The sequence below is a fragment of the Leptolyngbya sp. FACHB-541 genome (assembly GCF_014695875.1).
Classification (GTDB): Bacteria; Cyanobacteriota; Cyanobacteriia; order Elainellales; family Elainellaceae; genus JAAUTN01.
Genome location: NZ_JACJPC010000119.1, coordinates 1 through 115,343 on the forward strand (window position 1 = coordinate 1; position 115,343 = coordinate 115,343).

Annotated in this window: 100 protein-coding genes, 2 tRNA genes and 5 pseudogenes (1 of these 107 running past the window's edge); 62 read left to right on the top strand and 45 right to left on the bottom strand. The window is 48.6% G+C overall.

Annotated features, from left to right (window positions below; all coding sequences use genetic code 11):
• Positions 1-113: 113 nt before the first annotated feature.
• Positions 114-287: pseudogene (locus H6G00_RS26105) on the bottom strand (Uma2 family endonuclease); the annotation flags it as partial.
• Positions 288-516: 229 nt separating this feature from the next.
• Here H6G00_RS26105 and H6G00_RS26110 point away from each other — a divergent pair.
• From H6G00_RS26110 to H6G00_RS26135, 6 genes and pseudogenes are all read left to right on the top strand, one after another.
• Complete coding sequence (locus H6G00_RS26110) at positions 517-939, top strand: hypothetical protein (protein ID WP_190798955.1); 423 nt, start codon at positions 517-519, stop codon at positions 937-939.
• Between the two features lie 17 nt (positions 940-956).
• Positions 957-2,093 carry a hypothetical protein gene (locus H6G00_RS26115; protein ID WP_190798956.1) on the top strand — a complete coding sequence of 379 codons (1,137 nt, stop codon included), beginning with the start codon at positions 957-959 and terminating at the stop codon, positions 2,091-2,093.
• A 374-nt stretch (positions 2,094-2,467) separates the two neighbouring features.
• Positions 2,468-2,745, top strand: a pseudogene (locus tag H6G00_RS26120) (2Fe-2S iron-sulfur cluster-binding protein).
• Between the two features lie 315 nt (positions 2,746-3,060).
• A complete protein-coding gene (locus H6G00_RS26125; RefSeq protein WP_190798957.1) occupies positions 3,061-3,276 on the top strand; it encodes a hypothetical protein in 216 nt (71 codons plus the stop codon).
• A gap of 324 nt (positions 3,277-3,600) precedes the next feature.
• A complete protein-coding gene (locus H6G00_RS26130) occupies positions 3,601-3,771 on the top strand; it encodes a PCP reductase family protein (protein ID WP_190682052.1) in 171 nt (56 codons plus the stop codon).
• A 99-nt stretch (positions 3,772-3,870) separates the two neighbouring features.
• Positions 3,871-4,413 (top strand): pyridoxamine 5'-phosphate oxidase family protein, encoded by a 543-nt coding sequence (locus tag H6G00_RS26135; protein ID WP_190798958.1) that lies wholly within the window; start codon positions 3,871-3,873, stop codon positions 4,411-4,413.
• Here the strand turns inward: H6G00_RS26135 and H6G00_RS26140 are convergent.
• Positions 4,377-4,808, bottom strand: a complete 432-nt coding sequence (locus H6G00_RS26140; RefSeq protein ID WP_190798959.1) for a DoxX family protein — start codon at positions 4,806-4,808, stop codon at positions 4,377-4,379. The two genes, H6G00_RS26135 and H6G00_RS26140, sit on opposite strands and share 37 nt — an antisense overlap.
• A gap of 267 nt (positions 4,809-5,075) precedes the next feature.
• Between H6G00_RS26140 and H6G00_RS26145 the strand changes: the two genes are divergently transcribed.
• From H6G00_RS26145 to rarD, 7 genes are all read left to right on the top strand, one after another.
• Positions 5,076-5,336, top strand: coding sequence for a hypothetical protein (locus tag H6G00_RS26145; protein ID WP_190682040.1), 261 nt, complete (start codon positions 5,076-5,078; stop codon positions 5,334-5,336).
• Between the two features lie 96 nt (positions 5,337-5,432).
• Positions 5,433-6,527 (top strand): calcium/proton exchanger, encoded by a 1,095-nt coding sequence (cax, locus tag H6G00_RS26150; RefSeq protein WP_190798960.1) that lies wholly within the window; start codon positions 5,433-5,435, stop codon positions 6,525-6,527.
• 236 nt (positions 6,528-6,763) lie between these two features.
• Complete coding sequence (locus tag H6G00_RS26155; protein ID WP_190798961.1) at positions 6,764-7,867, top strand: hypothetical protein; 1,104 nt, start codon at positions 6,764-6,766, stop codon at positions 7,865-7,867.
• Between the two features lie 442 nt (positions 7,868-8,309).
• Positions 8,310-9,248, top strand: coding sequence for a hypothetical protein (locus H6G00_RS26160; protein ID WP_190798962.1), 939 nt, complete (start codon positions 8,310-8,312; stop codon positions 9,246-9,248).
• A gap of 12 nt (positions 9,249-9,260) precedes the next feature.
• Positions 9,261-9,827 (top strand): hypothetical protein, encoded by a 567-nt coding sequence (locus H6G00_RS26165; RefSeq protein WP_190798963.1) that lies wholly within the window; start codon positions 9,261-9,263, stop codon positions 9,825-9,827.
• Between the two features lie 270 nt (positions 9,828-10,097).
• On the top strand, positions 10,098-10,859 hold the full coding sequence (locus H6G00_RS26170) for a hypothetical protein (protein WP_190798964.1): 762 nt from the start codon (positions 10,098-10,100) through the stop codon (positions 10,857-10,859).
• A 149-nt stretch (positions 10,860-11,008) separates the two neighbouring features.
• A complete protein-coding gene (rarD, locus tag H6G00_RS26175) occupies positions 11,009-11,917 on the top strand; it encodes an EamA family transporter RarD (protein WP_190798965.1) in 909 nt (302 codons plus the stop codon).
• Between the two features lie 13 nt (positions 11,918-11,930).
• On the opposite strand, the gene cysH is transcribed toward rarD, so the two are convergent.
• Positions 11,931-12,689, bottom strand: a complete 759-nt coding sequence (gene cysH / locus H6G00_RS26180) for a phosphoadenosine phosphosulfate reductase (protein WP_190798966.1) — start codon at positions 12,687-12,689, stop codon at positions 11,931-11,933.
• A gap of 130 nt (positions 12,690-12,819) precedes the next feature.
• Between cysH and H6G00_RS26185 the strand changes: the two genes are divergently transcribed.
• The 3 genes from H6G00_RS26185 (at position 12,820) to mgsA (ending at position 15,808) form a co-directional block, all read left to right on the top strand.
• The gene (locus H6G00_RS26185) at positions 12,820-13,287 is read left to right on the top strand and encodes a nucleoside 2-deoxyribosyltransferase (protein WP_347278227.1); all 468 of its coding nucleotides are present in this window, start codon (positions 12,820-12,822) and stop codon (positions 13,285-13,287) included.
• Between the two features lie 191 nt (positions 13,288-13,478).
• Positions 13,479-14,360, top strand: a complete 882-nt coding sequence (gene blaOXA / locus H6G00_RS26190) for a class D beta-lactamase (RefSeq protein ID WP_190798968.1) — start codon at positions 13,479-13,481, stop codon at positions 14,358-14,360.
• An 80-nt stretch (positions 14,361-14,440) separates the two neighbouring features.
• Entirely contained in the window at positions 14,441-15,808 is a 1,368-nt protein-coding gene (gene mgsA, locus H6G00_RS26195) for a methylglyoxal synthase (RefSeq protein ID WP_190798969.1), read from the top strand.
• A 23-nt stretch (positions 15,809-15,831) separates the two neighbouring features.
• On the opposite strand, the gene H6G00_RS26200 is transcribed toward mgsA, so the two are convergent.
• Complete coding sequence (locus H6G00_RS26200) at positions 15,832-19,035, bottom strand: ATP-binding protein (RefSeq protein ID WP_190798970.1); 3,204 nt, start codon at positions 19,033-19,035, stop codon at positions 15,832-15,834.
• Positions 19,036-19,431: 396 nt separating this feature from the next.
• Between H6G00_RS26200 and H6G00_RS26205 the strand changes: the two genes are divergently transcribed.
• A complete protein-coding gene (locus tag H6G00_RS26205; protein WP_190798971.1) occupies positions 19,432-23,187 on the top strand; it encodes a PAS domain S-box protein in 3,756 nt (1,251 codons plus the stop codon).
• 35 nt (positions 23,188-23,222) lie between these two features.
• Positions 23,223-23,792: an alpha/beta hydrolase gene (locus H6G00_RS26210; protein ID WP_190798972.1), complete on the top strand. Its 570-nt coding sequence runs from the start codon at positions 23,223-23,225 to the stop codon at positions 23,790-23,792.
• A 180-nt stretch (positions 23,793-23,972) separates the two neighbouring features.
• Here H6G00_RS26210 and H6G00_RS26215 read toward each other — a convergent pair whose 3' ends face one another.
• The 3 genes from H6G00_RS26215 to H6G00_RS35735 all read right to left on the bottom strand — a co-directional run bounded on the left by H6G00_RS26215 (position 23,973) and on the right by H6G00_RS35735 (position 26,297).
• Entirely contained in the window at positions 23,973-24,173 is a 201-nt protein-coding gene (locus H6G00_RS26215; protein WP_190645810.1) for a hypothetical protein, read from the bottom strand.
• Positions 24,174-24,293: 120 nt separating this feature from the next.
• Positions 24,294-25,394, bottom strand: coding sequence for a low-complexity tail membrane protein (locus H6G00_RS26220; RefSeq protein ID WP_190798973.1), 1,101 nt, complete (start codon positions 25,392-25,394; stop codon positions 24,294-24,296).
• 66 nt (positions 25,395-25,460) lie between these two features.
• Positions 25,461-26,297: a M23 family metallopeptidase gene (locus H6G00_RS35735; protein WP_242042509.1), complete on the bottom strand. Its 837-nt coding sequence runs from the start codon at positions 26,295-26,297 to the stop codon at positions 25,461-25,463.
• Between the two features lie 357 nt (positions 26,298-26,654).
• On the opposite strand from H6G00_RS35735, the gene H6G00_RS26230 reads away from it, so the two are divergent.
• The 3 genes from H6G00_RS26230 to H6G00_RS26240 all read left to right on the top strand — a co-directional run bounded on the left by H6G00_RS26230 (position 26,655) and on the right by H6G00_RS26240 (position 31,812).
• Entirely contained in the window at positions 26,655-27,674 is a 1,020-nt protein-coding gene (locus H6G00_RS26230) for an aldo/keto reductase (RefSeq protein ID WP_190798974.1), read from the top strand.
• Positions 27,675-27,801: 127 nt separating this feature from the next.
• On the top strand, positions 27,802-30,402 hold the full coding sequence (locus tag H6G00_RS26235) for a GAF domain-containing protein (RefSeq protein ID WP_190798975.1): 2,601 nt from the start codon (positions 27,802-27,804) through the stop codon (positions 30,400-30,402).
• Positions 30,403-30,747: 345 nt separating this feature from the next.
• Entirely contained in the window at positions 30,748-31,812 is a 1,065-nt protein-coding gene (locus tag H6G00_RS26240; protein WP_190798976.1) for a hypothetical protein, read from the top strand.
• A 150-nt stretch (positions 31,813-31,962) separates the two neighbouring features.
• Here H6G00_RS26240 and H6G00_RS26245 read toward each other — a convergent pair whose 3' ends face one another.
• The 4 genes from H6G00_RS26245 to H6G00_RS26260 all read right to left on the bottom strand — a co-directional run bounded on the left by H6G00_RS26245 (position 31,963) and on the right by H6G00_RS26260 (position 39,444).
• A complete protein-coding gene (locus H6G00_RS26245; protein WP_190798977.1) occupies positions 31,963-33,924 on the bottom strand; it encodes a PAS domain-containing sensor histidine kinase in 1,962 nt (653 codons plus the stop codon).
• Complete coding sequence (locus tag H6G00_RS26250) at positions 33,924-36,482, bottom strand: EAL domain-containing protein (RefSeq protein ID WP_190798978.1); 2,559 nt, start codon at positions 36,480-36,482, stop codon at positions 33,924-33,926. Before H6G00_RS26250 ends, H6G00_RS26245 begins: the two co-directional genes overlap by 1 nt.
• A 140-nt stretch (positions 36,483-36,622) precedes the next feature.
• Positions 36,623-37,291 carry an N-acetylmannosamine-6-phosphate 2-epimerase gene (locus H6G00_RS26255; RefSeq protein WP_190798979.1) on the bottom strand — a complete coding sequence of 223 codons (669 nt, stop codon included), beginning with the start codon at positions 37,289-37,291 and terminating at the stop codon, positions 36,623-36,625.
• A gap of 86 nt (positions 37,292-37,377) precedes the next feature.
• A complete protein-coding gene (locus tag H6G00_RS26260; protein WP_190798980.1) occupies positions 37,378-39,444 on the bottom strand; it encodes a hypothetical protein in 2,067 nt (688 codons plus the stop codon).
• A gap of 281 nt (positions 39,445-39,725) precedes the next feature.
• Between H6G00_RS26260 and H6G00_RS26265 the strand changes: the two genes are divergently transcribed.
• Complete coding sequence (locus H6G00_RS26265; RefSeq protein ID WP_190798981.1) at positions 39,726-40,655, top strand: TIGR04168 family protein; 930 nt, start codon at positions 39,726-39,728, stop codon at positions 40,653-40,655.
• A gap of 182 nt (positions 40,656-40,837) precedes the next feature.
• Positions 40,838-40,922 (top strand) — tRNA-Ser (locus tag H6G00_RS26270).
• A 108-nt stretch (positions 40,923-41,030) separates the two neighbouring features.
• Here H6G00_RS26270 and H6G00_RS26275 read toward each other — a convergent pair.
• From H6G00_RS26275 to H6G00_RS36295, 3 genes are all read right to left on the bottom strand, one after another.
• Positions 41,031-41,477 carry a response regulator gene (locus H6G00_RS26275; RefSeq protein ID WP_190645801.1) on the bottom strand — a complete coding sequence of 149 codons (447 nt, stop codon included), beginning with the start codon at positions 41,475-41,477 and terminating at the stop codon, positions 41,031-41,033.
• Between the two features lie 377 nt (positions 41,478-41,854).
• Complete coding sequence (locus tag H6G00_RS26280) at positions 41,855-42,238, bottom strand: hypothetical protein (protein ID WP_190645800.1); 384 nt, start codon at positions 42,236-42,238, stop codon at positions 41,855-41,857.
• A gap of 499 nt (positions 42,239-42,737) precedes the next feature.
• Positions 42,738-43,247 (bottom strand): helix-turn-helix transcriptional regulator, encoded by a 510-nt coding sequence (locus H6G00_RS36295; protein WP_190798982.1) that lies wholly within the window; start codon positions 43,245-43,247, stop codon positions 42,738-42,740.
• A gap of 110 nt (positions 43,248-43,357) precedes the next feature.
• On the opposite strand from H6G00_RS36295, the gene H6G00_RS26290 reads away from it, so the two are divergent.
• Together H6G00_RS26290 and H6G00_RS26295 are read left to right on the top strand one after the other, a co-directional pair.
• On the top strand, positions 43,358-44,098 hold the full coding sequence (locus H6G00_RS26290) for a 2-phosphosulfolactate phosphatase family protein (protein WP_190798983.1): 741 nt from the start codon (positions 43,358-43,360) through the stop codon (positions 44,096-44,098).
• A gap of 3 nt (positions 44,099-44,101) precedes the next feature.
• Positions 44,102-44,491, top strand: coding sequence for a RidA family protein (locus tag H6G00_RS26295; RefSeq protein WP_190798984.1), 390 nt, complete (start codon positions 44,102-44,104; stop codon positions 44,489-44,491).
• Between the two features lie 106 nt (positions 44,492-44,597).
• Here the strand turns inward: H6G00_RS26295 and pipX are convergent, their stop codons facing one another.
• From pipX to der, 4 genes are all read right to left on the bottom strand, one after another.
• A complete protein-coding gene (pipX, locus tag H6G00_RS26300; RefSeq protein ID WP_190798985.1) occupies positions 44,598-44,867 on the bottom strand; it encodes a transcriptional coactivator PipX in 270 nt (89 codons plus the stop codon).
• A 212-nt stretch (positions 44,868-45,079) separates the two neighbouring features.
• On the bottom strand, positions 45,080-46,564 hold the full coding sequence (locus H6G00_RS26305; protein ID WP_190798986.1) for an anthranilate synthase component I: 1,485 nt from the start codon (positions 46,562-46,564) through the stop codon (positions 45,080-45,082).
• 6 nt (positions 46,565-46,570) lie between these two features.
• Complete coding sequence (locus H6G00_RS26310) at positions 46,571-47,503, bottom strand: CbiQ family ECF transporter T component (protein ID WP_190645794.1); 933 nt, start codon at positions 47,501-47,503, stop codon at positions 46,571-46,573.
• Positions 47,504-48,014: 511 nt separating this feature from the next.
• The gene (gene der / locus H6G00_RS26315) at positions 48,015-49,379 is read right to left on the bottom strand and encodes a ribosome biogenesis GTPase Der (RefSeq protein WP_190798987.1); all 1,365 of its coding nucleotides are present in this window, start codon (positions 49,377-49,379) and stop codon (positions 48,015-48,017) included.
• 507 nt (positions 49,380-49,886) lie between these two features.
• Here der and glgB point away from each other — a divergent pair.
• The 5 genes from glgB to H6G00_RS26340 all read left to right on the top strand — a co-directional run bounded on the left by glgB (position 49,887) and on the right by H6G00_RS26340 (position 53,549).
• Positions 49,887-52,178 carry a 1,4-alpha-glucan branching enzyme gene (gene glgB, locus H6G00_RS26320; RefSeq protein WP_190798988.1) on the top strand — a complete coding sequence of 764 codons (2,292 nt, stop codon included), beginning with the start codon at positions 49,887-49,889 and terminating at the stop codon, positions 52,176-52,178.
• A gap of 230 nt (positions 52,179-52,408) precedes the next feature.
• A tRNA-Thr gene (locus H6G00_RS26325) sits at positions 52,409-52,481 on the top strand.
• 300 nt (positions 52,482-52,781) lie between these two features.
• Positions 52,782-53,090 carry a hypothetical protein gene (locus H6G00_RS26330; protein ID WP_190798989.1) on the top strand — a complete coding sequence of 103 codons (309 nt, stop codon included), beginning with the start codon at positions 52,782-52,784 and terminating at the stop codon, positions 53,088-53,090.
• On the top strand, positions 53,087-53,269 hold the full coding sequence (locus H6G00_RS26335; protein ID WP_190798990.1) for a hypothetical protein: 183 nt from the start codon (positions 53,087-53,089) through the stop codon (positions 53,267-53,269). The genes H6G00_RS26330 and H6G00_RS26335 overlap by 4 nt, the downstream gene beginning before the upstream one ends.
• Positions 53,244-53,549 (top strand): SDR family NAD(P)-dependent oxidoreductase, encoded by a 306-nt coding sequence (locus tag H6G00_RS26340; RefSeq protein WP_190798991.1) that lies wholly within the window; start codon positions 53,244-53,246, stop codon positions 53,547-53,549. The genes H6G00_RS26335 and H6G00_RS26340 overlap by 26 nt, the downstream gene beginning before the upstream one ends.
• A gap of 387 nt (positions 53,550-53,936) precedes the next feature.
• Here H6G00_RS26340 and H6G00_RS26345 read toward each other — a convergent pair whose 3' ends face one another.
• On the bottom strand, positions 53,937-54,656 hold the full coding sequence (locus H6G00_RS26345) for a response regulator transcription factor (RefSeq protein WP_190645788.1): 720 nt from the start codon (positions 54,654-54,656) through the stop codon (positions 53,937-53,939).
• A gap of 326 nt (positions 54,657-54,982) precedes the next feature.
• On the opposite strand from H6G00_RS26345, the gene H6G00_RS26350 reads away from it, so the two are divergent.
• The 6 genes from H6G00_RS26350 (at position 54,983) to H6G00_RS26375 (ending at position 61,676) form a co-directional block, all read left to right on the top strand.
• Positions 54,983-56,377, top strand: coding sequence for a GAF domain-containing sensor histidine kinase (locus H6G00_RS26350; RefSeq protein ID WP_190798992.1), 1,395 nt, complete (start codon positions 54,983-54,985; stop codon positions 56,375-56,377).
• Positions 56,374-57,003: a response regulator transcription factor gene (locus H6G00_RS26355; protein ID WP_190798993.1), complete on the top strand. Its 630-nt coding sequence runs from the start codon at positions 56,374-56,376 to the stop codon at positions 57,001-57,003. Before H6G00_RS26350 ends, H6G00_RS26355 begins: the two co-directional genes overlap by 4 nt.
• A gap of 215 nt (positions 57,004-57,218) precedes the next feature.
• Positions 57,219-57,890, top strand: a complete 672-nt coding sequence (locus H6G00_RS26360) for a response regulator transcription factor (protein WP_190685024.1) — start codon at positions 57,219-57,221, stop codon at positions 57,888-57,890.
• 1 nt (position 57,891) lies between these two features.
• Positions 57,892-59,814: a CHASE2 domain-containing protein gene (locus H6G00_RS26365; RefSeq protein WP_190798994.1), complete on the top strand. Its 1,923-nt coding sequence runs from the start codon at positions 57,892-57,894 to the stop codon at positions 59,812-59,814.
• 151 nt (positions 59,815-59,965) lie between these two features.
• The gene (locus tag H6G00_RS26370) at positions 59,966-61,399 is read left to right on the top strand and encodes an NB-ARC domain-containing protein (protein ID WP_190798995.1); all 1,434 of its coding nucleotides are present in this window, start codon (positions 59,966-59,968) and stop codon (positions 61,397-61,399) included.
• Between the two features lie 10 nt (positions 61,400-61,409).
• Entirely contained in the window at positions 61,410-61,676 is a 267-nt protein-coding gene (locus tag H6G00_RS26375; protein WP_190685033.1) for a hypothetical protein, read from the top strand.
• 110 nt (positions 61,677-61,786) lie between these two features.
• Here H6G00_RS26375 and H6G00_RS26380 read toward each other — a convergent pair whose 3' ends face one another.
• From H6G00_RS26380 to H6G00_RS26390, 3 genes and pseudogenes are all read right to left on the bottom strand, one after another.
• The gene (locus H6G00_RS26380; RefSeq protein ID WP_190798996.1) at positions 61,787-62,296 is read right to left on the bottom strand and encodes a DM13 domain-containing protein; all 510 of its coding nucleotides are present in this window, start codon (positions 62,294-62,296) and stop codon (positions 61,787-61,789) included.
• 60 nt (positions 62,297-62,356) lie between these two features.
• Positions 62,357-62,503 (bottom strand): annotated as a pseudogene (locus H6G00_RS26385) (dihydrolipoyl dehydrogenase); the annotation flags it as partial.
• Positions 62,504-62,515: 12 nt separating this feature from the next.
• On the bottom strand, positions 62,516-64,744 hold the full coding sequence (locus H6G00_RS26390; RefSeq protein ID WP_347278229.1) for a glycosyltransferase: 2,229 nt from the start codon (positions 64,742-64,744) through the stop codon (positions 62,516-62,518).
• A 607-nt stretch (positions 64,745-65,351) separates the two neighbouring features.
• On the opposite strand from H6G00_RS26390, the gene H6G00_RS26395 reads away from it, so the two are divergent.
• From H6G00_RS26395 to H6G00_RS26420, 6 genes are all read left to right on the top strand, one after another.
• A complete protein-coding gene (locus H6G00_RS26395) occupies positions 65,352-65,879 on the top strand; it encodes a DM13 domain-containing protein (protein WP_190798997.1) in 528 nt (175 codons plus the stop codon).
• 206 nt (positions 65,880-66,085) lie between these two features.
• Positions 66,086-67,510, top strand: coding sequence for an NAD(P)/FAD-dependent oxidoreductase (locus H6G00_RS26400; RefSeq protein ID WP_190798998.1), 1,425 nt, complete (start codon positions 66,086-66,088; stop codon positions 67,508-67,510).
• A gap of 95 nt (positions 67,511-67,605) precedes the next feature.
• The gene (locus H6G00_RS26405; protein WP_190798999.1) at positions 67,606-68,109 is read left to right on the top strand and encodes a MauE/DoxX family redox-associated membrane protein; all 504 of its coding nucleotides are present in this window, start codon (positions 67,606-67,608) and stop codon (positions 68,107-68,109) included.
• Positions 68,110-68,155: 46 nt separating this feature from the next.
• The gene (locus H6G00_RS26410) at positions 68,156-68,365 is read left to right on the top strand and encodes an Lrp/AsnC ligand binding domain-containing protein (RefSeq protein ID WP_190799000.1); all 210 of its coding nucleotides are present in this window, start codon (positions 68,156-68,158) and stop codon (positions 68,363-68,365) included.
• Positions 68,366-68,450: 85 nt separating this feature from the next.
• Positions 68,451-70,253 (top strand): Rieske (2Fe-2S) protein, encoded by a 1,803-nt coding sequence (locus tag H6G00_RS26415; RefSeq protein WP_190799001.1) that lies wholly within the window; start codon positions 68,451-68,453, stop codon positions 70,251-70,253.
• A gap of 48 nt (positions 70,254-70,301) precedes the next feature.
• Positions 70,302-71,084 carry a Mut7-C RNAse domain-containing protein gene (locus H6G00_RS26420; RefSeq protein ID WP_190799002.1) on the top strand — a complete coding sequence of 261 codons (783 nt, stop codon included), beginning with the start codon at positions 70,302-70,304 and terminating at the stop codon, positions 71,082-71,084.
• Here H6G00_RS26420 and H6G00_RS26425 read toward each other — a convergent pair.
• Positions 71,029-71,457, bottom strand: a complete 429-nt coding sequence (locus tag H6G00_RS26425; protein WP_190799003.1) for a hypothetical protein — start codon at positions 71,455-71,457, stop codon at positions 71,029-71,031. The two genes, H6G00_RS26420 and H6G00_RS26425, sit on opposite strands and share 56 nt — an antisense overlap.
• A gap of 437 nt (positions 71,458-71,894) precedes the next feature.
• Between H6G00_RS26425 and H6G00_RS26430 the strand changes: the two genes are divergently transcribed.
• Positions 71,895-72,230: a DUF4870 domain-containing protein gene (locus H6G00_RS26430; RefSeq protein ID WP_190799004.1), complete on the top strand. Its 336-nt coding sequence runs from the start codon at positions 71,895-71,897 to the stop codon at positions 72,228-72,230.
• A 274-nt stretch (positions 72,231-72,504) separates the two neighbouring features.
• Positions 72,505-72,816 carry a hypothetical protein gene (locus tag H6G00_RS26435; RefSeq protein WP_190799005.1) on the top strand — a complete coding sequence of 104 codons (312 nt, stop codon included), beginning with the start codon at positions 72,505-72,507 and terminating at the stop codon, positions 72,814-72,816.
• A 183-nt stretch (positions 72,817-72,999) separates the two neighbouring features.
• Here H6G00_RS26435 and H6G00_RS26440 read toward each other — a convergent pair whose 3' ends face one another.
• On the bottom strand, positions 73,000-73,221 hold the full coding sequence (locus H6G00_RS26440; RefSeq protein ID WP_190645771.1) for a hypothetical protein: 222 nt from the start codon (positions 73,219-73,221) through the stop codon (positions 73,000-73,002).
• Between the two features lie 81 nt (positions 73,222-73,302).
• Between H6G00_RS26440 and H6G00_RS26445 the strand changes: the two genes are divergently transcribed.
• The 14 genes and pseudogenes from H6G00_RS26445 (at position 73,303) to fabG (ending at position 83,814) form a co-directional block, all read left to right on the top strand.
• Positions 73,303-74,529, top strand: a complete 1,227-nt coding sequence (locus H6G00_RS26445) for a saccharopine dehydrogenase NADP-binding domain-containing protein (RefSeq protein WP_190799006.1) — start codon at positions 73,303-73,305, stop codon at positions 74,527-74,529.
• A gap of 92 nt (positions 74,530-74,621) precedes the next feature.
• Positions 74,622-75,242, top strand: coding sequence for a hypothetical protein (locus tag H6G00_RS26450; RefSeq protein ID WP_190799007.1), 621 nt, complete (start codon positions 74,622-74,624; stop codon positions 75,240-75,242).
• Positions 75,242-76,036, top strand: coding sequence for an endonuclease/exonuclease/phosphatase family protein (locus H6G00_RS26455; protein ID WP_190799008.1), 795 nt, complete (start codon positions 75,242-75,244; stop codon positions 76,034-76,036). The genes H6G00_RS26450 and H6G00_RS26455 overlap by 1 nt, the downstream gene beginning before the upstream one ends.
• 182 nt (positions 76,037-76,218) lie before the next feature.
• Positions 76,219-76,314, top strand: a pseudogene (locus tag H6G00_RS36820) (3-alpha domain-containing protein); the annotation flags it as partial.
• Positions 76,315-76,398: 84 nt separating this feature from the next.
• Positions 76,399-76,893 carry a cupin domain-containing protein gene (locus tag H6G00_RS26465; protein ID WP_190799009.1) on the top strand — a complete coding sequence of 165 codons (495 nt, stop codon included), beginning with the start codon at positions 76,399-76,401 and terminating at the stop codon, positions 76,891-76,893.
• Between the two features lie 55 nt (positions 76,894-76,948).
• Positions 76,949-77,665 carry a dienelactone hydrolase family protein gene (locus H6G00_RS26470; RefSeq protein ID WP_190799010.1) on the top strand — a complete coding sequence of 239 codons (717 nt, stop codon included), beginning with the start codon at positions 76,949-76,951 and terminating at the stop codon, positions 77,663-77,665.
• Between the two features lie 136 nt (positions 77,666-77,801).
• Positions 77,802-78,740 (top strand): alpha/beta fold hydrolase, encoded by a 939-nt coding sequence (locus H6G00_RS26475; protein ID WP_190799011.1) that lies wholly within the window; start codon positions 77,802-77,804, stop codon positions 78,738-78,740.
• A gap of 64 nt (positions 78,741-78,804) precedes the next feature.
• Positions 78,805-79,146: a flavodoxin domain-containing protein gene (locus tag H6G00_RS34885; RefSeq protein WP_199318717.1), complete on the top strand. Its 342-nt coding sequence runs from the start codon at positions 78,805-78,807 to the stop codon at positions 79,144-79,146.
• Between the two features lie 26 nt (positions 79,147-79,172).
• A complete protein-coding gene (locus tag H6G00_RS34890) occupies positions 79,173-79,367 on the top strand; it encodes a hypothetical protein (RefSeq protein WP_199318718.1) in 195 nt (64 codons plus the stop codon).
• An 82-nt stretch (positions 79,368-79,449) separates the two neighbouring features.
• Positions 79,450-80,838, top strand: a complete 1,389-nt coding sequence (locus tag H6G00_RS26485) for a mercuric reductase (protein WP_190799012.1) — start codon at positions 79,450-79,452, stop codon at positions 80,836-80,838.
• 97 nt (positions 80,839-80,935) lie between these two features.
• Complete coding sequence (locus tag H6G00_RS26490) at positions 80,936-81,685, top strand: SDR family oxidoreductase (RefSeq protein WP_190799013.1); 750 nt, start codon at positions 80,936-80,938, stop codon at positions 81,683-81,685.
• A 29-nt stretch (positions 81,686-81,714) separates the two neighbouring features.
• On the top strand, positions 81,715-82,536 hold the full coding sequence (locus H6G00_RS26495) for an alpha/beta hydrolase (RefSeq protein WP_190799014.1): 822 nt from the start codon (positions 81,715-81,717) through the stop codon (positions 82,534-82,536).
• Positions 82,537-82,635: 99 nt separating this feature from the next.
• Positions 82,636-82,920 (top strand): hypothetical protein, encoded by a 285-nt coding sequence (locus tag H6G00_RS26500; RefSeq protein WP_190645761.1) that lies wholly within the window; start codon positions 82,636-82,638, stop codon positions 82,918-82,920.
• A gap of 198 nt (positions 82,921-83,118) precedes the next feature.
• A complete protein-coding gene (gene fabG / locus H6G00_RS26505) occupies positions 83,119-83,814 on the top strand; it encodes a 3-oxoacyl-ACP reductase FabG (RefSeq protein ID WP_190799015.1) in 696 nt (231 codons plus the stop codon).
• Between the two features lie 55 nt (positions 83,815-83,869).
• On the opposite strand, the gene H6G00_RS26510 is transcribed toward fabG, so the two are convergent.
• On the bottom strand, positions 83,870-86,401 hold the full coding sequence (locus H6G00_RS26510) for a filamentous hemagglutinin N-terminal domain-containing protein (protein ID WP_190799016.1): 2,532 nt from the start codon (positions 86,399-86,401) through the stop codon (positions 83,870-83,872).
• A 391-nt stretch (positions 86,402-86,792) separates the two neighbouring features.
• Between H6G00_RS26510 and H6G00_RS26515 the strand changes: the two genes are divergently transcribed.
• Both H6G00_RS26515 and H6G00_RS26520 read left to right on the top strand, forming a co-directional pair.
• Complete coding sequence (locus H6G00_RS26515) at positions 86,793-90,380, top strand: NB-ARC domain-containing protein (RefSeq protein WP_190799017.1); 3,588 nt, start codon at positions 86,793-86,795, stop codon at positions 90,378-90,380.
• A gap of 567 nt (positions 90,381-90,947) precedes the next feature.
• Positions 90,948-91,133 (top strand): annotated as a pseudogene (locus H6G00_RS26520) (LuxR C-terminal-related transcriptional regulator); the annotation flags it as partial.
• A gap of 263 nt (positions 91,134-91,396) precedes the next feature.
• Here H6G00_RS26520 and H6G00_RS26525 read toward each other — a convergent pair.
• The 14 genes from H6G00_RS26525 to H6G00_RS26590 form a co-directional block, all read right to left on the bottom strand.
• Positions 91,397-92,113: an alpha/beta hydrolase gene (locus H6G00_RS26525; protein ID WP_190799018.1), complete on the bottom strand. Its 717-nt coding sequence runs from the start codon at positions 92,111-92,113 to the stop codon at positions 91,397-91,399.
• A 123-nt stretch (positions 92,114-92,236) separates the two neighbouring features.
• The gene (locus H6G00_RS26530) at positions 92,237-92,884 is read right to left on the bottom strand and encodes a cysteine hydrolase (protein ID WP_190645755.1); all 648 of its coding nucleotides are present in this window, start codon (positions 92,882-92,884) and stop codon (positions 92,237-92,239) included.
• A gap of 74 nt (positions 92,885-92,958) precedes the next feature.
• Positions 92,959-93,750, bottom strand: a complete 792-nt coding sequence (locus H6G00_RS26535) for an oxidoreductase (protein WP_190799073.1) — start codon at positions 93,748-93,750, stop codon at positions 92,959-92,961.
• A 4-nt stretch (positions 93,751-93,754) separates the two neighbouring features.
• Complete coding sequence (locus tag H6G00_RS36300) at positions 93,755-94,066, bottom strand: zinc-binding dehydrogenase (RefSeq protein WP_190799019.1); 312 nt, start codon at positions 94,064-94,066, stop codon at positions 93,755-93,757.
• Positions 94,067-94,109: 43 nt separating this feature from the next.
• Positions 94,110-95,105, bottom strand: a complete 996-nt coding sequence (locus H6G00_RS26545) for an alpha/beta hydrolase (RefSeq protein WP_190799020.1) — start codon at positions 95,103-95,105, stop codon at positions 94,110-94,112.
• A gap of 152 nt (positions 95,106-95,257) precedes the next feature.
• Positions 95,258-95,557, bottom strand: coding sequence for a hypothetical protein (locus tag H6G00_RS26550; RefSeq protein ID WP_190799021.1), 300 nt, complete (start codon positions 95,555-95,557; stop codon positions 95,258-95,260).
• Positions 95,558-95,658: 101 nt separating this feature from the next.
• Positions 95,659-96,528 (bottom strand): alpha/beta hydrolase, encoded by an 870-nt coding sequence (locus tag H6G00_RS26555; RefSeq protein WP_190799022.1) that lies wholly within the window; start codon positions 96,526-96,528, stop codon positions 95,659-95,661.
• A 55-nt stretch (positions 96,529-96,583) separates the two neighbouring features.
• Entirely contained in the window at positions 96,584-97,048 is a 465-nt protein-coding gene (locus H6G00_RS26560) for a lipocalin-like domain-containing protein (RefSeq protein ID WP_190799023.1), read from the bottom strand.
• Positions 97,029-97,937: a dioxygenase gene (locus H6G00_RS26565; protein WP_190799024.1), complete on the bottom strand. Its 909-nt coding sequence runs from the start codon at positions 97,935-97,937 to the stop codon at positions 97,029-97,031. Before H6G00_RS26565 ends, H6G00_RS26560 begins: the two co-directional genes overlap by 20 nt.
• A gap of 50 nt (positions 97,938-97,987) precedes the next feature.
• Positions 97,988-98,557, bottom strand: a complete 570-nt coding sequence (locus H6G00_RS26570; protein WP_190799025.1) for a DUF981 domain-containing protein — start codon at positions 98,555-98,557, stop codon at positions 97,988-97,990.
• A 24-nt stretch (positions 98,558-98,581) separates the two neighbouring features.
• Positions 98,582-99,232 (bottom strand): MOSC domain-containing protein, encoded by a 651-nt coding sequence (locus H6G00_RS26575; RefSeq protein ID WP_190799026.1) that lies wholly within the window; start codon positions 99,230-99,232, stop codon positions 98,582-98,584.
• Between the two features lie 483 nt (positions 99,233-99,715).
• Positions 99,716-100,153 (bottom strand): cupin domain-containing protein, encoded by a 438-nt coding sequence (locus H6G00_RS26580; RefSeq protein WP_190799027.1) that lies wholly within the window; start codon positions 100,151-100,153, stop codon positions 99,716-99,718.
• Positions 100,154-100,304: 151 nt separating this feature from the next.
• On the bottom strand, positions 100,305-101,882 hold the full coding sequence (locus H6G00_RS26585) for a GMC family oxidoreductase N-terminal domain-containing protein (protein ID WP_190799028.1): 1,578 nt from the start codon (positions 101,880-101,882) through the stop codon (positions 100,305-100,307).
• Between the two features lie 113 nt (positions 101,883-101,995).
• On the bottom strand, positions 101,996-102,565 hold the full coding sequence (locus H6G00_RS26590) for a DsbA family protein (RefSeq protein WP_190645744.1): 570 nt from the start codon (positions 102,563-102,565) through the stop codon (positions 101,996-101,998).
• A 266-nt stretch (positions 102,566-102,831) separates the two neighbouring features.
• Here H6G00_RS26590 and H6G00_RS26595 point away from each other — a divergent pair, with 266 nt between their 5' ends.
• Both H6G00_RS26595 and H6G00_RS26600 read left to right on the top strand, forming a co-directional pair.
• Positions 102,832-105,678 carry a filamentous hemagglutinin N-terminal domain-containing protein gene (locus H6G00_RS26595; RefSeq protein WP_190799029.1) on the top strand — a complete coding sequence of 949 codons (2,847 nt, stop codon included), beginning with the start codon at positions 102,832-102,834 and terminating at the stop codon, positions 105,676-105,678.
• Between the two features lie 47 nt (positions 105,679-105,725).
• Positions 105,726-108,374 (top strand): CHAT domain-containing protein, encoded by a 2,649-nt coding sequence (locus H6G00_RS26600; RefSeq protein ID WP_199318720.1) that lies wholly within the window; start codon positions 105,726-105,728, stop codon positions 108,372-108,374.
• On the opposite strand, the gene H6G00_RS26605 is transcribed toward H6G00_RS26600, so the two are convergent.
• From H6G00_RS26605 to H6G00_RS26630, 6 genes are all read right to left on the bottom strand, one after another.
• Positions 108,354-109,250 (bottom strand): DUF928 domain-containing protein, encoded by an 897-nt coding sequence (locus H6G00_RS26605; RefSeq protein WP_190799030.1) that lies wholly within the window; start codon positions 109,248-109,250, stop codon positions 108,354-108,356. The genes H6G00_RS26600 and H6G00_RS26605 overlap by 21 nt on opposite strands.
• Positions 109,251-109,497: 247 nt before the next feature.
• Positions 109,498-111,939: a CHASE2 domain-containing protein gene (locus H6G00_RS26610; RefSeq protein WP_190799031.1), complete on the bottom strand. Its 2,442-nt coding sequence runs from the start codon at positions 111,937-111,939 to the stop codon at positions 109,498-109,500.
• Between the two features lie 49 nt (positions 111,940-111,988).
• Positions 111,989-112,975 (bottom strand): DUF1822 family protein, encoded by a 987-nt coding sequence (locus tag H6G00_RS26615; RefSeq protein ID WP_190799032.1) that lies wholly within the window; start codon positions 112,973-112,975, stop codon positions 111,989-111,991.
• A gap of 12 nt (positions 112,976-112,987) precedes the next feature.
• On the bottom strand, positions 112,988-113,632 hold the full coding sequence (locus tag H6G00_RS26620) for a sigma-70 family RNA polymerase sigma factor (RefSeq protein WP_190799033.1): 645 nt from the start codon (positions 113,630-113,632) through the stop codon (positions 112,988-112,990).
• A gap of 295 nt (positions 113,633-113,927) precedes the next feature.
• Entirely contained in the window at positions 113,928-115,058 is a 1,131-nt protein-coding gene (locus H6G00_RS26625; protein WP_190799034.1) for a WD40 repeat domain-containing protein, read from the bottom strand.
• 20 nt (positions 115,059-115,078) lie between these two features.
• Positions 115,079-115,343: the final stretch of a CHAT domain-containing protein gene (locus H6G00_RS26630; RefSeq protein ID WP_190799035.1), read on the bottom strand. 1,934 nt of this gene lie beyond the right edge of the window; only the last 265 of its 2,199 coding nucleotides appear in the window; its start codon lies off the right edge, out of view; it ends in the stop codon at positions 115,079-115,081.

Sequence of the window (115,343 nt, forward strand, 5' to 3'; positions counted from 1 at the left end):
TAGTTGTCGATGAACGTGACTGTACTAACGGCTTGGCGGGGTGTAACCATTGCCCTATCTAACTTTGGAGAAACTCACTCTTATTTTACTCCGCCTAGAGTGATGAAAGAGGGATAAACAAAAACAGTTTGCTCATCTGGATCAATCAACCAACCCATTTGAGTCCCGTGATTCAGACAGTGCAGAATATTTTTGGTAACTTTTGTTTGACTTTGATCAGGTGACAAAATTTCAATTGTCCAGTCAGGAGCTATTCAAAATGTATTAGCAACTTTGCCATTTTGGTCATCTAGCAGTAGCTTCAATTCCAAAATGAAGAAGCAAGCCCTGGAGAACAAATCAATTTGGTTGGTGACTAAAATCACTGAAAAAGTTTTGAGACGTGATAGAAATTTATCAGGAGATAAAAAGTTATTTGTATAAATTTATTGGAAATCCTTGAGTCTAGTTTGAATAACCATTGAATGCTTCATCGTAGGTTGACCTCAAAGAAAACTGAACTGGAAGTATAGGTATATGTCTGACAACAGATTCTCTCAGTCAATTAGCAACAGCCAGATATTTGGAGGAATTCAAGGCGCTCAAGGAAATGACATTCAGCAGTCTCAGTTAACCAATTCTGGTAATGCTTCTAATCAAGTTGACCAAGATAAGGCAAGAATAATATTGGAGCAACTCAGTGAATTACTAAAGAATTCGAGCCTTCCTGAAATGCTTAAGGAGGATTCAACTGTATATCTTGATGCAGCTCGCAAGGCAATTAATCGAGATGAACCCAATAAAGAGCTAATAAAAGTTAATCTTAAAGGCATGGCGGAAACACTTCAAGACGCAAGTAATACTGTTGAGGAGAGTAAGGCTCTTTGGGATAGAGTAAAACCTGCTTTAGTTCAATTAATAAGTTGGCTTGGTGTAGCAAAGAATTATTTTGGCTTCTAAAGGGTTAAGTTAATCTTGTGGATTCTTCACAGCATAATGACCCTAGTTCTAGAGATACGTCTACTACTCCTGACTTTCAGCAAAATGTTGAGAACTCTACCATACTAGGAGGGGTTCAAGCTGCTTATGGTAACAATATAAATCAAATTCAGGCTCAAAATGTTTTTGCTATCTCTAGCGACAAACTTCTACTCTCTGATCTTGATAAACTAACTTTCTGGAAACGTTTCTGTAACTACATTTATGTATTCTTCTTTTTAATAGGTGTTTGGATTAGTTGGACATTTCTTGGAATTTTTGTCCCATATACATTTCCCTTTGAATCTATTAAGTCTTTAATATCCTGCTATTTTCGTGGAAAATCTTTTAAGTATTCATCAGCAGAGCTTTGGAAAAAGATAAATCTTGAGCAACAAAGGCTGCAAGACATAAATCCTACTGATCTATTGTCTCTCAGTAACAGTAGAGAGAAATTTATAAGACTTAATAGGACTGATTCTAAATACTGGCTATTCTTAAGGATCATTGATTTGTTCTCTAGTGGGCGAAGAGATTCTAGCAATAGTGACTTTGCTTCACGAGTTTCAAGAATAATGGAGAATTTAGAGGAAAAGAAAATTCCTATTGAACTAGAGCTAGAAGAATTAGAGGAACTTTATAGTGAAAGGTCAGTTAAAATTAAAAGATTCATAAAGTCCTTTCGCCAAAAAGACGATAGAAACTATGGAAAATTAGAAAGAATTTTGAATAAACTTCTTATAGAATACACGCAGCGAATTCCACCGTTTGAGTCAGACATTCAAGAATTTATTGATTCTTTCAAAATTCATCTTGATGATAATTCGGATGTAAAAGCTTTGCATAAGATTGAACAGTTATTAGATTGGACTTTACAAAAAAGTGATTTTGAAATTCCTGCTACTGATAAAATTGCTTCTATCTCTAAATCTGGATCTCGGTTTAGAGCAAAAGAAAGTAGTAAGGTCTATCATTTTGAAGAAAGTTGTCCAAATTACCCAAAAGCTGAAAATCTCAAACAGAAGGAACAAATTTGCTACTTTGAGACTTCCGAAGAGGCTAAAAATCAAGGTCTAAAACCATGTCAGAAATGCTCGAAGAAATTAGGGATTGATGTCTATGGACTAAGTGAGTAGCCAAGATAAAGACAGCTTAAAACAGCATACTTAGCTTCTCTAGGTGAAAACAAGATTCACCTATAAGTGGGAAGTATTTCAGAATGTAGAGTGCCTTGTAGTCTCTAAAATTTCCCCAGTCATTGATTGTGGAGAGGATTCTTTTTTCTCCTAACCCTTTAACGGAGTTGACAACGTCCCGATAGCTGTCGAACTTACCCTGTTTCTTGCTAATCCTAGCAGAATCCAGCTTGTCGGGGCAGCAGTTTTGCACGAGTTAGTTCTTTAACTAATTCCTCTTTATTCAAGGAGTTGAGAGCTTCCAAAGAATGGCTTCTCTAGATAACTTGAGAACTAGCAAGAAATTTTCAATAATGCCTTACTAAGTTCGATTAATCAGTGAAGAAGCAGGATTAGATGAAACAATTGAAGTTCCAAAAGATTCTTATGTGCTAAATGTAACTGAGGAGCTGGGATGAGATTTACTCTATTCTTGTCGAGCTGGGGTGTGCTCGACTTGTGCAGGAGTGCTTGTAGAAGGGATATAGAACCAGAGTGAACAACGGTATTGGATGAAGACCAGCTTGTGGAAGGATATGTGCTGACGTGTATTGGTCGCCCCGCTTCTAACTGCACAATCAAAACTCACCCGGAAGGAGTTTTTAATGCATAAAGTGGCAATGGCTGAAGAGGGAAAGGGGATGGCGATCGCCCTTCTCAAAATTTTCAACATCGACTACTTGCCAAAAGCTTTTCTTTAGCGTAGTCTCGTATCTCACAACCTAAAATACCTCGGACTTAAAGCGTTCCCTGAAGGTGTTACCAGCACCCTCAAGGAACTAACCCCCAAACTGATTACGGCAGTCTGGTGGGCTAGTTAGGCAGTTTAGCACTTCCTCTAGCCACCCTTGTTTTGCTGCACAAAATTGCAACGGGGGTGGCTTTGAGTTTTAGGGGCTAGTCTCTCAACTAACGGAGCTTTACTGCCATGACAGACAACCTTTTGTTTGATTTCGATCGCTTTGATAATGCTGATCCGCGTATTCTCACTCTGATCGTGATTGGGACGGAGGAGAATGTGAGAGCGCATATTCTGAGGCAGCATACCTTGGGTGCGGCTGAGGCAGGTTTGTGGAGTAAACCGTTGCCTTTATCGCAGTGTCCAGGGAAAGTGATCAGCATTCTCAGTCGAGTTTTGGCTTGATTCAGCAGATGGGCGATATCACTTTCTGGTAAAGCCACCTTGAACAAGGGGCTTAAATCTGTTAAGACAGGTTGAAAGTTCGTCCAACAACCATCTTAGTCGGCTTCAACTGATACCGACTTGAACAGATTTCGCGACACACCAATTTCTGTAAGGGCGCACTGCGGTGTGCCCCTACCCACATCTGCAACATGCTCCAATTAAATTGGTTTGACTTTAACGTTCAGCCCGAACTTTAGTTCGGGGCTTAAATCAGTGCCAATAAGCTCAGATGAATTCGTATTAAAGTGAAGAAGTTGTGCAGCGTATTGAATCAGACCTTTTATGAGCAATTCGATTGAGTGGACGAGTGAAGCTGAAGCCCGTCTGAAGGAAATTCCGTTTTTTGTTCGTCCTGCTGCCCGTAAGAAGATTGAAAAGTTTGCTCAGGAGGCAGGTGTGACTCAAATTACTGTTGAAATTTATGAGCAGGCTAAGCAGCGCTTCGGGTCTTAGAAGTGTTTCCCTAACCAAGACCGAACTGCTCACAGTCTCCCAACATGGAGATGTCAAGGGGCTGCATTATGTACACACCGTAAAAGTAGGAAGTCCATAATGGAACTTGCAACGGCTGAAAATGGTTGGGTGAACACGATCGATTCCTCTAATCTAGAAGCGATCGCCAAAGCTCGTCAGCTCCTTCAAAGTGTGCATTATTGCAGCCTTTCTACCTGCTCAGCCGATGGGTTTCCCTGGGTGTCTCCAGTGTTTTTTACTTACGATGAGCAGCTAAATTTTTACTGGTCATCAGCGATCGCCTCTCGCCATTCTCAAAACCTGTATGCCAACAACGGACGGATGGCGATCGCCGTCTATAACTCTGGTGTAGAAGAAGGAAAGGGACAGGGTATTTACTTCTATGGAACGGCGGCTGAGCTTGAGCCAACACGGGTAGAAGCTGTGATGCAACTGTTGTTTAAGCGTTCAGGTAGAGTATTGCCTAGAACGGCTGAAGATTATTTGAACGACTCACCGCGTCGAATTTATCACTTTCAGCCCACAGAGGCTTGGGTTACGGGCGATCGCTTGCCCATCGGCAATCAGCTTGTGGATACCAAAATTCAACTTAACTTAGCGACTTTTTCGGCACCTAGTTGAGTCTCTGGATTGCGGGTATACCAATATGCCCAGGCAATTAACACTGCTTGAAAGGGCAATCTGGCAATATAAAGAGCCTGACTGTGAGGAATTCCCTCAACCGGAATATTGTGCAGGGTCATGTAAATGTTGGCAGGAAATACCGCAATAAACAAAGAAATAAGTCCCCATGCAGCCGCAACACTCACCAGTGGAATCATCAAGCCAATTCCACCCAAGATTTCAAAGAATCCACTCACATAAACAGATGTTAGCGGCGGAAAGGGCGGCGGCACAATCCGAGCATATTGTTCTGGACGGATAAAATGAGTAATGCCAACAATAATGATACAAACAGCCAAAATGCCACGCAAAATCTCTTTACGGCGATGGGAGGAGTGAGTGGTGGAATTCATGGGTAATGATTGATTCAGTTCAAAATACCTGTCAGTGTAGCGATCGCTGCTCAATTCTGCGTCTGTCCAGGGTTAGTGCGATCGCTCTCTATGTAGCGCTGTCACGTACAATAACTTCTCTGGTTGCAGATCCATTGCAGGGGCGATTCGCGAATTGCTCCTATAGCTTATATAAGGTGTTGCTAAGATGGCTTAAGTTAGCTCACAAATGATTTTCAGGACTGCTAGATCTCGTGGGAAAATTGGGGTTGTCTTGTAATTTGTATCATGTTTAAGGTTGTTACTCCTGGCTTCTCACAAGAGTTTGAGCGTTGGACAGATGCTCTCAATACTGCCAATTCTTTGATTCCTCTGTGTAAAAGCTGGACTGAAGATATCCGCATCTTCCTATTTGATGAATTGGTTTGGGTCTACAGCAGAAGCCATAAATATCCTCAGTATATTGGCGCTGGAATGTACGATCGCCTCGCTAAAATCTTCATTCAAGAAGCGCTAGAAGAAGAAAGTGCTGATTCAGGGGATGATTAACATAGGGAAATGGATAACCTAAAACCCAAAAACTCAAAATTCCTCAAATTCTCACTCTGAATTTCTAACTTTTACTTTTTAATGCTTTAAATTGTTATGGCTCTCAGAACGATCATTCCGCTCATTCTGCTGATCTTTGTCCCAATCTCGATCGCCGCTGAGCAGCTACATTGGGGCGAAACGGCAGTATTCGTTACTTCTGCATTGGCGATCGTTCCCCTCTCAATCTGGCTAACCACCGCAACAGAAAAGATTGCTGTTGTCACAGGTCCAAGCTTTGGCGGATTAATCAATGCTGTGTTTAGCAATGCAACGGAGCTAATTATTGCCCTGACTGCCCTCCGCGCAGGGTTAGTTGATATTGTAGAAGCAAGTATCACGGGAAGTATTATTGGTGCCCTGCTGTTACTGTTAGGTTTGGGACTATTTACGGGTGGGCTGCGCTACAAAGAGCAGGAATTTAAACCGATTTTGGCACGGGTGAATGGTTCCTCAATGACGCTAGCAGCCGTGGCGATCGCCCTTCCCACTCTCGTCATTAACACATCTAAAATCGTCGACGCATCATCCATTCGCAATCTTTCTCTAATCACCGCAGGGGCATTGATTGTGGTGTATGGACTAACGTTATTATTCTCTCTAAAAACCCACAGTTTTCTCTACGATATTGGTATCTCTGAAGAACCGATCCTGGAACCTGGAGCTGATGTTCCGGATAAAGGAGTGCGTCGTTTGTTGCTTTGGCTAGGTGTGTTACTTGCATCTACGATCGCCATTGCGGTTGAGTCAGAACTGTTTGTCGGCGTTGTCGAGCAGGAAACATCTCGTCTGGGACTCACACCTTTGTTTACAGGTGTGATCTTGCTGCCGTTAATTAGTGATGTGGCAGGTTATGTATTGGTCGTTCGCCTCGCGATGAAAAACCAGATGGATCTGGCAGTTGCCACGGTGACAGGCGATAGTTTACTGATTGCGCTGTTTGTTGCACCGATTCTGGTGTTTATGGGGCAGGCAATGGGGCAACCCATTGACCTCAATTTCAACACGTTTGAGGTGATTGCGCTGGCTATCACTGTAATTGTAAGTAATTTGATCTTGTCAGGCGGACGGTCTAACTGGCTGGATGGTGCGTTTTTGTTGGCGACTTACTTTCTGCTGGGCGTGGCTTTTTACTACCATCCGATTTATTAGGGAACATGAATTAATTAAACTGCCTAATTCCCTGCTGTACGGGCTTGGCATTGCCAAGCCCCTAACCGAAATACTGTACTTTGTTAAATTCATGCTCCTAAGCGGTAGCAATCGCCCTCCGTATTTCCTGCAACTGTATTTCCTGTAACTATTTTTGCAACAGAACCAAGGTTCGCTGGTCTGCTAGCTAAGGTAAAGGAATCGTACTTGACATCCTTTATCCCGGTACTGAACTTATGTCTCGCCACAGTTCATCACAAGCAGGAGCTAGATCATTTTGCGGCATTTGGTCGCTAGCTTTAATGGGTCTTGTAGTGTTGGCTGCTCCTCAGCAAGCTGCAACAGCTTCACCACAGCTTGCCAATTCAGCGATCGCTCAAGCAAACTCCAATCAATCCTCTCAAAATCGGTTGCCGCGAGCGGTCGCGCGACAGGTGCAGCGCGACTTGTCCCAACGTCTTGACATTCCCCAACGCAACTTAGAAATTGTTAGCTTTGACCGACAAACCTGGCCCGATAGCTGCCTTGGACTAGCTGCCGCGAACGAACGCTGTGCCACAGCAACGGTCGAAGGTTGGCGAGTGGAACTGACTAACGGTCAACAAAACTGGGTTTATCGCACCGACATGACCGCGCAGGTGATTAGATTGGAAACCAATCAGAACAACGATCTGCTGCCCGAAGCGCGCGATCGCCTGCTCCAAACGATTGCTCAAGAAGAGAGCGTGTCGATCAACAGCCTACGCATTACGGAAGCGCAGCCCAGAGTGTGGGATGGCTGCATGGGAATCTATGCCCCTGACCAGGCTTGCACCAGGATTGCGATTTCGGGCTGGCAGGTAATCGTGGCTGGAGAAGATCAAAGCTGGGTTTATCACTTGAGCGAAGATGGCTCACGCATTGTGCAAAACTCTACAGCAAGCGGTAACTTGACCCCATCCTTTATTCCAACAGATGGAGGGACTCCTGAACCGATCGACAGCGCAGTTGTCTTTCGAGCCGTGACGTCTGGTGGTTTTGCAGGGATTGTCTCTGAAGTGATTTTAACGGCGGATGGCACGATTTATCGCCAGGTGTCGCAACCAAGCTCTCCTCGCCCCTCTGACCCAGTGGTTGAAAGTCGCCTTTCACCAGAACAGGTAGAGCAGTTTCAGCAGCTTTTAGAAGACCAAAGATTCCCTAATCTAAATGGGTTAAGATACATTACTGATGTTGCACTTGCCGATTATCCAACGACTACCTTCTACGCAATGGGTAGCCGAGTTGAATACATTGATCTAGAGCAAGATAATTTGCCTGAAGCGCTCCAGGAAGTAGTTCAATCTTGGAATCAGTTCTAGGGTTAAATAAACCAGCAATACCAGGAACACCTGTTCCTATAACTTGAACATTGCCTTCTATAAACGTTGGGGCTGTGTGAAGCGGAGAATAGTGCCATCTGGCTAAAGATGTAATCTCCACTTGTCAGTGGGTTGGTAGAAAGCATTCCGATTTTGTAATGCTGGTTACATAAACTAGAAACTAAAAGGGAGGTAGAGCTTTACCCTACCTCCCTTTTAGTTTCTAACCTGTATAGCTATAGCTATAGATGCCCGGAAGTATTGCTACATATACCTCTCTAGGTTAGTTGAGTTTTTTATGGAGGTGTTAAATTCAGTAGTTATAACGTTTGGTACAGGCACACCAATCTTTCTCGTAATAACTTTTTAGTACGTTTAAGAATACTCCCTTAACTTGCCTTTTTGCCTTGCGTTAAATCATTTTTACAAAGGAAGAGCAACCATGATCAGCGATCAGAGACCCGTCGTTCAAGACGAAGAAAAGTTTTCAGTGGGTAGCACAAGCCAAGAGAATGCTCATCCTACCAATGTCCGACCGACTAATGTTCAGCCAACTAACGTTCAGCCGACTAATGTCCAACCGACTAATGTCCGAACTGCTGACGTAACTCCTGTAACTGTTCAGGTCGAGCAAAAACCTAATTTTGACCAAAATACCGTTGAAAGGAAACCTGTAGAGAAACGGGTTAATCCTTCTCTAACCCGATTGATCGTCGGAGGATTAGTCGGTGCAACGGTTGGTGCGCTCGCAGGGGCATTAGCTAACCGGAAGACATCTCAAGGTTTCAAACACGCAGTTCAAGGAGTAGACCGCGCTTCCAAAACCGTTGGTGAAGGTTTAAGCCATGCTGCTAGTGGCGTTGTTGATGCGACCAAGAGCGTTGGTGAAGGCTTAGGATACGCAATCAGTGGTTCAACTCAGGACGCAGTACAGGGCATCGCTGAGGGCACACAGCAAATCAAAACGGCAGCAGCAGGGGTTGCACAAACAACCGCTAATCAGGTAGACCAGACTGTCAAAGATGTGACCAAAGGTGCACAGCAAGCTAAAACGGCAACGTTAGAGGCTGTGCAAGCAACAACAGAGCGAGTAAGTCGTGCTGCTCAAGAAACATCAGAAACCCTTAAAGCGGTGACTGAAGAGACTAGCAACTCTAATCAACAGGTGATTGCTCAAGTACCGCAAACCGAAGCAATAGTACCTGTTCAATCTGATGTTGATATAGAACTCATGAATGCGTTGCAAGCGGATGAAGATTTTCTTGCTCTGACAGAAGGAACCGGTCAAGGAGAGATTGAGCAAAAAATCCAAGAAAACACCGAAGCAGCTCTTCAAGAGGGTTTGTTTGCAGATGTTGAAATCAGTCACCCAAGCCCCTAGAAGGAGAGAATGATGGTCACGGACAGTAATGAAGCTCTAGCTGAATCGGATGATGCTGAATTGGGAGATGTAGACACATCTATAGACTACATCGGTTCTGATGATATCTCGGATGGGTCAAGTCACGCCTTAACTCAAATTGCGGTTGGTGCACTCGTTGGAGCCACTATTGGTGGAGTTGCCACTGCTTTGTCCAATCGGTCCATTGTCAACCGCATTAATCAAACCGTCCGGAGAGTTGGTTCCACCGTTAAAAGGGCTGCTAATAGCGTTGACGACGCGGTCAGGGGAGTGGGTGATGCAGTGCAGAGCGTTGCTACGGGCGTAAATGATACGGCCAAAGAGGTTAGTGACGTGGTTAGAGAGACAGCTGAAGGTATCGGCGGCACGGTGAAAGACACAATCAACACTGTGCAAAATACAGCCGAGAATGTCAACGACACTGTAAAAAGCACGGCTGATGCGGTTCGCTGTACAACCGAGGAAGTAACCACATCCAATCAACGCGAAGCTAATGGGTCAGAAAACAACACTCTTTACAAACTAATCCCAGTTAACTCAAGTGAATCAGGCTCTTAAAGCAATTTCCCCATTGAGTTGGGTTAATTGTGAGATGGGAAATGAGCAGCCTAAAGCGTGGGCTGCTCATCCCTTCTACAGGTTCTTGGTTGTATCAGACGGGGTACAGGGGGCTGGTTTCTGCCCTTTGTGTCACCTTTAAAATATTGGACTGGTGTAACTATGCGTTGGATATCAGGATTCCTTAACTCCAAAAAGTCTCAACCTTGTCAGCAACCAATTAACTCTCCAGCAGATCAAAGTTCAGATACAGTTCAAAATCCTAATACGATGCTACAGGTTGTAGTTGAAGAAACCGTAATGGCTGTTGCAAAATGGTTGGTGACGTTAGTCAACCGTAGTTTAGAAGCTAAGGCAGTTGCTCCAGTCGCCCCAGTCGTAGAAGCCCCAACGACCACTGCTACTGTAGCTCAGAGCAATCCTGATGCCAGCTATACTGCTGCTTCCAATCCCTCTAGCGATTCTGACGTTGATCAAACGCGTACGGTAGAAGAACTATTAGTAAAATTTAGCTGTTTAATCCAGCAGTCGCACGATCGCATTCAATCTACCACAACCTTAGAAAACCGCATCCGTGCAATTGAGACCTACTTGAGAAGGGACTATAAGTTAGAACAACAAGTTAAAGAGTTGAGCGAATCATTTGCCAATCTAGAGAATCGACTGGCTCAGGTTGAAAGCCTAGTTCAGCAAGTTGATGGAATCTCAACTGAAGAATTTCTAAAGATGGAGCAGCGTTTAGAGCAGCAAATTGAAACAGGAACTCAACCCATTGGTACTTTTGAAAATCGCCTTTCGCTGATCGAAAGCTCTATTGAAAGTGAAAACCTTACCCTTAATCAAATGGTAAAAGTAGAGCAAGATGTAATGGCCATCGAAAAACGGATCGTTTCTCTAGAGAAATTGTTTACTCGAATGAGCCTGATCGTTCGGTATGTAGAAAATAACTACCGCTCGATCGCATCTTTGCAAAAGTACGTGAAGAACCTCGATCCTACATCTATCCCTAATAAAAACGGTTCTCACAATTAAACAAGACCACGTAGTAATTATGTGAGAATTCAATCTACCCGTGGATGTGTTCTTTCCATCCCTCTGGTGCAGCTAACCCAAAAAAGTTCATACTACGCTTTAGGATAGGGGCTTTAGGATAGGGATTGTATGCTCTCCACTAAATTCCTTTGAACCGCAATCCTGATCATTCTGCATCTCCCAGCACTACAACTAAAACGGGTGCTTTGTATGCTATTTTTGCCTATTCATCCTGGGGGCTACTGCCCATTTATTGGAAGTTTTTTGGGCAGATTCCGCCTATAGAAGTTCTTAGCCATCGCATCATTTGGTCAATGGTGTTTCTCACCGGGTTATTGCTGCTGCAACGGCGCAGAGCTGAATTTGCTAAAATCTGGCGATCGCCCACTCATCTCTCCACTCTCTTTTTAACTGCCTCACTACTCACTTTTAATTGGGGACTTTACATCTACGCCGTAAATGCCGATCGCGTCGTAGAAACCAGCTTAGGATACTTCATCAACCCGCTTGTGAACGTCCTGCTCGGATTTGTGTTTCTCAAAGAACAGTTAAACCGATGGCAAACCCTGGCTGTAGTTTTAGCAGGACTCGGAGTTGCGAACTTTATCTGGCAACTGGGAGAAGTTCCCTGGATTGCGCTAGTGTTGGCGTTTTCCTTTGCCTGCTACGGCTTGTTGCGAAAAGTGGTGCCCGTTGCGCCAATGGCCGGATTGGCAATGGAAACGTTACTCGTTACTCCGATCGCCCTTGCTGCCACTGGCTATTGGGCCGCGACAGGCACAGGACACTTTGGCACAAGTTGGGCAACCAGTTTGCTGTTTATTGGTGCAGGGGTGACAACTTCACTGCCACTGCTGTGGTTTAACAATGCGGCTAAACGGTTGAGGCTTTCCACATTGGGATTCTTTCAATATCTGGCTCCCAGTTTGCAGCTTGTGTTAGCCCTGTGGCTCTACCGTGAACCGTTTACCTTGACTCACGCGATCACGTTTGGGCTGATTTGGACAGCCCTGATTTTGTATTCCACTTCATCTTTGATGAGCCAGCGAGCGAGTTGATTGCTGCAACGGCTTACAGCGAACTAGAGTCGAGGCTAGCTGATTCTCCTAAGCTTTGCGGTAAGTGAATTCCACATTCCTGCTTCAAGCCATTAAAGCGGGTGTCGCGTTCGTCCTCATCTGTAGCGGTGAGGGGGCGGCTAGAGTGCCAATCGCCCACCGTGACATAGCCTTCATCAAACAGCGGATGATAGGGCAAGTCATAGGCTTGAAGGTAGTCATACACTTGCTTAGAACTCCACCGCAGAATCGGTAGCACCTTGTAAATGCTGCCCTGAAGGTTAATGAAATCCAGCGTTTTACGGTGATCGGTTTGGCTGCTGCGAAGCCCAGCCAGCCATGCGGTAACGTTTAACTCGCGCAGGGCTCGCTGCATCGGCTCGACTTTGCGGAGTTGGTCATAACGATTAAGCGACTCCACATCGTTTTGGTCCCACAGCCGACCATAAAGGGCTTCCATTCGAGCAGGGCTAAGGGAAGACTGATAGACCTTGAGGTTGAGCTTGAGGCGATCGCTCAACTGGTCTGCAAAGAGGTAAGTTTTAGTGGGCAAATAGCCCGTATCAATCCAGATCACCGGAATGTCAGGAACGATGCATGTCACCATATGCAGCATTACAGCAGAGTGAATGCCAAAGCTCGTCGTCATTGCCAAGCCGCTGTCAAACGTATCAACCGCCCATTGCACAATCTGAACTGCGTCTGCTTCTGCAAACTGCTGATTGACTTCGTTCAGGTTGATTGCGGTTTGCCCCCATTTCAAGCTAGTCATTCAACTTTCCTTCAGATCCATGTGACTTTGTGCGATCGCTGCCTCCTTTCAGATAATCGCATGATACAAACAAGCTTGGCACGATGCTTTTAGAATGCATCTCGGATTATGCAGTAATTGGGAGACAAAGGTGACGCGCAAGACAATTTATTTAGCTAGCCCCTACGGGTTTTCTCAACAACAAAAGGCGTTGCTGTTGCCGCCCATCGTTCAGGTGCTAGAGGCGCTAGGGGCAGAAGTTTGGGAGCCATTTGAGCGCAACAATCAGGTCGATTTCTCCCAAGTCGGCTGGGCTTACCAGGTCGCACAGGCAGATTTCAATGATGTGAAAAACTGTGATGGCATTTTTGCTGTCGTGAATGGAACGCCGCCCGATGAAGGGGTCATGGTTGAACTGGGAATGGCGATCGCCCTTCACAAAGCTATTTTCCTATTTCGCGATGATTTCCGCCGCTGTACGGATAGTGAGCTTTACCCACTCAACCTGATGGTTTTCTCAGGGCTGCCTGAAAAGAACTGGAAAGACTACTACTACACCTCCCTAGACGAAGTTAAATCTGAGCAAAAGGCTCTCTACCGCTGGCTGAGTGTTGCATAGGAAGCAAGATCTAAGGCATTTCGGGGAAAGGAAACCTTTGCACAACTGACGGTGTTTCAGTAGGGGCGAGCGGCTGTTTGCCCTGACAGGCTCTCTCGCAAATCCCCAAATCTGAGCCTGGGTTTCTGGAACTATCCGACCCTGGGGTGTATCCCTACGGATTCTCGGAAGCAGTTCTATCAAGAAGCATCATGCATCAAGCTAGAAAGATTCTGTCTAAATGGCGATCGCTCCTCCTGCTTGCTCTAGCGAGCCTACTTGCCCTCCTGATTGGGGGACACCTCAACGGCAATCAGGCTGCCTTCGCAGGGGTGTCAGGAGCGCAGGTGGAAGAAGTGGCGATCGCCCAGGTTGATCTATCGCAACCCTTTGAGCAGCTTGGGCTAGAAGGTTCTGTGTTGATCTACGACCAGAACGCAAATCAATTCTATGAACACAACCCCACCCGTAACACGACAGCCTTCTTCCCTTTGTCCACGTTCAAGATTTTGAATGCGCTCGTCTCTTTGGAGACGGGTGTAATCCGCGATGACGTAACCGTTTTGACCTGGGATGGAATCGAGCGTGAATTTCCGAGTTGGAACCGCGACACTAATCTGCGCCAGGGGTTCAAAGATTCAACCATCTGGTTTTATCAAGTCCTGGCTCGCAAAGTTGGACATGAGCGAATGCAGGATTTTGTGAATCAGGTTGAGTATGGCAATCGCAATATTGGAACGGTCGAAGCGATCGATCGCTTTTGGTTAGAAGGTCCGCTGCGAATCACCCCCCATCAGCAAATAGAGTTTTTGCAGAAACTCTATCGAAACGAGTTGCCTTTCTCCCAACGCACTATTGATTTGGTTAAAGACATCATGGTAGTTGAGCGCACTCCGGACTATGTACTGCGCGGCAAAACGGGCTTGGACACCATCACCACGGGCTGGCCAAAACTGGGCTGGTTTGTCGGTTATTTAGAACAGAACGATAACGTCTACTTCTTTGCGACCAACATCGCCACGCAAGACGAAGATGACTTTCCCGCCCGCATCGAAGTGACGCGACGCAGTCTTCAAGCGTTAGGGTTGTTTTGATTTGGGGAAAGGGGAAAAGGGTGTGTTTTCCCCTTTCCCCTACGATTAGTAGTTAAATTGAGAGAAAATCCCTGTTTTATATGCCTCCAACGATTGCTCTGATTGCCCACGATCGCAAAAAAGGCGATATGGTGGCGTTTGCTCAGAAGTATGTCTATCTTCTGTCTCGCTACCGACTCATTGCTACCGGCACAACAGGAGAAAGGGTTCAGGCTGGGACGGATTTAACGGTCGAATGTAAGCTGTCTGGACCGTTGGGTGGGGATGCTCAGATTGCGGCCGAGGTGACGACAGGGGATGTCGCTGCGGTAATTTTTTTGCTTGATCCGCTCTATGCTCAGCCCCACGAACCTGATATTCGCGCCCTGCTGCGGATCTGTGAGGTGCATAATGTTTTGTTTGCGACCAATCTGGCGACTGCGGAGGCGATCGCTTCTCAACTCTCTAACACCAAGAATGCTTTTCTAATTTTCAATCCGGTTGCGGGTCAGAGCAATCCTGTGGAGGCGTTGTCCCAAATCCGAGAATTGTTGCAGCCACACATGCTGCTGACGGTTCACACCACGACTCCAGAAGACGACGTTAAGCAGGTCGCGCAGGAGGCGATCGCCGCTGGAGCCGACATGATTTTGGCTTCGGGAGGCGACGGCACCATCTCTGCGGCGGCGGCTGGGGTGATTGGCACAGGCGTTCCTTTGGGTGTGATTCCAAGGGGCACAGCCAACGCTTTCTCCGTTGCATTGGGAATTCCTAGAGCCGTGCAGGGAGCCTGCCAGACAATTTTGTCTGGGCTAACGCGCACTGTAGATGCAGCCCGCTGTAACGGTGCGCCGATGATTTTGCTGGCTGGAATTGGGTTTGAGGCAGAAACGATTGACCGGGCCAATCGCGACCTGAAAAATCGCCTGGGCGTTTTGGCTTACATTCTGGCAGGGGTGCAGCAATTTGGGCAGCAGGAGCAATTTCTTGCCCAAATTGACGTTAGTGGCACCGTCAGCGAGTGTCAAGCAGGAGCAATCACCATTGCTAACGTTGCGCCTCCGACTTCTGTGTTAGCTCAAGGCTTTGGGCAGGTGCTTGTGGATGATGGGCTGCTAGATGTGACGATCAGCACTGCAAATACTCGGCTCCAGGCGATCGACACGATGCTGAATTTGTTTGGTTCCGCGCTGATCAAAACTGCTACCAATCGGGAAGACATTATCTGTCTGCGAACCCAACGACTCACGGTAACGACTGACCCACCCCAAAAGGTTGTAGTTGATGGAGAAATTGTTGGCACCACACCCGTTGAGATTGAGTGTATTCCACAAGGACTGCTGGTGTTTGCCCCGCCCGTAGCAGTGGCACCTACTCAGGAAGAAGTCGCTGCCGAAGTTGAGGGGGAAATTGCGGCTATTGAGGATGCAGTTGAGCAAGAGAAAAAGGATGAAGCGGGAGAAGGATGAAGGATAAGGGCTAAAACGAATCTTCAGCTTTCTTGGTTGAAAGTCCGCTCGCCAATTTTTAGTGCCGCAATCGCTTTGATTAATTCTTCTGGTTCAACAGGTTTTGCGAGGTGCTGTTGAAACCCTGCTGTCAGGGCTTGTTGCTGATTCAGTTCTCCTGCGTAGGCAGTGAGGGCGATCGCTGGAATGTTGCCGCCTTGCTCGGGTGGTAGGCTTCTCACCTGCTTGAGCAATGCGTATCCGTCCATGTCCGGCATTCCAATGTCGCTCAACAATAGGTCTTGTTTGGTGTGTGTCAGTGTGTGTAGTGCTGCTTCTGCGGATGCCACTGCAATCACCTCGGCTCCAGCCTGCTCTAATACAAACGCGAAGAAAGTACGGGTGTCCGTGTCGTCATCGACTAGCAAAACACGCAGCGACTTTAAAGGATGAGGGATGAAGGATGAAGGATGAAGGGGATCGGTTGCATCCTTTATCCCTGCCTCCTCATCCTTCAGCAGCGGTAGCCGGACGGTAAAGGTCGATCCCTGCTCTTCTCCGGGGCTGGCTACCGTGATCGTGCCACCGTGTAGTTCAACTAAATGCCGGGCGATCGCCAATCCCAGTCCCAGTCCCCCAAATTGTCGCGTGGTTGCTCCATCAGCCTGACGAAAGGCATCAAACACATGAGGCAGGAAGTCGGGAGTAATTCCTTTGCCCGTGTCGATGACGGTGATCTGAGCGTAATTCGTCCTTTGTCCTTGGGGATCTGTTTTGAATTGCTGACCTTTCACCCATGACCCGTGACCCTTGACTAATGACAGCCTCACCTCAACTTGTCCGCCTGGAGGCGTGAATTTGACGGCATTGGAGAGCAAATTCCAAATGACCTGCTGCAAGCGACCCGGATCGCCAGAAACCTTACCAACGGTTGGGTCAAGCACAGCCTGAAGGTTAATCGACTTTGTGGTTGCCGCGAGCTGAACCGTTTCAATTGCGGCTTGAATGGTTGTTGCTAGATCGACCGGGATGTTGTCCAGCCGCAGTTTGCCCTGGAGAATGCGGGAAACATCCAGCAGGTCTTCGATCAGTTGGGTTTGCAGTTTGGCATTGCGCTCAATGGTTTCCAGGGCGCGGTCGGTGGTTGCGGCATCAAATGAGCGTGATCGCAGCAGCTTAGACCAGCCCAAAATCGGGTTCAGTGGAGTTCGCAATTCGTGGGAAAGAATGGCTAAAAACTCATCTTTAATGCGATTTGCGGCTTCTGCGTTGGCTCTAGCTGTTTGCTCGGCGGTCAGGCTACGGGCAAGTTCGAGCTGCGCTTGATGCTGTTTGGTCACGTCGCGGATCGTAACAATTGCCAGAATGACTTTTCCTTGTTTATCTTGTACGGGAGTGCCGCTGTAGCTGCCAATCCAGGTTTTGTCAGTATCTCGACGACGAACCTGAATCTCATAGTTGGAGAAGGTTTCACCGTTGAGCGCTCTAGCGATCGGCCACTGCTCTACGGAGACAAAGTTGCCCTGCAAATCATGCACCTCAAAGGTGTCTGGAAGCTCTTGCAGGTGCCGTCGTACTTGCTCGACGGTGTCATACTCATGCAGGGCAAGCGCCGCCGGATTAAACGTCAACATGTTGCCTTGCGGGTCAGCAATCACTAACCCCTCAGTCATGTTGTTGAGAATTGCCTCAAGCTGTCCGACGCTTGTCTCTAGCTGATGCAGCAGTTGTTCGCGCTCGGCTTCGGCTTGCTTGCGATCGCTAATATCTAGAAATGCTGCGACTGAGCCTCTAACCTGTCCTTGCTCATCGAGCAGAGGTTTGGCATAACCAAACAAGCTAAAGCGACTGCCATCTGCTCGGACAATATCGACCTCTGTTCCTTTGATTTCTACATTGTGCAGGGCGGCATAGCGCAAGGGAAATTCATTGGGCGTGAGTTCGCGTCCTTCCTGAATGATTTTGTAGGACGGAGGCGGAGCATCAGCGGGGGTGTAAGAAACATTGGCATCTGGGATACTTCCCAACATTTTGGTAAAGGCTGGGTTGGCTTTGACCTGCCTAAACTCTGGATCTTGGGTAATCAGCACGCCAATTGGAATCACTTCAAACAGCGTTTGCAAATCCTGATTGAGGCTGGCGATCGCCTGTTCACGAGCGGCGATCGCCGCTGCCATTTCATCAAAGGCGCGTGCCAAATGCCCCAGCTCTCCCGTATCGTCAGCTAGTTCAGTGCGGGCGCTCAGGTCGCCACTTTTGAGCTGTTGAGCAGTTTGTACGAGGGATTGCACTTTGCGGGTGAGAAAAATATCTCCCCCAAACCAGGCAGCCGTCAGCGCCAAAACAGTGACGCATCCTAGCCCAACCAGATTTTCCACGAGCAGTTGGTTAGCTTCTGCAAAAGCAACGTTTCTGGGCACTCCAATTCTGATATGGACATCTTGATCAAAAGAGCCATGAGAGCCATTACCCAATGTGGTAAATGCATAAAGCTGCTCAACCCCATCTAAACTAGTGGCTTCAGTCGTACCCTCGCGCTGAGCCAAAATCCTTTGGGTGATAGGAGCATTCGGGACAGACTTGCCGACCCAATCTTGTGAATCTGGGTAGCGAACTAAAATCGTTCCGTTGCGGTCGGTTACGGTAACGGTCGAGCCTTCTGGTAACTCTGCTTCGGCAGCTAATCGATCCATCCAGTCCAGATCTAATGCTGCACTGACGATCGCCCTTACTTTCCCCGATTCATCTAAAATGGGATAACCAAAATTGAGCGTAGACTTACCTGTAATTCGCTCTACCTGATATTCGCCGATGGCAAAGTCACGATTAGCAAGCGCAAGACGAAAGTAAGCGCGATCGGCTACGCTAATCGACTGTGTTGTTGCAGGGGCACTACAAGTTAAGTTACCTGCTGCATCTGCTACCACAAAACCTGCGTAAGAACGATATTGCTTTAATAGATTAGCCAGCAGTTGGTTACAGGCTTCGGTATCTAGTTCATGAATTGCAGGTACTTGGGAAAGCGCGATCAACAATTGTCGTGCCCCCTCAATTGCTTGACGCTGACTAGCAGCCGTAGACTTTGTCAGTCGCAGCAGGCTTTCCTGCGCGTTTCTAGCCGCGCTCTGTCGTTGAGTATTAGCCGTATGCAGAATTAGCCCTAGTGCTGGAATGACTGCCAGAAGAACGAGCAGAATTAGGCGAAAGCGGAGGCTAGATAAGCAGGGATGACGAAACCAGGAGTGCATGATGGGCTTGCTCGATTTCCACTGGCTGAACTCAGTCTGCGATCGCTCTCATTCATTTCAACGATTGCCCTCTCACCATCCCCTCAGGTGACTGTTAGTTCTCAGCGTTCTAACTTTAAGGAATTTCTAATTTTAAGGAAGAGTAAATCAGATGGGAGAATAGTATACCGTCCTTAATCAGAGTTGTGAGAGCCAGTTTAATCTTTCATTAAATTACAGCTTGCCTGACTCTTTAGGTGGAAGACTTTTCCCACTAAAAAGCAGGAAATTTCAACAGGGCTTTTTTACGCTGATTGACCTTGTATTGACTTCTTCATAACGTTTATAACTAAAGGGGCAGTTGTAGGACAACTGACAGGCAGCCTTTGAAAGACTGCTAAACCTGTGATCTAAAAGATGAATGCCAACTCCGAGCATAACTTCATTGGTGACAGCGAGATGGCGGCACTTATGCAGTCCCATTTTGCAAATGCCGAAAACACCGCTAATGACTCGTCAGTGTCTATTGGAGCAATCGCAACCTGGTCGCCAAGTTTTAAGACAGCCCTAAATATTTTGTTGAATGCTTGCTCTCCCATGTTCCTGGTTTGGGGAAGCGATCGCCTTTTGTTTTACAACGATGCCTACTCTTTGCTGTTGCGGGCAAACGACCAGCCGATTCTCGTCGGTCAACCTATCAGCACCAGTTGGAATGAAAATTGGCGGCAAATCCAAGCCGATGTTGAGCAAGTGTTTGCTACAGGGCAACCCCGACGCTGTGAAAATCAACCCTTTCCGGGCGATTGCTCTGGTAGACAGTGTCATTACACCTGGTCTTATAGCCCTCTTTGGAATGAAGCAGGTCAAATAGATGGAGTATTTGCCACGGGGTGTAGAGTTTTAGTCGAAGATAGCCTGCCTACCCCCAGCAACCCTACCCCCCAGGACCTGGAAGAAGCGCTATACCGTCGAGAAGAGCAACTGCGGCTCGTGACCAACGCCGTTCCGGCTTTGATTGCCTACGTGGACAAAGACCATTACTACCGATTTAACAACCAAACCTATGAAGCCTGGTTTGGGCAACGTCCCTCAGACCTGACGGGCAAGCACGTTCTTGAGGTGTTGGGTGAGGCGGCTTACAAAACTGTGCTTCCTTACATGGAGCAAGCACTCTCAGGTCAGCGAGTTAGTTTTGAGAGCCAAATTTCTTACCAGACAGGCGGCACTCGTTACGTTAGTGCGGATTATGTTCCTCACGTCAATAGCCAGGGGGCTGTAGAGGGCTTTTTCAGCCTGGTGAGTGACATTACCGATCGCAAACGAGTAGAGGAGGCTCTGCGAGAGAGTGAAGCACAAATTCAACTCGCCGTTCAGATTGGTCGGCTAGGAAGTTGGCGCTATGACCCGGCTACCAACCTGGTTGAACTGGACAAGCGAATGCGTGAAATTTGGGGAGAGCCAGAGGATGTGGTTTTCCTTCCCCTATCAACTGTCCTGGAACGAATTCACCCTCAGGATCAGGAACGAGTGGTAAGCGCTATAAGCCATGCTCTTTCCCCAAGTTCTTCAGGCGGTTACGAAATTGATTACCGGCTCTTGGTAGGCGATGGCGTTGAGCGCTGGATTTCAGCGAATGGACAGGTTCAGTTTGACGGAGAGGGAGCATCCCGACAGCCAGTAGAATTCATTGGCACTGCGATCGACATCACTAATCGCAAGCAAACTGAAATGGCTCTGATTGCTCAAGAACAGCGTTATCGCTACATTTTTGAAGCAGTCAGCATTTCAATTTGGGAAGAAGATTTTTCTCAAGTCAGAGCGGCAATCGCCCAACTTAAAGCGTCTGGAGTTGAAGACTTTCGACAATACTTCACCCACCATCCGGAGTTTGTCCAACAGGCTATTGCAATGGTGCATCTGCGGGATGTCAATCAGGTAACGCTGCAGCTATTTGGGGCACAAAGCAAAGCAGAACTGTTGAATTCCTTACATCAGATCTTCACACCTGAAGCTGAAGCAATCTTTGTAGAAGAGCTGATCGCTATTGCGGATGAGAAACCCTCCTACGCTGCTGAAACTGTTTTGCAAACTTTGCAGGGCGATCGCTTTCCCGTTTGGTTTACCATCGCTTTCCCGCCTGCCTCGGCAGCCTATGACCGGGTGCTGGTTTCTCTGGTGGATATTAGCGATCGGGTCTACGCTGAAGCGGCTCTGCGCGAAAGTGAGTCCCGCTTTCGGGGTGTGGTCGAATCCAACATGGTTGGGATTCTCTTTTGGGATTCATCTGGCTGCATCACCGCTGGCAACGAAATGGCAGTGCAGATGTTGGGCTACAGCCAGGAAGAACTGCAATCAGGACAGGTGCAGTGGCAAAACATTACTCCTCTTGAGTTTCACGAAATTGATGCAGCCATGCAGGCACAACTGCTGGCAGATGGCGTATGTCCTCCCTTTGAAAAAGCTTACATCCGCAAAGATGGCACTCAGGTGCCCATCCTAATTGGCGGAGCCTTGTTGCCCGGTTATAGCGATCGCGGTGTTGCTTACTTCATCGATATCGCCGACCGCAAACAGGTCGAGAATGCTCTGCGTCAAAGCGAAGAACGCTATCGATATTTGGCTGAATCGATTCCCCAACTAGTTTGGACGGCAAACGCCGAAGGAATTTTGTTGGATATCAATCAGCGCTGGATGGACTATACGGGGCTAACGCTAGAGCAGGCTCAAATTGAAGGATGGCAAGCGGTCATTCATCCTGATGATATAGCTGAACTCACCCACGATTGGGCAGCCGCGCAACAGAACGACACCCACTATCAGGCAGAAGGGCGAATGCGACGAGCCGATGGAGTCTATCGCTGGCATTTGCATCAGGCGGTGCCGTTGAAAGATGCTCAGGGCAAAATTCTCAAATGGTTTGGCACTGCAACTGATATCGAAGAGCAGAAACAATTGCAGCAAGAACGGGAATATCTCCTGCAACGGGAACAAGCAGCCCGTGCCGAAGCAGAATCCGCCAACCGCGTTAAAGATGAGTTTTTGGCAGTGCTGTCCCATGAGTTGCGATCGCCCCTCAACCCCATTCTCGGTTGGTCGAGACTGCTGCAAGATGGCAAGCTCGATGAGACAAAAGCCAAACACGCTCTAGCAACGATCGAACGCAATGCCAAACTGCAAGCAGAACTAATCGAAGATTTGCTCGATGTTTCTCGAATTTTGCGCGGCAAGCTCAGTCTGGCAGTTAGCCCAGTCAATTTAGCAGCCACCATTCGAGCGGCGATCGAAACTGTGCGTCTCGCCGCAGAAGCTAAATCCATTCGCATAGAGCCAGATCTGGCTCCCAACACTCAAGCCGCAGGTGATGCAACACGTTTGCAGCAAGTGATGTGGAACCTCCTCTCCAATGCCGTCAAATTCACGCCTCCAGGCGGACTAGTGAAAGTGAGACTAGAGCAAGTTGAGAGCGATAGAGAGGCTCAAATTACCATTACCGACACGGGCAAAGGAATTGACCCCAGCTTCCTTCCCTATATCTTTGACTACTTTCGGCAGGCAGATAGTGCAACTACGCGGCAGTTTGGCGGGTTAGGACTGGGATTGGCGATCGTGCGGCACCTGGTTGAACTGCATGGTGGCACCATTCAAGCCGAAAGCAAAGGGGAAGGACTAGGAGCTACTTTTATCGTTAGGCTACCGCTTTTAAAGGACGAGAATGGAGGGATGAATGAAACCGATCCCCTTCATCCCTCATCCTTCATCCCTCATCCCCTAGCCCACGTTTGCGTTTTGCTAGTAGATGATGATACCGATACCCGTGAACTTGTTGAGTTTCTGCTAGAACAGGCTGGTGCAAAGGTGACAGCCGTCACGACCGCAGGAGAAGCACTGTCAATATTGAAGCGTTCGCCACCCGATGTCTTGTTGAGCGACATTGGTATGCCAGATATGGATGGCTATATGCTGATGCGCCAGGTGCGAACATTACCTCCAGAGCAAGGTGGACAGGTCAAGGCGATCGCCCTCACTGCTTATGCAGGTGATTTCAACCAGCAACAGGCGCTAGCCGCAGGATTTCAACAGCACATGTCCAAACCAATTGACCCCGAAATGTTAGTCAAGGCGATCGCAGCCCTCACTGGAACTTTACCGAATCGATATCATCAGGATAGATAAAGGAAAACACTAATTTGCAGTTCGCTGCACGGGTCATGCGTTTAAATTCGTTGATTACAAAACTGTCGCTGATTGTAGGGATTGGCGTTTCTGTGCCGCTGTGGGCAACAGGAGCGATCGCCGCCGAACGGGTTGTCCTTAAATACAGCGTTTTGAGACAGTCGGTTTCTGTCGCTGAACTGACCACGCTAGCCGAAACGGGAGAAACGTCGCGATCGCTGCGTCGCTATTTGCGGTTAGCGGGCAAACAGCCTGAAGAAGTGCGCCAGACCTTAACCGAAGAAGCACAAGTAAACGTGGTTTTGGTCGATCGCGGGTTGAACAATCCAATCGGCGATACTGTGCTTGACCAAGTTGGGGAAGCCATTTATCCACCGTCCGGTGAAGCTAGCCGGGAGGCATTGCGATCGGCTCTGGTCCTTTCAGCCAGTGATGACGACCGGATTAGCTTAATCGAAGTGATTCAAAACTACCCGACTGACGAGGTGGTGGTTGATGGCGATCGCCTCGTTGCAGCCTACGGTCAGCTTCAAGCGATTCAAGAACGCTTTGGCGGACTTCTGGAAGGTGGGCTAGAAGGCGTGTTCGATAATATTCAGTTTTGAGAAGCTTGAGAAGATCAAAAGCTCTGCCTCCTGAAAGTACAAGAAGCAGAGCTTTATAAACAATATTTGTAACAGACTGGAGACAATACAGTCTGTATCTGAAGCTGCACAGCCTGGAGCGTAAATGGGGCACACTCCAAACTATGCAGCTCCAAAGGGAATTGGGATAAGGTCGGAACCTCAATAAGCCAAAGTCTCTAAAGTTTCGCGCAAGTATCGACGCACAAGCTGATCTTGGCTGAGTGGCGGATGCCGCTCGTCGCTACGCTCAGTTTGCCAGCGCTTGAACCCAGAACTGGAGGCGATCGCCCGCTTTAAGCTATCCCAGACCTGTTCATCTCCAGGGGACTGTATACCAGAAGGGAAAGAAGTAATAGCCATAGAAGTTTCAGGAATGGTGCAAGGATTAAGGGAAAATTTTGTTTCCCTTAATCACAGCATAGCGTAGTCAATCTATTTGACTGTGTTGAGCTACACGGTTGGGCAAATATAGTGCAAAATTCATGAATGAGGAGGCTCAGATGTCGATTCTGCAGGAGTGCCTGGTTCAGTATCTGGCTGAGCATCGGGTTGAATGTCTTGCGATTCCCACGCCAGCATTTCTTCTATCACTTCCTCTGCTGCCTGTTCTTCAATCACCGAGGCGGCTTCAGCCTCCGGAGTTGCCTCAGGTGCGATCGCCTCTTCAACATCTGAAATCTCAGCCGCAGTAACCGTTTCTGCCTCTGTTAGATCAGGGAATGGCTGACCGACTGGAGTCGTCTCCGCCTCTGAGGGCGACGTTTCTAATTCCTGATCTGGAATGGGTGCAACTTCCGCTTCGACGGTGACGGCCTCATCTACAGCCACTTGGTTTTCCGCTGTTTCAGTTTCTGCAATTTCGGCTGTGGCAGTTTCTTCGCCTGTAGGAACTGCTGCTGCAACGGTTGCCGCATCTGAAGCGATCGCCTCTACAACAGGTATTTTCTCTGTCTCCGCAGCCGCTTCAGGCTTAGCAACGACTACGGGTTGTGGAGGGGGGGCGATCGCAGGCAAAATCTGCTTGACGCGCAGCCCCAAGACGGTAAAATCTTGCCCAACTCGCTCTAAGGGGTAGGGTTCCGCAGCAGCAAATTTAGCTTCACCCGCCAACAGCACCCGCACAACGCTCAAGGGAACTTGCAAAAACAGATTGCAGCCCAGAAACGCGCTCGCTGCTACCAGCAACCCGACCAGCCGCCCAGAGAAGGGGGTTACTTCTGCCGCGAGTGGGGCAAGTTTGTAGAGTTGCCAGAGGATGATCGTCAGAAGGATTGGGGCGATTACAGTCAACACCCGCACTTCTTGAGACTTGAAGAAACGCAGCATTCGCCGCTCTTCATCAGTGAGTTGGGCAGGCTGAATGGCGATCGCCAGCAGACTAAAAATGTAAAAGGGACGCTGCCACTGCATCCAAAAAATAGGTGCAATTCCCACTGCGGCAACAAACCCTAGCTCCAGCACTGCAGGCAGGAGAGGATCACCCGCCGCCAGTCCTAACAAACAAATTTCCAAAAAAATCGGTAGCGCAGCAATACCCGCCAGGTGAATCCACAGGTAAGGATCAGACCAAAAAGAACGCATACCCAATCTGCATCAGAGGCAACACTGTCATAGTAATCGGGAATGGGGATCGTAGATCAATCAGGTCTACTGAACCCGATTAGAAGCCGCAGTTTGCTGTTCTGAGTACATAGCCCGCAGCACCAGCGCCGGATCAACCCAGTTATCGTTATATTTCAGTCCCCAGTGCAGGTGAGGCCCGGTCGTCCGTCCCGTCATGCCGACTCGACCAATGCGCGCCCCAGCCAGCACTTCTCGCCCTTCCCAAATCTGCAAACCGCCTTCTCGGTCAATCATGTAGCGCCCCTGACTATTGGACTCAACATGTCCCTGCATGTGGCAGTAGATGTGCAGCCAGCTTCCAGACTCCACCACGACCGAAGTACCGCAGTTGCTATCGTCTGTCACTTCAACGACGGTACCTGACCACCAGTTGCGAATGTAGCTGCCAGAGGGGGCAGCCATGTCCAAGCCGTAGTGAAATTCCTGGCTGTAGCCACCCATTGGAGACGAGCGATAGCCAAATGGAGACGTGTACTCCTGAAAGCCTTCTAGCGGAAAGGAAGCCCCTTGCCACTGGTTCACTGCCATCTCACTGGGATCAATTTGAGCAACTTCCTGTTCTGGATTCACCGCCTCAGCATCTGCATCGATCGCCAAAGTCTCCCTTTCTGGCTCAGATGAAGCAGCATCCACACCCGGTTTTGCTTCTGCATCGGTACGCACCTCTGCATCGAGAGGAGGATCGGCCGCCGCATCTGGAGCAGCCTCTCGAACCAGATCTGAAAGACCATTGCCAGGTACATGGCTGAGATCGAGCGCCCCGCCAATTTCCTGGTGCGTTTCTAGAACAACCAGCGCTGTCAGACCCAGCCCAAACAACAGCAGCAATTTCCCAAACCGAACAGAATTCTTTTGCATCATTAACAGCGCGACTTCTTGTGATTCCTCAGGAGTAAATGACTAAGAACGGGGATCAAGTAACACTTCTTGCTGGTTTATACAAACGCGGTATCTGATAAAAGTCCTTTGCATTGATCAGGACATCTGTCAAATACCTCGTCTTTATGAAATCTCGAACCCAACTTATGTTCCTAGACGCGCAAGCTAACTTTGCTGCTGTGCCGGGTGAAGAAAAATATTCAAGTCTAAAGATACTAGATTAATTGCAGAAATGTGTGACTGTTAAAAAAATTCCTGGTTCCCTATCAATTTCCTACATCGCCCGCTTTTGTGGAAACGGGATACCTTATAGGAGTGTAGCGTTAACAAAACTTCACGATGAATCCACCTGATTCTCGCAGGCTGCAATTTACTCCAGAGTTAAACATTTGCCGCATTCTCAACGGCATGTGGCAGGTGTCGGGGGCACATGGCGCGATCGCTCCCCAACGAGCGGTCCAGAGTATGTTCGATTACTTTGATGCAGGCTTTACCACCTGGGACCTAGCAGATCACTACGGCCCGGCTGAGGATTTTATCGGTGAGTTTAGACGACAGATTTCTGCAACGCGCGGTACGGCAGTCTTGCTTAGCCTGCAAGCGTTTACCAAATGGGTGCCACGCCCTGAACGCATGACCCGCAACCTGGTTGAGGAAAACGTTGACATCTCACTGCGGCGAATGGATGTGCCATCCCTAGACCTGCTCCAGTTTCATTGGTGGGAATATCGCAACAAAAGCTATCTGGATGCGCTCAAATACCTCACAGAACTGCAAAACGAGGGCAAAATCAAGCGCCTGGCCCTAACCAACTTTGACACAGAGCATTTACAAACTGTTCTAGAAAACGACATTCCAATTGTCTCCAACCAGGTGCAATTTTCTCTGATCGATCGCCGTCCCCTGGTTCGTATGGTACCGTTTTGTCAGAAGCACCACGTTAAGCTGCTTGCCTACGGCACAGTCTGTGGGGGGCTATTGTCGGAGCGTTATTTGGGGCAGCCCGAGCCCGAGCGAAGCTCACTCGATACGGCTTCGTTGAGAAAGTACAAGAACATGATCGATGTGTGGGGTGGTTGGGAGTTATTTCAAAGCCTGCTCTCGGCACTCCAGCTTATTGCCCAAAAGCACGGGGTGAGCATCGCCAACGTCGCAACGCGTTGCGTTTTAGATCAGCCAACGGTAGCAGGTGTGATTGTGGGGGCACGGTTAGGTGTGTCAGACCATTTGCAGGACAATGCTAGAGTTTTTGACCTGACGCTAGACGAGGACGATCGCTCCCAAATTGATGCTGTACTCAGACAATCCCGCGACCTATACCAACTGATTGGCGACTGCGGCGATGAATATAGGAGATAGCAGTCGATAGCAAGGCGATAACTGCCTGTATAGCTATCTCCTGTATAACTATATGTAACGGTGTGTCTCCCAATTTGCATTCAATGTTTCCTTAATTCGGGGCAATACTACACCCCTACTAGCGGCCATGACCATGACTACTCCTGGCACTTCTCCTGGCAGCATGTTGGCAGCCTTGTCACAGGGCGATCGCAAAGGCGATCTCACCCGCCGCGTTAAGGATCTTCCCGTTCCTCAATTTGCTAGCCTGCTCGAACAAATTACAAGAGAGTTTGAGCATTTTCTCAGGGCGATCGAAATGATCAACAACGAAGCCCTGGAAACGATGCTGGAGCAAATCCTGGAGGCATTCACGCTGAAAATCGGGCAGATTTTGCAGGCCGATCGCACTACCATCTTTCTGGTTGACGAAGAAAGGGAGCAGCTCTGGTCAAAGATTGCCCAGGGCGAAGGCGAAAAATCTTTAGAAATTCGGGTTCCGCTGAATGTTGGCATTGCCGGACACGTCGCCGCAACCGGAAAATGCCTCAACATTGCCGATGTTTACAGCCATCCCCTATTCAACCGGGATGTCGATCGGCAGACGGGCTATCGCACCCGCAACGTCCTTTGTATGCCGATTTTTAGCACCAAAAATCGCGTCGTTGCCGTCGTGCAACTGATGAACAAGGCGGGCAATGAACCGTTTGATTCTGATGACGAACGCCAGTTTCGCGAGTTCGCTTCATCCATTGGCATCATTCTAGAAAGCTGCAACTCGTTCTACATTGCCGCCCGAAATCAGAAAGGCGTAGCGGCTCTGCTAAAAGCTACCTCCTGTCTGGCACAAAGCCTGGATCTGGAAAAAACCCTACGAGCCGTGATGGACGAAGCTCGTGGACTCATGCAGGCTGACCGCAGCACCTTGTTTCTGCTGGATCGAGAACAGGGGCAACTTTGGTCAAAGGTGGAAACCGCCGATGGCAGCACGCTGATGGAGATTCGCATTCCAGCAGACCGAGGCATTGCAGGCTATGTTGCTTCCACTGGGCAGGCGTTAAACATTCCCAATGCTTACGAGGATCCGCGCTTTGATCCGTCTACTGACAAACGCACGGGCTACCGCACCCGCAACATTCTCTGTATGCCCGTCTACAACTCAGAAGGAGTGCTGATTGGTGTCACCCAACTGATTAACAAGCACCAGGGCAGCTTTACCAGTTCCGACGAAGAATTCATGCGGGCGTTCAACATTCAGGCGGGAATCGCACTGGAAAACGCTCAACTATTTGAAAGCGTGTTGCTAGAAAAGCAGTACCAAAAAGATATGCTGCAAAGCTTGTCGGATGCCGTAATCTCGACCGACATGCAGGGCAGAATTGTCACCATTAATGACGCAGCACTGGAGCTATTGGGCTGTCCGCGCCAGAAGGAAGGCGATCGCCACCAAGAAAATTTTTGGATAGAGCAGCTTGTCGGTCGTCTGGTTTGGGAAGTAGTGCCGATTGACAATCTGCAAATGCGGGTTGAGGACAGCCTTAAACTTGGCGCAAAGCATTACGTCCCTGAACAAAGCCTGACAGTTGGGTTATTTGTCAACCAGCCAGACGATCCTGCCGACCGGAATGGCAATGGAAGTGGGGCAGGAATGTATGCAATGGCAATGCGCGATCGCCACAACTCCAACAGCTTCCTTCCCTGGAATCTGACGACAGCCAAAAGCAAAGCGCATCCCATCTCCCCCATTCCTCAAGAACAGGTGCGAGAAATAGAGCGCAGCATTAACTTAACCGTCAATCCCTTGACCAATCCAGAAGGCACCGTCCGAGGTGGTCTGGTGGTGCTGGAAGACATTAGCCAGGAAAAGCGGATGAAAGCGACGATGTACCGCTACATGACGCCTGGAGTAGCAGAGCGAGTCATGGCCTTGGGCGAAGATGCGCTGATGGTCGGTGAACGCAAAGAAGTCACCATCCTATTTTCTGACATTCGCGGCTACACCTCCCTCACCGAAAAGATGGAAGCGGCAGAGGTCGTCTCGCTGCTAAACAACTACTTTGAAACGATGGTAGAAGCGGTCTTTAACTATGAAGGCACGCTCGACAAATTCATCGGTGATGCCCTGATGGCGGTATTTGGTGCGCCGCTGCCATTGACCGAAAACCATGCCTGGATGTCTGTACAGTCGGCGCTGGATATGCGGCGGCGATTAGCAGAATTTAACCAAAATCGCCGGATTAAGCATCAGCCTCAAATCCGCATCGGCATCGGCATCAGTTCTGGAGAAGTCGTATCGGGCAACATCGGCTCCCAAAAGCGGATGGATTATACCGTCATTGGCGATGGTGTAGACATCAGCTCTCGCCTAGAAGGAGTCACCAAGGAATATGGCTGTGACATCATTCTGAGCGAGTACACCTACGGGCTATGTCGAGAACACATCGTCGTGCGAGAGCTAGACCGAATTCGAGTCAAAGGTAAGACAAAGCCGATCAGCATTTACGAGTTGATTGGCGATCGCCACCATACCCTCGACGATCAGACCCATGAGTTCCTGGCGCTCTATGAGCAGGGACGGTCAGCCTACACAGAGATGAACTTTCAGCAGGCGATTCGCTGCTTTGAGAAAGCGCAGCGCTTGCAGCAAGACGACCGGGCGATCGCGGTCCACCTGGAGCGCGCCAATGCTTACCTAATCAGCCCGCCCCCTACTGCCTGGGATGGTGTCCACACCATGACTACAAAATAGTCAGAATTTCTTAGACCTCTAACGTGAACGGTAGCGCGGTTGAGCCGTGCTACTTGTTTATGCTCAAAAATGGATTGGTACAAAAGGGCCCCTGTGTTGCGTGCAATTACGGTGTGTTGCGAATTCAGCCAAATGGCTCAACTCATTGCACAACAATGAGGCATAGATTATTACGTAGCCCTCTGTGAAATTTCGTAGATCTGCGAAATTTCCTAAGTAGGTCTAGGTACGCTTACCTGGACGCTACTTATTCTGTCGCAGCATTTATTCTGTTGCCACATTTTTAGATCATCTACTCCATCGGTGTGTTTCGCAGCCTTTGCTCTTTAAGCCTGGATATCTTCAATGGAGAAAAGCGTGCTACTAGAATATGTACCCATCTATACCCCCTGTCGGGATAACACACCCGTGGAAAGCCTGACTAATCTATGGGCATCTTGCTATACAACCGATCTATCCATACTCTCTTCAGAGACAGGGCAAGAAGCAGTTGTAACCCTCGTCAAAACTTCTTCTCCAACGGGACGCAGCCAAACGGTTAAGCAGCTAAAACGAGTGCTGCAACTCAACTGTGAACGAGCAGGAATTCAGACTAATACGCTCTTCTCTTACATTCCCAATGTAGTCAACCTCAGCGATGCCCAGCGAATTGCCACTGCTGCAACGCGACTTTACACACAGGTTCTAGACTTTTACGAGCAGCAGTCACCGTCGCCTTCGTCGTTTGTGCTGATGCCGTCGTTGGGCATTCAGGCGATCGCACAACTATTAGAAGAACTTGAACCCTCCCTACAAGAATTGCGGCTTCAGCACTTTGCTGCAAAAGACCCAAGGGCGATCGGCTTTTTGAGTACGCAGTTTCATTTCACCACTCAATTTTTGCTGAGCAGACTCACCCCCACCGAGCAATTACTGCTCTCGCCTTACTTCAGGTTTCTTGAAGAGCAAGTTTGCATTCCCTGGAAGCGCGTCTGTCAAGCAGCTGCGGGATACACTGTGCAGTCTCCCAGTTTGGCTCTAGTTCGACAAATGTTGCCCTACAGTCATGACATTGCCGTTGCTGTATTTCAACGTGCCCTTGAGATAAACCCGCATTATCAAAGTCGGCGGGGAACGTTGAGCGACCCGGGCATTATGACATCTAGCATTCGCGACATGCAGATGTTTCAGGGCTACCTCTGGCTTTCCATTCTTGAAGGCAGCACAACATCAATTGAAGAAGAGCTAGTGCCTCTGTGCATGATGGTTTATCCAACCGTTGGTGTCTCCTGGGATCTAGCTCACCAGGGAGTCCAACTTTTGCTCGAAGAGATTCAAGCCCGGATACAGTCTGAGTATCTTGAAATTTTGCTGCCCTATGCTCAAGCAATGCAATTTTCCTTTGCAGAGCTTTTGCAGAAGGACGTTTAATATTGAATCCGCTTACAGGGTAGGGATATCGGTAGAGGCAAAGCCTTCGGCAGAAGCCCTTACAGAAATTGCTGTAAGTTGCAGAGTTTATGCCCGAATGCTTTCGCCCCCTACACAAAGATAGTGTCTCTTTATAAGGTGGATTTCGTATTAGTTAGGCTGTTGCAGCGGCAACACAATCGTAAATGTTGAGCCTTGTCCAGGCACGCTACTGGCAGTAATAGTGCCACCGTGCCGCTCAGCTATTTTTCGGCAGATTGCTAGCCCAATTCCTGTACCTTCGTACTCGCTGGAACTGTGCAAACGTTGAAACACGGTGAAAATTCGATCAGTATAATTCTGAGCAAAGCCAATTCCATTGTCGGTAACGATAATTTGGCACCGGGCATTCTGTAGAGGATTGGAACCATCCAGACACGCAGAGTTGAAAATCTGACTGCGAATCAGAACGATGGGTGGAACGTCAGGTTGGTGAAACTTAAGGGCATTGCTAAGCAAGTTTTGCAGCAGTTGGCGCATTTGCGGCGGATCTGCATCAATGGTGGGCAGTTCTTCTACGGTTATCTGTGCTTTTACCCGTTGAATTTGAAATTCCAGGTCAGACAAAACTTCTTGAATCACTTCGTTAAGGTTAACTTTGACGAAGGGTTTTGCTCTGGTCGTGATGCGAGAGACAGACAACAGGTCGTTGATCAGGACTTGCATTCGCCTAGCAGCGGTTTGCATTCGCTCCAGGTAATCTTGCCCTTCGGGGGTGAGGGCTTGGCTGTATTGGCTCTTGAGCCGATCGCCAAATGCCTGAATTTTTCGCAACGGCTCCTGCAAATCGTGAGAGGCGATCGCCGCAAAATCTTCTAATTCTTGATTGCTCTGCTGCAGTCGAGTGGTGAATTGCCGTAACTCTGCCTCCGTTTGCCTGCGTTCTGTGATGTCTCGAACATTGCACTGAATCACCTGCCTGCTGCCCGCCTGATAGACATTGCTAATAAACTCCACCTCAATATGCCGCCCGTAGCGTGTCCGTAGCAGCAAATTGTCGTAGCGTAGGTCGCCTTGCTCTATCAGCGTTTGGAAAGTCTGTTGTCCTTCTGCCTCAGAAACGAAACCAAGTTCCCATAGTTTCTTCCCGACTAGCTCTTGGTAGGCATAGCCTAGCAACTTGAGAAGCGATGGGTTTGCATCTGTGATGCTGCCATTCTCAGGCGCAACAACCAGAATGCCATCCTGAGCGCTTTCAAATAGCCGCCGGTAAAGGGTCTCAGAGGCGGTCAGATTGACTTCTGCCTGTTTGCGCTCGGTTACGTCTGTCACCATCACGAGGGTGCTAACGAATTTGCCATCTTCGTTAAACATGGGGGTGGCTGAGACGATTGCCCACAGAGAATCTCCAGTGCGGCAGCGAAACCGCAAGTCGTGCTGCCCTCTCAGACCATGCTGTTTGGCAAACGGAACGGCGATCGCTGTGCGGGCTTCGTCATCGACAAAGTCCAGCAGCGAACGGCCCAGCATCTCTGCCACAGAATAGCCCAGCATGTCGCCCATCTGCTGATTGACGTAGCTCGTTTTGCCCTCAACGTCAAACAGCCAGATTCCCTCCTGCGTGGTGGCGACGATGCGTTGAAATAGGTTTCTATCAGTTTGCAGTCCTGCTTCAATCTGTTTGAACTCGGTAATGTCTCCTACCACGACCCCAACACACTGATTGGGCATGGGGAATGCGGTGAGCGACAGCACGGTCTGAATTTTTCGGCGGTTTCGGTAGCGAACTTCGCCCAGGCTCCTAGTTTGCGCAGAGCGAATGACCTCAACGTAGAAATCAGCAGGTTCGATGCCCAAAAAAGCTGGAAAGGGAGCCGCGATCGCCTCACGCAACAATTGGTCTAGCGGCATCTCCAAAATTTTGCCCATTGCCGAATTAGCCGTAATGAGCTGAAAACTATTAGGATCATCCAGATTTTTTAGGTGCCAAATGATCAAACCAACTGGTACACAATTGACAATATCGCGGCTCAGATTTTGGGAATTGCTCAAATCTTCATCACCGCTCAGATCCAAATGATCGCCCAGATGGGCTTTAGCACGATTGGTATAGAACGATGTCTCTTCTGCCATTACAGGTTGCAGTGACTCGTGTCCTGCCCCAGATTTGGGATGCCAATTCCTAGCTGCGATTGCGCTGCAATGACCCGTTGGGCTGCTTGGCTATCGAGCGGCTTTGAGAATAAGTATCCCTGTCCATACTCACATTTGAGCGATCGCAGTTGTGCCAGTTGCTTGAGAGTTTCTACCCCCTCTGCAACCACATCCATACCTAGATTCCAGGCAAGGGTGATGATGGTGCGAACGATCGCCAACTGTTCGCCGTCCGCATCCACTTTTTTAATAAAAGACCGATCAATTTTCAAAGTATCGATTGGAAAACGATGTAAATAGCTGAGCGAAGAATAGCCCGTACCAAAGTCATCCATTGAAAGCTGAATTCCTAGCGATCGCACTTGTGCCAATAAGTCTGCAGCTGATTCTAAGTTTTCCATCAGCGCACTTTCGGTAATCTCAAGTCTTAAGGATCGAGTATCTAGATGCGTATCTTGCAGAACTCGTTCGATTTGGCGAATCAAGCGCGGTGTGAATTGTTTGCTTGATAGGTTCACGCTCAATGACAAAGGCAGTTTCATCGGAAACTCAGCGTGCCAAATCTGCATTTGACGACAGGCTTCTCGCAAAACCCAATCTCCAATTGGAATAATTAGCCCCGTCTCTTCCGCTATAGGAATGAATTCGACGGGGGAAATGAAACCACGAGTGGGATGTTGCCAGCGCAACAGCGCCTCAAACCCAACCACACAGCGGGTTTTGAGCGAAACAATAGGTTGGTAGTAAAGCTGAAATTCCTGGCGATCGCCCGTTAACTGATCAGCCGCGATCGCCCGCCGCAGGTCAGTCTCCAGATGCAGGAGGGCTAACGCTCGAACATGCATTCCAGTATTAAAGATTTCGTATCGCGCCCTGCCCTGAGCTTTCGCCCGATACATAGCGGTATCTGCATCGCGCAGCAGATCTTCTGGCAGTTCATACCCTGTTTCACTCAGAGCAATGCCAATGCTAGCGCTGGTGAACACTTCGTGCCCGTTCAGGCTAAATGGTAACGTGAGTTCTTGCTGCACCCGATCTGCAATGGTGGTAACGCTATTGACATCATTGATATCTTCTAGCAAGATCACAAATTCATCGCCGCCTAACCTGGCAACCGTGTCAGTGGGGCGGAGACAGTCACACAGTCGCTGGGCGATCGCCATCAGCAACTCGTCGCCTAGCATGTGACCCAAGCTATCGTTGATCACTTTAAAGCGATCAACATCGATAAACAAAACCGCAAACTGATAGCTGGAATCACGCTTCGCCATTTGGACAACCTGCTTGAGCCGGTCAGTCAGCAGGGCACGGTTTGGCAAACCTGTCAGTGCATCATAAAAAGCATCGTGTAAAAGCTGCTCTTCTGCCTGTTTGTGAGTTGTGATGTCAGTTTGAGAGCCTGCAATGCGGGTCGCCTTGCCCTTGGCATCGCGTACTGCCAACCCTCGGCTCAGCATCCAGCGATAGGTGCCATCCCGATGCAGCATTCGATGTTCATTTTCAAAGTGAGGCGTTAGCCCGTCTAAATGAGCTGCAATTTTGACCTTGACCCAATCTAGATCTTCTGGATGAACCCGTTCAAACCACTCGTCTAGCTGGTTTGTGATCTCCTCATCAAGATATCCCAGCATTGATTTCCATCGAGGTGAAAAATAGATCTCGCTGGTTTTAAGGTTCCAGTCCCAAATACCGTCATTTGCGCCTCGTACGGCTAGAGCATAGCGCTCTTCACTCTCTCGCAACGCTGCTTCAGACTGTTTGCGATCGCTCACATCTGTTTGCAAGCCGACAAAGTAAGTGAGTTCGCCTTGTGAGTCAAAAACTGGGTTGACGCTAAGTTCGTTCCAAAAGGGAGTGCCGTCTTTACGGTAGTTGAGCAAAACGCAGGTATGAGGACAAGCCTGAGCGATCGCCTCTCGCAACTGCTGCAGGGTTGTTGCATCTGTCTCTTTGCCCTGTAGGAAGCGACAGTTGCACCCCAGCACCTCTTCCTGGGTGTAACCTGTGACAGCTGTAAAGCCTGGATTTGCAAAAATAATTGGATTATTAGGCTGTTTGGGGTCTGTAATCACGACGCCTGTTGTGATGTTGGCGATCGCAGAAGCGAGTCGGCTATTTTCCTGCAGTGCCTGACGCAATTTTTCGAGTGTGTGAGTCCGCTCAATGGCATGGGAAATGGCTCGTTCTAGCCCCGTTGCATCAATTTGTCCTTTGATTAAATAATCGGCTGCACCTGCTTTCATTGCAGCAACGTCACTTCGGGAATCTCCTTGCCCTGTCAACAAAATAATGGGTGCTTTGCAACCGTCAGCAGTGGCTTGCTCCAATAGCTCCACTCCATTTTTGATGCCCAGACGAAAATCAACAAGATAAACATCGTGCTGATTTTTGCTCATGATTTCCAAGGCATTGTCATAGTTGCGAATCCACTCAACTTCAAACTTCTTTTCTTGGATGTCACGGAAAAGGTTTGAGGTAATGATGTAATCGTCCTCGTCGTCCTCCACCAGGAGAACTTTGGTTGTAGCGTTATCCATCGGTGGATGTTATTTAAGGCACATTGTGAGTGTCCTTATGATGCCCTTAATTCAGGTTAAACGACTCTTGGGTAGAGGTGTAAAAGCTAACATTCTGTAAAGCTTTACCCTGTCCTGTGGAAATGCAATGAATCGCATTTTTACTGGGAACTAAGCGCTTCACAATAAGCCTTAACTTGAGCATCAATGCCTGTGATTGCTGTGCCTACCACGACTGCATAGGCTCCTAAGTCCAAAGCCTGCTTGGCCATAGCGGCAGAAGCAATGCCGCCTTCGCAGATTACAGGAACTGATAGTTCATCGACCATCTGTTTCAACAGGTCGAAGCCAGGAGGGGGCAAATGGCGAGTTTGTTGGGTGTAGCCGTAAAGTGTTGTACCAACCAGGTCGGCACCCGCAGCAGCGGCAGCGATCGCACTCTCTAACGTATCAACATCTGCCATCACGAGTTTTCCTAGATTGTGGATGAAGTCAATCAGGGAAGCAACGGTTTCTCCACCGGGACGCGCTCTGAGGGTGGCATCAATGGCAATGATATCTGCGCCTGCCTGGGCGATCGCCTTTGCCTGCTCAGCTTGAGGGGTAATGTAGACTTCAGACCCCTCAAATTGTCGCTTCCAGAGTCCGATAATCGGAACTGAAGTGCGTTGTCGGACCGCTTGAACATGGGCTGGAGTGTCAATTCGCAAGCCTGCTGCCCCTTGGTTAACGGTTGCATGGGCGATCGCTGCAATCACCATCGGGTCATGTAACGGGGAGTCAACGGGAGCCTGGCAGGAGACTATCAGTTGGTGCTGGAGGGATTGCATGAGCTAAGAACTGGAACTGTTCCAGGTATGTTTTTTGCATGTGCGACGCACATGCAAAAAACATACCTTAAAGAAGACTTTAAGGACTAGTAGTCTTCTTCATAACCTTCGTCATATTCATAATCTTCCTCGTAGTAAGAATCGTCGCTTTCGGGAGCCGATTCTGCTTCCCAGGAGTCCCAGATGATTTCTCGTTCGATTCGCCATTGGGCGATCGCCGATCGAGCTTCGGAGTAGAGGGCTCGACCTCGACCAATTTGGGAGGCAACATCAATGGCACCGGAGAGGCTACCTTGCTCTGCCAGTTCGTAAGCTTCGTTGAGAATCGGGCGATCTTCAGCAATTTCGATTTCGGTGCGCCAGTTTCTAATGGCGGTTTGGGCCTCGTCGTAAAGGGCGCGACCAGAACGAATTTTCTCAGCGGCGGCGATCGCTTCTCGGCGTTTGCCCTTCTCAGCCAAGGTTCTGGCTTCATCCAGGAATGGCTGATCCTCAATCGTTTCAATCTGGCTATTCCAGGCAGCGATTGCCCCCTGTGCTTCTCCTCGCAAGACGCGGTTAAGCGGGATGACGCTAGCTTGAGCGATCGCCGCTTTAAGCGCTGGGATGGTGCCAGGTTCTGCCAGTTCGCGGGCACGACGCAAATAGGGGCGGTCTTCTACGCGCTCAATTTCTTGCCGCCAATGGGCGACCAGAGTTTGTGCCTGAACTCGACGGGGGCGATCGGCTCCGACTAATTCTGCTTGTTTTATTGCAGTTTCTAAAGAGAATCGCTGACCCAGACTGGCACTGAGGTTGGCAAACTGAAGCTGAACCAGGTCGTCTAGTTGAGCCTGCCAGGTTTCACGTTCGGTTTGGGCTTGGCGATAAAGCTCGCTGCCAGGTTCGATTCGGTTGACCGTAGAAAGGGCTTGCATCAACCCCCAAATTTGCTTGAAGGACGGCTCCCACTGTACCTCGCTCCAGCTTGCTAGCCGCTGGGCATGACTATATTGCACCAGAGCTGCTGCATCGGGAGACAGGGTCGGGTCAGGAGGGGCTTGCTGCACCAGGGCGATCGCCGCTTCCAGGTTGCCTTGCTGCCACTGCTGCATCCCAGTTTTGAGGAGTGCCTGACTCCACTGCGTCAACTCGGTTTTGGCTTCTGCCCAAGCGTGGCTGTTGGGAGAAATTTGCTGGGCCAGAGCGATCGCTTCTCCCAGCGCTTTCGGGTTCTGTCGCTTAGCCAGGTTGCGGGCCTCGACAAGCTGCGATCGAGCCTGCTTTTCTGCCAAAATTTGGCTGGTTAGCTGGTCTGCCCGTTGCCGCCAATAGGGATTTTCCAATTGTCCTAGGGCAGAGACTTGCTCAGAAGCTTTATCCCAATACTGGTTTTGCAGGGCTTCCTGGGCTGTCTTGTAGAGTGTTTCTCCCTGTTGCCATTGTTCTTTCCAGTGGGCGATCGATGCCTGCGCTTCTTCGTAAATGGGGCTGTTGGGCGGAATGTGTGCAGCCGCTTCGACGGCACCGGGCAGGTCGTTATGGTTAATTTTGTCTTTGGCGATCGCCAGAATGGCTTTAGACCAATTTGCCATTAGCTTTTGCGCCTCGCCATGAAGCGGGTGATCGTCTGGCCATTGCCCCACTAATTGCAACCCTGCCACCAGCTGGGGCAACTCGCCTGAGCGAATCGCTTCTTGAGCGCAATAAAGCCGTTCTGAATCTGCCGCAATCGGCGATATCTTTCCACAGTCAGGCAAGGGTGGCAAGGTGGTCAGCCACGTTAAGGCGACAGCCCCCATGCCAACCGAGAGAATGATTGCCCCCAGTCCCAGCATTGACCAGTTCCACGACTTGGGTGAGCGCATCTGCTGACGGCGCAATCGCCTTGCTCCAGGTTGCGCAATCTGAATTGCATTCTCCGCTTGAGCCGGTTGAGGTGCGTCCGCTTCCTGCGGTTGGCTCACTTCTGCGGGCGGTGACTCAACGGTGCTGCCTACTCCCACTGCGGGAGCGGCTGGAGCCGTAGCATCTGGGGGACTAATAGGCAGCTTTGGCAGCTTCAGCTTGTGCAAGTCGGCTGGTTCGATATTCTGGATTTGCCAGTCGGATGTGTGTTGTGTGTATTGATTTGTCTTTGTCCCCAATCGGCGGTCAAAATACTTCCTCACCATGCCCTTGCCTACGCCTGTGATGCTTCAGAATGGCTTTTTCCAGATGTGTTCATTCAGCATACTCGTCAATCACTCATCGGTCACACGATGGATTGTTTTAGCTGAATTACTGCTGATACTACACGATCCCCGCGTGATCGGGGGTTGAATGCAAAAACAGCTAACGTTGCCTATTCTGGAGAAGGGGATCGTGGATGAATCCCAAATGGGTTGTGAAAAGCGCACGCTTCTGAAATGTGCCCTCACAACTTGCACATCAGCAGAGGATCAAGGGAGTTGGCATGAGCAGCCAGGGTCAAGCAGAATTACTCACGATTGCAGTGATTGGAGATGTCCATGACTGCTGGGATACCGATGATGAACTGGCGTTGAAGCATTTGGGCGTGGATCTGGTGCTGTTGGTTGGTGATTTTGGCAATGAGTCAGTGGATGTCGTCCGGGCGATCGCCTCCCTCGACATTCCTAAAGCCGCCATCTTTGGCAACCACGATGCCTGGTACAGCGCTACGGAATGGGGCAGAAAAAAGTGTCCCTACGACCGCCAAAAAGAAGACCGAGTGCAGCAGCAAATAGATTTGCTGGGAGTAGCCCATGTCGGTTACGGCAAGCTAGATTTACCAAAATTGGGGCTGACCGTGGTGGGAGGTCGTCCCTTTAGCTGGGGCGGCTCTACTTGGAAAAATCAAGAGTTTTATCAGGAACGTTACGGAGTCAGCAGTTTTGCAGAATCGACCGCAAAAATCTTAGCGGCGGCTGAAAGTGCTACTGAAGATGCCCTGATTTTTATTGGGCACTGTGGACCAATCGGCTTGGGTGACAAAGCCGAAGATCCTTGTGGTAGAGATTGGCAGCCGATTGGCGGTGACTATGGCGATCCTGACCTGGCAGAGGCGATCGCTCAAGTCCGTCTGTCTCAGAAAAAAGTTCCTCTAGTTTCCTTTGGGCACATGCACCATAGGCTGCGTCACACCAAGACCCAGCTTCGCAAAATGGTTCACACTAGCCCCGAAGGAACGGTCTACCTGAATGCAGCGAGCGTGCCTCGAATTGTGGAGCAAGGGGGCGATCGCCTCCGAAATTTCTCCCTTGTCACGCTTCAGTCAGGCGTAGTTTCGCAAATTACCCTGACTTGGCTCAATCAAGATTTCGACATTCATTCTGAGCAAATTCTTTATCAGGTTAATCCGGTTGCACAACTTGCATCTACTTGAGAATGACTGATACCAATTCTCTTCAAGGCTGCGTAGTTTGGAGCGTTTTGAACTAGGCAGCTTCATATAGAAGCGGTATGAAGTAGCAGATTCTTAAGGGTTTAAGACAGAAAAACCTTCCTGTCCTACAATCAGGATGGTTTCGCCAATGCAGATACTCAGGTTAAGATAAGAGGTCTGAAGGAGAGGTGGCAGAGTGGTCGAATGCGCTCGACTTGAAATCGAGTGTACCGAAAGGTACCGTGGGTTCGAATCCCACCCTCTCCGTTGAAATATAGCGGTTCTTGCTTGAGTGGACTACAAAGCAGGGCATACAGCAATGGCACAGCGCGTTACTGCTGTATGCCCTGCAATTGAGAATTCCTATACAAGGCTTTAGCTATTGTCCTCATTCTTTTCTGCCTTGCCTCTCCCAACAAGTTTGAGAATCTCTTGAACTAACTCATCTGGGTCTATGGGCTTGGGCATAAAGCGTTGAAAGCCTGATTCTAATGCTCCTTCAGCGTCGTACTCCCTGGTATAGGACGTGACAGCAATGGCTGGAAGTTCGCTCCATATGCCCTCCAGTTGCCTGATTTGTTCAATCAACCAACGTCCATCTTCTTCAGGAAGCTTGACGTTGCTCACTAGAATGTCTGGTCGTCGTTCTCCCAACCTCCCTAAAGCTTTAATAGCAGAGTTAGATAGGATAACCTCGGCTCCGTAATCTTCAAGAATGAACGTAAATAGTTCAGCAATGTCAGGCTCATCCTCAACCAGAAGCACGGTCAGTCCTGCCAAAAGCGCTTGGTGGGTATGGGGTTTAGCTTGCACATCTTTCATAGTCACAGTGGAAAACACACTTGCTCTATCAAGGCTGATCAAGCAGTTTTTCTCTTTCTCTCATCTGGCAGAAATTGCAAAACCTTGGGTTAGAAATTGTGCTCCAATACAGGAGCGTGATTACTCTTTGTTTTGCCCATATCTACCCATAAGGACGGGTAGATCACCGACTATGCCAGAACAAAAGAAAGCAGGATGATACATCTATACCAAAGCCGCCAACCACGCTTTATAAGGTTGGCATATAAAAAACAAAGCCCTGACCGCGAGGTTAGGGCTTATTGTTTTGAGCCTTAGATAGCTCATGCCTGAAACCAGGGCAACAGAGCGATCGCCCGTTACGATCCCTTCATTCGGCAACACTAAGCCCCTATAAACTATTGAACCGATTGCAGTTCTGAATGGGGTTCGGGTTCTAACTCTGGCTCCAGTATCTCGATGCCCATTTGGGTTAGTGCTTCCTGGTGCTCTTCGGGAGTGAGCGATCGCAAATCAGCCTTCTCCACCCAAAACAAGCAGTAATCCTGAGGCAGTGCTTCTACCATTGTCATGTCATAGGCAACTTCCGGAAAACCGTCTTCTCGCTTCAGCATTTTGTATTCAGGATTGTTTTTGTGAATCAAAACGTACCCTGGTAGCCGCTTAGCGTAGCCTTGATCTGCCCCCACGTACTTAAAGATTCCTCCAGGGCGAATTTCAGTTGTCGGCGTGCGTGAAATTACTAGCCCTTTGCGTGAAACAGCTTTGTATTTAGCATCCACTGGCTAACACCTCCGGGGTTAACCTTTTTATTAATTATAGTATTTTTGTACTAACTGGGTTTTCAGAGGTGGCACTGCGACAAACAAGCGTGAAGTGCTGGAGATGGCGTTGCTGAATGCGGGTATGATTCACGGATCTCAATCCCTTCAGTAGGGGCATGGCATTGCCATGTCCCCAGGGAGCATAGAGCAAGCGATGAAAGGCTTTACTTTGCAGCATTCATACAGGCGAAGTCTGAGACATTGCACTGCAAAGATATCTGCAAAGACATTGCACTGCAAAGCCAGCAGAAAATCGCTGGTCTATTCCAGTAGGAAATTGCTGAATTTTCACCGCACCTTACAGGAGAGTTGGGGGGAGCACACTCTCTATAAGGTAGATAGCTGTAAGGTATGGCTGTGAAAACTGGCTCATCGGGCAGTATTGACACGATACGCGTAAGCGTGTATCGTGTCAACCGAATGCCGAATGGCTGTCATCCAATTGAGAAGAGGCTGGTTAAGAGTTTTCTGAATAAGTCTGTCCGTTTTCTTCTATATATTCAAAGCCAGCCTGCTCTGCCACGATTGTTAGATGTTTTGAAGTAGACAGACGGGGATCATACACCCTCGTTTCCCAGTCGCTTACCGTTTGCTGTCGCACGCCCAGCTTTTCGGCAAACTCGGTCTGCGACAGTTGCATATGTTGTCGGAGTGCCTTGATTAAGTCGCTGTGCCAGATCACGGTGTCGCCGACGCGCTTCACGATGTACTGAGTTGGCGGTTTGCGAAAGGTGACTTTTCCGGAATCCAGGTCAAGCGCTGCGACCAGGAAGCCTGCGTTCATCCAGGAGGTTGCTTGCAAGGCTCCTTTGCTGCGGTTGCTCCACCAGCCGCGATGGGTACGGGCAGATTCAGGCAGCTTTTCAGCCATGATTGCTTCAATTTCAACAAAGGTTAGCGTGACTTCAGGGCGATCGCTCCGAAGCAAGTAGTCCAGTAGTGGCTGATATTTGCTTCCCCCTTTCATGTTTTCCGAGTATGCTCCTACTGATTCACCGAAATAACTTTAATGCTAATTTGCTACCCTAATCACCCTAGAATGGTTTTCGGCAGTTCTCAACCCAGGTGCGCCAACTCGTGAAGCTATTTGTTTTCCATACACCCGAACTTACCCCTAGTGATGACGTGCCTGATTGTGCGATCGCCATTGATGTGCTTCGTGCTACAACGACGATGGCAACTGCCTTGGCAAATGGTGCTGAAGCGGTTCAGGTCTTTAGCAGCATCGACCAGTTGATGCAAACCAGTGAAGCGTGGCCATCTGACAAACGACTCCGCGCAGGTGAAAGGGGGGGAGCTACGGTCGAAGGGTGCGATTTAGGAAATTCGCCTCTGGACTGTACCCCAGAACGGGTGAGCGGCAAACGGCTATTCATCAGCACCACCAATGGCACTCGCTGTCTAGAGCGCATTCAGAATGCCCCGGTCGTGTTGACGGCTGCGCTAGTCAACCGAAATGCGGTCGTGCAATATTTGCTCAGCCATCAGCCTGAAACCGTTTGGATCTCTGGCTCTGGCTGGGAGGGTAGCTTTTCTTTAGAAGATACGGTTTGTGCAGGCGCGATCGCCCATAGTTTGCTAACTCAAACGGGGCTTTCCCTAAAAGAGCTATCTGGTAACGATGAAGTTGTGGGGGCGATCGCCCTGTATACGCAGTGGCAAGACAAACTGCTAGAGTTACTGCACCAAGCCAGTCATGGTCAGCGATTGCTGCGTTTGGGAGTAATTGATGACCTGAAATATTGCGCCCAAACTGATACTTTAGATGTGCTGCCAATTCAGCAAGAACCCGGAACCTTAGTCGCGAAACCGCTGTAGCCCATGCTTGAATTCATTACGCTTCCAGATAACCTGCTGCCGCCTCCAGCTCCCTATTCCCATGCTGTGCGGGCAGGTGATTTTTTGTTTGTAACGGGGCAGTTATCAGAAGATCCAGAAAGTGGCGAGATTATTCTCGGACCCATTGCCGAGCAAGCCAAACGAGTGATGGAAAACCTGAAGCTTGTGCTTGACCATGCAGGCGTGAGCTTTGACACCGTTGTGATGGCTCGTCTGTTTCTCACTGATTTTAGAGATTATGCGGTTGTCAATGAGGTATTTGCGTCTTATTTTGACGCCAGTCGCCGTCCCAGTCGTACCACTGTTGGAGTGATGGGGCTGGCAGGTCAGGGCAATGTAGAAATTGACCTGATTGTTTATTGCGGTAATTGAGCGCAAAATACAACGTTTCTCTAATCTCTAAAAAGAGACTACAGATGAAAGGGCACCCTGCTCCGCAGGGTGCCCTTTCATTAGACCCCCTATTCATGTAGGGGGTCTAATGAAAAGTTTGTTTGTATGCCGCCTGAAGCTGGCTATATTCCTGCTGCTGCCCCAGACGGCGCAGATTGCGGAGGCGATTTTCAACCAGAATTCGAGCATCACTGCGACCCACTGGTTCAAACTGGACTCCGCCTGGTCCGGTAGTCACTAGAAAGAACAATCGTTGGGCGTAGAGCGTAGCAAATAGTTCGCGGCTTTCTTCGACGAGACAGACCCTAAACAGCAAACCAAATGTTGGATGATTTAGATAAGTTTCAGTACTCATTCAAATTTGGGCTGTGTGGCAGCAATAGGATCGGGAATTGAGTTAAAGAACGGGTCTAACCAAACGCAAAAATTTAGGAGGTAGATGTCAAAACGCTGGCTGGACATTACTTACCGTTGCTTAATTTATGTCGACTTTGCTACTTTTTCCTAATTTATAGAAATTTGTAGAAAGCCTGATCAAATGTTATCAAAATCAGGGCATTTCTGGGTTTATTTCTCTTGATAAGTCTCGACACTACGAGATTTGATTGCTAGTGCAGCTAGTTGTGCTTGTGCCTTGTGTAGTGCTTCAAACCACTCCAATTCTGGGTTGCTATCTGCTACGATCCCCGCTCCTACCTGCCCCCAGATCACATTCCCTCGATCGCCCGCTGCACCCTCCGTCAGACCTGACAGCGATGAAGCAGGGGCGGAGAGAAGGGTACGAATCAAAATATTTAAGTCCAGGTTGCCGCGCCAGTCCAGATAGCCGCAGGAACCGTAGAACAAGCTGCGGCGGACGGGCTCCAGTTCTTCAATGATCTCCATACAGCGAACTTTAGGACAGCCTGTGATTGTGCCACCCGGAAATAAAGCCCGAATCAAGGCGATCGCATCACAGTCTGAGTGAAGTCTGCCTCTGACATTGCTGACTAAGTGCATCACATGGCTATAGCGTTCGATCGTCAGCAGTTCATCCACGGTAACCGATCCCCATTCGCAGACCCGCCCCAGGTCGTTACGCTCCAGGTCAACCAACATGATGTGTTCGGCATTTTCTTTGGCGTTGTCGAGCAGGTCTTGAGCCTGCTGGCGATCGCGCTCTGGGGTGTTGCCTCGCGATCGCGTCCCGGCGATCGGTCGAGTCTGAGCCTCGCGTCCCCGCAATTCTACTAATCGCTCTGGTGAACAGCTAATCATTGCTCCCCACGGAGTCTGCCAATAGCTAGCAAAGGGGGAAGGGTTGATCTGCTGAAGGGCTCGGTAGATTGACCAGTTATCTGCCAGAGTGTGAGTCTCAAATCGCAGAGAGAGGTTTGCCTGAAAAATGTCTCCGGCTTGAATGTATTTTTTAGCCTGAAGAATAGCGGCTTCGTAGTCGGCTTGAGAGGTGTGAAAGTGGGGAGTGGGGAGTGGATGGGAATTAGGGATTAGGGATTGGGGAATGGCGGGTGGAGGGTTTTCTAAGCGTGATTGAAGGGTGTCGAGTTGAGAGGAATGGGTGGCGGCTAGCCAGAGGGTTTGGCTGTGGTGGTCAAGGATGGCAAATTGGTCTGGCTCGTACCAGTAGGCAACCGGAAAGGGGAGAGGGTCGAAGTTGAGGGAGGGGAGCCACTCAATTTCCCAGGCAAGGTCGTAGCCCAGCCAGCCCAGCCAGCCTCCGGTAAAGGGAAGTTCAGGATCGGGAATCTCCAGAGTGGTTGAATGCTGGAGTAGCTGTCGCAACTGAGGCAAGATTTTGCCGACAGCGGGTGTCCAGACCTGCGGTTTCCCCTGTTGAAAGCGGGGCGCTCCGGCACAAATGGAGTATCGCGCTAGGGAAGAAGCAGAAGGAATAGAAGTGGCAGAAGGACTTTCTAGCAGGGTGGCGATCGCCCCCACTCCAGTTTCAGCAGCTCCACCTGGACGGTGAAACAGCGCCTCAAATACGTCTGAGCCAGTGCGCTGGTTAAGGGGAAGCGATCGCCAGTGCCAAGGTTGAATCGATTGCAGCATTGCCCCTCACAGATAGCCCCAGAAAAAACGGGCACTCCAAAATGCACCTGCACCCAGCAGCACTGCCCAATCCAATAGCCGCAGCCGAAACTGATACCAGCGCACCTGATGCTGATTGGGACTGGTAAACCCTCTCACCTGCATAGCGCTAGCAATTTGCTCTGCCCGCAGCAGCAGGTTGTCTAACAACCGCTCAGAAATCACCAGCCAAATCTGCGTCGTGCCCCGAAGCCCCAATTTTTTCCAGTTGATCGCTCTAGTGCGAACCGATCGCACCAAATTCTGAATTTCCTCCAGCACCAGCGGAATAAACCGCAGCGATAGCGTCAACGTCAGCACGATTTCAGTGACGGGCACGTTAAATCGACGCAACGGCTGCATCAAGTTATCTAGTCCGGCGGTGATCTCTTCGGGAGCAGTGGTCAGCAGATACAAATTCGTACTGTAGATCAGCACAAACATCAGCGTCCCAGCGCGAATGGCTAACTCCAGCGATCGCCGCGTCACCGTAATTCGGGACTGCTCAATCAGCACATATTGATAGCCCGTGGGCTGAGGCAATCCACTAGCTGCCACCTCCACCGCCGCATCTGTAGGTTCTAACGTTGCTTCTACAAAAGCAAGTTCATTCTCGGGCAACCGACCCTGATGACCTACATTTAAGCCGTCTGGAGCCAGCATGGTGACAAAAAACAGCAGGAGGCTAAAGATGATCACCAACCCCATCTGTTGCCGCCAAACCCGAAACGGAATTCGGGTCGCCAGCGTCAACAGCAGCAGCCAGCCAACCAGTGAAAGCCGCCAAATTGGACCCGCTGAAATCGGCGAGAGCAAAAATCCAAATAGCCAGACCAGTTTGATTCGGGGATCAATCCGATGGAGCCAGGTGACGGGTTGTTCGAGATAAAGCCCAATTGGGAGCGATCGCAGCAGATCCATGAGGGTAATTAGGGACTAGGAGCTAGGGGCTGAGGGCTAGGGAAGATCACTGAACTGTAAAACGGTAGCAGTACGGCAAGTCTAAAGCGTTGGGTTTCGCTCTGCTCCACCCAACCTACAGATCGCAGAACCGTAGGTTGGGTGAAGCGCAGCGGAACCCAACAGAGGAGATGGGCTTAACCTGCCCAATCCTGCGGCTGTGAGAGTTTGGCATCGTTAAGTCTCTGTCTGTGCAATGTCTAGTTTCACAAGCTCAGTCCAGTCTACAGCGTTGCAAACATTGGGCAATTTTTCAAAGATGAAGTCGTCAAAAGGACATTGCACAAATTGAGAATAATGCGGAAATTTCTAATATGCGAATCGCCCACTGTAGGGGCACGGCATTGCCGTGCCCCTACGAAAGTCATTCGTCAAATGTGCAACGCCACCAAAAGACTCTAAAAAGCAAAAAAGTAATCCCCTCCTGCTCTTTACGTCCTTCTCCCTCTTTCCCCAGCTCCCAGCCCCAAATTCACCCTTTAACCTTCGTTGCCCGATTCGCGCCCCGCTCTAGTTCGCGCATTTTCTTGCCGCGCCAGAGGAGGCGAACAGGGGTGCCGTTGAAGCCAAGGCTTTGGCGAAACTGTCGCTCGATGTAGCGGCGGTAGTTGTCGTTAAACAGCTTGGGATCGTTGATGAATAGGGCGATAGTCGGGGGTTGACTGGTAACTTGAGTGCCGTAGTAGATTCTGCCCTGTCGTCCCTGTCGGGTTGTGGGAGGCGTATGCCACTTGACCGCGTCTTCCAGCACCTCGTTAATGACGGAAGTTGAAACGCGACGCTTATGTTGTTCTGCGGCAATGTTGACCAGTTCCAGGATTTTTTCTACCCGTTGTCCGGTCATGGCACTGACGTAGATCGTTTCAGCCCAGTCGGTGAAGTGCAGGCGATCTTTCACCGTTTTTTCGTAGGCATAGATAGTGTAGGAGTCTTTTTCGATGGCATCCCATTTGTTCACGACGACGACACACGCGCGTCCGTCTTCGGCAATTCGTCCGGCTAGCTTTTGGTCTTGTTCGGTCACACCGTCTATGGCATCAATTACTAGAAGCACTACATCAGCCCGTCGAATTGCTTTAAAAGCACGGTTGATGCTAAAAAATTCAGGGCCGTACTCGACCTGCTTCTTTTTACGAATGCCTGCGGTGTCAACCAGGCGATAGATTTGCCCCTGACGCTCGACCACCATGTCGATCGCATCGCGAGTGGTGCCCGAGATGGGGCTGACGATCGCCCGAGCTTCTCCCACAAAGGCGTTTAACAGACTAGATTTGCCCACATTAGGGCGACCGACGATCGCCACTCGAATCTCGTTTGTTTCTGGCAATTCTTCTGTGGCGGGCAGATACATCATCAGTGCATCCAGCAAATCGCCTGTGCCGCTGCCATGAATACCGGAAACGGCATAGGGTTCGCCTAACCCCAAACTCCAAAATTCTGCCGCTTGCACTGCCCCCTGTTCGACCGATTCGCATTTGTTTACCGCAAGCAGTACAGGAACAGTCTGATGCCTGAGCCAAGTGGCGATCGCTTCATCAGAAGCATTTGGACCCTCCTGACCATCAACTACCATAATCGCCACGCTGGCTTCTGCGAGAGCCGCCATTGCCTGCTCTCGAATCAACGGCAGAAATTCGGTGTCGTCGTCAAAGACCAGACCGCCTGTGTCTACGACTGAAAATTCGCGATCGCGCCAAAAGGCTTCTCGATAGGTGCGATCGCGGGTCACTCCGGGTTCATCGTGTACGATCGCATCCATTCCCCCTGCCAGACGATTGACAAGCGTAGACTTGCCCACATTGGGGCGACCGATAATAGCAACTATAGGCAAAGACATATAAAAATCCGCCAGCCCGTCTGGCTGTTAATTCCTCAATACTTCATTCTAGTGCAGCTTCAACAATGCTGTTTTACCTGGAAGCGCTGGCAATTGCCCAATTCAGCAATGCCTCAAAATCTTTATCACAGTTGTTGACCTAGCACCACTACTATAGAGACGCAGAGGCAAAAGAGAGGCAGAGTCAGATTTTCCAATATTTCTCCCATGCGACATTTGAGACTTTAACCGCTATTTGCTACGGTTTATTACAGATGCTTACATATTCTTTATATTCTCCTCCTTTCCTTAGATGGATGACATCTAACTGACCCCATCCGCCAGGATTGCATCCCTAGACTGATGTGAAGACTGGCTGGATTTAGTTTTATCAGCAGTAGTGGCAGGTTCTGGGGGTTTCCCTATTCCTGTATTAGTAAGCAGCTAAGTTAAACCCAAAAGAGTAATCTTTTATTTTTGAAGTCCCTTTAACCTCTGTTCAACAACTCGATTTAGGTAGGTAGTTTCATGTCGATGACTGTCGCTCCAGAGCAGATCGAACGGATTGTTTGGAACCAGCACCAAGACCCGTTTGAGGTTTTAGGTCCCCACCGAATTCAGGACAACGGCAAAGCTGTCTGGGTGGTGCGGGCTTATCTGCCTGGTGCCAGCGCAGCATGGGTGGTATTGCCAGAAGAAAGGGCCGAGTACCCAATGCAGACCGTGCATCATCCGCACTTTTTTGAATGCACTTTAGAACGCCCTGAACTTGCTAATTATCAGCTTCGCGTTAAGGAAGGGGAGCATGAGCGAGTCATCTATGATCCTTATGCGTTTCGATCGCCCCGGGTAACGGACTTTGATATTCACCTGTTTGCCGAAGGCAACCACCACCGAATTTATGAAAAGTTAGGCGCTCACCTGACCGAAATTGAAGGGGTTGAAGGCGTTTATTTTGCAGTCTGGGCACCGAATGCGCGAAACGTCTCCGTTTTGGGCGATTTCAACTATTGGGATGGTCGTAAGCATCAGATGCGCCGAGGTTCGAGCGGCATCTGGGAACTGTTTGTGCCCGGGCTAAAAGTTGGTGACTGCTATAAGTACGAGATTAAGAATGAGACGGGTCATATTTACGAGAAGTCTGACCCTTATGGATTTCAGCAGGAAGTGCGTCCTAAGACGGCTTCTATTGTGGCGGATTTGGATCGGTATGAATGGGGCGATCGCGATTGGATGGAACAGCGTCGTCACTCTGACCCCCTGACTCAGCCGATCTCAGTTTACGAAGTTCACCTTGGCTCTTGGCTACACGCTTCAGCCGCCGAACCCGCCAAATCTCTCACAGGCGAAGACGAACCCGTCGTCATTGTGGCAGAACTCAAGCCTGGAGCACGCTTCCTGACCTACCGAGAGCTAGCAGATCGGCTGATCCCCTATGTCAAGGAGACGGGCTTTACCCACATCGAGCTACTGCCAATCGCTGAACATCCGTTTGATGGTTCCTGGGGCTATCAAGTGACGGGCTACTATGCTTGCACCTCGCGCTATGGCAGTCCGGAAGACCTGATGTATTTTATTGACCAGTGCCACCAAAACGGCATTGGCGTAATCGTGGACTGGGTGCCCGGGCACTTTCCTAAAGACGGACATGGATTGGCTAACTTTGACGGCACCCACCTATACGAACACGCCGATCCCCGCAAAGGTGAACACAAAGAATGGGGAACGCTAGTCTTCAACTATGCCCGCCATGAGGTGCGTAACTTCCTGGTTGCCAATGCCCTGTTCTGGTTTGACAAGTACCACATTGACGGCATTCGGGTAGATGCGGTTGCCTCCATGCTTTACCTTGACTACTGCCGCGAACCCGGTGAATGGCTGCCGAACCAGTACGGCGGACGAGAAAATATTGAAGCAGCCGATTTCCTCCGCCAGACCAACCATACTCTGTTTAGCTATTTCCCTGGAGCGCTCTCGATCGCCGAGGAGTCGACCTCCTGGCCAATGGTTTCCTGGCCCACTTACGTTGGCGGCTTGGGCTTTAACCTGAAGTGGAATATGGGCTGGATGCACGACATGCTCGATTACTTCAGCATGGACCCGTGGTTCCGCCAGTTCCATCAAAACAATGTCACCTTCAGCATCATGTATGCGTTCAGCGAAAACTTTATGCTGGCGCTCTCCCACGATGAGGTGGTGCATGGCAAGAGCAACATGATCGGCAAGATTCCAGGTGACGAATGGCAGAAATTTGCTAATTTGCGCTGTCTCTATGCCTACATGTTTACCCATCCGGGTAAGAAGACACTGTTTATGAGCATGGAGTTTGGGCAGTGGAGCGAGTGGAATGTCTGGGGCGACCTGGAATGGCATTTGCTCCAGTTCGAGCCGCATCAAAAGCTGAAGCATTTTATTACCAAGCTCAATCAGCTTTATCGCGACGAGCCAGCTCTGTATACGCATGACTTTAGCTTTGACGGCTTTGAATGGATCGACTGTAGCGACAATCGCCACAGCGTCGTTTCCTTCATTCGCAAAGCTAAGGACTCTGAAGATTTTGTGGTTACGGTCTGCAATTTTACCCCCCAGCCCCATTCCCACTATCGGGTCGGTGTGCCTCAACCTGGTTTCTATACAGAGCTGTTTAACAGCGACGCGCGGGAATATGGCGGTAGCAACATGGGCAACTTGGGCGGTAAGTGGGCAGAGGAATGGTCTTACCACAATCGCCCTTACTCGATTGATCTGTGTTTGCCACCGTTAGGCGTACTAGTGCTGAAGCTTGATAAGGCAAAGACTGAGGCGGCAGCGCAAGGGTAAAAGATGAAGTTGTAGCGGTTTACTCAAATTTGGAACTCAAAATCCAACATTGGTGAAAATCACCCAACTAGGTGAGCCGTTGGAATGAGGCGATAGACCATCGGTTGCCGTTACCTTAATAACTGTAAGTGACGTTGATTGAACTAACCCAGCAAGGGGCTGCTGGGTTTTTTTATTGGAAGGCGATTTTGTTGGAAGGCGATCGCCCAATTTGATATATTAGTCATATTGCTGGTGTAGCTCAGTTGGTAGAGCAGCTGATTTGTAATCAGCCGGTCGCAAGTTCGAGTCTTGTCACCAGCTTTCGCCAAAATTCATAAGCGTCAAGAGTTTCGGGTGTGATTTGGAGGGATGTCTATCTTCTAAATCGCACCCAATTCTTTCAATTTCTGCCCTAAATTTAAGCCAAACTTAAGCCGAGCTCTGATTGTAATCCGTTAAGCTTCAGAACTACGGATCAAAGGAAATGGAGCAGAAAAGAAAAAGTTGTCTCTATTTTCTTCTTATTCTTTTAAACCATTGTAATCACTGGGTTTTGGGCTAAAAACACCCTGTCTCTATTTGCGTCTCTACGTTGTCTCTGTGTCTCTATTTCGATTGGACATGAACATTCAAGAGGAAGTCCGAAAAGCCAATGCCAGATTGAAAGCAGCAAAAATGGGAGTTGCCCTACAGCTACGGGGCGATCGCATTAGCCTGGTAGCTACGCTGCTGCCAAAAACAGACTCAATCAAAACTAAGGCTCATCAGCAAAGGATTCCGTTGGGCATATATGCTAGCCATCAAGGGCCTAAACAAGCCGAGGCTGAGGCAAAGATGGTAGCGCTAAATTGGCTGCGAAGACCTTTGAATGGGCTGATTGCCTGGATGCAGCTAGTAACTCTTCTTCTGCAACAACATGCGGGGAATTGATTGAACGATTCAAAGACCACATTTTTGCTACCAGCATTCACGAGGATGACCCTAAAGCCGCCGACAAGCTGTGGCGACGTCGGTTCTACAATGCTGGCTTAAGCCGCCTCAACCCTGTGTCTGAGAGCGCAACGGTGGCGGTGCGATCGTCATATGATGTCAGTGGTAGCCGTTGCTAATGCACCTGTATTTAGCTCCTACAGTGCTTCCAAAGCCGCGCTCCACTCCTTAACCCAAGGCATTTGCGCAGAACTGGCACAGCAGGGAACGCAAGTAATTGGTGTGTTCCCTGGACCAGTGGATACGGCAATGGCTGAAGCCGTTCCTGCAGAAAAAATTGCTCCGAGCGAAGTAGCTAAAGCCGCTTTGCGGCAATTGAGACAGGAATTGATGATGTCTATCCCAATCTGGTTTCTCGAGTGTATTTTCTGCGATCGTCGATCCGTTGAAAGCTGTTGAAAAACAATTTGCGGGTTGGATGCTTCAATAGGTCAGCCATCGCTACTCAGTGAGTCATCTGATTAACAGACTCTGTCAGAACTGGGTACTCAATTTGAGCCTTGGTGGATGTGGGATTGAGCGAGAAGCGAGACATGGAAGCCACAAAAGCATTCTTCGCTCAAGCCTATGAGGTCGCACAGTACCTCCCTGCAACGAGTAGCAACCGATGAAAACACCTGCTATCTCAGAGCGATTGAGGAAGAACTGGAAGAAGCGGTTGAACATGAGGTAAATTGCAGAGGGAATCTGATTGAGCAGAGTCATCAGGGGATAAAGCAACGCTGCTACTTAACGAAGGAAAGGAGAGGAAAGATACTTTTATGAAAAAGAGGCAATATTTGATACTCAGTCCTGACAATTTCCGTAATACAGCCTGTACCCGACTCCATACACAGTTTGAATTAGACGATCCTGACTATATTGTTCTAACTTGAAACGTAATCGGCAAATGTAAGCTTCAACCACGTTAGAAGATACATTGTACTTCGATCCCCAAAGATGCTCCATCAATTCATATCGAGGAACGACCTGCTGATAGCGAACCATTAGATATTTGAGTAAGTCAAATTCTTTAGACGTTAATCTGATCTCTTGGTCGCTCCAATGCACTTCGCGTTTCTGACAATTCAAGGTCAACTTGTCAAACTGTAAAATAGGTGGTTTTTCCTTATGGACATAGCGCAAGCGTACTCGAATCCTGGTTAATAGTTCTTCAATCTCAAATGGATGATAGATGCAGTCATCAACTCCAGCCTCAAACCCAGCGTTAGAGTCAATCAGCTCATAAGTAGAAGCTAATAAAATAATCGGTACTTGGCTTAACTGCCGCAAGTAACGACAAATATCAAGACTCACTAGGGTTGAGTGCCGTCCATCTAAAATCACAAGGTCGGAATGCATCTTGTGAGGAGTGAGGAGTGTCAATTTATCGCTATCGAGCGTATCAACCTGATAGCCTTGCCGACAAAGTTCTATTTTGATTGCATCTACTGTCGCACCTTGCCCAACTATCAAAATATGAGTTAATTCTACCCTGCTTAAAGCATTGGGGAGACGGGGTTGCATTCGTCTTGTACTCCATTCTAGAAGCAAGCTGTACCAGTTTTTGCTGTATTTCTCATTACGTTAGGGTTTAGATAATATCTACATAACCTGGGCTACAACGATTGATCTAGTTCCTGAAAGCTTACAAAGTCAGATGCTACATGTCACCCGCTTGTAGGATTATTGTGGCCCTTTCAAAACGCCAAGTTTGACCCACGCTTAAGGATGGGTTGATCCCTCAACTTTTGATTAGTCTTTGAGTTGTTAGGTTGCGATGGGCGAGTGAAGGGTTGTGGCTAGATTGGCAGTTAGGTAGGAGTAGAAGTGAATAGGTTTATTGTAAAACTGTGTCAAACTCCCACTCCGAACAGGATAAACAGATTGCTCAACTTGAGGAACGCATCGCTGCCCTAGAGTCGGAGAATGCAATGTTGCGATCGCAACTCACCTCCTCACAATCGCTCACCTCACCCTACAATTTAGATCTGGAAGCAGCCTATGCTGCACTGCAAGCAGAGGTGCTCGAATACAGGCAGCGGGAGGAATCTATCCACGAGCAAGAGCAAGCCGCACAAAAGCGAGTTGTAGAACTTAGTGAAGCAAACAAAGTTCTGCAAGCTTCACTGCGAAAATTGGCAGAAGAACCAGAGTTAGAAAAGTTTTTAGGACATCTGTTAACGGTTTGTACTAAACGGTTTGCAGCTTCAGAAGCAGGGCTTTGGCGCTATGAGGAGGGCATCTTTCGCCTGTTTGTCTCCTACGAAGATGACAGGATTAGACTGCGATCAGAGGCATCTCATCCCGGTGGCAGTCTGGAAGTGGCTAAGAAAATTCGGAATCAAGATATATTGGCTCACTTGCGAAAACGTGAGATTGTCGCAGATTACGAGGAAGATTTTGAGACTCAACCTGCCTACGAGCAATATCGAGATTACTTTAAACAGCGGCAGATTAAAGCGGCGTTGAAAGTTCCTATGTTTTTAGATGACGAGCTGCGGGGAATCCTGGTGCTGCGATTTGGCGATCGCCACTACTTTACTCCAGAGGAGGCTGAACTCGCTCACGCTCTGGCTAACCAAGCGGTACTGGCTCTAGAGCTAACTCGACTGGCAGAAGAGGCTCAACGGGCAGCGATCGCCCAAGAACGTAACCGTTGGGCAGGCGAGATTCATGACACGCTGGCTCAAGCTTTCACAGCGATTTCGATTCAACTGGGTGTAGCGAAACGCATCGCTCAACATAGCCCAGATGAGGTGTCACAAATTCTCGACCGCGTCATGGAACTTGCGAATACAGCCCTATCTAAAGCGCGGCAGTCAGTTTGGGCATTGCATCCAACAGCAGAAGAATTTGCCGACCTAGCTACAAAGCTCTCCCAATACGTTGAACAAATGACTCAAGGGACTGATATTCAAGTTCAAATGCAGATTGTAGGAGACCCTCGTCTACTTTCTCCACTAATTGGTAAAAATTTGCTGCGGGTCGGGCAAGAAGCTATCACCAATACGCTTAAACATGCCTGTGCGACTCAACTTCAAGTGATGCTAACCTACGAGGCTGAATGGGTCAGTTTATGCATTCAAGACAATGGGCGTGGCTTCTTATTTCCTAATGATACGGGTGGTTTTGGACTTATTAGTATGTCTGAACGAGCCGATCGCATTAACGGCAATTTGACCATTCAGAGCCAACTGGAACAAGGCACTAATGTTTGCATTCAAGTACCTTTGGAGTCACCATGATACCCTCTAAGCCGATTCGGATTTTGATTGTTGATGACCATCCTATTGTTCGTAATGGTTTAGTGCTGATGGTCAAGTATGAATCAGGCATGGAAATGGTAGCTGAAGCTAGCACTGGCATTGAGGCGATCGCCCAATTTCGTGAACATCAACCCGATGTAACCCTGATGGATTTACGTTTGGGCGACATGAACGGCGTAGAGGTAATTGCTAAGATTCGCCAAGATTCTCCTAATGCCCGCATTGTCATTTTGACAACTTATGATACTGACGAAGATATCTATCGGGGACTGCAAGCTGGGGCAAAGGGCTATATCCTTAAAGATGCTCCCCTCGATGAATTGCTCAAAGCAATTCGCACGGTTCATATGGGGAAACAATACATTCCACCTGAAGTCGGCGCAAAACTCGCAGAACGGTTGAGCCATCCTCAGTTGAGCGATCGTGAACGGGAAGTGCTGCAACTCATGGCACAGGGCAAAAGTAATCAAGATGTTGCAGATAGTTTGCACATTGCAGAAAACACCGTCAAATATCATGTAAACAATATCTTAAGTAAATTAGGGGTGAGCGATCGCACTCAAGCTGTACTCCTGGCGTTGAAGCGGGGTATTGCAAATTTGTAGGGACACCCCGCTTCAACAAAGATGGTATTGCGCTGATCTGTTTTGAGGTCTTGAAATAATGCTTAAGTTCACCGTTATCTTATGCTTTAAAGTTGCCAGTTAGAGTAGACTACCAAGATGAGAATGAGACGGGGGCGATTGCCTCTCTAGGTTCTGCTGCTTAGTGACTTACATTCCTTGTTCCCATATCTCACCAGCAACCCTTTATTCTGTCTATGCAGTCAAGCAGCGCCAATCCAACACTACGTCGATTTCTGGTTATTGATGACCACGAAGCTATTTTGGAGGGCACAGTTCCTGCGCTTCAGACAAAGTATCCAACGGTTGAGATTTTAACGGCAAAAAGTCAGCAAGAAGCAAAACAGTGCATCAAACGATGTTGCCCAGAGTTTGTTGTAGTTGATCTCGGTTTACCTGCCTCTCCTGCTACTGTTCCCAGTACTGAAGTTGGGCTTCAACTTCTAGAGTTACTCATGCGTACTGATCCAGCACCTAACCTTATGGTGTTGAGTGTTAATGTGAAACCTTTGCTACGGCTTAAACCTGCTATTCATATTTATGAAGGTGGCTTTGTAGCATTGGATAAATCCCTGCCGGTTCGAGAGATGTTGAAGTATGTAGATTTAGCCTTACGAGGTTCAATTTATTTACCTTCAGAGGTGCGATCGCGCCCAGAGTTCGACCGACGATGGCTGGAAGTTCTAATGCTCAAATATCAAGAGGGCTTGTCTGATAAAGCGATCGCAGAACGGATGGGAATCAGCGATCGCACCATTCGCAATTATTGGCTTAGAATTCAAGATGCTCTGAATGTTTATGATCATCCTAATCAAGATTTACGGATTCAGATTCAGATTGCAGCCCGAAAAGTAGGTTTAATCAGTTGATGTGTTAATTGCGCTCTGGCAACGGTTTAGACAACAGGCAATCGTTTGGTGTGAAGTTGCTTTGCCAGGGCTACTGATCATCGTCCTTGTGCTGCTAATTCGCTGGATTGGGCTATTACAAATTCAAGAATGGATGGCATTCGATTCCCTATCAAGCCGCTGCCCCTCTTCAACGGCGGAGCATTCCATTGTGATTGTGGGAATTGATGAAGCAGATCTCGATAGGGTTGGAGGCTTCCCTATTCCCGATCAAACACTAGTAGATTTGCTAAAGACACTACAACGTTATAGCCCCGCTGTGATTGGGCTAGGTTTGTTTCGAGATATGCCCGTACAGCCTGGGCACGACGCGCTTGCCCAGATGCTTGCTCAAAGTTCAAACCTAGTTGGGGTTGAGATGGCATTAAATCCAGAACCAAGCTTAAACATTAAGCCACCCTCTATGCTGCCATCAGAGCGAATTGGTTTTGTTGATGTTAGCGTCGATGAAGATGGCAAATTACGCCGAATGGTTTTGGCAAGTCAAACTGAGCAAGGAATGCTGAAATATTCGTTTGCACTACAGCTGGCGCAGAGGTATCTTGCAAGTCAAAATATTCCATTTCAAGCTGAAAACTTCACCAGTAAATCAATTCAATTGGGTGCATCTGAGCTGAGTCAATTTCAAGCTAGCTCTGGAGGTTACATTCGGGCTAAAACAATGGGTCATCAAGCACTGTTTAATTTTTGTGCCGCCCAGAGCCTCTTTCAAACGCTCTCATTAACCGATGTTCTACAACAAAACTTTGCACCGGAGTGGATTCGCAATCGCATTGTGATTATTGGAATGACTGCTCCCAGCGTCAAAGATGTGTTTTTTACCTCTGCTTTGAGAGAAACGTTATCGTCTCGCCTGATTAGTAGACTAATTCCAGCAACTCAACTCATCTATGGCGTAGAGGTACAGGCTCATGCCGCAAACCAGATCATTAACATAGCACTCACGCGACAGCCCCAACTTCGAGTTTGGGCTGATGCTTGGGAGTATCTGTGGATTGCCTCTTGGGGATTGCTAGGAATTATGTTAGAAATCCTGTTGCAATCCCCGTGGAGAAGCGTATTAAGCCTTGTGGTCGCCACAGCTATCCTGATCGGTATTAGCTTTTTTGCCTTAATCCTTGGATGGTGGATTCCTTTAGTTCCAGCGGGACTGGCACTGAATGGAGCCGGATTGGTTACAGCTTTTCTAGAGCGTAACCTACGGTTTGAACTGGAGTATCGTCGCGTTGCAGTTGAACGGATGTATGAAGCCATTCACAATGGCCCATTACAACATTTGGCTGTCGTCCTCAGAAGTTTGGACGAGAGCAATTCACCTGGAGAGTTACAGCAGCAATTACAGTCTCTGAACGAGGAGCTACGCAGTATTTTTCAACATATGCGGCAGGAGATGTTAACCCGCAGCGACAGACTTTATCTGAAAGGAAACCTGATTCTAGATCTACAAGCCCCAATTTCAGAACTGCTTTATCAAGTCTACAACTATACCCTGGAGATACAGGCTCCTGGTTTCGCTGAAATTCAAACCTATATTTCACCCGATTTTGAAGTTCTCAAGCGTAATCATTTCAGTGTCAAACAAAAACGAGGATTATGCCTATTCCTGCAGGAAGCGTTGTGGAACGTGGGGAAGCACGCAATAGGTACGACTCGTTTGGATGTAATGTGCCTTCGGGAGGGAAATAATTACGTATTGCGAGTCACTGATAATGGTTTGGGTTCTGCATCTGTTCACGAAGGCCAGGGAACGAAACAAGCAAAAGTTATTGCTCGGGAACTAGGAGGACGATTTCAGAGGCGATCGCATCACCCCAAAGGAACAATTTGTGAACTCATTTTTCCCATGCAAAGGAACTGGTTAAAAGGTTGGGTAAGAGTTCAATAGGTTAACTTGAAAAGACTTATTATCCCAACTTCTTAATGCAATTTTTTGCTTTTCCAAAATCGGAAAGTAATTTGTTTCTAAATTAATCTTCTTCTAAGAAGAACAAGTCATGATAACGACAATTGTTAGAAATGCTTGGGGTAGATCCGTAATGGCAAAAACTCTGCGTAGCCCTCAAAGATACCGTGGTTTTGTCTTGACTACTGTGGGTTTGCAAAAGCTACAGGAACAAATTAAGCAGCTAGAAATTCAAACTCGATTGCGGCAAAGCCCTCGGACAATCGCAGAGCGAGTCCAATTGAGTGAACCTGAAGGCATTCACCCAATAACGGTTAGAAAGATTCTTAACGGCGAAAACGGAGTAGACAAGCGATCGCTCCAACTCATTTTTCGGATATTACAGATCCAGCTTGAGGAGGGGGATTATGCTCATGCAGGTTTATGTCACCAATCTGCTGAAGTTCAGCCATCTGTGAACGCATCCACAACAGCATCTTTAAAGGTAGTCTCTCCAGTTAAGCACCAGGATTGGAGTGAAGCAGTGGATGAAGCTCACCTCTGTGGGCGGGTTCATGAGTTCACTCAGCTTAATCAAGCAGTCATTACTGAGCATTGTCGATTCGTGCAGGTCTTAGGAATTGCAGGGGTCGGAAAAACGGCGTTAGCAACCATGCTAGTGAAGGCAGCCCAGCCTGAGTTTGAGTTTGTGATTTGGAGGTGCCTTCACCATATTCCGACGATTCCGACCGTTTTGACCAGCATTCTTCAGTGTCTGAGTAAACGAACGGAGGAAAATTTCCAACTACCAACTCATATTGAAGAATTGAAAGGGATGCTAATCGAACAGCTCCAGAAACACCGCTGTTTATTAGTGTTTGATCACTTTGATGCAGTTCTGTGTGGCAGGCAGTATGCAGGCTACTGTCGCCCAGGATATGAAGCCTATGGTGAATTGCTGCGAGTTGTTGCAGAAGTTCCTCACCAAAGTTGTTTAATCATCACCAGCCGAGAAAAGCCAAGAGCGATTGGACTTGAACGAGAATCTTATATCCGATCGCTTCAACTCAACGGCTTATCACTATTGGAATGTCAACAGATGTTTGGCAACCACAGTGAACTAGTTGGATCTACAGACGAGTGGCGATCGCTTGTTGAACTGTTTGCTGGAAATCCATTAGCGTTAAAAGTGGTCGTGGTTTGTATTCAAGACTATTTCAACGGTCGTATTTCTGACTATCTTCGATATCTCAATCATGGGCAGTTGTTGTTTGGCGATCTGCGTGATCTACTCAGCCAACAGTTCAATCGACTCTCTGAAGTAGAACGAGAATTAGCTTGTTATTTGGCTCTTCATCAGACACCAGTCTCAATATCGCAGTTCTGCAAGGATATTGCTCTATTGAGCAATCAACCATACTTGCTAGAGGGACTAGATTCGCTCAATCGGCGATCGTTGCTACAGCGGCAGGGAGCTCACTTCAGTCTTAATCCAATGATGCAGATATATATCAACGAGTGCCTGCCTGAGCAGCAAGATAACTTCTCATCGAAGCCAAAGCTCAAGCTCATATCCCATCAAAATTAGAGGTTGAATTATGACTTCCCAAGAAGCATTGGAAATTGTAGAACGGATTTTACCACCAGGGACATTAACCTCGGTCAAAACATTGGTATTCCATCATTCTTGGAACGGTAGGGAATATAGGGCGATCGCCAAAGAAGCAGGTTATGACGATTGTTACATTCGAGAAGCAGGTGCCGAACTGTGGCGATCGCTTTCAGAGGTTTTGCAAGAACCTGTTAAGAAGAAAAACTTTCGCGCTCTGCTAAAACAGAAATTTAGCAATCAAACGATGATGTGACTGCTGCTAAAAGTCAGTACGATGAGCCGGAGCTATGTCACCTGTTGCCCGACAATAATTCCAGTGAAGCTGTAGGGCTGTCCGTCGGGGGTAGTTCATTCTCGCTGTTTCTAACCTTCAAACTTAGCTACCCCAAATGTGGCGTTAAACTGGCGACACCAAATTGCAGCAGATTTGTAATCGTCTAGATTTACCTCTTCAGGAATTAGGTAGCGCTGAGCGCCAGTAAACTCCTCAAGCGGAGCCAGAATGACATAATCCCCCTCTTGTAAGGGATAAGCAGGTGGCTCAGTCGTTGCCAACACATCATCAGAACGATGCAGAATTACAAATAGGTCTGGTCCTTGATCGCTGGTTTTGAAGGATTCATCTAGCTCTAAATAACGTTCACCATTTTCAGTTACAATTTGAACCATTCCTTCGGTTGGGGCTTCTCCGGGCACAAAGGTACCAGATTTTGTGGAAGCCTCCAACGCGGCAGGTGCATCCGTCGAAGCCGTAACCTCTGCGTTAGGAGAAGGACTTGCCGTCTCGCTCACAGGCTGTTCAACAGCTTGTTCAGCACAGCCTACAGATAAGATAAGAAAACTGGCAAGGATACTTAATGGAGCAAATTTCATTGGTTAAAACCTCTTAAACAACGTGAGTTTGAAAATGCGATTGGGTTACGTATTGGGGCAAGAAGGCATACAGCTGTAGTTAACGCAGCTTCCACCCAGTGCATCGCGTTCAAATAAGATAACCTTTCGTCCGTCTTCAGCAAAGTCAGCCGCGAGGAGAATTGCACTCTGACCACTGCCAGTCACAATTAAATCTGCGGTTTCCATAGATTTTTTACCTCAATCAACGTGGGCAACGGCGATCGCTCTAACATTTGCCTGCCGGTCAAATAGGAATCGCGGTTTAAGCAGGATTTTAAGCAGCAACCCCAGAGATTCTAACTCTCCGGGAGAGCAGCGACTCTTCCACTGCCCCGGACGGCAATATAACAGTTCTACTAATCCTCGCTGTTGATCCAGGGTGAGAGCTTCAAACGAAACTTGCACAATTGGATATTCATTGCTCAGATCAGTCCGCGCAATTTGCCCCGGAAAGGTTAATTCTTCTTCCATCAAAGTTATTTGCACAGGTAACGTTTTTGCTTCACTTATAGCTAAATGGTTAGTTTGAGTTAATGCAACCTCTGCTCCAATTTCTGAGATTGCAGTGGTGAATCCCCAAAGCATTTGTTCACCCACTTGAATCCGTGCGGTGCGGCGCAAGTTATACCATTCATAGGGACTAGTGCGAGGCACATCTACCAAAATCAGCAGGGCAATGCTTAACATCAGCAGATTGTAAGCACTCCACACCCAGCCTAAACCGATCCCCTTCAGCTGTTCCGCCACTTCTACGGGCATACTGGGCTGCCAGGTTCCCATGATCAGATAAGTGCCCAGGTTCATCCACAAACTGATTGCCGTTACCAAAAACATGGCAATCAGTGGAAAGGCTAGCTGCCAGTTAAAGGAGAAGCAATCGCTTACTCCTCCTTTGGGAGTCACCTTAAAACCTTTGCCAAAGGGATTGAGCATGACTTTAAACACGGTAATTGCTAGCGGAAACGCTAACACCAGTGAATAAACGTCAGATAGCACGGCGGAGCGCGATCGTGAGTTGAGCCAGGAGAAGGTACTAATATGCACCAGGTAGAAGGGAATGAAGAAATACAGCACGTCTGCTCCTGTGGCTCGAACCGGAATCACACCCAGAAAGGCATAAGCTAGAGGCACAAACAACAACCCAACCCGTGCCGGACTGGTTAACCAGTGCAGCAGTCCTTCCAGATGTGCCAATCGTTGCAACAAATTTAACCCTGGAATCGTGAGTGGGTTGGATTTGATGAAAAAGGCTTGCAACGTTCCCTGTGCCCAACGGGTTCGCTGGAGTGCCTGAACTGCAATATTTTCAGCCGCCAGGCCTGCACTTAGCTTTTCATTCAAGTAAAGAACCCGATAGCCACTTGCCGCTAATCGAATTCCGGTAAAGTAGTCCTCACTTAACGACTCCGTGACAAAGCATCCGGTTGCGATTAATGCCGATCGCCGCACCACAAAGGATGTTCCTGCACAAATTACACCTCCCACACCATCCCGGATCGGCTGGATCTGGCGATAAAACACCTCTTCGTCAGGCGTAAGCGTATTCTCTAAGCCAAGGTTACGGGCGATCGGGTCAGGATTGTAGAAGGTTTGAGGAGTTTGCACCAGCGCCACCTGAGGATCTTGAAAGAAGCCAAGCGTGCGGGTGAGAAAGTTGCGGGTGGGCACAAAGTCAGCGTCAAAGATCACGATGAGTTCGCCGCGGGTGTGGGCGATCGCATAATTCAGACTCCCAGCTTTAGCATGGCGATTGTTGGGGCGCGTCCGATATTCACAGCCTAACTCTGTTGCCAATGCCTCCACTTCCGGTCGTCGAGTATCATCGAGCAAATAAATCGTTTTTGCCTCATAGTCCAACGCTTGACAGCCAATTATCGTGCGCCGCAGGATAAAGCTAGGTTCGTTATAGGTAGGAATTAAGATATCAACAGTCGGTAAATAGGTCTTATTGATCACCGCTTGCGAAAGACGATCGGCTTCAGGACGGCGATCGTTAGTTCGCAATAACAACATGAGTTGAATAATGCCGCCGCTCAGCAGCATCAGCTCCATTAAAAATAAGCCGATGCTGAATACTCCATTTAGAGGTGTGCTGAGGTTGAGGGTGGAGAGCGATCGCCACAGCAAATAGCGGATAGCCAGAATTAACAGAATGCCTACTACAATTGTTCTTGACCAGGTACGCGGTCGTGGAGATATCTTGGTGATAGCAATCACGACGAGCATCAGCGCTACCGTCCAAAACAGCAGGTAGTTCCCAACCATCATTGGCGCTTCAATCCACATGGGTGAGCTTGCCTGAAGCTGATCCAACTGCTGAAAAAGCGTGCTAATCGTACCCTCTCCAGCAAACCAGGCAACCGTAATTGCGCCTGACAACACCACAATCCCCAACATAACCAGGGTTGCAAAGTGCGGAGATGACATTCTCCAACGACGCAGAATAGAAATGGGATGGTGAGGTTCTACATTCATCAATCTACCCAGAGCTTCTAGGCATTCTGTCAAATATTCCTATTGCTTAGGTCTATCTTTCACTTGAAGATAAGGAGAACTTTAAGAGCAAACTTACTTGCTATATGGCATTACAGGTGACAAAGAAAAAGCGTTGTGTATACACAGCAGCTTTTAGAAATGCGTCGACAGAGTCACTCGTTTAGCCTACGATTTAGCCAAAGCAACCAGTAAAAACATGAGACTGGATGAAGTCGTGGGCGAACTGGAGCTTCGGTTTGCCCCATTCACGCTTCAAAAAATGATTCATGCAGGGAGTCTATTAAATAAGTTTTTCCTTAACTTCGATTCCATCTTTTTCCACAGAGCTGACTTAAGCACAGATACTTCGTTCAAGTCTTGCGTTACCTCAAGGCTGCTTGTATCTACAAGGAAAAGGAACTTCCTGTTGACGCTCTTTTCTGAGAACTCTCAGGGCTAACTCAGGCAACTCTCAGTTCTGCCGTGCATTCTAACGATTAGTCCGATCGCCCAAGCAACAGATCATTCCAAAAACATTCTAACTAAGAGAGATTTCTGCATGAAGATCAAATCAATTAAGCGCCATTCAATTGTGAAATTTGGCATGGTTTCAGTTTTAGCGTCAGCACTTTCAATTGCCACCGCTGCTGCCACCATTGCTAATCCTGTTCATGGAACCCTCGGATCGGTCACTGCAACTGAAAGCTTAATTGCTCAAAGTGAGTCCGTCGTTGCCCTGGCTGGAACTTTTGTTGCAGCAGAGGCACCCACCACGGGGACAGCCCGAATCATTGAAGAAGACGGACAAAGATATGTTGTATTAGATTCCGCCTTCAGCACAACCGATATGGCTCCTGATCTACACGTCGTTCTAGAAACTTCTGAAGTTCCACCAGGTAGCTACTCTAGCTTTGGTAGCTTTGTAAACCTGGGTGCGCTGCAAAGTGTCACGGGTGAACAGCGCTATCCCATTCCAGATTCGGTTAATCTATCAGAGTTCAAATCCGTCTCAATTTGGTGTCGCACGGCTAACGCAACAATGGGCTATGCCGTCCTCGGAGGTTCAAGCAGCGCCAGCATTCAATAGCCTCAATTGACACTGCTAACAGTTCACTGGTTCCTAGTTCCTACTCCAAAAAGGCGTAGGTTGGGTGGAACAGAGCGTAACCCAACAAAATCCAAGCCCGTTTTGGGTTACGCTACGCTTCACCCAACCTACAGTTTTTATTCCACCCAAAGTATGTTGTATCTTTTGCTAACCGATTCCCAGTTCTCTAGTTAGATGGGGAGATCATGAATCCGTTAAGTCCAACCGTGATCTTAGGTGGTGGTTTTACTGGATTGCTGACGGCATTACACCTTTGCCATCACCGCCACTCTCGACCCATTGTTTTGATCGAACAAGCGGACCGATTTGTGTTTAAGCCACTCCTATATGAGTTGTTGAGTGGTGAAATGTCCGATAGCCAGGTTCAACCTCGCTACGCAAAACTGCTAGATTGTGACGGTATCACGTTTGTGCAGGATACGGTTCAGGGGATTGATCTGCATCAGCGACAGGTTAAGTTAGCCTCTGGATTGCAATATAGTTATGGACATCTTGTGCTGGCATTGGGAAGTACAACAAACTACTTTGGCATTCCTGGAGCAGAAGACTACACCTTTGCATTTCGCACGGGTGAGGATGCACTATCGCTGGGACGGCACTTGCGGGCGTGTCTCCAGCAGGCAAGTCAAACCGATGATCTAGAGCGTCGTCGCGTCCTGTTGACGGTGGCGATCGCCGGAGCAGGTCCGTCTGGTGTGGAAATGGCTGCTACCTTAGCAGACTTATTGCCCCAGTGGTATTGCAAGCTCAATGGTAACCCTGAAGAAATTCAAATTTTTATCCTCAATCGTAGTAAGGAAATTCTTAAAGGAGACATTAACAGTCATTTGCGGGAAGTAGCTGAAAAAGCGTTGAAGAAGCGCACCATTCCCGTGCAACTTGTGACAGAAGCAACAGTCAGCGCCATTCATCCAGAGTGTTTGCAATACAAACAGCAGGGATATGAGAACCAGCTTGATGCGGCGACAATTATCTGGACAGCCGGAACTGCCGTTCACCCTTTGCTCAAGCAACTCGACATTCCTGCTGACCGGCGCGATCGCTCTGGTCGTCTGCGAATTACGCCTACCATGCAGCTACCTGATTTTCCGGAGGTGTTTGTAGGTGGGGATAATGCGGCACTGGACATGATGCTACCTGCAACAGCGCAAGTTGCTTACCAGCAGGGGGCTACAATTGCTCACAATGTGATGGCAATGGTGCAAAACAAACCTCTTAAACCCGTCAAAGTTACCCTTCGAGGAACCTTGATGAAACTAGGATTAGGGGAGGCAGCTGCTAATTTATTCGATCGCTTTATCATCTCTGGGCGATCGGGGCACTTGATTCGTCAGGGCACCTATTTAGAGCTTTTGCCAACCCCTGTTCACAACTTTAAGGCGACGGTAGATTGGCTCACCGATGAAATTTTTAGCCGTCACAGTCAACCTAACCTATCCAGTCAACCTTCCCTTCATCTATTGCAACGGTTGGGAGATATTGCGGCCGTTCTGGTGGTAATCAGTAGCAGTGCATTGTTTTGGCGAGCAATTCAGCCCAATCAATTTAGTCAGGTGTTACAACCGACGGGTTTACCTGTGTTGTTAGATCAGTTACAGCAAAGCCAGTAGTGTTTTCAGGCATTGCTAACTAGATAGATGAATTTTGTAGGGGTATTTCGCGAAACGCTTCTACAGGGGAAACCGATACTTTAGGAAAATTTCAAATGCTTCAAGATACTTTTGACCAGCGAGTTGGATTAAAGAACGAACGCAGCATGGTGATCACGGCGATCGCCACCATGCGCGTCCTCTTAGGCATCTTTTTTATCCTTTCAGGAATCGCCAACTACATCTACTTTCGCACTCCAGGTGGTTTCTTTGAAACGGTGACACAGAGTAAGCTAGCTCTCTGGGGCTGGGGGTTTCAAGGGGTTGGACCTTTGCCCGCTTTCCTTGCTTTGCCCTATGCCTATCTGCTTCCGGCAGTCGAAATGATTGTGGGAGCCGCCTTTGTAGTAAACCGCTGGGTGCGCTGGGCTGGCATCATCATGATGCTCATGCTCCTAAGCTTTATTCTGGCTTTTGGTCTAATTGGACCAGGTGGACTATTGCCTAATAACCAGGGCAATTGGGACAAAAATGTGTTTATGCTGATTGGAGCGTGGACTTGTGCGGCTTATGACCACTACCGCGTTAAGCGGCAAAACAGAATGAATGAGTTAGGATAAGTAGCTCAACGTTGTTATTACCTCATGATCAAATTTTTGAAGGGACTTGATTATTGCTAAGCCCCTTCAAAAATCGGATAGCTTGTCAGGTTGCCATCGCGTTGTGGGCAACGAATGTTACATCTTGAAAGCAGTTCTCCCTTCCATGCAACACCTGGAAGGGATGATGGAGCGATTTCTCCAACTGGGAGCGGTCGAAGTTTCCATCATTTTGTCTACCGTGGTGACTGACAAAGCAATTCAAAACCAATCTTGATCGCGACAGTCAAGAAACTAAAGGAAAGTCTTTACAAACTAAGGGGACTTGCTTAGGATATTTATAAAGTTAATTCTTTATAAATATGAAATCTATTTCGGACCGACCTCAATCACTTGTTCGTGCTGCAACTCTGGTAGAACTTCAGGAAAAAGGACAGTTACTCGTCCGTTTAAACCAGCAACCCATTGCCTTGTTCTACAGCGGCGATCGCGTCTATGCGATCGATAACCGTTGTCCCCACATGGGTTTTCCACTACATGGCAGTGTGTGTAAGGATGGGATTGTCACGTGCCCGTGGCACTATGCTCGGTTTGACTTGGCAAGCGGCGGCACGTTTGATTCTTGGGCAGATGATGTGCGATCGTTTCCCGTACAGATTCGAGATGGGGAGATTTGGGTAGATGTTACCCCCCTGGATAACCTCAAAGTTCATCATCAGCAACGATTACAGGATGGACTAGAGCAAGGCATTTCACTGGTTATTGCAAAATCAGTAATTGCATTACTGGATTTGGGAATTGCGCCAACTAAGCCCTTTCAGGTCGGGCTGTCCTTTGGCACTCGCTACAACAAAACCGGATGGGATACGGGGCTAACCATGCTCACCTGCATGATGAATCTGTTGCCCTACCTCGATGAAAGTGATCGTTCCCGTGCCCTCTATCAGGGACTTTCTGCTGTTGCGCGGGACAGTGCAGGGTCTCCTCCTCATTTTCGAGTACACCCCCTGCCCACAACTCACTTAGATTTTGTGACCTTAAAAGCCTGGTTTCGTCAGTTTATCGACCAGCGCGATCGCGAGGCGGCTGAACGGTGTTTGGTGACCGCAGTAGAGCTTGGAATCAGTCGTACTCAGATTGCCGAAATGTTATTTGCAGCAGCAACCGATCATCGCTACTTGGATGTGGGGCATGTGCTGGACTTTATCAATAAGGCATTAGAGGCATTAGATGCGGTTACCCCTTCGGAGCACGGCGAAGCAACCGATTGGCAAGAAGCTGAACCTGTTCTGGCAAGTCTTGTGGCAGGGTTGGCCAATGCAACGCGCATGGAAGAAGCCAGTTCATGGCGCTATCCAGTGGATTTGGTAGCCATTCTAGAAGAGGCATTTGAGCAATTGCCTGCTGTCCTAGAAACTGGAAAATCTCAGCGAGGAGAGTGGGTTCAACCTCCAGAATTCCTTTCAGTGTTATTGGGAGAGGATGCTCAGGCGATCGCCAATCGTTTGTTAGATGCATTGCGATCGGGCTGTACGGAGGAACAGTTAGCCCAAATCGTCACCTATGCGGCGGCTCTGCGCGTCGCCCGATTTCACACGAATAATGATCATGGAGATTGGAACAGTGCCCACCATCCCTTTACCTTTGCGAATGCTGTTCTGCAAGGAATTCGTCGGGTTTCAACGGTTGAGCTACTTCGGGGTGTATTCGATGCAGCCATGAGCGTTTATTTGAACCGATTTCTCAATGTGCCGCCTGCTCGCTTACCGGATGCTAAAGATATTGTTGCCAATCCTGAATCTTTATTGGAGAAATTGCCTGACCTGCTCGATCGCCAACAGCAGGTCAACGAAACGGGACGATTGGTGGCGCAATATCTTTATAGCGGTGGCAATCCTAAAGCTTTGATGACCGTGCTGGCAAAACTAATGTTGCGCGAGAATCGAGATTTTCATGTGATGCAATCGATGGAAGCGGCATTTCGCCTGTATTCTCAACTCATCGATCCTGTGGAAGGGGTACCTGTATTGGTGGCAGCGGCGCGATATCTGGCAGCTCATGCGCCCACGATGCGATCGCAGGAGCAAACTTATCAGATGGCATATCGATTACACCGGGGCGATCGCTTGTTTGAGGATACAGAATCAGAGGTTGATGCGGACTAATTTGATCAGCGCAATTTGATAAGCGTAACGTCACGCTCCAGCGATAACATGCCCCATGCCTTTTTTCGCTTTTATAGCAGCCTGAATGACTTCCTGCCACCCCACCGTCGGCAGGTGGAATTTGAGCGTTATATCAAAGACCGGGGTTCTATCAAAGATGCGATCGAAGCGGTGGGAGTCCCTCATCCTGAAATTAACCTGATTATCGTGAATGGGGAATCGGTTAGTTTTGACTATCTGGTGCAGGAGGGCGATCGCATCAGCGTCTATCCCCAGTTCACCACGTTGGATATCACACCCGTCTCCCAGGTGCAGCCTCCACCGTTATCGCCGATGCGCTTTGTGGTGGATGTGCATTTGGGCAAGCTAGCAACCTATTTACGGTTGTTAGGCTTTGATACTCTTTACCGCAATGACTACAATGATGATGAACTAGCCCAAACTTCTAGCCAGGAACAGCGCATTCTCCTGACTCAAGACCGGGGGCTGCTGAAGCGAAGCATTGTTACTTATGGGTATGCGGTTCGTTCACACAATCCAGAGGAGCAGATAGTGGAGGTGTTAGCGCGGTTTAGGCTGTATTCTGCGATCGCCCTACTCCATCGCTGTCCTCGTTGCAATGGTGAAGTAATCTGGGTGGATAAAGCTGATATCCAGCACCAAATTCCCTACTACACCCGCCTTTACTATGACGATTTCACCCAATGCCAGAACTGTGATCAGGTCTACTGGCAGGGTGCTCACTATGATCGCATTCAGTCTTTGATTGATCAGGTCAAGGGTCAAGCGATGGCTTCAGTCGTAGACCTGGCTGACAGACAAAACTCCTAAAACCACTGACATACCATAGCCACTGTACGACGGTTTGGGAGAGTGCAGTAATTGTCCAATCATATGTCTGGTTGGCACTCAGCGAATGTGAGCGGCTAGAGGTAGAGGAGAGTCCTTGCAGACCGGAGATGGTGAAAGGTTTCTCAGATTCGCCGTCGTGCATATAGGCAGATAGGTCGGGGTCAGCCTGACGGACCTGATCGAGAAACCAGGAGTGCCGCCCAATCGTATATTGCGGGTAGAGTGAACTGTCCTGGAGTGGCTGTAGTTGTAGGGTCAGCCCGATTAGCTCTGTGTCTTTTGACCAGGTGAGGTTAACTGCATTTGGATTACGTTTGTGACGTGAGCGAGGAGGCATAGGCGGTTGTTTCACTCCGTCTCCCACTGGGGATGATACCTAGAATATAGTTTCGATGAAGGTTAGAAAATCCGGTTGCGTGCAGAATACGGCAGTTTATAAAGCCGTTTCGTTAAGAAGCACTATTGGGTGTACGGGCGAAGCATTCGGCAAAAGAATTGTGCCTTAGTGGCAGGGATTGCGACCGAACGCTTCGCCCCTACCGATGCCGCTACTCTACGGACGGTGGTATTAGTGTAGGTCTTTGACGATTGGGGCATTGCTGATCTGACGCCTCTCAATCTGTTGGCTACACTTGAAGGGTAAAGTCACAGCATTAATCAACCCACATAGATTTGACAGTTTAGTTTTGCAAGTGCAAAGCGCTCGAAAAACAGCTTTTAGGGACACCGCGATGTGCGGAGCGCTTGGTTAAATTTATGTGATCAGCTTAACGGGTGATGAATCGAGCCATGACTAATTTAGAAAAACGCAAGCTGTTGTCTGCCGTCAGCCACGGGGTTTTGCTCTTCAATGTTGCGGTTTTGCCGCTGTTAGTTCCGATTGCGGTCTTGGTTCTCTCTGATGACCCAATTGTGCAGCAAAATGCTAGAGAAGCACTTAACTTTTTCATCAATATTGTTGTCTATATCTTCCTTTTTTTACTGTTGTCCTTCATTGGAATTGGCTTGCCACTGTTGTTCTTAACGGTGTTTGTTAGCTGGCTGATGCCGATCATTGCTACAGTTCACGCACTGACCCAGCTAGACCGACCCTATCGCTACCCGTTTATTTTGCGAGTGCTGTAACTTTTCTACTTGACTAACCCTATTCCGATAAGATTTAATTCTGCAATGCGACTTCAACAGAATGAGTTCTTTCAAGTTGCAGACCCAAAAATTTAGTTGCGCTGCCGAAAGTTGTTGACACCAACTTCCGACAGCTAACCCTTTCGACTGATTGAGGCAGTCTGAGGGCTGAAGGTATTTTATCCCTATTTTCAGCCGCTCCAGTTTGTCATGACGTTTGGGGCGGCTAAATTTTTGGGTTTTCCTCCCCGTCGTTTCATCCCAAGGAAAACCCATGACCTCCAACTTAATCACCCACACTGCAGCACCTATCCTGCTGCAACAGACTCCTGTACCTGTTTCCACGCCACAGCTACAGCCCTTGCCCCTGCGCTACCCCAACCGTGAGCCAATTCGCCATTTGCTAATCGGTTCACCCCCGCTCGTGCAAAACACAATTCACCAGTTACACAACCTGCACTACGCCGAAGCAGGCTTATGGAGTCCAGAAATCCCCCCGGCTGAGTCAGAACTCAGGCTGACGCTCAACCCCGGAGAAGTCTTGCGAATCTTGCTGCGCTATGTGGCGATCGCAGACACACACTAGCCCTCGTAGGGTGTAGATCTTTGTAATTTGATGAAAGCTTTAACGGCGATCGCTTTTTCCTCCGTAAATTCCTCCTTTAATACCAAGTCCCTAAAGTAGAGCAACAGATTGGGTAGGGGCGTTTCGCGAAATGCCCCTACAAGAGTATCTATGTATAGTCCAAATTTGAAGAATTGGTATAACTCAGGCTTCCAAGATGACTTCAAATGCCTCCGAAGCTAAGGCAAATGCTTTCAAAGCCGCTTCAAATACCTCTGAAGTTGATGCAGATGCCTCTAAAATCACTCCAAACGCCTCTGAAGTTATTTCAAATGCTTCTGAAGTCACTTCAAATACCCCTGAAGCCACTTCAAATGCCTCCAGAGTCGTTTCACACCCCTCTAAGGTCGCTTCGACAGTCCCCAAAGTTACTTCTAATGGTCTCCCAAAATCTCTTTAAAAACCTTCAAAGTTAAAGTTGCAGGTATAGCTACCAGGAGCACCTCCATGTCTGATCGTGTTTATGATGTAGTCCTTTACGGTGCCACAGGTTTTGTTGGGAAGCAGACCGTGCAGTACTTTGCCCGTCATGCCTCTGCTGAACAGGTGCGATGGGCGATCGCTGGACGAAACCGCCAGAAATTAGAGGCTGTTCGAGATCAGGTTGGCGTAGGGGTGGATGTGCTAGTTGCTGACAGTCAAGATCAGCAGGCGATTGATGCGATCGCCTCTCAAACGCGAGTACTGCTCACCACTGCCGGACCCTTTGCTCTCTATGGCAATGCCCTTGTTGCTGCTTGCGTTCGGTTTAGAACTCATTACGTAGACATTACTGGAGAAACGCCTTGGATCAAAACGCTAATCGATCGCTATCAGACTCAGGCAGCAGCCGATGGCACACGCATCATTCCCTGCTGTGGCTTTGATTCTGTCCCATCTGATCTCGGCACTTACCTCGTCGTTCGTCACCTGCGACGAGAGTTGGGTGTGCCTTGCAAACAGGTGAATGCCTATTTTCAAGCAGTTGGTAGCTTTAACGGTGGCACATTAGCATCGGCGTTTAATCTCTTTGATTCACCAGGGGCAACTCAGATGAGTGACCCCTTCCTGCTGTCCCCCTCCACATCTCATACTCAAGCCGAAATTGATCGCAACCGTGACCCACAAACACCATCCTTTGATGCAGACCTTAATACCTGGGTTGCTCCCTTTTTCATGGGACTTGTGAATACTCGTGTTGTCCGCCGCAGTGGTGCACTGTACCAGGAATGGCAAGAACCCTATGGTCCCGACTTCAGCTATCAGGAATATCTCAAGTTTGACGAACCCCTATCGTGGCTGAAGGCAACTGGTGTAACTGCGGGACTCGCTCTGTTTGTGGCAGGTTTGCAACAGCCACAGATGCGATCGCTCCTGCAACCTATTTTGCCTCAACCCGGTAGCGGACCTTCTGAGCAAACGATGAATGAGGGCTGGTTCTCTTGTGAATTGGTGGGCACTGCCCTAGATGGACGTAAGGTGCGAGGACTGATTCAAGATCAGGGCGATCCTGGAAATCGAGCGACGGTCAAGTTTGTTTGTGAATCGGCATTGAGTCTGGCGCTCCAACCCGATGAACTACCAGGTGGTCGGATGCGGGGAGGAGTTCTCACTCCAGCAACCGGGCTAGGTGATGTTTTGGCAGAACGGTTACGTCGCGCTGGAATGACCGTAGCTGTGAGTCCATTGTCCTAGTTGCTGATGATTGCTTCGCCAGTTGCTGTCATCAACCGTCTTCAAGCCCTTGTGTTATCGTCGAAAAGAGGTTGCGTCAATCCGAGGAAGTTATGGTTAGGCGGGTAATGATTTGCTTGGGAATCCTGGGCATTTTGGCAACCAGCGCTATATCTGTAGAGGCTGCCACTGATCTTCGTAGCGTTGACTCAGCGGCACTAGGAACTAGCAGGAGTTTACCCTGGTCTGAGCCTGTTCAGATTAATGATCCCTTTGAGGGTAACTTTATTGGCGTGTTTGACCGCAACTATTTCTACGGCAGGTTTCTCAACACGACTACCCGAATTGAGGTGCAGAGCCTTTGGAGTCCAGAGTCGGTGCGATTTCTGTTGGTGACTCGCGATCGCGATTGTTTGAACCAACCCTTCCACTATGGTCTCTCGTCTGACTTAGACTGTTCAGAGTTTAACAACGCCCGGAATATCACTGAACTGTCTATCAGAATTAATGATCAGGTGTTTCAAGTTTCAGGACAAAACAGCACCTTTCCAGTTAGTAGTGAGTTAGCTCAAGCATTACAAACCGCGCCGCAGGGCAATGTCAGCATTCGACTGGTGACGGAAAGCGGGGAAACAATCGACAGCGAAATTGGGCAGGAAACAGTCGAAGCATGGAGAACTGTGTACACGCCTCAAACTGATAATGTATCAAGTAACAAGCTCAATATTCGTTGATGGTTAAAGTTGCAACAATCAACATCTTATTTGACCTAGAAGAATGGACACAGCGACGGGACCTACTGGTCAAAGGACTGGCTGCACAGAATGCTGATTTAATTGCTTTGCAGGAGGTCGTCACATTACCGGAAGATACAGGAGCCTGGCTTGCAGAAGAACTGGATATGCCCTACGTGTATTTCGTTTCTAAAGCCAACAATGAAGAGAATTCTCTGTTTGAAGGAATCGCAATTCTTAGCCGTCATCCATTCGTCCAACAGGAAATGCTCGTGTTAGAAGGGCAGAATCGTGTTGCCCAGTATATTCAGGTTGTGGTGGATGGGCAACCGTTTGTCCTCTGCAATGGACATTATTACTGGTACCCCGGCTCCCATCCGGGTCGGGATATCCAAGTGCAGCAGGTTTTAGATTGGTTAGGACAGCTTCCACCAGAACTACCTGTTGTTGCAGTCGGAGACTTTAACGGAACCCCAGAAACCTCAGCGATCGCCCTTATGCGGCAACAGTTCACGTCTGCTTATGCCGCACACCATGGTCAGGAGCCAGTCTATACCTGCCCCACTCCCCTGGTGCGACGCAATTGGCAGAAAGTGCTGTGGCATGCTTTTCGTAATTTGCGCTTCAATCGCACACTTCGTCCTTGGCGAGGCACCTTGGATTACATCTTTGTCAGTCATCATCTGCGGGTGAAGAATTGCCAACTAATTTTGGATCAACCCGCTTCTAACAGTCGTACTCTTTATCCTTCTGACCATTTCGGTATCATGGCTGATTTGGAAATCCTTCATTAGTTCAACGCATGAACCAGCGTTGACCGATTGAGGAAAAGGTTGATCCAACCTGAACTTAAGTTTGATCCAAACTAATACCTCAGATTAGCTGACTATTGATCAATATGTTGCCTAAACTATAGACCCTGAATGGACTACAAATTTGACTTAGTCCCCTAAATTGAGGTCGTAGTGAAGAAGACAACCCAGAGTTACTTCACCGCGCTGCTCAACTTGAAGCCTTACCTAAAAGTTGGCGTGACTATATTCCAACGGTAGCGGGGTGTTCTCTAAATTGAGTGTGCGATCGAGATTGCAACATTCCTGTACACCATCACTAACACTAACTTACGAATCAACAACTTGTTTCCTTGGAGCCAACAATGACAATCAACCGAGATGGACTTTTAGTTGAACAAGGTCAAGGGCATTCGTACTGGTTTGGTCAAGACCTCTATATTTTCAAGGCAGTTGGTGAAGATACAGGTGAAGCTTATGCGCTTTGTGAGGTTGTTGTTGCACCTCAAGGGGGTACTCCTCCCCATCGGCACAACCGGGAAAATGAATCGTTCTATGTGCAAGAGGGAGAGATTGAATTTCAGCTTGACGATCGCACCCTTGTTGCAACAGCAGGAACCTTCCTTCATTCGCCCAAAGGTCAGCTTCATCGATTTACCAACACTACCGCTGTACCTGTCAAAATGCTGGTTTGGGTGACACCCGCAGGATTTGAGAAATTTATTGCCGAAGTTGGAAAGGCAGTGAATGGTCAAGTTACATCTGCCTCACCATTGAGCCCTGAAGACTTAGATAAAATCCTCACTACTGCGCCTAAGTATGGCATCGAGATTATTCCCCCACCTCCTGAGCAAGCTTAGTCACTGGCTCGAAAACAGTTTGATGAAATAAGTATATATCTCTGTAAAAGACATAATGACAACTCAAAATGTAACCATTCCAGCCTTTTCTGGAGGCAGTTTTAGCGCTTATCTAGCAATACCCGATACTCAGCCATGTGCGGGAATTGTGCTGATTCAAGAAATTCTTGGGGTCAATGATAATATGCGGCAGACTGCTGATGCTTATGCTAGAGAAGGCTATTTGGTGCTCGTGCCAGATCTGTATTGGCGGCTAAAACCTGGTATAGAACTCGATCCTGAGAAGCAGGATCATTGGGCTCAAGCTTTTGAGTTACTCAAAGCATTGGATATAGATAATGGTGTAGAAGATCTGAAGGCAAGTCTGTCTTTTCTAAGGCAGTATCCTAGCAGCACCGGTAAGGTCGGCAGTGTAGGCTTTTGTTTGGGCGGCAAACTGGCATATTTTATGGCAACTCGTAGCGATGCCGATGCCAATGTCAGTTACTACGGTGTTGAGATTGACCAAAATTTAGCAGAGGCGACAAAGATTCAGAAACCGTTGATCTTGCACATGGCTGCAAATGATGAATATGTGTCACCAAGCGCTCAAACCACTATTCAGCAAGGGCTGAAAGACAATCCTCTAGTCACAATCTACCGCTATGAAGGCGTGAGCCACGGGTTTAGTCGCATCAATAGTTCTGCTTACCGCAAAGAAGCCGCAGAATTAGCGGGCGATCGCACGTTGGCGTTTTTGAAACAGCATTTAGGCAGTGGGTCCAAGGTGTAAGAGCCTATTAGTGATGCAATCTGCGCTTCGCGATCGCAAACTACATCCATCGATTGCTCATATCACGGCTGCAACCCATTCCTGTCCAATCAGCACAATGATTGGGCGTATTCCAGAAATAAGAAGGTAAGTAGTGATGCCAAAAAGAACCACCAGTTTTGACAGTAAAGGGTTAAAGTGTTCCGTCACCTTTTACACTCCAGATAAAGCCGCATCTGGTCAGCGTTGTCCTGCGATTGTTATGGCGCATGGCATTGGCTTGACTAAAGAAATGGGTTTGCCCCAATTTGCTGAGCGCTTTGCTCAAGCTGGGTTTGCCGTCACGCTGTTCGATTACCGCTACATGGGTGCCAGTGAGGGAGAGCCTCGTGGACAAATGCTGCCTGCCGAGCAGCACGAGGATTATCGCAATGCTATCACCTGGACCCAACTCCAAAAGGAAGTTGACCCTGAACGCATCGGTGTTTGGGGCTTCTCCTACAGTGGTGGTCATGTGCTGCATCTGGCGGCATTCGATCGGCGCGTCAAAGCTGTTGTGGCACAGATGCCTACGGTGAATGCATTTCTCAACTCCCGTCGCCTGACTTCACCCCTTGAACTCGATGGACTGACAACGTTGCTTTCACAAGACCGAGTCAAACGGTATCAAACCGGGGAAGTGAGTTACTTTCCCCTGGTTGCTCCACCGGGACAACCGAGCTTCCTGCCGACACCCGATGCATTCACCTGGGTTGAATCCGCTAAAATTGCCAGCGAAGGACGATGGGAGAATCGCATCACCTTTGAATCGATCGAACACTGTCTCTATTACGAACCTGTTCCTCACCTTGAGGCGATCTTTCCTACTCCGCTATGTTTAATTGCAGGCGAGAAGGATTTTCTAGCATCTCCTGATTTAACCGCCGCTGTCTATGCGCGTGCAATGGAGCCAAAGTCTTTCACAATCTTGAAGGGTGGACACTTCGACGGTTTTCGGGGGCAGGGCTTCGAGATTGCCAGCACAACTGCCGTGAAATGGTTTGAGAAATATCTGAAACAGGTTGAAGCTTCTGTTTTGGAAGTTGCTGCTGCCTAACGATTTATGCGATCGCTTATGGACTGCATCGTAGCTATCAACTTTAACAAGTGTGAGGGAAAAGATGACGAAAGTTTTAATTGTCTACGCAACCGATTACGGTAATACCCAGAAGATGGCAGAAGCAGTCGCTTCTGGTGTGACATCAGTTCCAGGGACTGAAGTGGAGGTAAAGTTTGCGGAGGATGTGACTGGAGATGATGTAATCGCCAGTGATGCTGTCATTGTGGGTTCTCCTGTACACATGGGAAGCCCAGATTGGCGCGTGAAAAAATTTATCGATCAGGTTTGTGGTCCTCTTTGGATTAAGGATAGCCTGATTGGGAAGGTAGGTGCTGTCTTTGCGACCGGTGGCGGTTTCGGCAATACAGGGGGTGGCGCTGAGCTAACCATGCTGCGCTGTTAAACAACTTTGCCGAACTGAGAATGGTGATGGTGCCTTTACCCAAAAACACACCTGGATATCCTTTTGGTGGTCTGCAATGGGGTCCCTATGGGCGCTCAATGGGAGAACACATGGAGCAGACAGGCGTTACGGAACAAAGACTGGAAGCTGCTAAGTATCATGGCGCGAATGTAGCACGAGTAGCTGCTGCGTTAGCAGGCAAAGAATTGTTTGCCAAGTAAAAAACAGGACTTGCGCCACTGCCCCATGCGATCGCCTGCCAAAACTAGTTAAAGACATTCCTCCCACTCAAAGGAAATATAAATGGATACACAACACTACGATGACATCATCATTGGTGGTGGCAAAGCAGGTAAAACATTGGCACCCGCACTCGTCGCAGACGGACGCAAAACCGCTCTGGTGGAACGCAGCTTAACCATGATTGGGGGCTCGTGTCCTAATATTGCCTGCATTCCCAGCAAAACGATGGTGGCAAGTGCAGCGACAGCAAATACGGTGCGAAACAGTGCAGCCTATGGCATTCACACGGCACCGCCCACAGTTGATATGGCGGCAGTGATTCAGCGCAAGCGATCGGTCGTGCAGTCTTTGCGACCTATCAATCTCAACATATTGAACACTGCATTGGGAGACAATCTGATTATTGGCACGGCTCGCTTTGTGGCACCTAAAACAATTGAAGTGGCAACCGATGAGGGAACAACTCGCTTACTCACCGCAGAACGGTTGTTTATCAATACAGGTACGCGACCGCTGATTCCATCGGTGCTGGGACTCAAAGAAGCTGGGTTTTTGACCAGCGAATCGATCATGGAGCTAGAACAGTTGCCGGAGCATCTGATCGTGCTGGGAAGTGGCTACATTGGGTTGGAGTTTGCCCAGATGTTTCGGCGTTTTGGCTCTCGCGTCACTGTGATTGGGCAAAGTGGGCAAATCCTGTCGCAGCACGATCCAGATATTGCGATCGCCGTGCAAACGCTGTTAGAGCGAGACGGCATTGACTTCTTGTTGAAGGCGAAGGTGTTGAAAGTCGATCGCACTGGCAATGCTACTCAACTTCAGATTCAAGTTGGCGATCGCCAGGTAAGTCTAGAAGGGTCACATCTGCTCATTGCTGTCGGTCGTGCGCCCACCACTGATAGCTTAAACCTGGCTGCTGCGGGTGTGGCAACCGATGCACGCGGATTCATTCCAGTTAACGATCGCCTGGAGACAAACGTACCGAATATCTGGGCGTTAGGCGATGTCAATGGGGGACCGCAATATACCCATGTGGCGCTGGACGATTATCGGATTGTCAAAGCCAATCTAATTGATGGCAGCAACCGCAGCACGAGCGATCGGGTGGTTCCCTCTAGCCTATTCATCGAGCCAGAACTGGCTCAGGTAGGTCTGACCGAAACCCAAGCACGACAACAAGGGTATGCCATCCGAGTGGCGAAGTTGGATGCCTCAAACATTATGCGAGCGGTAACAGAGGGTCAAACCACTGGACTGATGAAGGCGATCGTGGATACTGAAACAGGTCGGATTCTCGGTTGCACCCTGTTTTGTCATGCAGCGGGTGAAGTGATTTCGACCGTGCAAATGGTGATGCAAGCGCAGATGCCCTATACCGTTCTGCGCGATGGAATTTTGACTCATCCCACAATGACTGAGGGGTTAAATATCCTGTTTTCAAAGGTGTAAGAAGGCAGCCATTGCAGGCACTTCACAAGGGTACGTTCTCATGTTTTCGTGACCCGTGCAGACGGTTCTTTCAAACTCAACAACTTTAGGATTCACCATGAAAAAACTAGAAGAAAAAGTCGCTCTTGTTACGGGTGGTACGAGTGGCATTGGTCTTGCCACTGCCAAGCGTTTTGTCGCTGAAGGTGCTTATGTCTTCATCACAGGTCGTCGCCAAACTGAACTCGATGCTGCCGTTAAAGAGATTGGTGAAAACGTCACGGGTGTTCAGAGCGATGCTTCCAATCTGGCAGACCTCGATCGCCTGTTCGCCACAATCAAGCAGGAGCAAGGACACCTCGATGTGATCTTCGCGAATGCTGGCGGTGGAGAACTCGCCCCACTCGGCTCAATCACCGAAGAACACTTTGACAAAACGTTTAACACGAACGTCAAAGGTTTGCTGTTTACCGTGCAGAAGGCATTGCCGCTGCTGCCAGAAGGTGCTTCTATCATTCTGAATGCCTCGACTGCTTCTATTGTGGGCACTCCAGCCTTCAGTGTTTATAGCGCTACCAAAGCCGCCGTGCGATCGTTTGCCCGCAATTGGACACTCGACCTCAAAGATCGCAAGATTCGGGTTAATGCTATCAGTCCTGGTGTGGTTCCGACTCCTGGTTACAATCACTTGGGGCTAAGTAATGAACAGGTAAAGGAATTCGTGGATAGCCAAGCCGTCAACATTCCCTTAGGTCGAGTCGGCACACCCGATGAGATTGCCAAGGCTGTTGTTTTTCTCGCCTCAGACGACAGCAGTTTTGTGAACGGCATTGAGCTATTTGTTGATGGTGGTATGGCACAGATTTAAAGCGTCTTAACAGAAAGGGAGATTACAACATGAATAGGCTCACCCTCAAGCACAGCATCCGTCTACTTCTAATCGTCACACTCTTTGTAGGAACTATTGTGATCACTTCTCTAGGAGCCAATATGAATCCTGCAAGCGCACAAGATAGTAAGCCCACTATCGTCCTCGTTCATGGTGCGTTCGCTGATTCTTCCGGTTGGAATAGTGTATTGTCCGAGCTGATTCCGAAAGGTTATCCGACAGTTGCGGTCGCCAATCCCCTGCGCGGAGTCAGGAGTGACGCAGATTATGTCGCTAGCGTCCTTCAGAGTATCGAAGGTCCCATTGTACTGGTTGGGCACTCCTATGGAGGCGCAGTGATCACCAATGCGGTCAACGATAACAGCAACGTGAAAGCACTGGTCTACGTTGCTGGCTTTGCTCCTGATACCGGCGAGACTGCCATCGAACTCTCAGGACGTTATCCGGGAAGCACACTCGGACCGACACTCGCACCGCCCATTGTACTGCCCGATGGCGGTAAAGACCTCTACATTCAACAGGACAAGTTCCACGCACAGTTTGCCGCCGACGTGCCCGCCGATGAGGCGCAACTGATGGCTAGCACTCAGCGTCCGATCACGGAAGCCGCACTGAACGAACCTTCTGGTGAGCCTGCATGGAAGTCTATCCCGTCCTGGTTCATCTATGGCGATCGCGACTTAAATATTCCCGCAGCGGCACTATCTTTCATGGCGGAGCGTGCTAACTCAAGGGAGACGGTCGCTGTAGATGGCGCGTCACATGTCGTGATGATTTCCCATCCAGATGCCGTTGCTGAGATCATCGAACATGCTGCGATCGCGCAGTAAAGAAGTCTGAATGCAGCTTAATTCTGCAATCAGTGAATGAGCCTGCCGATATCGAGCGGTAGTTATGTACGTTGTAAACATCATTGGAGAACTTTGATCATGAGCCAAGCCACAAATCCAGCCGATCCAACCCCTCAAGATCTTGAGAAGAAATTGGCTCTACTGCGAAAGCTGAGAGATGAATTGGGCAGCGGTGATACAATTCGTCGTCTTTTCTTTGGAGATTTAAGACCGATCGCACTTCAACCGGGAGGAGCAGGTACGGTTGTCCATCTCTACAACCAAGCCAACGACGTCACGATCGCCTATTGTGCAACCTATGATGTGTTTTTAGCAGCACGGCTTGGGCGAGTCACAGAATTTGATCCGGCTGAAATCAAATAAGGATGTTACGGCATTCTCCATCTGCATGAGATAGAGGGAGGTAAAGCTCCACCTCCCTTTTACTGAACCTACGCTACACGAGCGTTGCGCTCACCCAACGACTCAAATGCTTAATCATTGAAAGAATCGCCTACAGATTAGCGTTAGAAGGCATTACTGCAACTGATCTACGAATAAATCAATATAAGGTGATATTACATGAAAGGGAAACATGTTTTGTTAACAGGCGCAACAGGTGGACTTGGTTTGGGTGTAACACCGGTTGTGTTAGCACAAGGGGCTAACCTAACCATTCCATACCGTCGGGTTCAAGATCTCGATCGCCTAAAAGCAGCGTTGCCTGCTGATGACATAACTCGCATCACTGGTGTCTCTGCCGATCTTCAAGATGAGCAGTCCGTAGAACGCTTGGTGAACAACATGCCCAAAGTGGATATCTTAATTCATCTCGTTGGTGGCTTTGCAATGGGCAAAACTCATGAGTATCCATTTGCCGACTGGCAACGAGACTTTAATTTAAACCTCAACTCAACCTTCTTAGTCTGCAAGCACAGCCTCCGACGGATGCTGGAACAGAACTATGGACGGATCGTAACAGTCGGATCAAGAGGTGCAGTAGAACCCAGCGGACAACTTGCCGCCTACGGTGCCTCAAAAGCAGGGGTGGTTGCTCTGACTAAGGCGATCGCAGATGAAACGAAAGGCACAAACGTTACTGCCAACGTTGTTCTACCCAGCATCATCGATACACCGACCAACCGAGCTGCGATGGGAGCTGAAAATGCGCACACATGGGTTAAGCCCGAATCGTTAGCTCAAGTCATTTGCTTTCTGGCATCTGAAGCAGCGCAAGATGTCCGAGGGGCAGCAATTCCAGTTTATGGCAGTGCCTAGTGAGGGCAGAGATTAGACATGCGCGATGAATCAGAAACGATGTTGTTGCCGTTCCTTAGTTCTCCGGGCAGACGGTCAGATAACTCAGTGAATTCTGCCTGACAGGGCTAGGTGGGTTAGCAACCAGAATGATCTCTCCAATAGAACTGACCTGCCATTCAGTAGCTTCGGTAACTGAGGCAGCGGTGAGGGAAGGAGAAAGAGGCGCGAAGACGCGAGGATTTGCGACAGATTCTCCACGTTCCCGCGTCTCTGTGTCCCTGTTTCCTCCCCCTCCAGTCACGACCAGTCTCCGCCGATCGCTCCATCTTACATCCCCGTCAAGCTGCTGTTCCGGCGTGGGAGGCAAGCCTCCGCGACCGCTGATAATGAAGGAGTTGCCCTCGTCAGCAAAACAGCCGTGGCCAATTAACTGAGATGAGTCCTCTAAACCTGTAGACAAGGACAATAACCCAGCAGTCGGGTCTGCGCCTATGGTCGTGACATCGATCGCCCCACTCAAGGCAGAAGTTGCACCAGTTGCGGTGATGTCGCTTAAAGGCGTATCTTGTGGGCGAGGCTGGATACCAAAGATGCCAGAAGAATTAACCAGGATATTGCCACCACGAGCGTTAACAGAATCGGCGCTAATGTCGCTGTTTTCAGTGGGAACAGCAGCGATCGCACCTGCATCAAGCCGAATGTTGCCGCCGTTGCCATTGCCACCCGCTGAGGTCGTAATTTGACTGTTGTTTCGTAGCAGCAAGACATCTTGCACATTCAGGTCAAGATTGCCTCCTTCACCGGATGTAGTAGCCGCAGTAATCGTACCGCCACGATCTAGAGAAATGATGGAGTTGGCGTTCACCCGCAATGTGCCAGCGTTTCCAGTTCCTTCGTTGTTGACAGTGACGATCGCACCATTACTGATGCTTAAACGGGGCGTGTTAATGGTTAGATCGCCCGAACTTCCACTAGGTCTGTCAGGCAGTCCGAAAGCTTGCTGTTGGGATTCAGGCACAATAGAGGCAGCCGAACCCACATAACTGGGAAGACCAGGACCTACGGGGCGACCACTAACTTCCACAGATTCTCTGGCATTGATTGTGAGACTGCCTGCGCGGCCAGTTGCTAGGGTTGAAGACGCAACAGCTCCTCCATTCTGAATTACTAGTCTTCCAGCGTTGACGATGACTTGACCTGCATCTCCGATACCCAGAGTAACAGCAGTTATACTACCTGGAACGGAAAGGCTGCTCTGTCCAATCAGTCTTATGAAGTCAAGAGCATTTACTTTTACATCTCCGCCACGACCACTTCCATACGTTAGTGATGATATGCTTCCTCCATTGAGGAGTGTTAGTTGCCGTGTTGATACAGCAACATCTCCTGCCGCTCCAGAGCTAAAAACACTACTACCGATGCCGCTAACTATAGAAGGATTAATAGATGAAACTCCGATGACTTGTATTGAATCAGAGGCTCGCGTAGTTACATCGCCTGATCTACCAGAACTGAAGGAAATCGCAGCAATCTGTGCCCCATTTCGAAGAGTTAACTGCTGAGTTGAAACTGTAATATCTGCCCCACTTCTAATGCCCACACTTTGGCTATCTAGTCCACCTCGTATTCCACCATCTGGACTGGTTCCGCTCAGTTCTAGAGCTTGCACAGCATTCACGCTGATGCTTCCTCCTACTTGAGTCCCCTGGTTCTCAACAAATAGCAGTGAGCCACCTGTTAGCGAGACTTGCTGCCCTTGCACCTGAATTGAGCCACCCCCACTTGCGTCAGCTAACGCCTGTTGAGATAAATGAATATTGTCAAAATCTTTCACTCCTGAGTAGCTCAAGGCAAAGCTATCATCAAAACTGACTTGTCCAGTACGCACGCTTCCTAACTCAACTCGTCCTTGCTCCGCTGTCAGGACACCACCATTAATGTTTATACCTCCTCCAATTAAGACGAGGGACTGCCCAATTGGCACTCGTAACCCCTCTGGATTAACGCTTCTGACAATACGAGGGGAGGCAAGAGGGGGTGAAACAGATAAATCGTATCCATTCCCCTGCACTTCAATTTGTCCTGGATTTGCTCCCATCTGCAAGCCAACCGGAACGCTAACGGTCAACAGTGGTGCTGTTTGAGGATTTGTGGCACTGTATTGAAATTGATCGGCAAAGTTAATGCTGTCGGCAGTGCTAGCAATAAAGGAACCCCCAATATTGAGTAATGCATTAGGTCCAAACAGAATGCCATTGGGGTTGAGCAAAAACAGGTTTGCCGTGCCATTAGCTCGAATCAAGCCATCAATATCCGAGACTGAGTCACCTGTAACCCGGCTGAAGATGTTCTGCACATCAGCCGCATTGTTAAAGTAAGTAGACCCGCCAGTAGGAATTGAAAACTGGCTGAAGCTGTGGAATAAATTGCCCCCTCGCCTCGCTCCACCATCAATCTGAGCATTGGCATCGCCTGTAATTTGCGATCGCTCCCCCGCAGGCAGCGTATTATCTGGGATCACCTGGGCGGCGATCGGTTGAGAACAAACCAATACTCCTAAGGCACTACCCAGCAAAACCCCTACATTTAGACACCACTTGCTCATCCGGTCTTGTCTCCAGCGTTCGATCGTTCAGCGCAAAAACTTTTCCCTTTCACACCTCCGTTTGCTGTAGTTGTGCGGCATTCTTCGGTATCGCTGAACACAGACATAAGGTGCAAATGTAGATTCTTTTAGTGAAGATGTTGCACGAAACACCCCTACGCAATTCATGTATTCAATCAGCAATGCTCATTTTTCAACATTTCTTCAGCTTTTACCAGTTAAGTTAATTAGGTTAATCCTTAACTTTGGGGATATGCTGCTGAATTACACTCTAGGACTTGTCAAACACCCTTTATGAATCTGATACAAATTGCTGCATCTTAATAAAGTTTTTATAACAGTGTTTTAAGTTGAGCATTTATATTCTGCTTAAACTCCATGCGCGTTTTAGATGACTCTGACACCACCGCAAAAGACTAGATCCTATCGGGGAGCCGTCCTGACCATGCAAGGGTGGGAAAGGCTTCAAGCTGCCAAAACTCAGGCTGAGTTGAATGAGAATGCTGGGGAGCGCTTCACTCAAGAAGAACTCAGTGAACGCATGGATCTGTCTTTAACCACAATTTCTAAAGTGTTTAGACGCTCAGCCCCCGTTGATGAACAGTCTTTGCAGCGTGCCTTTCGAGCCTTTGGGCTGAAGCTCAACAAGGATGACTATACTCGACCTGGTGCAGCGATCGAGTCTGTTGTTCAAGCAGAGAAGTATCAGCGAGATTGGGGTAACATCATCGACACATCTCTATTGTGCGGACGTGATGAGGAACTCCTGTGTCTCAAGCGGTGGATCTTAGAGGAACATTGCCGACTTGTCCTGCTACTGGGCATTGGTGGGATGGGCAAAAGTACGCTTGCTGCCAAGCTGGTGGAGCAAATTGAAGCTGAGTTTGAGGTTGTGGTGTGGCGATCGCTACAAAATGCCCCGCCCTTTGAGGAGTGGTTAGAGAGCGTGCTGCCCATTCTGCTGCAAGTTCAGGGAAAGGATATCGCTGTACCCGCTAGCCTGGACGGAAAACTGCTGAAGCTGATGGAGGGACTGCGCTCTCGTCGCTGTTTGCTGATCCTGGACAATGCCGAAGCTATCTTGAGTACAACCTGGCAGATGGGACAGTACCGAGCAGGCTGTGAAGGATACGGTCAACTGTTCAAGGAGGTTGGAGAAGTCGTTCACCAGAGTTGCTTTCTGCTCACCAGCCGCGAGAAGCCTAGAGAAATTGTGCCACTTGAAGGAAAGGGACAATCAGGTCGAACGTCTTCTCGTCGCACTTGCGCTTCGCTGTCGCTCAAGGGACTAGATGTAGAAGCTGGACAAGAACTGTTTCGCCACAAAGGAGAATTCACTGGCACGGAGCATGAGTGGGAGCGATTAGTAGCACACTATGGCGGCAACCCTTTAGCGTTGAGACTGGTGGCAGCCACAACTCAAGAATTGTTTAATGGCAGAATCGTTGAAGTATTAAAGTGTGTGCAGCAGGGGTTTGCCGTTTTTGATGACATTCGCGACTTGCTCAAACGCCAGTTCGATCGCCTCTCTGACATTGAGCAGGAAATGATTTTTGAGTTAGCGATTAATCGGGAGCCCGTCTCGCTAGCTGAATTAAGTCAGGATGTTATCCCCACAATCTCCAGAAGCAGACTGCTAGATGCAATACAGTTATTATTGCGGCGATCGCTAATTGAAAAGGAAGGTGAGTACTTCTTTCTTCAGCCTGTCGTGCTGGAGTATGCCACCCATCAGTTGGTTCAGTGCGTTTCTCAAGAAATTACTAATCAAACACCACAGCGACTCCGAACTCATGCCCTGATCAGAGCACAAGCAAAAGATTATGTTCGAGAGATGCAAAAGCGACTGATTATAGAGCCAATTGCTGAGCAACTGCTGATCCAGTTTGGTAGCTCTCAAGCGATCGAGCAACAGTTGAAAGTCATGCTGAAGCACCAGCAGCAATCACCCCAGTCACACTATGTCGCGGGAAACCTGCTCAACTTGCTGGTGCATTTGCAAAGTGATTTATGTGGCTATGACTTTTCAGAGTTAGCAGTGTGGCAGGCTGACTTACGGCAGGTCAACTTGGCAGGGGTCAATTTTTGCAATGCTGACTTGGCAACCTCTGTGTTTACTCAAACCTTAAGTGGGATTGATTCAGTCGCTTTCACTCCAGATGGTAAACAATTGGCAACAGGTGGTGTCGATGGAAAAATAAGTTTCTGGCAGGTGGCAGACGGAAAGCAACTGTTGACGCTGCAAGGACATCAGAGTTGGATCTTATCCGTCAGCTTTAGCCCCGATGGCGAGATGCTTGCTAGTGGTGGTGAAGACTTCACCATTCGTTTGTGGAATGTCGCATCCGGTCAATGCCTCAGAGAACTGGAAGGGCACAGGAATTCTGTATTCTCCATCAGCTTTAGCCCTGATGGTCAAACGTTAGCTAGTGGTGATGAGGACTCTACCATTCGCCTCTGGGATGTGGCATCCAGGCAATGTCTTAAAACATTAGAAGGACATACGGGCCGGGTTTGGTCGATCAGCTTTAGCCCTGATGGTCAGACTCTTGCCAGCGGCAGTAATGATGCAACCATTCGCCTTTGGAATGTGCAGAACGGTGAGTGTTTCAAGACCTTGCAGGGACAAGCGGGTGGAATTCGCTCAGTCCATTTCAACGCAGATGGTCAAACGGTCGCAGGTGGTGGCGATGATGCAGCCATTCACCTTTGGAATGTGGAGAACGGTCAATGCTTTAAAGTACTGCAGGGTCACACAGGTGTTATCCAATCCATTAGCTTTAGCCCTGATGGTCGAACGATCGCCAGCGGTAGCTTTGATTCTTCGATTCGTCTATGGAATGTGGAAGACGGTCAGTGCCTCAAGATGCTGCATGGTCATAGCCAGGCAATTCGATCGGTCAACTTCAGCCCGGATGGTCAGACTCTTGCCAGCGGCAGCTACGATTTCTCGATTCGTTTATGGAACGTGCAGCGGGGTCAGTGCCTCAAAGTCTTACGGGGAAACTCATCTGGAGTCCGCTCCATTCACTTCACTCCGAATGGTCAGTCTTTAATCAGTGGCAGTACAGACCACTCCATTCGTTTGTGGAATGTGCAAAAAGGTGAGTGTTTGAGGGAATTTCAGGGTCATGCAGGTTGGATTCACTCTGTCAGTTTGAGTTCCGATGGTCAGTCTTTAGTCAGCGGCAGCACAGATCAAACTGTGCGGTTGTGGAGTATGCAAAAGGGGCGGTGTTTAAGAGTATTTCACGGTCACACATCCTGGGTTCTCTGCGTCAATTTCAGTCCGGATAGTCAGACGATCGCAAGCAGCAGCCAAGATACTACAGTGCGGTTGTGGGATGTGCAAAGTGGTCAGTGCCGCAATGTGTTGCGAGGTCATTCGGCTTGGGTTTGGACAGTTGGCTTCAGCTCTGATGGTCAGTCTTTAGTGAGTGGCGGCAGCGATCGCACGGTGCGTCTGTGGAATGTACAAAACGGTCAGTGCCGCAAGGTATTGCAAACTCCCAGTGGAGTTTGGTCTGCCCGCTTTAGCTCCAATGATCAAACATTAGTCACTGGGCATTTTGATGCGGCTATCAGGCTATGGAATAGCCACAGTGGTGAGTGTCTTAAGACCTTTCAGGGACACACCGGTTGGGTCTGCTCAGTTAACTTCAGCCCGGATGGTCAAACTCTAGCAAGCAGCAGTTGGGACGCTTCGATTCGCTTATGGAATTTGCAAAGCGGTGAATGCCTCAAAGTCTTACAGGGTCACACAGGAGCAGTCTACTCCATCAGCTTTAGCCCCAATGGTCAGGTGATTGCTAGCGGCAGTCATGATGAGACTATTAAGCTATGGGATGTAAAAACAGGACACTGCATCAGAACGCTGAGAGCCGATCGCCTCTATGAAGGGATGAATATTTGGGGTGTTCATGGGTTGACCGCCGCGCAACAAGCCACATTGAGGGCATTAGGAGCAGTCGAATACTGATCCAATCTGTTAGTCCTCAGATTGGGTAAGAGAGAAATGTATTCTACTTTCATCGGTTCACTGCTTGCCGTGGCAGGCGATCGCCTGATTCAACGAATGCTGCACTGTGAGGACAATTAGGTGCAAAATTTTAAGCTTTTTTACCTTACTATTAATCTATCTTGGTGAGACAGCTCATTTCAGTATCATTCGTACTATACGAACTTAGGTTTGATGTAGCTCTAACCTTAAGTTTGATGTAACCCCAATGCTACAGGCTGCCTGACGATTGATCATTTTGTTACTTCAAATATAGACTCTGCATTGATGACAAATTTGGGTTTATTCCCTAAATTATGACTATGCAAAGGATTGTAGAAAAGGGGAAACCTCATAGTACTTCAGTGTAGTGAGTAATTTTTTCCTTTCTGCCACTATCTTCCTCACCCTCTGAAAATCAGCTTGGATTACTGGGGAAAGCGCTAGGCGATCGCGGGTAGTTGCATTGATCAACATCAAGTTTTGTAAGAGGTTCCCATGCAAAGAGTAGAACATTACTCATCAACTTATTCAACGCCTGTTCACGGACTTTCAGCTCGTGAATTGGAAGTTTTGAAACTCATGGTTGAAGGTCAAAGTAATCTTGAAATTGCAGCCCATCTATATCTGAGCCAGCACACTGTAAAGACTCATGTACGTAGCATCTTCAATAAACTTGGAGTTGGTCATCGTGTACAGGCTGCTGTGATCGCTTTGCGTCAGGGGTTAATTTAAGAGATAAAAGTTGCGGGTTCTCCCTTCAGAACACACTCACGCTTGTTTCAAACGCTGTAAGCGGACGGGGTAAGAACTGTAGAAGATTAAAAGGGCGTTGCTAAATGCGGGTATGATTTACGGACTCAATCCCCTCTGTAGGGGCATGGCATTGCCATGCCCCTATGAAACTCATATATCGTTGATATGACAGTACTATTGCTGGGGTAGGCAGGGGCTGTCGCTGTCGCGAATCGGCAAATATCACTGTGATTAAATAGGGATTACTGCACAGAAACACTTGCTGTCACAGCAGAGGTTGCTGCTTCAATAATCAAGTTAGCAACCTCTCTGGGTTGGGAGATATAGGACACGTGGCTGGCTTTGATTTCAGTTGTTTTAGCACCAATTCGGTCTGCCATAAATCGCTGAAGCTCAGGGTTAATAGCCTGGTCTTCCTGGGACACCAGATACCATGAGGGAATTGTTTTCCAAGCTGCGCTGTCTAATGATTGTCCAAAGGCTAGACTGGCAGGAGGTTTTTGCGTTACTGCCAACACTCGCGCCTCAACTGGTGACACGTCTTTGGCAAAGACTTCGTGAAACTTCTCACGATCAATGTAGAGAAATCCGGCTGTATCCGCAACAATTGCTGTGGCAAGCGGCGGTGGCGGAAATTTGCCAATTAACTGACCAACACTTTCGCCCGGACCCAATGCCCAACCAGCGATATAAACCAGTGCTTTCACTTGTGGGTTGCCATCCGCTGCCCCTGTAATTATGGCTCCGCCATAGGAGTGACCGACCGCTACGACGGGTCCCTCTTGGGCATCAATCACGCGTTTGGTTGTGGCAACGTCGTCTGGCAGAGAGGTAAGAGGATTTTGCACAGCAGTCACGGTATAGCCAGCCTGTTGTAAAAGCGGAATGATGTGTTGCCATGATGTAGCGTCAGCCCAAGCACCATGAACAAGAACGATCGACGGTTTATCTTTAGACATAAGGGTTACTCCTTCTGGGTGAATGCTTTATTCCTATTGAATTACTGAAATCCTTAAAATGGGCTTTGTTGCCCGCACAATTAACTTGAAACTGGTGAGATAACTAGCTAGCTGCGTTTGGTGTTATGCCATTACTGCTACAACCTCGTCTGTAGACAGAACTTGATTGGCGATATATCCAAAGTTGATCAGTGCTGCCTTATAGCCATCGCCTAGCTCTGGGTGTCGCGGAGCAGCAGTTGCATCCTTGACGACAAGTACTTCAAATCCTTGCTCAATCAAGTCACGCAGGTGCGCTTCAACACAAATATTTGCCAACATTCCCAGGAGAATGACTTTACTGATGTTGCGCTTACGCAGTTGTAGAACGAGATCGTTGCTCTGTGGTCCATAGGCTTTGTGAGGGCTAACCACAATGGTTTTGCCATCCTCAATGAAGGGCTTATAGCGATCAAGCCAATCAGCACCCGACCCTAAGAAACCGTCAAGGCTCAACGCACCCTTGCGATCGAATTCCCTGGATTCCAGCATCATGCGCTCCACGGTTCCGGCAAATTTCCAGCCATAATCCGTGGGGTAATAATAATGGGGGGAGATAAATACTTCAAATTCATTCTGCTTAGCAGCTTTGAAGATCCGCTCGATGTTTTCGATGGTCTGATTTTCCTTTACACTATCACCCACCAAATCCCAGGAGACACCTTCTCCATCTAAGACATCGTTTTGTGGATCAATGACAACTACTGCGGTGTCATTTTTGTTGATGTTCATGTTTTTTCTCCTTGCCTGTTAATGTTCATAATTTTTTCCTGACTGCAAGAACTTAACCCTCGCCGTTCGATATCTCACACTGTTGGAACGGTTCCACCGTCAATGACAAACTCAGACCCGTTGATGTAAGAAGCGCGATCGGATACCAGGAAAGCAACCAGTTCAGCAACTTCTTCAGGGCGACCCGGACGACCCATTGGAATTCCTCCGAGTAACTTCATCAGCCCAAGTCTTGCAGTCTCAAAATCTGTTCCTGCATTTGCAGCTAATTTCTCAATCCGTCTTGTGGTAGCCGATGTCTCGATGAAACCGGGAGCCACCGTATTCACTCGCACGCCTTTCGGGGCAACTTCTTTGGAAAGTCCTTTGCTGTAGTTGGTTAACGCTGCCTTTGCCGCAGCTAATGGCAAGGTTGCAAAAAGCGGTAGGGTGCGTTGGATAGAGGAGATATGAATGATGACGCCTGAACCTTGTTCTAGCATTTGGGGCAGAAACGCCCGATCTAATCGAACAGCAGCAAACAAATTGGCGCTGAATGTCTGCTGCCAATCTTCATCACTGAGGGCAAGTGCGCCACCAGTGGGTGCTGAAGAACCACCCACATTATTAATCAAGATGTCTACACTGCCGAGATGAGCGAACACTTCCTTGGTCACTTTTTCCACACCGTCAGACGTGCTGATGTCAGCCTGAATGAATAAATCCGGTGATTGCAATTCGTCAGGCTTTGAGCGAGCGGTTGTCATGACTTTTGCACCCGCTTGCCTCAGACGAGTGACGATCGCTTCTCCCATACCTTTGGTTCCGCCTGTTACCAGCACTCTCTTGTGAGATAACTCATTAGGATCAATTTGAATTGCTGTTATGAGCCTAAGCTCCTCGTTGGAGTACAACTTTGCCCAACGCCTGACCGGATTCAGCCCGTTGGTGTGCCTGAGCTACCTCAGAAAAATTGAATACTTTGGTATCCAACAAGGGGTGTACTTGTCCTGCATCCACCAGTTGAGCCACTTGGGTCAGAATCTCTCCCTGCCGCGATCGCCCCACACCATAGAGTATGGGAATGAGCCGATAAACCAGATGCAGAGTGAGTCCTTTGGTATGAAATAGGGTGAGATCTTGCTTAGAGGTAGAAACAACGAAGATGACGCGGAGAGGGGGGGACGCGGAGACTCCAATCACTGTTCTGGTTCACCGCCTCACCGTCTCACCGCCTCACCGCTTCCTATTGCAGATATTTCTTCAGTTCAGCAGCGGCTTGGACAAAAAGAGAACGGACTGATGGAAGCTCTGCTAAACCGTTAAGCAATCCGAAGTCATGAATCATACCGTTGTAGCGCACAGTTGTCACAGGTACTCCAGCTTCATCTAGCTTGCGTCCATACGCTTCGCCTTCATCGTGCAAAATATCGCTTTCGGCAATTTGAATTAATGCTGGAGGCAAACCTTTGAGCTGCTCAACCGTAGCTTGTAAGGGAGAAGCATAGATGTCTTTGCGCTTTTCTGGGTCAGCGATGTACATGTCATACATCCACTTCATCAAAGGTGTGGACAGGAACCGTTTGTCACCAAATTGGTGATACGAATCCGTTTCAAAATTAGCGTCCACAATCGGCCACATCAAAATTTGCAGCTTAATGTGCGGACCTCCCTTTTCTTTCGCCATCAATGTCGTTACTGTTGACATGTTGCCGCCGACGCTGTTTCCCACGATCGCCAGGTTTTTGCCATCAACTTCAATTTCCTCACCGTGCTCAGCAACCCATTTGGTTGCAGCATAGATCTCATTGATCGCTTGTGGATACTGAGCATCTGGCGTGCGAGTGTAGTTGACAAAGACACCCGAAAACCCTGAAAGTACAACAAGATCGCGAACCATGCGCTTGTGTGTTGGATAATCACCCAGCACCCAACCGCCACCGTGAATAAACATGAAAACCGGCAGTATACCTTTGACCCCTTCAGGTCGCACGATATTGAGTGTAATCGAATAACCGTCAGCGGTAATCGTCTTCTCAGACTCTTCAATGCCTGAAAGGTCTACGTTAACAGAAGCCTGTGCATCCACGAGGACTTGACGCGCTTCGAGGGGAGTTAATTTCTCTAACGCCACACCTGCTGAGTTCAGCCCCTTCAAAAATTCCTTCGTTCCTTGGGAAAGACGTGGATCATCTGCAACTTCCAAAATTTTCACCGCTTGTGAGTTTACTTGAGCAACCATGACGTTCTCCTTTTGTTGATAAATAGTGAACAATTTGTTGAAGTGGCACGTTCAACTGAATGACTTAACAGTGTTTGTTGATGAGCAATGATTGTAGACAACGCTTAAGCGATAGCAACGTGAGAGTTTGCAAATTTCCTTGAACTGCATTTTCATGGCTGGGATTTAGCGAATAACGATCCCAGCCCAACGTACGGTTTTAACGGAAGAACCTCAAACTTTAAAACTCCTGCCTGTGCCATTGGAAACTGTGCAGCAATCTCTTGCATCACCTCTAAAGTTGGAGCTTCGCACATGAGAACAGCACCACTCATGTCTGCAATGTAGTAGACCGAGCGCACAATCTCAGCAGAGTATTGTTGCCACACCATTTCTGCCTCAGCTTTGACGTAGGGCAGCACTTGTTCCATTGCCACACCTTCAGCAACTCGCGCTAATACTAAAAACTGCATTCTGCTTTCCTTGGGTTTAGGAATACTTGTGAAGTCAAGAACGGTGTATCCAGTCACAAAGGCACGAGAAGAGAAATCAAAGTAGCGTTTCTTTGCTCTTATCAGGCAGGGACGGGTTGGAGTCGTGACGCAAGGAATTGGGTAATATGGTTTGCGATCGCATCCCCATCTTCTTCCAGGGCAAAATGTCCGGTATCGAGTAAATGGAGCTCAACGTCTTTCAGATCGCGCTGGTAGGGATAAGCACCTTTGGCAGGGAAGATGTAGTCATTCTTGCCCCAGACAATCAGAGTGGGTGGCTGATATTTGCGGAAGTACTCTTGCCATTGGGGATAAAGTGGTGGATTGGTGCCATAGCTATACAGCAGTGTTAATTGAATGTCAGCGTTTCCGGGGCGATCGAGGAAATGTTGATCCATCGTCCAGGTATCCGGGCTAATCACCTCAGGATTGCGAACGCCGTTGGTATATTGCCATTTCGTTGCATCCAGGGTCACAAGGTATTTGAGCTTGTCCGCATTCTCAGGAGAACGATCTTGCCAATATGCCTTAATTGGGTCCCAAAACTCCCGCAGACCTTCCTCGTAAGCATTCCCATTTTGCACAATCAGGGATTGCACCCGCTCTGGATATTTGGCAGCAATCCGATAACCAATGGGAGCACCATAATCCATCACGTAAAGACTATATTTTTTAAGGTCGATTGCAGTAATAAACTTCTCCACGATCTCAGCCAGGTGGTCAAACGTATAGTCAAATTCATCCACGGTTGGCATCGAACTGTTGCCGTAGCCTGGATAGTCGGGTGCAACGAGATGAAATTTATCCGCAAGCGCAGGGATCAGATTGCGGAACATGTGAGAGGACGTTGGAAAGCCGTGCAGCAGCAGAATGGTCGGATTATCACGAGAGCCAGCTTCCCGGTAGAAGATATCTAAACCATCGATCGAAACGGTGCGATATGTAGTCATGAAATTACTCCTTGTTTATAGTGAAGTTGAAGTGCTTGCGTGGAGGATTAAAAAATTAAATGCGTTCCCACACCAACTCAAAGACTGTTTCAACACCATCAGTTAAGACCGGCGACGTTCTTAGCGTCACTTGACTCTCACTTAAAGTAAACGTGCGAACTAACGCTGTACCCACCCGATTAGGAATCGATGCAATTTCGAGCTGGTGAATCACTGTGTTTCCACTCAAGGTATATGTTCCTGCGTATGCACTGAAGGTCGTGAATGCTTGAGCCAGCTCTTCTACGGGTAGAGCATGCATCTGGGGACTCAGCGGTGATTGAACCTCTTGACTCAGTGGTGAGCGATCGCTCCTGGCAAACATCACCATCATGTGACCATCTGATGTATACGTGATGTAACCAACGGGGTAAGTACCATATACATCTGGAGTCGCCGTTCCATTAGCATGAATAGCCGTTGCAGAGATTAACTTCCACATACCAATGAGCGGGTTATTCTCACTTGGTGGTGTAGTCATACTGTTTAGCCATTGCTTGATGGTCTTCCGCTGGAGTAATGGGTCTCAACACAAAATCAAACTCGCTCGTGTAAAATGGTTTACTCTGATTGTGCGCCTTTTCGTCTGATGCTTCGTGCTTTTGCAATTGAATGATCGCCGATCGCACTGAAAAGGTTGTATCTGAATCCAGGTGAGGATCGCCAGCAATAAAAATTTGGGATGTTAGCGGAGTATACTTCGGAGCGCTGACTTTGAAATGAATGTGAGCCGCCCGCCAGGGATGTCGTCCTAGCAATCGTAGCAACTCACCAGATGGACCACTATCTGGCACCTTATAACCGAGTGGCACCACCGTTTCAAACGTATACTTGCCGCTGGCATCTGTGGTGAAACGTCCCCGAAAGTTTCCCTGTGGCTGAGATGGATCTTGAATGTCATACGCTCCCTTGGAATTGGGTTGCCAAACATCCATCACAGCATTAGCGATCGGCTGACCATCTAAGTCTAAAACCCTGCCTGATAGAAAAAGTGTGTCTCCTTCTGCATCAATACCCAGGCGATCGCCCATCTGCCATTCTGGTGCATTCGGCACATACAGGGGTCCTTCTAAGTTGCCTTCTGTACCGCAATGGGTATCGTGCAGCAATTCTACCAACTCTGAGATCCCGAGTAGATCCGTTAACAGATGGATTTCTCCAATGGGAATCTCCTGGGTGTGATGACTTGCCTGGTTGAGAAAATCACGTCCTTGCTGCAATTCTGCCTCAGTCAGATTTACCTCACGCACAAACTCATGCAAATGTCGAACTAGGCTTGTGTAAATTTCATACAGTCGTGGGTGAGATTTACCGCGATCGCCATGATCAATGACAGCTTGAGTAATGGTATCAAGAGTAATTTTCTGCATGATTGAACTCCTTTGCATTTGCAGCATAACTGACGGTCGTTTTACGGTGACTAGCCCGGTAGGGGTTGCCATGTGGAGAAGTTGGCAAGATGTACCCAGTAGGCAGTTAACCCAATGTAAGCAAAGACGAAAGCTGCTGCAATCAGCACAATTCCTCCAATCGTTCGCAAGAGCCGGCTTTCTTTGATGTAGAGAGTTGGTGCAGCAAAAACTCCGCCTAAGCCAACTAAAATAAAACCAGTTCCTGCCAGCAGAGAAATCTGTGTTAATCCCAAGTTGATAATGCGAACGCCAATGAGAAGGGATACAAGCCCGGCAAAGAATCCGTAAATGCCCAGGGTTAGTAATTCCCAGCCCATTGCGAGAGTCAGGGAAGTTCCAACAAATAAAATTCCAAATAGAACTGTTGTTTCACCAAAGGCAATATTGAAACTGCCAGGAACGGGCCAGGTCAGCGTCATATGTAACCCAGTGAGTAACGCTATCGCCCCGACAATACCGAAGCCTGGAATCCAACGTCTTTGGTTTGAGCTACCTAGACCAAAATACAGATAGGCCGCCAACAGAGCGAGCCCAGCTGTCAGGTTAATGAGCATGAGTGAAATGTAATCAATAAACATTAGACCTCCAAATGTCTAGTTTTGTCAGGATTTATCCTGACGGCGGACTTGCTCCTGGAAATAGTCACGCCAACTGTCGGGTAAAGCTTCTAATTGAGCAGCACGGTGAAGTAACTCTGGATTGTCCTGCTCCCGTACGTAAAGTCGAGTGATATCAGCAACTGTGATGTTATTGTCGTTTCGGCTCACTAACTCTAGAGTATCTCCGGCTCCAACTTCGCCCTCTTGCAAAACTTGGAAGTAAAATCCGGTGCGCCGACTCGCAAGGAATCGCTTCACCATATCGGGTCGCTCAAACCGAATCCCCAGTTTGTAGCAGGGCAAGCGCGGTTGGGTCACCATTAGATGAACACTGCCAATCTGAAAGCGATCACCAATGTTCAGTTCCTCTTCCTTTAGCCCAGTGGTCGTAAAATTTTCACCAAAGATGCCTAACGGTAGCTCTGTGTTAGGTAATTCACTTTGCCAATAGTCGTAATGCTCGAACGGATAGACATAAATTGCCTTATCTGCTCCACCATGAACGGTGAGATCTGCCTGCCCATCACCGTCCAAATTGAGCGATCGCACCATCACGCGATCGCTGACTGGCTCTTTGAAAATTCCAGTTGTTACGGTTTTTCCTTTCCAGGTTACTTCACGTGGAAGCCCGACATTGACAGAGATGAGTTTCATCTTTGGCTCCGTAGTTTTCGGTTCTGAAGAAGTGGCAGTCTTCTACAGCAGTACATTTTCTGTACTTCAGCTCTGCAATCCTTGTATGACCTAATTTAAAGAACTCAATCAAATTTGTAGTCCATTTAAGGTCCACAGTTTAAGCAACATATTGGTCAATGGTTGGTTAATCCAGGGTACTGGTTTAGATCAAACTTAAGTTCAGGTTGGCATCAAACCCTAAGTTCTTTTATCGACCGAATCTGGTTCATGCGCTACACTAACTTACACCAAATCTGGTTGATCAACTGGATTGAATACAAGCGCCAACAGGAACGCGACTTTACCAGCTCGTTTGGCGCTTAACGAAAAGAATGTTGAGCAGAATGATATCCGGTAAATAGTGTCGCCATTTGAACGCAGAAAGAGTAGACATCGCAAAGGGAGCAGTCGTGTTTGAAATAACCTACCTTACCACTAACTAGTTTTTGCAACACAACCGTCTCATGTAGAGGGTAAATCTCCAGGCGCACCAAGCAACTCGTCTCCAATCTCAGCAGAGATATGTCCAAACAGCGCCATGTCTGGTGGTTCTGTCTCATCCACTGTCCCCACTGCTGCGATCAGCCGAGCAAAGGCACTGGGCGCAGCAACGACCAACCCACGCGCTGGTTTATCACCGACTACAGCAACCACATGCGGTACGCCTGGAGAAATCAGGTAATTTTCACCAGGACCCAGCACAATCTTGTCTTCACCAGCCCAAACCGTAAACTCTCCTTCCAGCACATAGAGCTGTTCAGAGTAGCGGGTATGACGATGAGGAGGAGGCTGTGTGCCAGGTGGGAAGTAGCCCTCAATCAGATCGTATTTACCTCCAGTCGTAGTGTGATCAGCAACGATAGTAAGATGAGTACCAAAAAACCAGAGAGGTTGTGCCATGATTCTCCTGTTCAAAATCAGGTTAAGTGAGCAAGCATAACGATCGGTAGCACCAACAGCAAAGAGGATGAAGTTTGGAGCTATACAAGACGGTTGAAGCTGTAATGCAATTTTTTGAACTATCCTAGTCTCATTCAACTGTGGTCGATTGTTAGATAGACAAGCGTTCTGGACTTTGAACATTCAACCCACGGGGGCTAGTTTGCGCTGTGCGGCTCGCTTTAATGAAATCCGCTGCCTTCTCGCCGATCATGATGGTCGGTGCGTTCGTATTTCCTGAGATGATTGTCGGCATGATGGAGGCATCGACAACTCGCAACCCCTCAACTCCATATACCCGTAGTTCAGGATCTACGACTGCCATCGGGTCAATGCCCATTTTGCAAGTGCCAACAGGATGCCACACCGTGCTGCCATTGTTGCGGATGTAAGCTTCGAGGGCTTCATCACTTTGGACTTCAGCACCCGGAGCAATTTCTACACCGCGAAACTCATCAAAGAAGCTGGTATGAAGCAATCGACGCATTAATTTAATTGCGAAAACGAGCTTTTGTGCATCGGTTTCACATTGCAGATAGTTCATCTGAAACATCGGTGCGTCTTTGGGATCAGATGATCGTAAGCCGACACTGCCAATGTTTTGAAGACGGGTCAAAGAAACTGCACCAGTGAATGCCCAATCAGGCTGGGGATATCCAGGTGGTACGAACAGATTGGGACCGAAGAAAAACTGAAGATCTGGTCTAGCCTCCGAATTCTCCTCACTATGCAAAAAGAATCCAGCTTCCGCGATACTACTGGTGCTTGCCGGATGTAAATCCTGAGTTGCCTGGTATGACACAGGAACGAGAAGATGGTCTTGGAGGTTTTGACCAACCCCTGGCAAATCAGCGACAACAGAAATTCCCAATGCTTGCAACTGTGCGGTATCCCCAATCCCGGAAAGCATCAGCAGCTTGGGCGAATCGAACGTACCCGCACTTAAAATCACCTCCCTGTTGACCCTGACCTGGTGCAGCATTCCCTCGTGCAGATATTCCACCCCAACGGCGCGAGTTCCCTCAAACAACAATCGAGTCACCAGTGCGCCAGTGGTTACAGTTAGATTGGGACGCTGAAGAATGGGCACAAGGAAAGCAGCCGCAGTACTGTGTCGCTTGCCATCTTTAATAGTGTATTGATAAAGTCCCACCCCTTCCTGTTGTGCACCGTTGAAATCAGAATTGTAGTCATAGCCGAGTGCCACCGCTGCGTCGATAAAGCGTTGGGATACGACGTTCGGGGAAATCGGATCGGTGACGCTCAACTCTCCATCAACCCCATGAAATTCAGAGTTCCCGCGCTGCTGGTGCTCCGATTTCTTGAAATAGGGCAAGACATCCTGGTAACTCCAACCGGGATTTCCTAATGACTGCCAGTGGTCATAATCGTGATGATTGCCCCGAACGTAAAACATGAAATTAATCGAGCTGCTGCCACCCAAAACTTTGCCACGGGAAGAAAAGACTTTGCGGTTGTTCAGGTAGGGTTCGGGTTCAGTAAAATAGCCCCAGTCCACCTCAGTGCCAAGTAGGTTGACGCATTCGGCCGGGATAAAAAGCTCTGGTTTCGTATCTGGGTTACCTGCTTCGAGGAGTAACACCGTTGTGTTGCTGTCTTCGGTCAGACGGTTGGCGACTACGCAGCCTGCCGAACCGGCACCAATCACAATGTAGTCATAGTGAGTCATGACAGCCTCCTGAGTTGTCTGCAAGGGTTCATTTTTGTTATTGCGCGGCATATTCACTGTTAGCCGCGATTCCTTTAGAGTTGCGTTCCGTGCTAGCGCTTGTCCTGACAACGCTAAGTGAGAATAGCTGCCATCAACTGCTCCATGTCCCAGCCGCTGGTGTATCGAGTTCCATTGATAAATAGTGCTGGAGCATCCGTTACTCCACTGAGTAATCCACTTTCGAGATCTTGACTGATGCGATCGGCGTGTACTCGTCTCGATATATCTCTCAAAAATTGAGGAATATCGAGTTCGAGATGGTTGGCATACTCTACTAGATAGCAATCTTCTAATGCTTGCTGATGATTGAACAACATGTCATGCATCTGCCAAAACTTTCCCTGTGCTCCCGCTGCTGCCGCTGCCATTGCAGCCTTTTGGGCGTGAGGATGGATCTGAGGCTGAGGAAACTGCCGGAACACAAAACATAGATAGTTCTCCTCAGCCAAGGTCGTATCAAGCTGTGTTTGAACTGCCTTGATCAAGGCGTGAAGTTCTCCACAGGTAGGGCATTGATAATCCCCATATTCGACGAGCACAACCCTGGCGCTGAGCGGTCCTTGCCGATAGTCTCGCTCAGAAGGCGGTATAGCTAACGGGTTGTGGTCGTCGGATGGTTCAATTGAGGTGTCTTGACTCATTCTAAACCTGCGAAGAAAAGAGCTTTTATCGTACAAAAAGCAATGTGAAATCTCTTTCCTCTAAACCTAGAACCGTTTGTATAATCCTAAGTTAAGGGATTAACTTAAATCTGTCGTCAACTCAAAGTTCTTATTTGCAGTAACAGAAAGATTGCTCACCGGGTTAGTCCAGGGTATTGAGGTCATATCAAACTTAAGTTCAGGTTTACGTCACCGCGACGCAGTCAGTCGAGTCATCAATTGACGTTCTTAGCGAGGCAACGGTTGTGATAACTGAGAGAAAGCATTGGAACTGGACAAGGCTAGCAGGTTGGTGCATCAGTGGGGCGATCGCCAGCATCCAAACTCCTGCCCTTGCCCAGCTTAATCTCACGCCTGACACGGCTCCTGATCGTGACCTGGAAACTCGCATTGAGAGACTAACGCCAACAGTTGATCAAGTTCGTGGAGGAACTCAACAGGGTTCTAATGTTTTTCATAGCTTTGAGGAGTTCAATATTCCCGAAAATCGTTCTTTGTACTTTGAAAACTTAAGTGGAGTTAGAAACATCCTGAGTCGAGTGACTGGATCTGATCCATCTGATATTGAGGGGACTTTGGGCGTAGGAGAACCCGGCAACTTAGGTAACGCTAACTTGTACTTAATTAATCCTAATGGAATTATTTTTGGCCCAAACGCTCGGTTAGACGTCAATGGATCATTCGTCGCTACAACGGCTAACGCGATGGAGCTAGGGAGACGAGGGCTATTTAGTGCTTCTCAGCCGGAGACCTCATCACTACTCAACGTCACACCTACTGCGTTTCTATTTAACCAAATTGCGAATCAGCCGTTAAACTCCATCACGGTAAATGGTGAGTTAACTGTGCCTACGAATCAAAGCATTCTGCTTGTAGGTGGCAATCCGTTTCCAAGCGATACTGCAAGCGGTAGAGTACTGTTCAACGATGGGCTACTGAAAGCGCCAGCAGGACGAGTAGATGTCGCCGCCGTTGCAGAGCCAGGTCGAGTTGGACTTGACATTCAAAGTGGTCTCTTGTTTCTGCGATTTCCAGATAGTTTAGCGCGATCGCCCATCACCTTAATCAACGAAAGTACGATCGACGTGAGAGAGGCACCTGGAGGCGCTATTGCCATCTATGCGAGTGACTTCAACCTGCTCAACACCAGCTTTTTGCAGGGAGGCATTGGTCAAAATGCTGGTTTCGTCGGAGAGCAAGCCGGGGATGTTGTTGTGAATGCATCGGGTCGCGTTTTTCTGAATCAGGGAAGTGCGATCGGCAACTCTATACTGCAAGGCTCTACGGGGCGGGCGGGCGATATCATTGTCACTGCAAATAACCTACATCTAGACGGCAGCAGCCCAACTGAAGGTTTGACTAGACTTGTCAGCCGACTCAGACCTGGCAGCTCTGCCAATCCTGCGGCGGAAGGACGAGGCGGTGATATCCTTGTTTCTGTGAGCGATCGCGTTTTACTCACCAATGGTGCTGCTATTAGCACTACTACCGATGGCATTGGAGATGCAGGCGACATTCAAGTGAGAGGCGATCGCATTCATTTTGACGGACAGACTGAAAACTTTGTTTTTGACCCAGAAGTGCCTGAGGAACGCTTTCGCTCTGAAAGCGCTGTTTTTAGTGCTGTTCGGGGACAGGGCGATGGCGGTCAGGTTCAGCTAGAAGCGCGATCGATCCGCTTTACTAACGGCGGCGGCGTAAACACCAGTACTTTAGGTGAAGGAGATGCTGGCAGTGTTACTGTGATTGCGGACGACATTGTTTTGCAGGGGGTTGGCGCTGACTCTCAGTTTCGCTTCAGCGGCATCTATAGTCGGGCTGAGACAAATGCAGAGGGGGGCGGCGGCGGTGGTGTGATTCGCATTCAAACAGGGTCGCTGTCTATTCTAGAGGGTGCCACTATTACGGCTGCAACGCTAAGTGAGGGAGATGCTGGTAAGTTATTTGTCACTGCTGACAGATTTATCCGGGTGAGCGGAGTAAATGCAGACGGAAGTCAAAGCCAGTTAAACTTCAACACCTCAACCGCGGGGGACGCAGGGGAGCTAGAAATCAACACTCCTCGGCTGATGGTATTAGACGGAGCAAACGTTTCTGCCCTAACTTCTGGAGCAGGACGAGGCGGCATTTTAGAGGTCAATGCAAGTGAGTCGATTGTGGTAGACGGACGCGGTAGCCGTCTCTCATTTGATACCTTAGGGAGCGGTGATGCACGAGGAATCAGGCTAGAAACAGAGAATTTGCGGGTGCAAAATCAAGGCATCGTTACAGTGAGTAATGGGCAAAACGGTACAGGGAATCCGGGAAATTTAACCGTGTTTGCAAGAACAATTACCCTGCAAGATCAAGGTTCTCTTAGGACTGAAACGCGCTCAGGCAGCGGTGGCAACATTGACCTGAATGTGGAGGAGTTAACGCTACTGCGAAATCGCAGCCTGATTTCTGCTTCTGCAAGTGGGTTTGCGAATGGTGGCAATGTCACGATTGAAACTCCTAATGGGTTTGTGCTTGCTGTTTTGTCTGAAGACAGTGACATTGTAGCCAGTGCTGATGCTGGAAATGGTGGAGCTGCCCGCGCTAGAGCAGCTGGAGTGTTTGGCTTTCGCCAGTTTCGGGAACAACGAACCCGTGAAAGTGATTTCACGGCAAGCTCAGTTCTGGGAATCGATGGAACTCTAGACATCGATACAGAGGAACGCGAATTTGAAGAGCTAGAAGGCACTCCAGTCACGGCTGAAATTGCTCAAGGCTGTACGGCAAGGGGCAACCAAACCCAAAGTGAGTTTGTTGTGACAGGGCGCGGTGGGTTACCGTCTAGTTCAGATGAGGCGATCGCCCCGGATGCCGTTCAAGTTGACCTGGTTACTCGTACGGTTGAGGAGGTAAATTCCGCTGAGGGCGATCGCTCTAACAACTCTGAAGAGAATACAGAGCAGGATAGAAATCAAATCATGCTTCAAACCCATGCTCCAGTTGTAGAAGCTCAAGGCTGGATGCTGGATGCTAATGGTGAAGTCGTTCTCACTGCGGCTGTACCCCTCACTACATCTCAAAACCCCTGGCATCCTGTTGGTTGTCATGCCTCTCAGTGAGAATTCCGCTAAGTGTAAGAATTCCGCTAAGTAGAGGAGGGAAAAAGGTGAGAAACAGTCAAGCCTCAAAAAACCGCTTACTGCGACGCTTGCCGAGGTACATGCAGGTGAGAGTGCGGTGTTTAGCAACATCGCTGTTTCTGGTAGTTCTGTTTTTAGGAGCAGCGATTCTACCAACTTTCGCCCATGTCGTCACTGAGAATTTAGTGGTTCAAAGTTTGCCTGATGCAGAAATGCTAGACCAGCAGGGGCGGCAATTCTATCAGACAGAACAGTTTGCCGAATCAGTTTCAGTTTGGCAACGGGCAGCGATCGCCTTCCAATCTACGGGAGATGTGTTGGATCAGGCAATGGTGTTGAGTAACCTTTCTCTCGCTTATCAGCAGCTTGGACAGTGGGATGAAGCGGAGGAAGCAATTCGGCAGGCGATCGTTCTCACTTTTAATTCCTATCAAGGGGAGCGATCGCCAATTCTAGCTCAGGCCCTAGATGTGCAGGGTCGTTTGTATCTATCGCGCGGACAGGCTGAGTCTGCGGTTGAAACTTGGCAGCAGGCAGCCGATATTTACATTCAGTTAGGTGACGAAACTCTACTCACTCGCAACCAGATCAACCAGGCTCAAGCGCTGCAAAGTTTAGGATTTTATCGTCAGGCACAGGAGCAATTGCGCGAAATTGAGCAAACGCTGCAAAGTCAGCCTGATTCTGTGCTGAAAGTGACTGGGCTACGGAGTTTAGGTAATGTTTTGCGAGTCATGGGCGATTTGGAAGGAGCGCAACAGGTGTTGCAGAAAAGTTTTTCGATCGCAGAATCAATTTCGGACCCTCAAGCTATGAGTGACACATTACTTAGCCTCGGTGATGTTGTCCGGACGCAACAAGACTATCCGACTGCTTTAACGTTTTACCAGCAGGCTGCTGAGACGGCACCTGCACCCCTACCGCGAATCTCGGCTCAACTGCGTCAGTTTAGCCTCTTGCGAGAAAATGAACAGCTAGCAGGTGAAGGGGGTAACACGGCTGAGAACTTATTTCCTCAAATTCTACAGCAGCTTGCGGATCTGCCGCCCAGTCGTAGAGCAGTTTATGCTCGGATCAATTTGGCTGAAAGCATGATGGGAAGTAGAGATTGGGAAGTAGGGATTGGGCAGGGGTTTGATCAGGTGGTTGGACTGCTGAATACGGCGGTGCAGCAGGCTAGGAAGTTGGAGGATTCACGGGCAGAAGCGTATGCGCTGGGCGTGTTGGGGGAGGTCAATGAACGTCATCAACGGTGGGGTGAAGCGGAGGATTTGACCCAGGAAGCATTGTTCATTGCTCAACAGATTAATGTCCCTGACCTTGCTTATCGGTGGCAGTGGCAGTTGGGACGGTTGCTAAAGCAGCGGGGGGAAGAGGAGAGGGCGATCGCCGCTTATCAAACTGCGGTTGAGAATCTTAACCTGGTTCGCAATGATTTACTCTCTATCGATTCAGAGGTGCAGTTCTCCTTTCGAGATGATGTGGAACCTGTCTACCGAGAACTGGTGGAACTGTTGATCACAAGTGGCAACGATGAGGTGAGGCAAGATTATCTTGAACAAGCGATTCGACAGGTGAATGCCCTTCAGGTGAGTGAATTGGAGAACTTTCTGCGCTGTAATTTGGCGATCGCCACAGACATTCCTCAGGTTGATCCAACGGCAGCAATTTTTTACCCAATCATTTTGCCCAATCAGCTAGCAGTAATCTTGAGGTTGCCAGAAACGGGGCAGCTACAGATTCACATCAATGCGATCGCCCAAACCGAGGTTGAGCAAACCTTAGACCAATTACGGCAAGAACTGGGACGACAGTATGTGTCTCCAGAAGGGGAAGCTTTATCGCAACAGGTTTATGACTGGCTGATCCGTCCGTTTAGTTCAGCGCTCGCAGCAAGCAATGTAGAAACACTGGTGTTTGTTTTAGATGCTGCATTACGCAATGTGCCAATGGCAGCACTGCATGATGGGCAGCAGTATTTGGTTGAACAGTATGCGATCGCCCTCACTCCTAGCCTGCAGTTATTCGCCCCTGAACCACTCACCAAAATTCGGCTCAATGCTTTGACTTTTGGGCTTTCTGAGGTTAGAAGTAACTTTCCGCCTCACCAAAACTTTACTCCTCTTCAAAACGTAGAGACAGAACTGCAAGTCATTCAGGCTCAGATTCCAAGTGAGGTCTTTCTGAATCAGGAGTTTACTCAAGCAGCGCTGGAAGAACAGGTTAGCACTGAGCCGTTTTCTGTGGTTCACTTAGCAACACACGGTCAGTTTAGTTCTGACCCACAGCAAACTTTTGTTTTAGCCTGGGATGGTCAAATTGATGTCAACACACTAAGCAGCATCTTGCAGCGTCGGGACCAAAGCAGCACAGAGGCGATCGAATTACTCATCTTGAGTGCCTGTCAAACTGCTGATGGTGATGATCGTGCCACATTGGGTTTAGCTGGAATCGCTGTGCAATCGGGCGCACGCAGTACACTCGCCACATTGTGGAACATTGATGATCGAGCTACGGCTGAGCTAATCAGTCGCTTTTACCAGGAGTTATCCAGTTCAGGTACGCCCATCACCAGAGCCGAAGCACTCCGCCGCGCCCAAGTTGCGCTGATTCAATCTGGCTATCCAGAACCTCTCTTCTGGTCGCCTTACGTCTTAGTCGGAAACTGGCTGTGAGGTGCAGCAGTCTAGCAAAGGAGAATTGGTGATCGCCCCCAGCCCAACGGAATCGAGCAAACTAGTCCAATCAGTCTGTGTTGTAGAATTTGAGTCAGTCTGCGTTGCAGAATTTGAGTGAGTGGGACGCAATGCTGTTGCCTCAGTCAGCGCATCATGCCAGACTCCATGCTCGGCGTAAGCTCTAATTCGCTCTTGAGGAGATGTTGCTGCTGCAAGCTGACGGTTTAGCGCTGAATCGGGCTGAATCCGTTCAACAAATCCTTCTACGGCGGGACCTTGTCCCGGTTCCCCAGTCAACTCAACTTGAAAAACCCAGCGATGAACCTGATTCACCTCCAGAGAGTGAGTTAATTGAACGCCGATAATTCCAGATTCACCATTGAGGGAAACCTGCTCCGTATGAATGGGGCGATGGTTTTGATCTAGCAGCACAAATTTTGCGGAGACAGCAGAATTGCTCAATACAAATTCTGCGGAGACAGCAGAATTGCTCAATTCAGGCGGCAAATAAAACCAGAAAGTAGGGGTGTCATCGACGGTCAGCGCTAATAGTGAGTTTGGCTCAGAACAGCTCTGCGTTTGAGTGATGAGAGGTTCGCTACTGGGTACTAACGCAATCAATCGATTTAAACAAGAGCCAGGAGAGCGAGAACCCGTTGAGGTTTGACGGGCAGGTCTGCCTGTGTTCTCAAAGCCATCCGTTTGACTTGAGAAGTTAAAAATCAATGGTTCAGACAATGGTTCAGAATTTACAGAGCTGGAGGAATCACCTGACTGTGCCCAAACCAACACGGGCTGTAGCGGTACTCCTGTTAGCGCGACAGCTAATACAGAAATCCAGAATGTACGGTGAAGTAATAGGATCTTACTCATGATTTTAGGGGAATTACTCAATTTTAAATTCGTAATATAAGTGAGTTATTTAATTTCATTAGCCTCGTTCTAATACCAAATCCGTCTGTAGAGTAACGGTATCGGTAAGGGCGAAGCATTCGGTCACAATCCCTGTCACTGAAGCACAATTCTTTTGCCGAATGCTTCGCCCTTACACCAAATAGTGCTTCTTTACGAGATGGATTCCGTACAAGGCTTTACTTAGGAACGAGGTCTAAAGATTTTGTTATCTTAATCGTCTTATTTGAGTCGCTACACCTCCGCTTGAAATGATTAGCGCAAGAGCAGCAGGAACTAGAGGCAACCAGCCACCCCACAGCAGAAACATAAAACACACTCCATGTAAGATGACAAGACTCAAACAAACTGAGAGTCCTAATTTAAAGGTAGCCATGTTTGTTGTTCTTGAGAGTGAATATTTTTGGAAGGGCGACCGCCACCTCCACACCAGCATTCCTCCAATTCCAGCCCAGAACCCAATCCAGACGACTTCGAGCCCCTGTGGTAGCCACCACAGGGGCGATCGCTGATCGAGAACAGCACTAATGATCTGACTAATCATGTGCGCCTGAATCACAACCCCCGGCATTTCAGCCTGAATAAGCCCACTTCGGTAGGGCGTTGGATGTGAATCAACGTTGTCTATCGTGACTCCAATTAAAATAATGCGATCTTTAACCAGTTCTGCAAGCTGTGAGTTGCCAAGCGAACCATCCAAGATTTGCCGAAGCGGAATCTGGGTGAAAGCGGCCGAGCGGTAATTGAGCAGCGTCTGATATCCGTTTGCCTCAGCAGTCGAGAGTTGATATCCGCCTGTATTGAATTCCAGTTTTGGAAAGGAAAACCCTCCAACCTGTAGCACGCCAGCTTCTGTAAACTGTAGCGGCAGCACCTTTAACTGTTCTAAATAGGCTGTTGCCGCTCGCAAACTAAGGGATTGATTGGTCGGACAGTATGAGTCCGATGCCATTCCCAATAGATGGCGACGAATTACGTTATCGGGGTCAAGCACTGAATTGGTGAACCCTAAACGCTCGGCTGGCATATCCGGTGGCGGCAGAATTTGCTCATCATCTGCTTGACCCATTCGACAAACACTAATGATGTTTTCGCGTTGCTCTAAATAGGCTGCCAAACTCGGTTCAAACTCAAACTCATGATAAATGTCTGAAGCAATGATGCGGGGCTGATGCGGCTCTAGTTTTTGCAGCAGTTGAGCAAATGCCTGGTCAGAAAGGGATCCTTTTCGCTGCATACCTCTCTGCTCCTGATACTGCACATCTGCATCATCAATGGTGACAATAAGCAGTCGGTTATCGGGCGGCTCGGCGGGACGTAGCTGCATGAGTTGATCAAATGCCCGCAACTCAAAGGGTTGCAGTACTCCAAGCGATCGCACACCCACTACCAGGCTGGTCGCCAATACGCTAACCAGGCAAACCATCCTGATTCTTGAAAAGATTCTCTGTCGGCGCTGTTTTTTGGGCTGGGAAGGGGTTGCAGTTGTGGGGAGAATTTGAGGCGGTTGAGGTTGAGGCTGTAAGTGAGATGATCCAGCTTCGTCTACCTGCCCTCGTAAGCTCTGCCAACTCGGAGGAGACTCAGCCGGGTTCTGGCAAATCATGGGTAGCCACGTCGCGCAAGGATAGTTGTCTTCTAGCCCTTGCAGCCGCTCTCGTGCCTCTCGCACTGAGACATAAAGTGGTTGTCCTCCGGCAAAGGCAGCTAGAAAATGCCGCAAGAAAGTTTGAGCGACTTCATCAGGTACAGGTTCCCGCATGACAATCACCTGGGGAATGTGCAAATCCGCTAGGGATTGGGCTAATCCTAAACCATCACAAGAGTTGAAAATAGCAAGTTTCAAACCCTGGGCGATCGCCCGTTTGAGCGCGTATCTCAACTGTTCAAGGGTGAGGCGATCGGTTTGATTAAGTTGCAGCAGTCCTTTCTCACTACCGAAATCATCACTAGAGCTGTGACCTGCGTAAAAGAGAATATCCCAGCCTTGCCAGAGGTATTCATTTAACTCTTCCAGCGTTGGCTCTACTAAAAACTCAATTTCGGCATCGCTTGCAAGTTGCTCTAAGGCAACCCGATCCTTCTCAACATCAATTGCCTGACTGTTACCCAGAATGGCTAGGATTTTAACTTGAGAAGAATTCCGATTTATCGGTAGTCGATTTGGACGCTGATAGCTTGATGTACTCAGGGCCATTTCTGCTTTAGGATAATCCTCAAAAAGCTGCCAGAGATGCCAGGGCAAATGTCGCAATAGGGGATCGTTAGTTTCAATGATGAATCGCACCTGATCAGACGGCGCTAGCTGCGTTCGGAGCGACTGATCAATGCTGTGAAACGGCTCTGAATTTAACCAGTGATTCAATTGATCGAATAGCTGCTGACATAAGTCACTGAGTTCAATTTCAGACACGTTGGTAACATCTGCTGTCTCAATTTCTAGACGCAGCTCAAAGTCCAACCGTTGATAGAGCGCCAAATAAAGCAATCGCCACCGTCTGTAGAGTTCTGCCAACTGAGGAGCTGCGGCTAAACGCCCTATAAACTTCATTGGGTAGATGTCACTTTCGTCCCACAACTGAGCCGTAACGGACGCAAAGCCCTTACTTAAATTTCCTTCTCCGAGACTCAGGACAATTAACTTAACCATCACAACCTAAACAGTTCGCGATCGGACTTTAACCCTCAAACTTTAATCATCAAATTGTGAACATCTCCGTCAAACAAGTTTCATGGAATGCAACCTGAATGTCAAAACACTCTCCAGGCATTCCTCGAAACCTTTTGAGTTGAATGTAATTATCGTGGCTGCGCGATCGCACCTCTTGCAGCATTTCCCCGGATGGTGAGAGCAAACTCATTCTCAGGTCTGCGGGCAGATAAGTTTCTCCTCCCATGGGATGCATCTGGACTAAAATCTCCATTTGCAGCTTTGCTTCAGATGCGTTGATCTGTCCTGCGCTCGGCATGATTGCGACCATTAGCGCAACCGATCGCTCCTTCAGGCTTAACCCCAGGTCAATCAGCTTAGCTCGCTTCACCGTTGCCTCACTCAGGCGATCATTTCTAAGACTGACGGCAAAATGAGGTTGCCCAGGGAGTAAGAGTGAGTCAAGCGATCGCCAACTTGTTTCAAATAGGTTTTCAAGCCACTGGCTTAGATTCACCCGTTCATTCACCTGAGGGTTTGCCGATGGATTTGAGAAGACAGCAGGTGCAGATTGGCTCAAATGCTCTAGAAGTGAGTCGAGCGATCGCAACTGGCTCACGGGCACTTCTTCTACATTAGAAATCTCTGTAAAGCCTAACAGCGTTGCTGTTTGCAGCGATGGATCAAGCTGAACTGCGACGCAGCCAATTCGATCTGACCAAACTTCTGGTGGAATGTAAACCACCTGCACATCGGGCAGTACTGGACGACACTCTAGTTTGCCGCGATCGCAAACCTCCAAATCAGCGACATCCATTGCCGCCTGTATAACTGGATCACGGCTCTGGCTCGCTTCCCAATTGGTCTTAACGCCCATACAGCGTAAGTAGAAATTAACCGCAGATACTGCCAAAGTATTCAGATAAACTTGTTTGGCTTTAGCCGAATCGCGGTGCTGCCTGCGAAACTGTTCAGCCAAACTATGGTCTGACGGGCGGAGAGGTACAGTAAAAGTTGAGAGTTCTGATATCACCATAATATGCCTAGCTTAAATCGCATCATGAGTACAATATTCTTTTAGTCTGGTAGAGAACTTGGTTAAGCATCGGTAGTAAAAGCTGCTCACCGTTGGAATCTTCAAATCGAACTCGGCTGAAATTTCCTTCCAAGACTTTCCCAAAATTCGTCGCTGCAACAAGACCTGAAAAGTGGCTGCCGGATGATCTTTAATGTATTCTGCCTTCAAGACATCTTCTGGGTCTTGATCAATACAGGCTTTGAGCTTCTCCGTTAGCGTCTCCTGTGGCTCAGGCGCAGTGAGGTTATCCAGATCAGATAGCGTTACTCGCTGCACGTCTTGGCGACCTAAAACTTTTGGAATCGCTTCTCTAAAAAAACGCCGCTCTAGCAGCATGTTCACCCACGCCATCACGGTTCCTCGCTCTGGGTTATATCGCTCAACGTGTTGACAAATAAACAGCATGAGTTCCTGAAGCGCCTCATCGTAAATGTCCTGATAAAAACCAGAAAATTTACCTTGCTGGGGACGGCAAAGCCGACCCGATCGGAGAATTGCCTGCACAAGCGATCGCAACGCCGACTGCCGCTCCGGAGACAGTGGGGGATGCTGTTGGGCTGAGAGCGCGAGTTGCCCGAGCTGCTGATTAAATTCATCTAACTCCGTTTGATTCATGGGGAACCCTACAGTTGCAAGAACTGTTGCAAGAACTGTTGCAAGAACCGATGTAAACCTCTACTTATCTCTCGGCATAATAACTCCCAGTTTTATGCAAATTTTGCCGGGTTGTTGAAGAGATTTTGGTACTGCTTCCTCCTACCGCTCATCCTACCTGAGATGAACAAATGTTCTTAATCATCTCATCCTGTAAATTGCGACTTAAGACAGATCTTGGATCAAGGCGCTTTTAAGTTTTTGGGGCTTGTCGCGATCGCTTCTTAGCTCCAAAATTCTCCAAAGTTGGGTTGAATCATCGCTGCAAGATGTGAATGGTCTCATCCTTACTACCACTCACTAAAGTTCTTCCATCCGGGCTAAATGCTATTGAGCTTACGTCTCCTGAATGTTCAGAGAAAGTATTGATCAGCTTTCCAGTTTGCAGATTCCAAAGCTTAATGTCTCTACTACTGCTGGCAAGCATCTGCCCATCGGGGCTAAAGGCGATCGCCAACACTAAATTTGTGTGTCCAGAGAAAGTGCGAATTAGCTCTCCTGTTTCGATATTCCACAGCTTAATATCACCTCCACCACTAGCAAGCGTTTGCCCATCGGGGCTGATCGTCAGTGCTCTTACCTGCCGCAGATTGCCAGTGAGAGTACGAAGCAGCTCTCCAGTATTGAGGTTCCACAGTTTAATAGTTGTATCGTGACTGCTACTGGCGATCGTTTGTCCATCAGGGCTTATGGCAACGGAATAAACCCCCTTTTCATGTCCAGAAAGTGTGTGAATAAGCTGTCCCGTAGTCAGATTCCAAACTTTCACAGTATTATCCCAACTGCCACTCACGAGCGTTTGCCCATCAGTACTGATAGCAAGGGTTCTCACAGCTTCTGTGTGCCCAGTCAACTTATTTAGCTGTTTTCCATCTAGACTCCAAAGTTTAATGGTTTGATCGCTACTACCGCTAGCGATCGTTTGTCCATCAGGACTTATTGCAACTGCCAAAACTCGACCTGAGTGACCCGAAATAGTTTGATTCAACTCGCCAGAAGCTAAGTTCCAGAGTTGAATTAATCCGTTTTCGCTGCCGTTTACTAGAGTTTGCTGATCTGGACTGATGGCAACAGACCATAGCCAGCCCGCCCGTCCTAAAAGCGTTCGAATTTGAACATTTTGCCAGTTTGCACCCGCTTCACACTGCTGCAAGAGGCTTTCAAGTTCTGCATCAAAATTTGCGCGGTTTGCATGATCAAAAGCAGTTTGTGCAGTAGAAATACATTCCTCATAGTTTCTCTGTGCTGCTAATTGCTTAAGCTCTTGTCGTAATTGCAGGGCTTGCGATCGCCTCAATCCATACAACAACCCAAACAACACTAGACTTACACTAAAGCCCATTGCGATCAGCCACAAAGGTTTTATATCTAGAGATTTACGTTGCATTACTTAAACCTCAAGTAGGGCTAAAAACGATTATGGCGAGTCAGGAACGCAGACCAATTTTGGGACTGTAGTCCATCAAACCGAAAAATGTTTCTGTCTCTACTACCACTGAGTAGAGCTTGACCATCAGGGCTAATCGCGAGGGAGAGAATCCAATCTGAATGCGGAGAGAGCGTGGTTAGAGATTCTCCAGTGCCTAAGTTCCAAAGCATGATGGTTTGATCAACGCTACCACTGGCAATAGTTTGGTTGTTGGGGCTGAGAGCAAGAGCTGTTATCCGGTTT

Coding starts and splice junctions, on each gene's coding strand:
- H6G00_RS26360 (WP_190685024.1), top strand. CDS start 57,219: ATGCAGTCAAGCAGCGCCAATCCAACACTACGTCGATTTCTGGTTATT.
- H6G00_RS26355 (WP_190798993.1), top strand. CDS start 56,374: ATGATACCCTCTAAGCCGATTCGGATTTTGATTGTTGATGACCATCCT.
- H6G00_RS26370 (WP_190798995.1), top strand. CDS start 59,966: ATGGCAAAAACTCTGCGTAGCCCTCAAAGATACCGTGGTTTTGTCTTG.
- H6G00_RS26590 (WP_190645744.1), bottom strand. CDS start 102,565: ATGAGTCAAGACACCTCAATTGAACCATCCGACGACCACAACCCGTTA.
- H6G00_RS26125 (WP_190798957.1), top strand. CDS start 3,061: ATGACAGACAACCTTTTGTTTGATTTCGATCGCTTTGATAATGCTGAT.
- H6G00_RS26160 (WP_190798962.1), top strand. CDS start 8,310: ATGATCAGCGATCAGAGACCCGTCGTTCAAGACGAAGAAAAGTTTTCA.
- H6G00_RS26415 (WP_190799001.1), top strand. CDS start 68,451: ATGAAATCTATTTCGGACCGACCTCAATCACTTGTTCGTGCTGCAACT.
- H6G00_RS26510 (WP_190799016.1), bottom strand. CDS start 86,401: ATGAGCAAGTGGTGTCTAAATGTAGGGGTTTTGCTGGGTAGTGCCTTA.
- H6G00_RS26145 (WP_190682040.1), top strand. CDS start 5,076: ATGTTTAAGGTTGTTACTCCTGGCTTCTCACAAGAGTTTGAGCGTTGG.
- fabG (WP_190799015.1), top strand. CDS start 83,119: ATGAAAGGGAAACATGTTTTGTTAACAGGCGCAACAGGTGGACTTGGT.
- H6G00_RS26490 (WP_190799013.1), top strand. CDS start 80,936: ATGAAAAAACTAGAAGAAAAAGTCGCTCTTGTTACGGGTGGTACGAGT.
- H6G00_RS34885 (WP_199318717.1), top strand. CDS start 78,805: ATGACGAAAGTTTTAATTGTCTACGCAACCGATTACGGTAATACCCAG.
- H6G00_RS26220 (WP_190798973.1), bottom strand. CDS start 25,394: ATGCGTTCTTTTTGGTCTGATCCTTACCTGTGGATTCACCTGGCGGGT.
- H6G00_RS26135 (WP_190798958.1), top strand. CDS start 3,871: ATGGAACTTGCAACGGCTGAAAATGGTTGGGTGAACACGATCGATTCC.
- H6G00_RS26575 (WP_190799026.1), bottom strand. CDS start 99,232: ATGAAACTCATCTCTGTCAATGTCGGGCTTCCACGTGAAGTAACCTGG.
- H6G00_RS26240 (WP_190798976.1), top strand. CDS start 30,748: ATGGAGAAAAGCGTGCTACTAGAATATGTACCCATCTATACCCCCTGT.
- H6G00_RS26605 (WP_190799030.1), bottom strand. CDS start 109,250: ATGAGTAAGATCCTATTACTTCACCGTACATTCTGGATTTCTGTATTA.
- H6G00_RS26500 (WP_190645761.1), top strand. CDS start 82,636: ATGAGCCAAGCCACAAATCCAGCCGATCCAACCCCTCAAGATCTTGAG.
- cax (WP_190798960.1), top strand. CDS start 5,433: ATGGCTCTCAGAACGATCATTCCGCTCATTCTGCTGATCTTTGTCCCA.
- H6G00_RS26625 (WP_190799034.1), bottom strand. CDS start 115,058: ATGCAACGTAAATCTCTAGATATAAAACCTTTGTGGCTGATCGCAATG.
- H6G00_RS26230 (WP_190798974.1), top strand. CDS start 26,655: ATGAATCCACCTGATTCTCGCAGGCTGCAATTTACTCCAGAGTTAAAC.
- H6G00_RS26455 (WP_190799008.1), top strand. CDS start 75,242: ATGGTTAAAGTTGCAACAATCAACATCTTATTTGACCTAGAAGAATGG.
- H6G00_RS26615 (WP_190799032.1), bottom strand. CDS start 112,975: ATGGTGATATCAGAACTCTCAACTTTTACTGTACCTCTCCGCCCGTCA.
- H6G00_RS34890 (WP_199318718.1), top strand. CDS start 79,173: ATGGTGCCTTTACCCAAAAACACACCTGGATATCCTTTTGGTGGTCTG.
- H6G00_RS26245 (WP_190798977.1), bottom strand. CDS start 33,924: ATGGCAGAAGAGACATCGTTCTATACCAATCGTGCTAAAGCCCATCTG.
- H6G00_RS26265 (WP_190798981.1), top strand. CDS start 39,726: ATGAGCAGCCAGGGTCAAGCAGAATTACTCACGATTGCAGTGATTGGA.
- H6G00_RS26445 (WP_190799006.1), top strand. CDS start 73,303: ATGTCTGATCGTGTTTATGATGTAGTCCTTTACGGTGCCACAGGTTTT.
- H6G00_RS26310 (WP_190645794.1), bottom strand. CDS start 47,503: ATGGATCTGCTGCGATCGCTCCCAATTGGGCTTTATCTCGAACAACCC.
- H6G00_RS26250 (WP_190798978.1), bottom strand. CDS start 36,482: ATGGATAACGCTACAACCAAAGTTCTCCTGGTGGAGGACGACGAGGAC.
- H6G00_RS26495 (WP_190799014.1), top strand. CDS start 81,715: ATGAATAGGCTCACCCTCAAGCACAGCATCCGTCTACTTCTAATCGTC.
- H6G00_RS26395 (WP_190798997.1), top strand. CDS start 65,352: ATGAAGATCAAATCAATTAAGCGCCATTCAATTGTGAAATTTGGCATG.
- H6G00_RS26165 (WP_190798963.1), top strand. CDS start 9,261: ATGGTCACGGACAGTAATGAAGCTCTAGCTGAATCGGATGATGCTGAA.
- H6G00_RS26275 (WP_190645801.1), bottom strand. CDS start 41,477: ATGAAAGATGTGCAAGCTAAACCCCATACCCACCAAGCGCTTTTGGCA.
- H6G00_RS26585 (WP_190799028.1), bottom strand. CDS start 101,882: ATGACTCACTATGACTACATTGTGATTGGTGCCGGTTCGGCAGGCTGC.
- H6G00_RS26430 (WP_190799004.1), top strand. CDS start 71,895: ATGACTAATTTAGAAAAACGCAAGCTGTTGTCTGCCGTCAGCCACGGG.
- H6G00_RS26330 (WP_190798989.1), top strand. CDS start 52,782: ATGAACATTCAAGAGGAAGTCCGAAAAGCCAATGCCAGATTGAAAGCA.
- H6G00_RS36295 (WP_190798982.1), bottom strand. CDS start 43,247: ATGAAAGGGGGAAGCAAATATCAGCCACTACTGGACTACTTGCTTCGG.
- H6G00_RS26610 (WP_190799031.1), bottom strand. CDS start 111,939: ATGGTTAAGTTAATTGTCCTGAGTCTCGGAGAAGGAAATTTAAGTAAG.
- H6G00_RS26560 (WP_190799023.1), bottom strand. CDS start 97,048: ATGACTACACCACCAAGTGAGAATAACCCGCTCATTGGTATGTGGAAG.
- H6G00_RS35735 (WP_242042509.1), bottom strand. CDS start 26,297: ATGATGCAAAAGAATTCTGTTCGGTTTGGGAAATTGCTGCTGTTGTTT.
- blaOXA (WP_190798968.1), top strand. CDS start 13,479: ATGCATCAAGCTAGAAAGATTCTGTCTAAATGGCGATCGCTCCTCCTG.
- H6G00_RS26400 (WP_190798998.1), top strand. CDS start 66,086: ATGAATCCGTTAAGTCCAACCGTGATCTTAGGTGGTGGTTTTACTGGA.
- H6G00_RS26465 (WP_190799009.1), top strand. CDS start 76,399: ATGACAATCAACCGAGATGGACTTTTAGTTGAACAAGGTCAAGGGCAT.
- H6G00_RS26545 (WP_190799020.1), bottom strand. CDS start 95,105: ATGGTTGCTCAAGTAAACTCACAAGCGGTGAAAATTTTGGAAGTTGCA.
- H6G00_RS26140 (WP_190798959.1), bottom strand. CDS start 4,808: ATGAATTCCACCACTCACTCCTCCCATCGCCGTAAAGAGATTTTGCGT.
- H6G00_RS26255 (WP_190798979.1), bottom strand. CDS start 37,291: ATGCAATCCCTCCAGCACCAACTGATAGTCTCCTGCCAGGCTCCCGTT.
- H6G00_RS26450 (WP_190799007.1), top strand. CDS start 74,622: ATGGTTAGGCGGGTAATGATTTGCTTGGGAATCCTGGGCATTTTGGCA.
- H6G00_RS26345 (WP_190645788.1), bottom strand. CDS start 54,656: ATGCAACCCCGTCTCCCCAATGCTTTAAGCAGGGTAGAATTAACTCAT.
- H6G00_RS26170 (WP_190798964.1), top strand. CDS start 10,098: ATGCTACAGGTTGTAGTTGAAGAAACCGTAATGGCTGTTGCAAAATGG.
- H6G00_RS26130 (WP_190682052.1), top strand. CDS start 3,601: ATGAGCAATTCGATTGAGTGGACGAGTGAAGCTGAAGCCCGTCTGAAG.
- H6G00_RS26525 (WP_190799018.1), bottom strand. CDS start 92,113: ATGTCTAAAGATAAACCGTCGATCGTTCTTGTTCATGGTGCTTGGGCT.
- H6G00_RS26205 (WP_190798971.1), top strand. CDS start 19,432: ATGAATGCCAACTCCGAGCATAACTTCATTGGTGACAGCGAGATGGCG.
- pipX (WP_190798985.1), bottom strand. CDS start 44,867: ATGAGTACTGAAACTTATCTAAATCATCCAACATTTGGTTTGCTGTTT.
- H6G00_RS26405 (WP_190798999.1), top strand. CDS start 67,606: ATGCTTCAAGATACTTTTGACCAGCGAGTTGGATTAAAGAACGAACGC.
- H6G00_RS26435 (WP_190799005.1), top strand. CDS start 72,505: ATGACCTCCAACTTAATCACCCACACTGCAGCACCTATCCTGCTGCAA.
- H6G00_RS26155 (WP_190798961.1), top strand. CDS start 6,764: ATGTCTCGCCACAGTTCATCACAAGCAGGAGCTAGATCATTTTGCGGC.
- H6G00_RS26550 (WP_190799021.1), bottom strand. CDS start 95,557: ATGCAGTTTTTAGTATTAGCGCGAGTTGCTGAAGGTGTGGCAATGGAA.
- H6G00_RS26485 (WP_190799012.1), top strand. CDS start 79,450: ATGGATACACAACACTACGATGACATCATCATTGGTGGTGGCAAAGCA.
- H6G00_RS26470 (WP_190799010.1), top strand. CDS start 76,949: ATGACAACTCAAAATGTAACCATTCCAGCCTTTTCTGGAGGCAGTTTT.
- H6G00_RS26420 (WP_190799002.1), top strand. CDS start 70,302: ATGCCCCATGCCTTTTTTCGCTTTTATAGCAGCCTGAATGACTTCCTG.
- H6G00_RS26260 (WP_190798980.1), bottom strand. CDS start 39,444: ATGGTGAGGAAGTATTTTGACCGCCGATTGGGGACAAAGACAAATCAA.
- H6G00_RS26390 (WP_347278229.1), bottom strand. CDS start 64,744: ATGTCATCTCCGCACTTTGCAACCCTGGTTATGTTGGGGATTGTGGTG.
- H6G00_RS26210 (WP_190798972.1), top strand. CDS start 23,223: ATGCGTTTAAATTCGTTGATTACAAAACTGTCGCTGATTGTAGGGATT.
- H6G00_RS26295 (WP_190798984.1), top strand. CDS start 44,102: ATGCTTGAATTCATTACGCTTCCAGATAACCTGCTGCCGCCTCCAGCT.
- cysH (WP_190798966.1), bottom strand. CDS start 12,689: ATGACTAGCTTGAAATGGGGGCAAACCGCAATCAACCTGAACGAAGTC.
- H6G00_RS26200 (WP_190798970.1), bottom strand. CDS start 19,035: ATGCACTCCTGGTTTCGTCATCCCTGCTTATCTAGCCTCCGCTTTCGC.
- glgB (WP_190798988.1), top strand. CDS start 49,887: ATGTCGATGACTGTCGCTCCAGAGCAGATCGAACGGATTGTTTGGAAC.
- H6G00_RS26380 (WP_190798996.1), bottom strand. CDS start 62,296: ATGAAATTTGCTCCATTAAGTATCCTTGCCAGTTTTCTTATCTTATCT.
- mgsA (WP_190798969.1), top strand. CDS start 14,441: ATGCCTCCAACGATTGCTCTGATTGCCCACGATCGCAAAAAAGGCGAT.
- H6G00_RS26580 (WP_190799027.1), bottom strand. CDS start 100,153: ATGGCACAACCTCTCTGGTTTTTTGGTACTCATCTTACTATCGTTGCT.
- H6G00_RS26475 (WP_190799011.1), top strand. CDS start 77,802: ATGCCAAAAAGAACCACCAGTTTTGACAGTAAAGGGTTAAAGTGTTCC.
- H6G00_RS26375 (WP_190685033.1), top strand. CDS start 61,410: ATGACTTCCCAAGAAGCATTGGAAATTGTAGAACGGATTTTACCACCA.
- H6G00_RS26555 (WP_190799022.1), bottom strand. CDS start 96,528: ATGACTACATATCGCACCGTTTCGATCGATGGTTTAGATATCTTCTAC.
- H6G00_RS26110 (WP_190798955.1), top strand. CDS start 517: ATGTCTGACAACAGATTCTCTCAGTCAATTAGCAACAGCCAGATATTT.
- H6G00_RS26530 (WP_190645755.1), bottom strand. CDS start 92,884: ATGAACATCAACAAAAATGACACCGCAGTAGTTGTCATTGATCCACAA.
- H6G00_RS26215 (WP_190645810.1), bottom strand. CDS start 24,173: ATGGCTATTACTTCTTTCCCTTCTGGTATACAGTCCCCTGGAGATGAA.
- der (WP_190798987.1), bottom strand. CDS start 49,379: ATGTCTTTGCCTATAGTTGCTATTATCGGTCGCCCCAATGTGGGCAAG.
- H6G00_RS26305 (WP_190798986.1), bottom strand. CDS start 46,564: ATGCTGCAATCGATTCAACCTTGGCACTGGCGATCGCTTCCCCTTAAC.
- H6G00_RS26620 (WP_190799033.1), bottom strand. CDS start 113,632: ATGAATCAAACGGAGTTAGATGAATTTAATCAGCAGCTCGGGCAACTC.
- H6G00_RS26565 (WP_190799024.1), bottom strand. CDS start 97,937: ATGCAGAAAATTACTCTTGATACCATTACTCAAGCTGTCATTGATCAT.
- H6G00_RS26340 (WP_190798991.1), top strand. CDS start 53,244: ATGATGTCAGTGGTAGCCGTTGCTAATGCACCTGTATTTAGCTCCTAC.
- H6G00_RS26570 (WP_190799025.1), bottom strand. CDS start 98,557: ATGTTTATTGATTACATTTCACTCATGCTCATTAACCTGACAGCTGGG.
- H6G00_RS26235 (WP_190798975.1), top strand. CDS start 27,802: ATGACCATGACTACTCCTGGCACTTCTCCTGGCAGCATGTTGGCAGCC.
- H6G00_RS26515 (WP_190799017.1), top strand. CDS start 86,793: ATGACTCTGACACCACCGCAAAAGACTAGATCCTATCGGGGAGCCGTC.